Raw genomic sequence first — 115343 nt, 5'->3', positions numbered from 1 at the left:
ACATGCAGCTTTAAGCCTTTGTCAGTTCCCCGTTCGTACGCCGCCTTAAGCAGCGGGAAGCTCGCAATCGGGGAATAATCGAATCCGCCGAACACGTGGCGGTTAATGCTGGAGTCGGTGCAGGAAGCCTGCGCCAAGATGACATCGCGCACCTTGACATGCTCCTGCATAGCGCCGCACGTACCGACCCGGAATAAATGCTTGACGCCATATTGGCTAATCAGTTCATTGACATAGATGCTGATGGATGGGATCCCCATACCCGAACCTTGAACCGAGACTCGTTTGCCCTGGTAGGTCCCGGTATACCCGAGCATTCCCCGTACCTGGTTATAACAGATCACATCGTCCAGATATGTTTCGGCAATGTACTTGGCCCGCAGCGGGTCACCGGGAAGCAGTATAGTTTCAGCAATTTCCCCCTGCTTGGCGCCTATATGAACACTCATGTTACATCCTCCTCGCTAGACTAAATCGTTATAGAAGCTGGTGCCATGCTCCGGCTGTGCCACGCCGAAATTTTCCGCTACCGTGGCGGCAATATCCGCGAACGTCTTGCGGAGCGGGAGCTCACGTCCCCCTTGGGTGAAGCGAGGGGAATAAACAAGAAGCGGAACATATTCACGCGTGTGGTCGGTTCCCCGGTAGGTTGGATCATTGCCGTGATCTGCAGTAATGATCAGCAGATCGTTATTCGTCATTTTGGCGAAAATTTCAGGCAGCCGCGCATCGAATTCTTCAAGCGCCTGACCATAGCCTTGGGGATCACGGCGATGCCCGAACAAAGCGTCAAAATCCACCAGATTCACGAAGCTGAGACCGGTAAAGGGTTCATCCATCGTTGCTATCAGCTTGTCGACCCCATCCATGTTGGAGATAGTCCGGATCGCTTTGGTTACGCCTTCCCCATCATAAATATCGGAAATTTTCCCCAAAGCGATAACATCGTATCCCGCATCCTTCAGGGTATTCATCGTGGTCTTGCCGAATGGCTTCAATGCGTAATCATGCCGATTGGCCGTACGGGTGAAGTGTCCCGGTTCTCCCACAAACGGACGGGCGATGATCCGGCCCAGCATATAAGGATCGTCCAGAGTGATTTCGCGGCAGAATTCGCAAATCTCATACAGCTCTTTCAGCGGAACGATCTCTTCATGGGCCGCAATCTGAAGAACGGAATCCGCTGACGTATAAATGATCAGGGCGCCGGTCTTCATATGCTCTTCGCCGAGCTCCGCAATGATTTCGGTACCGCTGGCCGGCTTATTGCCGATGACCTTACGTCCGGTCCGCTCTTCGATCCGGGAAATCAATTCTTGCGGAAAACCGTCCGGAAAAACACGAAACGGGGTATCGATATAAAGGCCCATAATTTCCCAGTGGCCGGTCATGGTATCCTTGCCTTTAGAAGCTTCCTGCATTTTGGTGAAATAAGCAAGCGGCTTCTCGGCAGACGGAACTCCATCGATCTGACGAATATTCGATAAGCCCAGCTTGGCCATGTTCGGCATCTTCAGACCATTGCGTTCGCGCGCAATATGGCCGAGCGTATCGACATCGAAGTCGTCGAACTGCGCAGCGTCCGGCGCTTCCCCAATCCCAACCGAATCGAGAACGATGAGATGAATTCTTTTAAAATCAACCATGTTTCAACGGCTCCTTTTTTACCTTCTGAATATTATATAAACAATCCTGCTACCGTAGCGGATAGAACGCTGACCAAGGTTGCGCCGTATAACAGCTTAAGACCAAAGCGGGCCACGACGTTCCCTTGCTTCTCATGAAGTCCTTTGACAGCCCCGGCGATAATTCCGATAGACGAGAAATTGGCGAAGGATACAAGGAATACCGACACGATCCCTACCGTCCGAGCGGACAAGCCGGTGTGTTTACCGAGATCCAGCATCGCAACAAACTCGTTGGAGACCATCTTGGTAGCCATAATGCTGCCGGCCTCCACGGCTTCTTTCCACGGAACTCCCATAATGAAAGCAAACGGAGCAAAGACATAACCGAGCAGCTGCTGGAACGAAATGCCGAAGATGCCGGTAAAAATGCCATTGACAAGAGCAATCAGCGCGACGAAACCGATAAGCATGGCCGCGACCGTGATAGCAACCTTGAAGCCGTCCATAATATATTCGCCCAGCATCTCGAAGAACGACTGCTTCTCCTCTTCCTGTACTTCAAGGATATCCTCTTCCTTGGAAATGACATAAGGATTTAATATGGAAGCGATAATAAACCCTCCGAACAGATTCAATACCAGCGCCGTGACCACATATTTCGGACTAATCATTTGCATGTAGGCGCCGACAATGGACATGGACACGGTTGACATGGCCGATGCACAAAGCGTATATAGACGCTGTTTGGGCAGCAGGCCGATCTGTTTTTTCACGGAAATGAACACTTCCGATTGCCCCAAAATCGCGGACGCAACCGCGTTATACGATTCCAGCTTACCCATACCGTTTACTTTACTCAATACGAGACCAATATATTTAATGATGAACGGCAAAATTTTCGTGTACTGCAAAATCCCTATCAGCGCGGAGATAAAGATGATCGGCATCAATACGTTCAGGAAGAAGGGAGCTTGTCCTTCGTTCGCAATTCCGCCGAACACAAAATTGACGCCTTCTCCGGCATAAGACAATAATTTCTCAAAGGTAGAGGCGAACCCTCCGATAAGAAACTCACCGATGCCTGTATGAAGCAGGACAAAGGCTAAGATAGCTTGCAGAACGAGCATGACAATCAAAGGCCGGTAACGAATACTTCGCCGGTCATTGCTGGCAGCGTAAGTGAGGATAAAGACGACCAGAACACCTAGAACGGCAACTAAATAATTCATGATGTAATTCCTCCAATGTTGTATTAATTTCAGTATGCCTATCTTAAGCGCTTACAACACCATCACGGGAAGAAATTCCCCGCCGGGATTATTTCTTCTTCATGTCTTGAGCCTGGAAGGCCCCTGGAAGCAGCTGCTTCATCGTCCATTCCTCGCTGTTTCCATGCAGATTGGTCAAATAAATTTTGGTGTCCTGGTTACAAAATTCTGCCAATACCTGCCGGCAAGCTCCGCATGGAGATACCGGGCCGTCTGTATCAGCTGCGACCGCGATGGCCTCGATATGGGTATGCCCCTCAGAGACGGCTTTAAACACCGCAGTCCGCTCGGCACAATTCGTCAGTCCGAACGAGGCATTCTCTATATTGCAACCCCGGTAGATCTTGCCGCCGGCTAACAGCGCTGCTCCTACCGGAAAATGGGAATAGGGTGTGTAGGCTTGCTTACGAGCCTCAATGGCTTCTTGAATCAGCTGCTCTTTCATGAACGAACCTCCTTGTATAAGGATTAATAGGAAGCTTCGGATTGGCCGCCTTCCATAATCTTGACACCGGAGCTGGCCCCGATCCGGTTGGCTCCCGCTTCGATCATCTTCTTCATGTCCTCGAGACTGCGTACGCCACCGGACGCCTTGACTCCGACCTGCTCCCCAACGGTTTTGCGCATCAACGCAACATCCTCCGGAGTAGCTCCACCGGTTGAAAATCCGGTCGACGTTTTTACGAAATCAGCGCCGGCTTTGACAGCCAATTGGCAGACGCGAACCTTTTCCTCATCGGTCAAAAGGCAGGTTTCAATGATGACCTTCACCAGCGCTTTACCTGCTGCCGCATCAACTACGGCTTTGATATCCTTCTCGACGAGCTCGTTATTCTGGTCCTTCAAAGCGCCGATATTGATGACCATATCGACCTCCGTTGCGCCATTGGCAATCGCATCCTTCACTTCATAAGCTTTCGCGGCAGAAGTTGTGGCACCAAGAGGAAATCCGATGACTGTACACACCTTCACTTCGGTTCCCGAAAGCTGCTCCGCCGCATAAGCGACCCAACCCGGGTTGACACAGACGGAGGCAAATTTGTATTTCTTCGCTTCTTCCGTTAACTTGGTAATTTCAGCACGGGTAGCATCCGCCCGCAGTAATGTATGGTCTATCATGCCTGCTAAATTCATGAAACTCTCTCCTTTAATTTGAGGTTGAAGGCATCTATTTATAAATGGTTTGTTAAAGACTTCATCGTTATCATAGCATGAGAATGAACAATTGTAAAATGGTATATGAAATTATGTTCATGACAGTTATTTACTTATTTTGACGCTATCGCAAGGGTAAATGGAATACAGAAAAAGCCTGCCGATTCTTACCTCGGTAGGCTTTCCCAAACGTCCTGCTGGCTATTCATTTGTCTCTTAACAATGCCTGCGCTGTGTATTGATCCGTTATCAAAATATTGGCGTATTTACCCGTAAGCGCAGCACGGATCGCTTCGATTTTCCTTTGTCCTCCGGCAACGAGAATCGATTTTTCCTTTTTGCGAAGCTCCGGAAGATCGATGCCGACCGTCCGGTCGTTGATTTCATCAATGCAGATGTTGCCCTGTGCATCAAAGAAGCGGGAGCATATGTCCCCTGCCCCTGTCTTCTGAAGACGCTCCTGCTCTTCCTTGTTGAAATAGCCTAGACGGAACAAGAGCGCATCCTCCTTCACGGTTCCGACCGTGAATACGGCAATATTGGCCTGCTTGCCCAATTGGATAATTCTCTGAATATGGCGGTCCTTTTCCACCATTTCCTTAACGGCAATATTGTCAAAGATGACTGGCAGAGGCAAGTAACGGGCGGCCGTATGGAATGCTTCGGCAAACAGGTTTACCGTTTCTGCAGCATACGTATTTACGTGAGAGTGGCTGACGCCGCCTTTTAACTGAACGACCTCAACCCCCTTAACCTGCTTGGGCTGCAAATGCCGCGCCACCGAATACATCGTGGTCCCCCAGGTCACTCCGATAATATCCGAGTCCTGGACAATGTCATGAAGGTATTCAGCGGCGTTGCGGCTGATGTGCTTTTGGATCTCCTGGTATTCGTTTAAGGGAGAGTAGCACACATGGACCGTGTCCAGCATGAATTTTATTTTAAGATTATGAGCAAGAGTATCCAGATCCTCTTGAGGATCGACGATGTCAATGCGCACATAACCGCGTTCTTTGGCGTTCTGAAGCAGTCTGGATACGGTAGGACGCGAAACCCCGAGCCTTGCCGCGATATCCTGCTGGCTATAGTCGGATAAGTAATATAGCCTTGCCGCTTCGATGCTTAACCTCTGTTTTTCATCATCCATCAGTCCAACCTACTTGTCTGTATAGTTTAGGATCACTCCTCACTCATATTATAATCTCCGTACATAGAAGTACAAGTGTTCTTGAAATTACAGGTGATGACGGTACCAGCCGAATCATGTGCCTCCCAACTCAAGGCTTCAATGAAATCGTATAATCCCGATTCACAGATATCGTATCGCGGGAGCGGGAGAGCTGCAGCGTGTATTTCTCCAGCTTGCTTGCAGGGATATATACATCGAGATATTCCTGCTTGCGGTAATCTTCAGCAATGCCAAAGCCGCTTACGTTGAAGGCTTCCCGGTCCTCTCTTTCTTTTTGTATATAGGCTTCATAAGCTTCCGGGCCTTCTCGTTCAAACCGCTGCGTCAAGTCTTCTTGTTCCGCTATATGGAAGGAGATGCCTTCCAGCATCGTTTGCTCGGGGCTCTCTTTTTGTATCTTCAGATGCAGGTACCCTTCGAGAGCATAGTCGGCCCCTTCGATGACGATATCCTTATGTTTAAATCGTACGGTTTGCGGGAACGACCCGCTCAAAGATAGGTCGAATGCTTGGCTTGGCTTCCATTCGCCTACGGTCAGATCACCGATGTGCAGCGTAAGCGAATGTACCTCCGGATCAAAAAAGACCGACGAGGAAAACGGCAGCTGCAGCTTTCCATCCTCATAATAGAAAAGCCCCGGGCCCGACGGAACGTAACGGTACTCACGACCTTGATCATCCTTCAAATACGGCGCTGACCCAGTATCCCTAGGAAAATCGTAATACCAGCCTTCGGGACCTTTTACAATCAGGTTCATTGTGGTCGGTTGAATCGTCAGCTTCTCCAGGCTCAGCTCCTTCAAGTCAGGATCGCCCACAGCCAACACTTGCTTGGGTTCAAGCACCTTATTGTGCAGCAGCTTGTCGCGCTGGATCGGCACCTTAATCGTATCGATGTCCTGAACCTCCGATTTGCGCTGCTCTTGGTCAAAGGTAACCATCTGGACATCCAGTATCAGCTCGGCCCCATTGTCCAAAAATTGCTGAACCGTTCCATCCGCCAGCTGGTACTTGTATGTTTCCTGAAGGACGGGTTTCCCGCTGCCGTCTGTACTTGTAGTCATCGAGGAAGCCGTAGTCCCCCCTCCACCCTTCAAGCTTTGATGAGGGGAGATCGAGAGATGCGCCGGACTCCGGGTATCGGTGATATCGAATAAGTCCGTCTGGATAAAGCTTTTGAACAGCAGCTCCTCTTCGGTCAAATACATATCGCTGATGGTTATCACTGTCCCGTCCGTACGGAACGTGACCGGCTCAATCGGAATATAATCGTGATTTATCGCCGTTTGTACGCCATCCTGCTCCCGGATCTGCCTCAGCCAATCGACGGCAATCTCCATACCAGGGACTCCCTTCACCCATTCTGCAAAAGCAGGGGACATCTTCACCCCGGCGGAGAAGGTGACAGCGAGCAGGACCGCAGCCGCCGTGCTTTTCCATACGACAGGCAGAACCTTCCGCTTAGGTAATCTGGAAGGCGTTCTCGCCTCCATCTCTTGAAATTCTCCCCTGGCATACCGGTCAGGAACCTCTTCGGCGAACTGAAACAAGGATTCAGGCACCGGAATAGCTTCGAGGGATTGCTGCAATGCTTCCTTCAACTCCGCTTCTTGCTTCATATCATCAGCTCCTTTGTTATGCCTTGCGCTCTATGAAGTACAGCGCTTAGCTTGATTCTGGCATGATAGAGTCGGGATTTGACCGTTCCTGCCTTAATGTCCAGAAGCGATGCAATTTCTTCGATTTTCAGCTCCTGAAAATAATACAGTCCTACAACCATTCTCTGATTGAGCTCCAGTTCCATGACCGATTCAAGCAGACGCTCGGATTGTTCTTTTCTGAGCAGATTCTCGAGCGGTGAAGTAGCCGCATCCTGTATGTCGAGTCCGTCAATATCGACGGTTTGCTTATATCCCTGCTCTTTTCTGGCAATATCCACGGCACGGTGTGCCAGCAGCCGGTTGAACCAGCCATGAAGACGGATGATTTCCTTTCCACTCATAATGGTCGAATACAATTCGATCAATGAATTTTGTACCGCTTCCTCCGCTAACGGCTTGGACTGCAGCATCATATACGCCGTCCGGTAAGCTTTAGGAATTAACGGATTGACCAGCGTCCGAAACGCCTCTTTATTGCCGCGTCGGATATCCTCCATCAAACGCTGCTCGGCTTCCCATTCCATGCCCCCACTTCCTTTCCCATGCTGTCTCTATTCATTAGGCGTAAAGAAACGGTTTTCGGTTCAATTAGTCGTAAAAAAAGTTTGTAGATGATCCCATAATGCTTCCGCGGTAATATACGGCTCACCGGCATTGATTCGTTTTACGATCCGGCTGCCGCTCTCATTCAATCCTTCCTCGATGGTGAAAAACAGCTCAACCCCTGCCTGTCCCCCCGCTTCCAGGACCGCATCGCTGTAGGCTCCGTAGGGAAACGCAAGCAAGGAGGGCTGGTGCTCCCCGCCAAGCTCTTGCCGCAATCGCTTCTCCATAAAGGTCAGGTCGCTTACGATTCTTTTTCTATACTGCTCCTCCGACTCCAACGTCCCAGTCTGTCCGAGCCTTAACGCATTGGCAAGCGCCGGCTTCAAGGAGCCGTCGGCTCCGGAACTTCCCATCCGGTGAAGATGATAGGTATGGCTGTAGAAGCCCATCCCGCGGGCCTTCAAGCTGCGCATCTGGTCCCAGCTCATATGAGGCAGAGCCTCAGGATGATACAGATCCGACGATGCTCCCACGATAAAATTGGATGCCGTGACGCCAAACCTTTGCAGAACCGGCGCCGCTTCATGATAAAAAGACTCGTAGCCGTCATCAAAGGTCAATACGACAGCATTGGGAGGAATTCTCTTGCCATGGAGCATGAAGGAAACGAACTCTTCCATCTTGATAATATGAAACCCCTTATCTAGCAGCATCTGGATATGCTCTTGGAGCTGTCCGGAGCTGACCGTTGACATCCCCGCTTCTCCAGGCGGAACTTGCTTACGTACATCATGGTATAGCAGCACCATGGCTTTATCCTGATAATACCATGGTTTGGGCGGTCCTGGTTGGTCAGAAATTCCCATTAAAACCGCCAGCAATCCGATCCCAAGCAGCCAAATCATTAATTGGAACCAATTTCTTTTTCTCATTGCCTTTGCCTTTCCTGCTTTGTTACGCGCGTACGATTCATAGGCGAAGCAATGGCTTAAAAGGTTCAAAAAGGTGGAAGAAAAAAAACGTATCATTGGGTTTCAGGGGCGATCAATGGATGAAGAGGACCGGCTGTTCGACCGGCTGTATATGAATTATTCGCTTCCGATGTGCAGGAATTTATTTGGAATGGTTCCCTCTATCCATACGCAAAAAAACGGCCGGATGGTTTTGCCCATCACGACCGCTTCCTCTTGCGGGTTCAAGCTTTAAAACAGCTTGCGTAAAGCATCCGGCACTTCACGGCTTTTGCGCGATTGAATATCCATCGTCACACTGGTTACCGCTGCGTCGGCACAAAGCTCCCCGGCATCATTATAAATCTCCTGCTTAAGCACGAAGCTTGTGCGCCCTACACTTTGGGGCTGCGTCAGGATCGAGAGCTTGTCCCCCTGCCTGCATTCCCTTCGATAATTAATATTAATATTTACCGTTACCGTATGTACCCCTAACTCGCTGAAAGCTTCGTAAGGCAGGCCGACGGTTTCGTACCATTCCTCCCGCCCCCATTCCAAATACTCTAAATATTTGGCATTGTTGACATGACCGTTAACATCGATTTCCGTTGAACGGACTACAATATCGAGTCTGGCTTCCATGACTTGCTTCACCCTTTGCAGCATGAACTTTACTTCTGATTCTTACGAATACTAATCATTATAACAAATTCGGCCAGGAACAATCGAGATAACCAGGCTGTTTCCACTTACTTTTCGTCCTTATATGGGGTACGGCTCTTTAGCTAGTGCATATATCCTCATTATCCGCACGAGATTATGCTGATGTATTGTAGTTCAATTAATGAGGGTAAGCACCATTCTAATATGTTTACATAATTATTATTATGTTAAACACAACACCTTCCACTTCCTTCGCTTGTAAAAATATTACATTGCAATTAAATATTAGTTTACATAATATTTAATATGTAATCATTGGAAAGTGATCGTCCCATTTTTTCTCTCCTAAGAAGTCACAGGATGAAGTCACAGAATCAACTCCCCTTCGGGCCGCTAATATTGTACCTATCCGTCTGTGAAGCATGATAAGACAGAGCTCGCTATGGTCAAGTTGATCAATTGGTCACCTTCCTAAAAAAGCGACAGTACTAGGGACAAGCTCCTGAGCCCTACACTGCCGCTTCTTAATATTTTATAACGTTGATAGCTCTTCCATCACTTAACCTATATATATAGCCTTAAGAGAATGAAGCAGCGCTACTTTTTCTTATTTACTTCCTGCTCAATGGCTTTGTCCGCATCCTCTTGCGTCTCACGAAGAATCGTGTTCACATCCTTCGCTCCCGATGCCAAATTGGACACAACTCCGTTAATTTTCCCAGCGACAAGTACATGATATGGATTCGGAGGGGCCATTTTGGCCGGTTTGATGGCTAAAGCACCTTGGATATTCTTCCCTTTCGTTAAAGGCAGATCGGCCAAAAAATCCTTCCTAATGGATTCATCCGCAAGAACTGTCAATCGGCTCGACCGGTTCAGAATCATCTGTACCTCAGGCGAAGCCAAAAACTGAATCACCTCGAACGCCTCCTCCTTATGCTTGGAGGTCTTGGACACAACCATCATTTGTGCCCCCGGATCAATAGTCACTCCCGGTTTATCTTGAAAGGCAGGCGCACCGACCAGATCGAAGTTGAGCTGTCCTCCTGCCTTCTGTATGAATCCTAACGTATCGGGGATCCAGTTCAAGTACATAGCTGTCTGCTGATCCTTGACAAAGCTGTCCTGGCCCGGAGGCAGCTTTCCGTCGACGACCATACCAGGTATTTGATAAAATTCATGCACCCGCTCCAAAACGGACTTGAACGCATCATTGTTAATAAGCGACTTGTTGGTCTTCTCATCAACCAAAGGCATGGATTTCATTCTCGCGATAAACTCGGGGTTGGGCGGAAGACTTCCCCGAAACTGGACACCGCCGTCGTTATACGTCATCTTTTTGACGAGTGCAATGTACTCGTCCCAGGTTATCCCATCCTTCGGATAAGGGACGCCGCGTTTATCGAATAAATCCTTGTTATAGAACAATGCCATCTGGTTGAGTGCGAACGGGATGCCGTAAATTTCCCCCTTTGTCCCCAACTCCTTAATCCAGTCAATATTCGGGCTGGAGAATTTGGATAGATCCATATTATGCGACTTGACCAGCGCGCTCAGATCGGATGGGATATCCAGATCCTGCAGGACAGAGAATCTTGAATTGGCGGAATAAATAATATCGGGAGTCTGCCCTGCTGCTACGAGCTTATTGATATCTTCCTTAACAATTTTCAAGGTGATATGAGGATACTTGGCCGCCAACGGCTTGATCATGATCCTATCATATTCCTCATCGGTCATATTAAGAAAGTAAGGGGTCATGGTTAGCTCCACAGGCGTATTAGACTTGGTGTCCCCCGATTTCGTCTCGGCTGGTTTTGCAGCCGGAGCGGCTTGTTCACTACAGCCAGAAAGCAAACCGATCATCAAAGAACTGAGAGTAAGGTAAGAGGAAGTTTGCACGAATCGACATAAACGGGAATTGGACATAGCATGTAACCCCTTCTCATTTCGTTATTTGTTTGAATTCCAAACGCATTCCTTAAGCCGCGTTTCCTATGCATATAATGAAAATTGCGGAATGTAAACCCTTACAATATAGTATATCCAAACCCGCTCTTATTAGAATGTTGTTTCTTTGTGAAAAATTTATCTTAATACTCCCATTTCCTTTCAAATGGAACCAGCTTGTCGTGCATCATGTTTTGCGGCATAACCAAATAACCCCACTACGTGGGGCGAGACGGTTGAGAAACCTGCAGCAGTTAAAAAAAGCATCCTTTTGCTGATGGGCTACTGCCCTACGGCGATAGAGAATGCCTGTTATGGGTTAAAGGATTGTTTCAGGTCATCTTCATTCAATCGAGTAGCACGTACCGCTTTGCTCGCTAATCCTGGGATCATACGGGCTGTACCCCATAAAATACGGGGCAGAACCGGAGCCTCGAGCAGGAAATGAAGAGTCCGCCCCCATCGCAGCGGTCCTCTGAATTCACGAAGGACAGCTTGTGAATATTCCTGTTCCCACGTCGCTAACGAGATACCGCCCGATAAATATCTGCATGCTAGCGGAGCGCATAATTGGGCAGAACGCAGAGCCATCGACATTCCGTCTCCGCAAAGCGGCGGAATCGTCAGGATGGCATCACCGACGAGGGGAAGCTGACTCCATGCTATCGGTTTGCGGTGAAAATTGACCGGAGCTACGGCTGCCTGGGTGTTAGGGATTGGCACGGCATCGGCAAGTCTGAGCTGCAGCTTCGGATGACTCCGGCACGCGGCTTCGAGCAAGCTCAATATCGACGAATGATCGCTTTGAAAGGCTTTCCGCTCTAACAGCGCCGTAACATTAACCAGCCCTCCCTCGATGGGAGAGACCCCCAAATATCCCCCGTCAAAAAAATACATCTCGATAACGTGCTCCCTCTCCACCCCTTGGAAATGGGATTTCACCCCCACATATTTCGAGGCTGTACTGGTCTTCGGATGCCGGCCGACAAGTCCCGAGCGGCCATTCGCCCCCCATGCGGCCACAACGGCACGTGCTTGGAACGTTTGGCGTTCCATCCCGTTTTTCGCTTCAATAATATAACCCCCATCGACAGGAGTAACGGATAGGACCGTCGTTGAGGTCTTCACACATACGCCCGAGCTTACAGCTGCCGCATGAAGAGCTGCGTCGAGCGAGTATCTGCTCACTCCGAGAGCGGTCCCGGGGAGAGCTACTTCAATTTCCTTCCCGCTTTCAAGGATTAGCCTTGTGCGGTCCATGAAGCTGGGCTGCAAGGAATCTACATACTTCTGAAGACCAAGAGCATGTAATATCCATTGGGATTCAGGGGAAAGGAACTCCCCGCATACCTTGTGACGGGGAAATGGCTTCTGGTCAAGCAAAAGGGTCTGCCAGCCGTTATCGGCCAAGGCTTTGGCCAGACTGCTCCCGGCGACGCCTGCTCCAATGACGGCCGCATCCAGAATCATAGCATCAGCTCCGAGCTTCAGAATGTAGGTTGTTATGCCGGATGACGACCAGATAACGAAATAACGGTCTCCAGGAGTAGCTCATCTCCGGCATTTGCAGCGATTGCCTAATGAGCTGCCAATCCTTGGCTCGGAAGCCCTTGGCAACAGACAAGGGACCGTCGTTGACGATATAGCGGTTATTCGAGACTAAACGGGCAGTAATCCATACCGCCGTGTAGGGTATCCAATGCCGGTGAATGTCGTTGATCACGACACCGAGCCGGGATGCCTTTATCAAGCTGGCAATCACTTCCGGAAGCTCATGCTCGCGAAAATGATGAATAAACTGCGTCCCTGTCACCACATCGGCGCTGCATTCCGGTAATTCGAGCGCATCACAGCGCATAACTTGGATACGCGGTTCGTTACGGTAATACAGCCTCGCTTCGTCACAGGCTTCCTCCGTAATATCGGCCAAGGTAATCCGCACATCGACTCCCTGCATGTCCGCCCATTTCAGGATGCGGCGGTTCACGTCTCCCGAGCCGGACCCGATATCAAGAATCGAGAAGGTCGATGGCTTGCCCGCCTCCGTCCAAATTCGCCGCACCCCATGCAGGGTCGGCGAGGCGGCTCCGAAGATCCGGTTAAGCCGGCGCAAATGATGGAGTGCCTCACGAAGCTCAGCGCCACCCATCGTGAAGTCATCCATCAGCTCAGGCTCGGTTGCTCTCTCTTTCAGCCTTCTAAACATAGAGCGCATCTGAATGCCGATCCAGAGACGGAATGGACGGCTTATAGCTGAATTTGATGATTTCACAGGTAAGGCCGGGCCCAAAGGCCAGGGATACACCCTCTGCCGGTCCGGAACCGCTGCTTCCTAGCTCATCCCTCATGGCATTCAGCACGAATAATATCGTCGCCGACGACATATTACCGTAATTCCGCAATACTTGACGGCTATAGCTTGTTTGCTCAGGGGCAAGGTCGAACATCTTTTCCATCGTATCGATTATGCCTTTGCCGCCGGGATGAATCGCCCATAGCTCCGGCATAGGCTCGCCGCCGAACAGTCTTTCCATTTGCTCAGGGACAAACCGCCCCAGGAGCTTCGGAATATCTGTTGATAAATACAGGTCAAAGCCGAAGTTGCCAACTTCCCACAGCATCTCTTGGGCAGAATCCGGAAGCAATACGGAGAGCTCCTCCCGTAATTGAAAGATTCCTTGCTGCTTAGAGCCTGAGGCTCCAACAAGACAAGCAGACGCGCCATCGCCAAAGAAAGAAGCGCTGAACAAGGCTTCCCGTTGGCTTGAAGGCTGGATATGCAGAGTGCATAATTCGATGCATACAATCAATACCTTGGCCGAAGGGTTCCCCGACACAATCTGGCGCGATAGGCAGATCGCCTTTAGTCCCGCCGCACAGCCGAGGAAGTTCAGCGGAATCCGATTGACCGTATCGGACAATCCCAAGAGACGGATTAATGATGCATCCATCCCTGGCAAAAATTGCCCAGTGCAGCTCACAGTGATCAAGTGAGTGATGTCCGCCGCATCAACACGAGCGTCCTGAATAGCCTGCTTGGCCGCCTTCATCCCAAGCGGAACAGCCTCTTGCTTGTAGGTTTTCATTCGCTCCGCTGTGGACGGCGCCTGAGGATTGGCTATTCTTGAAAAATAACGGCATTCTTCGCCGGATGCAAGCAGGTTGGGCTCGCAAGTATAACGGCTTTCCACGCCGCATTGTTTAAAAATCTTCTTGGCCCATCGGGCGGAATCCGGAAATTCCTGCAGCGCCTCGTAAAGTTTTTGTGATGTATCCGTTTGGTCGAGCCGGTGATTCGGAACCGCTGTTCCGATTCCCAATATGGAAATGCCGAGTTCATCATCCATCACGATTACTCTTCCTCCTCTTCGGATTCCTTGACCTTCGATTTATCTGTTTATTCGTGCATCCTCCGGCATACGAACAAAACAACAGCCCTGATGAAGAGCTGTTGTTCCTATTAGGAGGATACGATGGCTTTATCGCTGCTGGTGCTCATGTTCCTCACCACTTCTATATCCTGCCAGTTTTATCATCAATATATCCTTGATACGGATGTTTTATACAAGTGCAGCTGCCTGATATGCTTATAGCTCAGCTTCACTCACGTTCGGAAGCGTATCCGCAAATGTGCTCCAGTCCTGCGTCATCTCAAGGTCCGTCAATAAGCAGGCATCCAGTCCAGCCTCGATTTGGCGACGATCCATCTCGATCCCAATAAAGACCGCCTTATTGATTCTATCCCCGAATTGTTCATCCCACTGCTGGGCCAGCTCAGGATCCTCTTGCAGCATGGCCTCCTGCTCTTCCTTAGGCAAAGCCGCAACCCAGTAGCCGGAAGGTCCAAAGCGAATGGAAGGACCCGCTTGGCTTAAGCTCTGGCCCAGCTTGTCACGCGTCGCCAGCCATAGGGTGCCTTTGGCCCGAACGATCTCTTCAGGCCAATCCTCCATCCACTGTCTCAACCGTTCGGGATGAAACGGTCTGACACGCTCATACACAAAAGAGCTTATTCCGTATTCATCCGTTTCCGGAGTATGTACCGGCCTCTGCATCTCCTGAATCCATCCGGCTGAATGGCTGGCCTCTTCAAAGTTGAATAAGCCTGTATTCAAAATATCGCTTGGGTTGACCCGGCCATGCTCGGTACGGATCAGTTTAGCCTTAGGCTGCAGCTTGCGCAGTACCTTCTCCAGCTCCTCCAGGTCCTCCGCCTTCACCATGTCGCACTTATTAAGCAGGAGCACGTCACAAAATTCAATTTGATCGACCAGCAAATCGACGACTTCGCGCGTATCGTCCTCTCCTACCGCCTGGTTCCGATCCAGCAGCATTTCTCCCGATGAAAAATCATGCCAGAACCGGTACGCATCGACTACCGTCACCATGCAATCCAGCGTGCAATATTGGGATAAATCGATTCCCTGCTCCTCATCGATATAACTGAATGTTTGAGCAACCGGCAGCGGTTCCCCGACGCCTGTGGACTCGATTAAAATATAATCAAAACGGTTTTCCTTTGCCAGCTTTTCCACTTCCTGAAGCAAATCCTCGCGCAGGGTACAGCAAATGCAGCCGTTCGACATCTCGACCAGCTTCTCATCGGTTCTTGACAGCCCTCCGCCATCCTTGATCAGCGATGCATCGATATTGACCTCGCTCAAATCGTTGACGATGACCGCGACTCTTATCCCGCTCCGGTTATTCAATACATGATTGAGTACGGTTGTTTTACCTGAACCCAGGTAACCGCTCAAGACCGTCACCGGAATTTTTTTCGCAGTAGACATATTAACATCCCCTTTAATAAATAGTTATTATTACGATTTGCACAGAAAGATTAAAGGTGCTTTGGCACCCTTGGATTGTTGAGAGACTCATTCCTCTCAACACGAGCTTTAAACGTAATATTTACGTTTAATGATTCTATCAAAAATCGTCTGATGCGTCAATCCATTAACGCAAAAACCCGAAGCAGCCTCCTGCTTCGGGTTGTATCAGCTTCGTTACGGCCACCTTGATCCTGCGGGTTCAGGACAGCTTTTTTCCTTGAGAAGCGCCCTGATTTGAACATAGCAGCCGCAATAACGGCACGTATGATGATGCAGAAGAGCTTCGCATGTGCGGCACGCCGCCAATCTAGCATCATATAGGTCCTCTGTCACACAGGCATCAGGCGCACGCTTCAAGATTCCCATCGATCGCTCGATTTTTTCTGCCGATACATCAGCCTCATCCGTACAATGGCGACAAAATCCATTAGCCATACTTAACGTCTCGACTACTCTAGGGTTAACAAAACGACAGACATCGGCGGCAAAACCGTATGTAACATAACGTCGGTCAACCGGGCATCACTGAAATCCACCGCACGAACACGGTCAGGCTCGGCAAAGGTGTTATGCGCCTGCATCTTCTCTGCTGTCACAATGCGGCCGGATACCTTGCCTGGAGTGCTCTTAAGCCCACGAAGCTCCAGCTCGACCTGAGCTTCTTGTTCAGGATGGATATTGCACAGGGTGATGCGCGTGCGGCCGTCAGTTCCTTTTGAAGCGGATGTGCTGACTTGAGGCAGCGAAACACCGTCGAAGGAATAGGATGTCTGCTCCGTTATATTTAATTCAAGCAGCTCCGCCCCCTGATGCTCTTTGTACAGCTCGAACACATGATAAGATGGAGTTTTGATCATGCTGCCCCCCTCGGTTAAGAGCATAGCTTGCAGCACATTGACCGTCTGAGCGATATTAGCCATGTGAACCCGATCGCAATGATTATTGAAAATATTGAGGGTAACACCAGCAACGAGCGCGTCACGCAGCGTATTCTGCTGATATAGGAATCCCGGATTCGTTCCCGGCTCAGGGTCGAACCAGGTGCCCCATTCGTCTACGATCAGGCCCACTCTTTTCTCGGGATCGTACTTGTCCATGATCGTGGAATGCTTCGTAACCAGCTCATCCATTATCAGGGCTTTACGCATGGTCGTAAACCATTCATCCGTTTCGAAATCCGTTGCAGACCCCTTCTGCTTCCAAACGCCCGGTACCGTATAATAGTGCAGACTCAAGCCGTGCATATGCCTGCCGGCCTCGCGCATTAAAATTTCCGTCCAGTTATAATTGAAGTCGTTGGCTCCCCCGGCAATTTTGTATACCTTGTTCTCTCCAAAATTGCGGACGTAGGTTTGAAATTGTCTGTACAGGTCAGCGTAATATTCAGGCCGCATGTTGCCGCCGCAGCCCCAGTTCTCATTTCCGACGCCGAAATATTTGACCTTCCACGGCTTGTCGCGCCCGTTCTTCCTGCGCCAATCCGCCATTGGAGATTCCCCGTCAAAGGTCATGTACTCCACCCATTCCTGCATTTCCTGGACCGTCCCGCTGCCGACATTGCCACAAATGTACGGTTCACAATCCAACAGCTCACAGAGTCTTAAAAATTCATGCGTTCCGAAATGATTGTTCTCGACCACTCCGCCCCAATGCGTATTTACCATCCGTTTGCGGTTTTCCCTTGGGCCCACGCCATCCTTCCAATGGTATTCATCGGCAAAGCATCCTCCGGGCCATCTAAGCACTGGAATGCGGATTTGCTTTAACGCCTCAAGAACATCATTGCGGTACCCTTCCGTGTTAGGAATGGGCGAGTCCTCTCCTACCCATATTCCTTCATAAATACAGCGGCCAAGATGCTCGGCAAAATGCCCGTAAATATGCTTGCTGATGGTGCCGCGGGTGATGTCGGTGTTAAGAACCATTTGCGTCTTCATGATTAATCATTCCTCCTGGAGTAATGAATTAATAAATACATTAATCAATTAACATGAAACAATGACCTTGATCCTAGTTAACCATATGAATAACGCTTTGACAACCCCTTTTATTCTATCTCTCATTGACTTTCTTGGATTTATGTTTATATTAATTACATACACTTATTTTTCGGAAGGATGAGAAAGGAACATACCCGACATGCTAACAATTACAGCAAGTGAAGACCATTTGCCCGTATACGAGGCGCTGGCAAGTGAAGTGCGGCTGCGCATTCTTCGCATGCTGGCAGCCCAGCCTATGAACATAAAGGATTTAGCGCAGCAGCTGAAGCTTAGCAGCGCCATCGTCACGATGCATATTCGCAAACTGGAAGCCGGCGGATTGATCTCTACCCAACTGGTCCGCAAGGAAGGCGGAACCCACAAGATGTGCTCTCTTGCGGTCGACCGAATCCAAATCGAGCTGCCGAGCCCAAGCGCCAACGAAGCACAGCGGCAAGTATACGAAAGTGTCATTCCCGTCGGACATTATACGGAGTTTGAGGTTTATCCTACCTGCGGACTTGCCACGAAGGAAAAGATCATAGGGCAATTCGACGATCCGCGCTACTTTCTGGAGCCGGAGCGGATGCACGCTCACATTCTATGGTTCGGCAAAGGCTTCGTAGAGTACCGTATCCCTAACTACTTGCTTCCGGGACAGGTGCTGGAGGAAATTGAAGTTTCGATGGAGCTGGGCTCGGAAGCACCGGGAGCCAATGATCATTGGCCTTCGGATATTCGCTTTTATTTGAACGGTACGCTTCTCGGGCAATGGACAAGTCCCGGGGATTACGGCAGCATCAGGGGGAAACACGCGCCGGATTGGTGGCGGACGGGGCTGAATCAATACGGACTATTCAAGGTGATCCGCATTAAAGAAGAGGGTTCCTATATCGACGGGCAGCTAATGTCGTCTGTCGGACTGTCCGACCTGGAGCTGGATCGCAATCATTGGACATTACGGCTCGCGGTCGAGGAGGATTCAGCGCATGTTGGAGGATTAACCCTGTATGGAGAAGGCTTCGGCAACTATAGTCAGGACCCTGTGTTCAGAGTGTATTATCGATGAGAACATCGTCTATCGATGGCCTTTCATAAAAAAACAAAGGGCTACAACCGGAAGAACCGATGTTGTAACCCTTCTTGTGTTTAGATGATAGTTACCCCGCTATTTCACTCTACCGTTGTGTGTGAATTAATGCTTTGTATGATGACATCCCAGTCATCCTCGTGGATTTCATGTCCTGACCCCTCCAGCTTCAATAAAGAGGCGCCGGGAATTTCCCCGGCAAGAGCTAGGGCGTGCTCGATGGGCAGTATCGTATCTTCGGTACCATGAATAACAAGAGTCGGAACCGTAATGTCTTTCATTTTTCCTTCATAGGCATCATCGCCCTTAAGGAATGCATGATTAAACATGCTGAGCAGGTTGTTAGCCCGCTTTATTTCCTGGCGAACCTGCTTGTAGGCTCTCGCTTCATCAAACACATGTCTGGACCCGCACAGCAGACCGGAGCCATTGACCAAATAGGCTGCAACGGCCTCTTCATCAGACCAGTCCAATGTAGACGCTTGAGCATGATAAGCTAATACGCTCTCATCCATCGGAGGAAGCTCGCGATGATTCTGATCGGAACCGAACAGGCCCGACGCGATCAAGGTTAAGGTGAGAACTCTCTGCGGGTTTTTCACTGCTATCACTTGAGCGATCATGCCGCCTAATGACATGCCGACAAGGTGAGCCCGATCAATTCCATACGCATCAAGCACCCTCACGGCATCATCAGCCATATCTATTACTGTATAGTTAGAGCTTCCCGGTTCATAGACGGTGGAACGACCGACATCCCTATTGTCATAACGAATAACATATCTTCCGGAATCGGCTAGCCGCTGGCAAAATTCTTCATCCCAATACACCATGGAGCACATAGCACCCATAATGAGCAGAACCGCAGGGTGATCAGGATTCCCGAAACTTTCCGAACAAAGTACAACTTCATTATTATGGATCAATTTTTCATTCATGTTAGATTCCTCATTTCATTCGATTTTATTAAAAAATACACACTCAAATAAACCTCAACTCATTTTTTTCAAAAAATGAATGGGTCTAATGAAATGAAACCGTATTTTTTAACGTAAACGAATGAATTTGATAATCACAAGAATGCACGCTCCCTCGAAAGCATTTTGATAAAAGGGGTTACCCCTTTTCCGATTATAACACAAAGCAGAGAAGGCTGCATCCCGCATGACTGCAGCAAAGCCCCTTCCCTCTCCTATGCTGCTTCAACGGAATAGCTCTAAGATGTAATGAATGATGGCAAATTCTATGACGACCAGAAGAATGCAAGTTATGGAGTATGCCTGAAGCCTCATTGTACTGAACTTATCCTTCCAGTATTCCCCCCTGAAGAAGGAGATGAAATTAGGAGTAAACGAATATTTGACGGACTGTTCAAATTCATCTTCATCATAAAAAAATAAAGAAAACAAAAAACGGTACAGAGGATAATTGATGACTAATAGTACGATAATGATAAGGATGTTCCAATTCATAGGGCCACCTCCCTCTTATTCATACGAAAGTAGAAAAAGCGGGTTCCATAAAATACCAGAATATCAACCCGCCGATTTTGCCGATGGGGGATATCAACCACAGTCAATGTGCTCCAATTCCCTTGTCCCCATAACAATCGAACCTAGCCCGTCGGGACTTGCTTTCGATGCTTTACGATCAGTACCCGTCAGGTTCGATATACTTATCTGCTCCTCTCTAGCATCCCTCTCTAACTATATTAAAAAAGTCATCCAAATGGGGACGAAAACAGACCATCCAACCTGTCTATTTTCATTGGCATGCCGGAAGCGGGCTATGGAACTTTCTACCACCATCACGTCTGCATGTCCCCCTCCAGCCAATTTCCCTGGCTTGCCGCCATCCATGTTCAAGGAATAGATAAATAATTGTCATGGTTAAGATGAAAACATGCCCTATTTCATTTCGTAATCGATGATATGATAAATATCACAACGACGTTTATTTACGAGCCAAAAGGGTGATAAAATCATGTGGAAACCCGACCGACAGAGCAAAAAACCTATCTATGAACAAATTGCCGACCACCTGGAACAGAGAATTTCTTATGGGGAATTTCCTCCGGGCAGCCTGCTTCCTTCCGAAAGAAAATTGGCGGAGCAGCTGGGCGTCAATCGAAGCACGGTCATCCTGGCCTTTGCCGAGCTCAGGTCGATGGGGATCATTGAAAGCCGCGCCGGCAGCGGCACTCGTGTGAGCAGAACCAAATGGGGTGCCATGCCGAAGCATACACCGAACTGGCGCCGGTATGCTGAAGGCGGAAGCTTTCTGCCTAACCCTACCTTCTTGCGCAGGATCCGTGAAGCGTTAACACAGCATCCGTCCCTTATCGATTTTGCCAGTGGTGAATTATCACCGGACTTGGCTCCTACGGAAGAAATTGCCGATCTTATGAGCCAGCATAGGTATACCTCCTATTTGGGGTACGATAATCCGCAGGGGTATGTGCCGCTTAGAGAAGCGCTGGTGACGTATTTGAGTCAATATCGAGGGATTCAGACAACCGAAGCCTCCATACTGATAACGTCCGGCTCCCAGCAGTCGTTATATCTTATTACCCAATGCCTCTTGTCGCCGGGGGATGCCGTTGCGATTGAAGACCCCTCTTATTGTTACTCCCTGCCGATGTTTCAATCCGCCGGGCTGCGGCTGTTCCGTCTGCCTGTCGATCAGGAAGGCCTATGTCCCGAAGACATTCGCACCTTGTATAAGAAGCATCGCATCAAGATGGTCTTTATGAATCCGAATTTTCAAAATCCGACGGGGACCGTATTCAGCATGGAACGGCGCAAGCAGCTGTTTGCCGTTGCCAGCGAATTGGGGCTCCCTATCGTAGAAGACGATCCTTTCGGCTTGACTGCTTACGAGGGGGAGGTTCCGATGCCTCTTAAATCGATGGACTCTAACGGCTCGATTCTTTACATCGGTTCCTTCTCCAAAATCGCCGCCTCCGGGCTGCGGATCGGCTGGATGGTCGCGCCGCATTCGATCGTGGAACGCCTGGCTGATGCCAGACAGCAGATGGATTTCGGGCTAAGCGTCATCCCCCAGCAGGTGGCTGCCCAGTTCATCCGATCGGATTACTTCCGGCCTCACCTGGAACGGCTGCAGATACAGCTGCAGTTTAAGCGGGATCTCTTGGTCGAAGCCCTGCAAACGGAGCTTCCGGATCTGGTTTCCTTCACCGCTCCGCATGGGGGACTGCATTTGTGGTGCAAGCTGGCACATCCCGTTCATGACGGCCGATTGCTTGAAGAGGCTATCAAGAAAGGCGTTGTGTTCGTCCCCGGCAGCGTGTACGGCTCAGACTCAAGCTATGTCCGGTTCACTTATGCCAGAGCCAAAGCCGGGGAGATCCGGGTTGGGGTCGCCAAATTCGCCGAGGCGCTGCGGGAATTGGTGAGGGAGTGAATACAAAAAGGCTGGCAATATTGCCAACCTCAATTGAGAAACCCGTATTGCTCGAAATATTTCTATTATACTCCAAAGGGGCATACCCCTACAGCCGCTGTTGAAATCCGTAAAATTTGATTAGATAAAGTGGTATTTTTTCGGTTTTCAAAGGCGGACGTAAACTCTTCCGAGGTACCCCCCTCTTCCTTATATTGAAATTTTCTCGGATAAAACGGCTTCTCATAACAAAAAGGTTGGCATCTCCTTGTATGCCAACCTTTTTGTCGTCTTTGCAGTTAAAACGGTCGTCCCGGCGTATCCGCCATCATCACGACGAATACGATCATCAAGTAATTGACCGAGAGAAGAAAATTGGTTCTCGCCCATGCGCCATCATTGACAGCGGTAATGCCGCGAACCGTGTGCCAGCCCCATACTCCACTGGCGATCAAGGCGATGATCAGGAACACGATACCGGAATATCCAAGACCATAGATCAACAGAACGGTCGGAAGCAGCAGAATCACGTAAGGGATCATCTGCAGCTTGGTCCTCATGATTCCTTTGCGAACAGGCAGCAATGGATATCCCGATGCCCTGTATTCTTCTACGCGCCGAATGGCCAAGGACCAGAAGTGGGCCGGCTGCCAAAGAAACAGGAGCGCAAACAACAGCCATGCTCCCATGTCCATTGTATGGCTATAAGCGCAATATCCAATCACCGGCGGCATCGCGCCGGATATCCCTCCGATCGAGGTGCTCCAGGTGGAGGTGCGCTTCAGCCACATCGTATAGATGACCACATAGACGAACATGCCGATAAGGCCGAGCCAGCCGCAAAGGGCGCCGACTTTTCCGAATAATACGGTTTCACCGGCAAGCCCAAGCGCCAATCCATAAGCCAATGCGCTTTTACGATGAATCCTTCCGGTTGCAAGTGGCCGTTCCCTCGTCCGATCCATTTTTCGGTCCAGCTTATAATCCCATACATTGTTCAAAACACACGAGGAAGCCATGGTAAGCGTAGTTCCCAGCAGCATCCATAACAAGAGCTTCCAGTCCGCCGACCATCGGGAGGCTATCCAGCAGCCCCCGAATGCGGCGATAAGATTTAATAGAAGGATACGCGGCTTGGTCAATTCGACCCAATCCCGGATGGAAGCGGCCCTGCTCATACGGCCACCATGTTGTACAGCATGATCCACATTGATCCCGCTACAATGACGATCAGGATCACCAGCCCAAGTAATAAGGATATCAACTGATAACGCGGCTTCTTCTCATCCCGCAGATGCATGAAGAACCATAACTGCACAATCAGCTGCAGGGTGCCGGCGGCCATTAATACGACTGCTTTGGTTATTCCTGTAAGCCAGCCTCCGAGAACAATGGCTACCGGAATCGCAGTTAATAGAAGAGACATGACGAACCCCATCGTATACGATTGAACAGATCCATGAGCTTCGTCCCTCGAATGAACCGAATGTACGTTCCTCACTCTAGCTCACCCCCATTAAATAAACCACAGTAAATACGAAGATCCACACAACATCCAAGAAATGCCAAAACAAGCTGATGACTTGAACCTTTCGCTTGGTGACAGGCGTAATCCCCTGCTTGCTCAGCTGTACCATGATGGCAAGCATCCATATAATACCAAGGGTCACATGCAAGCCATGAGTGCCTACCAGCGTATAGAACGCCGATAGAAAAGCGCTTGTCCCCATCGTCGCGCCTTCTTGCACAAACTGTGCAAACTCACGGATCTCGAGTCCAACAAACAGGGCTCCCAGCACAGCCGTTACGCCGAGCCATCGGATCAACGCCTGCTTTTTTCCTCGGTTCATAGCCAATACAGCCAATCCGCTGGTATAGCTGCTGGTTAACAAAATCAATGTGCTGACGATGACCCCGCCCAATTCGAATAAATCGGTCGGCCCCGGTCCCCCGTTGGTATTGTTTTTTAGAACGATATAGGTGGCAAAAAATGTGCCGAAAATCATAATATCTGTCATAAGGTAGATCCAAAAACCGAACGTTCGCATTTCTTCCAAATCAGGTTGGTCGTGGTGCCCGGCCGCCGATGCTGGACTCAGTTGGGATGCATTCATTGTCTGTTCACCCTCCTCATGGCCGTTTCTGTGCGCCTGACTTCATCGACCGGAATGTAATAATCGGTATTGTAGTTAAAGGAATGGGCGAGCATGCAGATCGCAACACCTGCTAATCCTGGGATAATGAGCCACAGCCAGTGAAAGATGAATCCGAAGCCCGCCACAAACCAGAAGCCGGCCATGGTGATCGGGATGCCGGAATTTTGAGGCATATGAATGGGCTCCAATGTAACGGCCTCATTAGAAACGGCTGCCTCTCTTCCTTTGCGCTGCTTTGTTTCCCACCAATCGTCCATCTCGGTCACCTGCGGAATGACGGCAAAGTTATACAGCGGTGCAGGTGAAGGAATCGACCACTCCAGCGTACGGGCGTTCCACGGATCTCCCGTCGTATCGAGATGCTGGCGGAAATGCTTGACGCCGTGGGCGATTTGCCAAACCTGAAGCAGAAATGCAATCCCCATCAAACCGGCGCCGATGGTAGATACCAGATTGAGCTCCCACCAGCCTTTATCCCAGCTGTAAGTGACGACACGGCGCGTCATCCCCATCAAGCCCAGGACATACTGGGGCATAAAACAGGTATAAAAGCCGATATTCCAGAACCAGAACGCCCATCTGCCGATTCGCTCGTTCAGCTTGAAACCGAACATTTTGGGCCACCAGTAATATAGGCCGGCAAAGTAGCCGAAGACGACACCGCCAATAATGACTTGATGAAAATGTGCAATCAGAAAATAGCTGTTATGGTATTGAAAATCCGCTGGTGCAACTGACAGCAGCACTCCTGTCATACCGCCGATAACAAAGCATGGAATAAAACCGGCTGTCCACAGCATCGGAGCTTCGAACGTAATCCTGCCACGGAACATGGTGAACAGCCAGTTGAACACCTTAACCCCGGTCGGTATGGCTATGAGCATGGTCGTCAAAGCGAAGAAGGCATTAACGTCCGCTCCAGATCCCATTGTAAAGAAATGATGCGCCCATACCAGGAACGACAAAACGCTGATAATGACCATGGCATATACCATGGAATTGTAGCCGAACAGCTTTTTCTTGGAGAACGTCGCCACCACTTCGGAAAAAATACCGAAAGCCGGCAATACGATAATATATACCTCGGGATGTCCCCACATCCAGATCAGGTTAATGTACATCATAGGGTTGCCGCCGCCGTCCAGCGTAAAAAAGTGCGCTCCGGCATATCGGTCCAGGAACAGCAGCGCCAGCGTCGCCGTCAATATGGGGAATGAGAAAATAATCGCGATGCAGCTGGAGAGCACCGACCAAGCGAACATCGGCATTTTCATCAGCTTCATCCCCGGCGCCCGCATTTTCAGAATCGTAACGATAAAATTGATGCCGGTCATCAGGCTGCCGATCCCGGAAATCTGAATCCCCCATATATAGAAGTCTTGCCCGACACCGGGATTGTACATCAGCTCGGAATAAGGCGGATAGGCAAGCCATCCCGCATCCGGCGAACCTCCGATGACAAAGCTCAGGTTAAACAGCATGGCCCCTGAGAAAAACAGCCAGAAGCTGAGTGCGTTCAGGAACGGGTAAGCAACGTCACGAGCCCCGATCTGAAGCGGGATAACCACATTAAACAGACCGAACATGAAGGGCATGGCCATGAATAATATCATAATGACGCCGTGCGTCGTGAAGATCTCGTTATAATGCTCAGGCTGCAAAAATGGCATGTCCGGCATGGCGAGCTGCGTTCGCATCAGCAATGCATCCACTCCACCGCGAAACAGCATAAGAAACGCGGAAAGAATATACAAAATGCCGATTTTTTTGTGGTCGACCGTAGTCAGCCATTCCCGCCACAGCCACCCCCATTTCTTGAAATACGTCAGCGCGAACAAGATCGCGCCAAGAGTAAGGATAATGCTTACGTCCGCACCATAAATCAGAGGATCACCGGTTACGAAAAATTGGGATGCGATGCTTTTAGTAGGATCCAGCATGAAGCTCAATCTCCTTTCCTGCCGTTCACTTATGCTCGTGCACTGATTTCGTATCCTGCACGGACATTTCATGATGATGTGATGCGGCGTATTTGGTCACAATGTTTTGAAACAGTCCCTCGGGAAATGAGGAATAGGTCAGCACCTTCGTAGTGGAGGGCTTGGCCAATTCATGATATCCATCCAAGGTTAAAGCCGGTGAACCTTCCTTGATCCCTGTTACCCACTCATCAAACTGCTCACGTGTTACTGAATTAACGTCAAAATACATTTTGGCAAAATCCTTGCCGGTATAATTGGCCCCGGAGCCCCAGAAGGTCCCCAGCACATCCGCCTGCAAGTAAAGCGTCATGGCCATTCCCGACATAGCATAGATTTGGCCTCCCAGCTGAGGGATCCAAAAGGAGTTCATCGGGGAATCGGCCGTGATCTCGAAACGAATAGGCACCCCTTGTGGAATTGTCAGCTCATTCACCGTAGCGATACCTTGTTCGGGGTACTGAAACAGCCATTTCCAGTTCAGCGACGTCACCTGCACCGTTATCGGCTTGACATCGGACTTTAACGGTTTGGAAGGCTCCATGGCATATGTCGATTGGACGGTAATAACGGCTATTGCGAGAATAATCATAATGGGAATCCCCCACCAGATGACCTCCAGCTTGGTGCTGTGTGCCCAATTCGGCGAGTAAGCCGCTTTTCTCTCCTTACGCTCCCTATAACGCCACAGGATGACGGCCGTCAGAATAAGAACTGGGACGATGACGACCAGGCATAATGCGGTTGTAATGTACATTAAATCCCGCTGCTGTTCAGCGATCGGCCCCTTGGGATGGAGTACGATGATATCGGAGCAGCCTGTGAAGACAAACAGTGCAACGGATAGCATTGATAATGCCGCGAACCATCGCCCAATTTTGGAAGCATTCATGTTGAAGTCTCAACTCCTCATAACAATATGACTTGCATTAAGCTTCACTTTAAAAGAGCACAGCCGAACTGTCACCAGCCGATCAAGAACACAATGCCACCATCCAAGTTCAACGTTTTGAAATGAAATGAACAACATTTGGACATAGTTTCAGCAGTTTCCCATCCCTTAACGAAATTAGCAACAGCGGACTCGTTAAATCACTAAGCTCCACTTCAAATCGAAAAGCCGATCTTCCTTCCGAGGATAATCGGCTTTACAAATTATGGCATAGCGCTCTCATAGGGGCGTGTAGAGGGATATCATATATCGCACCAGTGGGTGGCGTCATTAATATGCATTTATTTTAAAGGCATCCAATGTCTGTTGTAGTGCAACCATATGAACTACCTCTGCTATGTTCTGATGAATACAGGCGACCACACTCGTTCGGATCACTTCCCGGTTCATTGCCAGCTGGCCTTTATGACCCCGCAGCGCATAGGGATAATAAGAGCAATCCCCCTCTTGGTATTCCTCGGAATCCTTAATGAGAATGTCCCGTTCCTGCAGCTCCCTCCTTACGGCGGACAGTTCCTCACGCATCCGACTGATCATAATCATGGCTGTATCTGAGTATAGCTTTCGTAATGTAGCTGTTGATGCTTCCATTTCTATGCGATTCGTGTTAATGATTGTAATCGCGATTGGCAGCAAGATGTAATCTCTCATTAATTGAAGCTCATGTGCAGAAGGCTCCATGAAAATCACCTCATATTCATTATATGAGAACTAGTGTTCCTATATCAATGCTAATTTATTCGTTATAATGGCTGACTGTGAGGAGTACTTCCGTTATAATAAAGGAATGCCCATCCTAACCTGACGACTATTTGACATTGACGGGGTGTATAATGACGTGACTTATGACTTAAACGAAATATCCAAGTATGTAGGTTTTTACAGAAAGCATCAGCCCATACCAGACCTCAAGGAAGTAAATCTTGTCTATCATGCAGCGGCTTCCGGTGATAAGAATGCAGCTACCCGTATGCTGGATTGGAAAAGACATTGCTTCTACGTGAAAAACGCTTATGAACAACAGGTCATGAGCACCGTATTCGCATACTGTGGCGAGCTATTCCGAAGGCAGTGACGAACTTATACTATAGAACATAATCCGGCAAATTAAGGCCTTGGAACGAAGCTGCTCCTGGTACATAACGGTGCACATCGTTATTTACAATTTCTTCCTAGTCATATTAAAAAAGTGAGTGCTCCGACATTTCATCGGCTCATCTCACTTTTCTTATTGTATAGTTGGAATAAATGCCGAACAGCTCCAGCGCTCCAAGCCGCAATCCCGTCTCCTCCCACACTTCGCGGCGGGCAGTATCTTCTATCGATTCTCCCAGCTCCATTAAGCCTCCGGGCAATCCCCACTGGCCGTTGTCTGAACGTTGCTGCAGCAGCAACTCCTGCCGATAGTTCGTCCACACAGAAAAAGAACCCCTTATTTAGTTAACTTCATTAACAATCTATCATAATTAACACTATAAATAATTAATGTAATTAATTGATATTCAATCTACCTACCGTTTTTCGATGCTATTTTGCTGATTTTCGACCATCTCCAAATGCTTACGCCCCCAGCTGCACATGCTGTCCAACACGGAGGAGACGGTTTTCCCCTGCTCGGATAAGCTGTATTCCACCTTCGGCGGTATCTCCTGGTACACCACACGTTGAATCAGCTGATCGTCTTCAAGCTCTCGCAGCTGCTTTGCCAGAGTACCTTGGGAGACTTCAGGAATCAGACGGCGAAGCTCGCCGAAGCGCTTCGTGCCGTCTACTAGCAAGATGAATAAAATAAGCGGCTTCCATTTGCCGCCGATCATGTCGAGCGTTGTAATAACTCCTTTTAATCTGGGTTCTTGCAGGTTCATCGTTTCTCTTCACCTCTACTCTATGATACCTGCTGTGTATCCTTTTTGCACTATGAATTCCCCAATTCCTTTGGGAGCCTTTGGTACGAATTTTCGGACCTAGTACGACTAAAGTGCGTACTTGGCAGCTTCAGGCTCCTGTTGAATAATAAGAGCCAGGCAGCAACAATCCTAACTTAGAGGTGAAACTATGACATACCCTACATTAACGCAGCAAAGAGTCGTTATTATCGGAGGAAGCTCGGGGATCGGCTTTGCCGCTGCCCAACAAGCTAAAGAGCTCGGGGCAGATGTTGTACTCGCAGGCCGTTCCAGTTCCAAGCTGGAGGAGGCCCGGAATCGTCTCGGGAACGCAGGCGTCGAAATCCATTCGCTGGACAACCGGAATAACGAGGAGCTGATAGCTTTTTTCGAAGCCATCGGAAGCTTTGATCATTTATTTACGCCGGGCGCCTCCTACGTTAGAGGACCTGTCACATCAGAGCCTGAAGTCGCCCGCAGCTGCTTTGACGCCAAGTTCTGGCCACAATATTTTGCCGTAAAATATGGCGCCCCCTATATCAGCAAGAAAGGCTCTGTAGTCTTGATGTCGGGTGCGTTCAGCCAGCGGCCGCTAGACGATGGAGCCTCCTATGCAGCCTGCAACGGCGCAATCGAGAGCCTCGGCAAAGCGCTAGCTGTCGAATTGGCGCCGATTCGAGTCAATGTGATCTCACCGGGAACGATACGCACATCCTTCAATTGGGAAGGTGCGGAGCAAGCCGTTAGAGACCAAGCGTATGAAGACTATGCCGAAATGAATCTTCTCGGACGGGTAGGTCATGCTGAGGAAGCTGCCCATTCCGTCATCTATTTAATGACCAATGGCTACACAACAGGAAGCACACTGTATCCCGACGGCGGCTATCTACTTCGATAACGGATGTTGTCTTTACACCAAAAGAGCCGACACAAGTCGGCTCCCACGGTATCATTTATTTGTGCCTTTACTGCGCAGCCGTTTTAGTACTCCTCAAACAGGAAATACCAGTACAGTGCGACCTCGTCCTTGTTTTTCTTAAATCCTTTATAGACGAAGGAATCGAATCCGCCCAGAACAAAGCCGCAGCTCTCATAAAATCGGCAGGCTTGGACGTTATTATTCTGCGTCTCGAGCATCAGCCCGGGCATGCTGCTGGATTTTGCCCAGCTCTTGGCTTTGTCTATGAGCTGACGTCCTATGCCATATCTTCTAAACTGGCGGTCAACCTTAATATCCTCGATATAGCCGTAATGATTCCAATTTCGCTTTAGTACGATGAGACCCGCCGCTCGATCGTCGGCATAGGCTATATAGATCTTTTGATCAGGATGACCGATGTAGGTTGAATAATCGGTATCGTCTGCATCATCCTCCTGCTGTTCCGAATAGCTCTTGATGTACGGCGGAACCGCCTTGACTTCGTATTGAATCCCTTGATCTGTGCCGGTAAGGACAAGGACGGAATCGACTCTAAAGCTATCATCGATAAGCTGTTCCGGCAGTTGCTCCAGATTCGTGAGCTCTTTTATCGAAATATTCAATGTTCTCCCCCTTTATCAAGCATTTTCGGTCCTCTCTCCATGATGACTGCTTATGGCTGCTTCTTCCAACGCCACACCCTCTCTCCCATTCCTTTCCATTTTACTGCAATAGTCACCCATGCAGCCAGAGCAAATCCAATGCCGCTCCAGATAAGCTGATGGACTCCCAATTGGGCAATGAACCACCCGCCTATCGTTGTGCCGACGGTTATTCCCAGATTCGTAAAAGAAACGAACAAGCTGTTGCCGAATTCAGGCGCTTCCTCCGCCTCTGTCATCAGCCAGGCTTGACTCACCAGAAGCCCGCCGGAATGCACCATTCCCCATACGATAACCATGATGATCATGGGAATGAAGTAAGTCCCTAGTCCATAGACAAGACCATAAACCGCTATGTACAGCAAGGGAAAGAGGAACACCGTTCTCTTCAAGCTTTTTTGCAGCCATTCACCGAACAGAAAATTCCCGGCAATCATCACTATGCCAAAAACCATCAGCATCAGACTAATCCAGGTACCGTTCATTTGAGTTACTTGCCCGAGATATTCCGCATAATAGCTATATACGGAGAACATTGATGCGAAGATACAGGTTATGGTCACAATATGCAGCCATAGTCCAGGCTTGCGCAGAATGCTAAGTTGTCTTCCATAGGTCATCTTCTGATTAACCGGCATGGAAGGCAGTCCTAGTAAGATTCCGAATCCTGCGATGGCACTCACTATTGCGCCAAACAGAAAGGCGGCCTCCAAGGAAATATGCTCAGCAAGAAACGAAGTTAAAGGCACGCCAAAAGCAAAGCCTACCGTAATTCCCGCAAATACCTTTGTCACCGCTTTGCCGCTTTTTTCCGGCGGAACCAATTGGGCTGCCGTGACTAGAGCAATCGAGAAAAAGACGGGATGCAGCATCGCCGGAAGGATTCGAAACACCAGCATCAACTCGAACCTGGTTGTAAAAGCGTACACCAGATTAGAGACTGCAAACAGGAACACCGCGGAGGATAAAATGAGTTTACGGTTCATTCCGGATGCAAGCAAGGTAACAAAAGGTCCCGACAAGGCCACCACCAAAGCAAATACGCTGACCAGGCATCCCGCTTGTGCTGCGGAAATATGGAATTTATCGGTTACCTGGGGAAGTACCCCCACGATGCCCATCTCCGTTGTTATGATACCAAACACACCTAGGGCAAGCATAATAAGTAATAAAGGGTTAGACTTGTTCATGATGATAGTTCTCCATTTCTGTTGTTCTATGACCGGACCTTCAAGGTTTCATCTATATATTCATGTATCTATATTTATAGATATGTTAAGATAAAAAAAGAGGCACCTCCTTCCTCTCTAAAGTTCTTTCTGCACATACTCGGCGAACTCCCGAATTATTTTTTCATTCCTCCGGTAAAAGGTCCATTTGCCTATCCGCTCCGATTCGAGTAAGCCGGCATTTAGCATCGTGCTTAAGTAGCTTGATATGACGGATTGCGCAAGCCCTGATTTGGCCTGAAGATCCGCCACGCAGACGCCGACCTTGAAGTCGATACCATGCTGGATATAAGGACTTTTATCAAAATACTCCTCTTGATGCTTCAACCAAAACATAATTTGACGGCGTGTTTCATTCGATAATGCTTTATAGATTAATGAAGGGTCCATACCGGTTATTATATCTATTTTTATAGATTTGTAAATATGTTAACCCAAACGATCAGGAAACTTAACTCTGGATAGCTTTAAAATATCGGAATATTTTATTCAGCTTCTTCTCATGCCGCCCTCTTGGACTCTCCATAGAACCGAACTCAAAAAATTTGACCTTCTTCATGCCGACAAACTGAAATAATGCCTTTCTCATTGATATTTTGTGAGCGTTATTCAGCCAAAACAGCGGATACAAGGCCGGTCCCTTCATCGTAGAAATACAGACGACCGATTTTCCATGGAGCAGCCCTTCCGGAAAAAGCCCCTTCTTATCGCGGTAGGCGAAATTAGCGGCGAACATTTTATCAATATAGCCCATCAGCATGGCCGGAGGTCTTCCCCACCAGATCGGATACACCAATACTATTTTATCCGCCCACAGGATTTGTTCCCGATAAGTCTTCAGCTCAGGATCGGCATGCATATCTCTTCTGCGTTTGTTCTCATGGAACACAAGGACCGGATCAAAGCCCTCATTATATAAATCCAGTATGGCGTTCAGCCAGCCCGTTACCCCTAGCCAGGTTAGCGATTGCCAGCATATGTCCATGCCGAATACAAGCCGGGAGCTTAAGAAGCTGTGTGAGAAGCAGCTCTGTGAGAAATTCGACGCTCCCGATGACCGGCGCAAGCAATTGTACCGTCTTACCCCCGAGGGTGAACGTATGATGCATGAAGCCTTCAAGCTCATCGAAGCGCGCTTCCTTCAGCGGATCCGTGAAGCATCCGATAGCGACCTGAAGGAGATGGATCATGCGATGGACATACTGATCAGCATGGTCCTCCAAGCAGACAAGTCCAGATAACCGGTTCATGCTGCCCTTTTCCCCCGCATAACGAAAAGCTCTGCTTCCTGTTATCAGGAGACAGAGCTTTTTATAATCCGGATGAATTCGATTAAACAGCCGGTCTGTTCAACCTTTTTCGAGAACCCCTATGAGCGAAGTATAGAGGAATCTCTCCCATTTCTGATGTGCAGGCCGTACTTTCCTAATTCGGCCTTAGATAGCAGATGATGTCAATTCTTCGAGCCGCTGACGGATATTCCCCTGGTACAAGCCTCCGTGGTAGCAGATCACGGCTTGAATATCGTAGGCTTTAAACTTATGAAGCGATTGGAGCGCCTGCTCCATATTCGGCGTTACCCTAGGATTCGGCCCCTGCAGTTCTCCTTCGCTTACAACCATGGCGTCTCCGGCAATCAAGGTTTTGCTGGGCTCATGATACAAGCTTATATGGCCCGGAGTATGCCCCGGCGTATGAATAACGACCACACCGCCGGCTATGGGCAGCCTTTCCCCGTCCTTAACGGTTTGCGTTACATTCCCTTCTGTCGACTTGGAGAATGCATCCTCAAACTGCTTCCCTAGGCTTTCTGGCAGTGCCTGAAGCAAAGTTTGCTTTCTTTCCGGAGTCATCTTGATGAACGGAAGCTCTCCATCGATATAGGGCTTGTCATCCGGATGAGCAAGCACCTCGATGCGTCCTTGACTCTCATGAAGGAATTGAGGAAGACCACCCACATGATCGATATCCTGGTGGGTTAATATAATGGTACTGGGCTCTGCTTGCTGAATCCCTGCTTTATGAATCAGATCGAGGATAAGATTGCTGCAGCCAGGCATCCCCGTATCCGCCAACACATAAGTATTTGAATCGTAAAATACGGTAGGATGAATGACCATCGGAGTACCGGGTACAGCCAGCTCCAGCATTTCGATACCTTCAGCAATTTTCATAGTTTCCAAAGCAATTCGCTTTGGTTCACCTCCTCTTATTTTGCGAAAACCAATGAGTTCATTATATGACCCGTAAGTTTCGGATGTCAATTCCATTATTGACCCTTAAGCGGTATCATGTCAAAATACGGAGGGGGTGGACGGATTGGAAGAATTGAAAAGACAACAAATTATCCATACGGCCATGGGTGTTTTTAAAGAAAAAGGGTATTTTGCCGCGTCCATGAAGGATATTGCAGAAGCGTGCGGCATGGCTAAAGGAAGCATTTATAAAATATTCCCATCCAAAGAGGATTTATTCACCGCCGTATTTGAAGCCTGCCATCAAACGATGTTCGATCAGGCCAGGAGACTGGATCAGCAATGCGGTGTGGCTTCCTCTAAGGAGATCTTGCGGCGGAAGATCGAATTCCAGCTTCAATTCATGATGGAGAACTATTACTTTACCAGTGAGTTCAAAGAGCTTCCGGTAAAGGATAACGAGCATTTTAAGATTGCTTGGAGGAAGAAAAAGCTGACCCTGCTCAAGATGCTGCGGGACTGCTTTTATGAGGCTTACGGCGAACCGGTTCAAGCTTATATCTGGGACATTGTTATCATATACCGGGGGTTATTGAGGGAATATTTATCGTTCGCCATTCAGAAAGCTATTGCTTTGCCGATGTCTGAGCTGGCGCTGTTCCTGGTAGAGCGGATGGATTCCGTTATCAAAGACATGATAAGGCAGCAGCCGGCTCCGGTGATCAGAGAAAGCACCGTTGCCTTTAATCAGCTTCATCCGATGGACGAAATCACCCAAAGGCAAATGGCCGGCGAATTGCTGATCCTAATCGAGAACAAGATCCAATCGCTGCAAGTCACGGCTTCGATGAGGGAAGAATGGCTGGAGGTTCTGAAGCTGCTGAAGGAGCAGCTGGAGCTGGAAAAGCCGAACGCTACTCTGCTTCGCGTCTATGCATCGTATCTCGAGAATAATCCGGAGCTCAGCTCCTTAATCCGCCAGCTTCGTTTTATGATGGAACGATAAAAAGTTACCTTGTAAATCAAAAGGATCAGGTCTTAGCCTCCCGTGAAGACATAGACTTGATCCTCCCTTATTGCATGCCGCCGCCCGGCTTCTCAGCAATGACTTCTCATCATTGAAATCCTTTACTTCATGCGTACTTGTATCAACTCATCATTCAATAGGACGAGCTTTTGCTTCGTTAAATTGTATACCCATACCATGGCAATGAAAGCGATCAAAGCGCCAGCTGCGGGGATGAGGGTGATCATATTCTTAATTCCCATAGCGACCTCTGCGGTTTGTGTCTGCACTCCCGAATTATAGCCTACGAGCACGAGCGCCAAGCCCCCGATTCCCCCCGCGACGGCCTGCCCGATCTTGCGTACCAGAGAATAGATAGAATAAACCGTACCTTCTTCCCTTTTGCCGGTAAGCTTCTCCTGATAGTCGATGCAATCGGCTACCATCGCCCATATTAATATATTCATAAAGGCCAGGCCGAAGTTGGAAATGCAGTTTAAAGCCATATACATATAAGCATTAGTAATAGGCATCACGTACATTAGAGCGCTTACAATGAATGTAATCGCCAGCCCGACCGACGCGGTTTCCTTCTTCCCAAGCCTTTTCACCAAGGGAGATATGACCGGCATGGCGACGAAGCTGGCTCCGAATCCAATAAGACCTGAAGCGGAGATTAAGCCCGGGCTATGGAAATAATCCTTAAACAAATACGGCGTTATCGCTTGACTCACAAGCATGGAAGCTAGCATTCCGAAGGAAGCCAGCATTAACCCTAACAAGGGGCGGTTGTGAAGCAAGCTCTTGATTGTTCGAATGAGCTGGACCTTTTCCTGAACAGGCTGTGCTGCTTTAATTCGCTCCGTCGTGAAATGGTATGCTCCCAAATAAAATCCGATGGCGAGAACAGCGCAAATGACGGCTATGAGGAAGAAGCCGGAAGCCGTTGGCGTCTTGCCTGCTCCAAATACGATCGATGGTGCCGCCGCCATGATGAACACATTGGCTAACAAAGCTCCAAGGGTGCGGAAGGTGGACAGCCCTGTTCTCTCAATCGGATCCGATGTCATGACGGATGCCAATGAACCATAGGGAATGTTGATGGTCGAATAAGCCAGCCCCCACAAAATGTAAGGTGCAGCGGCTACCAATACCTTCAACAACGAATCCGATGATACCGGGATATGGGTAAAGGTCAATACGCCGAGCAAGGTTACCGGTAGTGCGCAATATAACAAATAGGGACGGAATTTTCCCCTCTTTCCTGCCGGCTTGGAATCGACATACGTACCCCAAGCAACGTCAAAAAGCGTATCGAGTACCCGGGCCACCAACAGGATCATTCCTGTAGCCCCTGCCGAGAGGCCGTACACGTCGGTATAGAACAGCATAAGGTACCCGCTGATCAGCCCAAAAAACAAATCATTGCCGATATCGCCGAACATATACCCAATCTTATCTCTTATACCAAATTTTCGCATCTGATTAGTAGACATAAGATCAGAACGATTTACGGTTTCTACCATCCTATTCATATTCACAGCCTCCATCTGGCATGGTTCTGGAGAGAATCAGGTTAGCGGGCGCGAACCGTAGGAAATGCCCCGCCCTCTACCCTCTTCTCTCCTTGTTCCTATTAGTTCTTGTATCCGAAGTGAGGTATCGCGTGCCAGCGCTTGCGCAGCTCGTGAGCCGCGTATTTCGGCTTGCGGTCCCTCGTAAAGATGCCTTTTTTATTTCCCTGTACACGAATGATGCCTTGGCTCGTTTGAAAATCAGCAAAGTTCCACACCTGCTCGCCTACGAAGGTGCCGAATTCATCGAAAACCTCGTGGTTAGCGTTCAAATATTCCACCTGGAATTCTTCGGTAAACATGACGGGGTCCACATCGTGCAGCCCGGCAATGGTATCCGCACCGTATTCCGTCATGATGATCGGTTTCCCTGGACAGCGGCGGCCCCAGCCATGGAATTCCTCACGGAGCTTGTGCTTCGCCATCTCCCAATCTCCGCCCTGAACATACCAGCCATAGTATCGGTTCAAAGCCAATACGTCGACGAGCTCGGCTACCTTGCAGGTTTCCGGCGTAGACATCAGATGGGTCACGATGGTAACCGGTCTATGCTGAGGGTCCAATTGCTTGGCCAGCTCAACCAGGGGCTTAAAATATTCATAAGCTCCTTCTTCTTCGGAAGCAGGCTCATTGGCAATAGACCACATGACGACGCAGGGATGGTTTTTATCTCGGGCAATCAGCTCGCGGATCACCTGCTGATGATGCTCCGCTGTCTTCAGCTCCTCCCATGTTTTTCGTTTTGCGCCGCTTCCAAAAATCGCCATGAAGTTCAAATGTAATCCGACAGCGGGAGTTTCGTCGATCACGACGATCCCTTCCTTATCCGCGAGCCGCATCATTTCCTCCGAGTACGGGTAATGAGCCGTTCGGAACGAATTGGCGCCGATCCACTTCATCAAGCGGAAATCCATAACATTCGCCGCTTCGTTGATGCCTCTTCCATGAATCGCCGTGTCCTCATGCTTCCCGAAGCCCTTGAAGTAAAACGGTTTTTGGTTGATAAGAAACCTCCCGTCCTTGACTTCCACGGTTCGTACGCCGAAAGGCTGTTCGTATACATCTATCGTTTGCCCATTTTCGATCAGCTCAATCTTCATTTGGTACAGGTACGGAGCCAAGGGCTCCCATAGCTTCACATTACTAAGGCGAATAACGCCTTGCCCGGAATTCCCTTCTGCCACCAGACGGCCCTGCTCGTCAAGAACGCTCACCTTCACCTGCCCTTTTACCGAGGTATCCACTTTATAATGAACGATCCCATCGGTCCCCTCCGTCTCTGTAACAATCGTTACATCCTTGACATACGAATGAGGCGTCGTATAGATTTTGACCGGGCGATGAAGGCCGGCATAATTGAAGAAATCGAAATTCGGCTGGTTGCGTACCACTCTGCCTACTTCGGGAACTTCCTGATCACTATAAATTCCGACGGGCAGTGTGGTTTCATCCACTATATTGTTCACCGCGACCGTCAAACGGTTAGGTCCTCCCTGCAGATGCATATTGATAACGGTTTCAAAAGGCATGAAGCCTCCCTGATGCTCCGTTACCAGCACGCCATTCACATAAACTTTGGCCGTGTGGGTCGCCGAGCCGAATCGGAGCACAATCCTTTCGGTTAAGAGCTGCCTAGGAACGGTAAACGTTCTCTCATACCATACCCAGCCAACATGATTGCGGATGTCCGCGGTAACGCCCAAATCATTATACGATGACGGAACTGACATGCTGATGGTATTCGTTAGAGGTTGTTCATACCATTTCTCTTGAAAGCCCTTACCAGAATCCAGCTTAAAGCCCCAAATCCCACTCAAGTCTAAGATAGCCCGCGATTCCGTTATGATCGGATATAACATAGTTTTAGCTCCTTTTTATCATGGATGTCATTCTGTATGGGTTATTATACTGCTTTCTAACGCTGCTCGTTAGGACTATAATTGCATATATAGGATTCCAATGACATATCTAAAAGGGATGATTGTACATGAGCCTTCAGCTGAATTTGACGGTTGCCACTCTGACCTTATTTCATTCCACAGACATCAATACGAGCGTACTGAACAGCAATGGCTCCCTCTATTTGACTCACGAGCGGGATACGATGCCGGACTTTATGCGCGGGATGCAGCAGAGCTTGTATCCGTACTTAATCGCTGAAGCAAGCCGATTTTATGGAGAATGCTGTTTATTTACCGATGAAATGAGCCTGTCCTATTTGGCAAAGCATATAGAGCTTCCTGAGCAGGACCCAAAGACGATCGTCATTGGCCCCTTCCTGGAGCAAGTGCCCGGTACCAACCGGCATGACCATGGCTTCAAGCTTGGCGCGCAACAGCAGATAGAGCTGGAGGCTTACTACCGCAGCTTGAAGCTGATCAGCAGCTCACGGGTTCAAAGTATTGCGAATGTACTGGATCAAGTTGGCTCCATCCGGCAAACTCCGCTGCGGATTGTGAATGCGACGAATATAGAGAATGGATCACCGAGACTGTCCCAGGCAGAGCTGTTGAAGCGCCAGTCTGATGAATCCTTTGTCGAACTCATAGAGCTGAGGTATCAGATAGAGAAAGAGATGATGAGGGCGGTAGAGAAAGGAGACCAATCGGAGCTCAAGCGAATCACGAAGCAGGTTAACAATCTGTTCGATTTTTCCGAGAGATTTCCGAACCAGCCGGTTCGGGCATTGAAAAACGCCATGGTCGTACTGAACACGCTGCTGCGGATTGCCGCGGAACGCGGTCATGTGCAGCCTATATTTCTGCATCGGATTTCGGAGAAATTCTCCAAGCAAATCGAACGATTGGATACGATCGATTCGCTCAGTGCGTTATGGAGCACCATGGCGGGGGAGTACTGCGAGCTGGTGAGGCGGCGTTCCATCGCAGGGTATTCTCCCGCCGTGCAAAAAGCGGCGGAGCATATCGCGACCCGGTTTAATCGGCCCTTAAACATGCAGGAGCTGGCGGCATTATGCGAGGTCCACCCTGCTCATCTCTCCAGACAATTCAAGAAGGAAACCGGGCTAACCCTAACGGACTTTCAGCAAAAGCGGCGAATGGAGGAGGCCAAGCTATTGCTTAAATCGGAGCACGTTTCCGTGGGATGGATTGCCGGTTATGTCGGCTACGAGGATTCGGGTTATTTTACCCGAATATTCAAAAAGCTTGAAGGAATGAGTCCATCGCAGTATCGCACCGAGCAGTGAGACTTCACGTCCATCGAATGCACTCTATAGCTCATCGATGATATCTCCTGCCGTAATCGACCGGGAGAAAGCCCTTGCAGCTGCTGCACGATCACCGGCTTCCCCATGCAGATATACGCCATAAGCAGCCGCCATCTCGGCAGAAAAGCCTTGAGCAATGAGGCTGGCGATGAGTCCCGCAAGGACGTCTCCGGCTCCGCCGACCGCCATTTTGGGATTGCCTGTCGTATTGATCGTAACGGCACCGTCCGGCTCCGCTATGACGGTCCGCGCGCCTTTCAATACCAGAATAACCCCATGCTGTGCGGCATAGCTTCTAGCCAGTTCGATCCGGTCACGCTGCACGTCCCGGATGCCGAGCCCGGTCAATTGGGCCATCTCCCCAGGGTGTGGGGTAAGGATGACCGGCGATCTGCGGCTCGGCCATTGGTCCAAATCCGCATCCGCAAGCATATTCAGCGCATCGGCATCCAATACAAGCGGGCAGTCTGACGTTCCCCAGATTTCACGTAGCCATTGGCTGTCCCCCTCCCATCGCCCCATCCCCGGTCCGATCACTATCGAACGCTTCTTGTCGGCTAATTCGATGACCGACGAAGCGGGAATAGAAGACCAATCGCCCAGGCCCGAATCCTTCAATCCCATAAGCATGATTTCCGGTATGGTTCCCATCATGGACGGCTGCAGCGACTCCGGAAGCGCCCATGTCACCAATCCGCAACCGCTGCGCAACGCAGCTCTTGAGCATAGATGACCGGCGCCGCTCATCCGCCAGCTTCCGGCCGCAACCAGTACATGGCCATAGGTCCCTTTATTGGAATCCTGCGGACGAGTTACATTGCCAGCCCGGAAGCCGAAACGGTTCTTAAACATGGCCTCATTCGTCAGGTAAGTCCGGATACCATGCAGAGCCGCCCATTCGCTTACTATTCCAATAGGGCGAACTACGACTTCCCCGGCTTGCCCGGCGCCAGGGTATTGCTCCAAGCCTCTCTTGGTGAACGCCAGAGCAACCGTTCTTTCCGCTACAATGCAAGGATCGTGTACCTCACCCGTATCGGCATTCAATCCGCTTGGAATATCGACGGCGATGATAGGCAGACCGGAGGCATTTGCCTCCAATATCAATTGAGCATAGGATTCCCTTGGCTTTCCGCGGCTTCCGGTTCCGAGGAGAGCATCCACGATTCCGTCATAATCACGCCAATCGATACTTCCGCTTTGATAAATTTGCGACGGTACTCCAAATCGGGCGGCTATGGCGCTCTGAACGGCACTCTCCCCCTTCCAGCCCTCAGGATCTTCTATGTAAATGACGGTCGGGTCCATACCCGCTTCGATCAAATGTCTTGCCGCTACGACCCCGTCACCGCCATTGTTGCCTTTTCCAACAAGTATTGCCCATCTGCGAAGCTTTCCGCCGGAATAAGCGGTCACTTCTTCGGCGACAGCCCTCCCTGCATTTTCCATTAAGACCATCGCCGGTATCCCGACAGTTTCAATAGCATAGGCATCTATTGTACGCATTTCCTGGTTTGTCACAACAAACATGAGCTCTTCACCCCTTAAGAACGAAAGTTCGGCCATTAAGATGCTCTCGCAGGATCATCCTACTTCAATTGTAGAAGCGGCCGCGGCCCCTTGTAAAGCTTCGTTTAAGACCGACTCTCATTCGAGCCTTTTCTGGCTAAAGATACAAACAGCAGGACCAACGGGAGGAACAAGGCAAAAATCATTGTAAACGGGCAAGTAATTTGTTTACATATCATTTATTATGTATACTTTTATTAATAAGATAACATAGAATATATTATGTAAACATATTTCGAATTATGTGAACATGAAAATAGTAGACCATAACTGACTACCGCCTCATGTCTCACCGACCCATGCGTGTTGAAACATTAAAGAGCTCGCCAAAAGGCAAGCTCCCCCCAACTCCTTTGATAAACTTCGAATCCTAGTTAAACAATAGATTGGTTTCTTACAGCCGCTCTCTTCTTCCCAATTTGCGTCGCCGCTATAACACTGCTGACCACCAGCACGCAAGCACCGAACAAATACGGGAGGTTTATGTGGATATCGAATAAGATTCCCGCGAGACCCGGACCGAATATGTTGCCGAGACTCATATAAGCATTGTTTAGGCCGGCCACGAACCCTTGCTCATCTCCCGCTTCCTTGGACAACAAGGTGTTGAGAGTTGGGCGCAAAATATTATTGAAGGTAAAGAATAGCATTGTCATGAACATCACATAAATAAAGTTCCCCGACAGCAGCAGGCACACAAGCGATACGGCGCATAAGACGAGCATGGAGCTGATCACTTTCTTCTCCCCCAGCCATCGAGTAAGCTTCCCTGTCAATACAAGCTGATTGACTGTAGCAATCAGGGAGCACACCGTGAGCAGGACCGCTATATCGCGCGTATCAAATCCATAGCTTTGTACGACAAACAGCGGAAAAATCGCTTCGAAATGCATGAGTCCGAAGGTGAGCGCGAATACCATGAGCAGCAGAATAAAGTACTTGGATCTTACCGACAGGATGATCTGGCGGAGGATGTTCTCCTTCTTGTTTTTGGATTCCCTCTGCATGAGTCTCTGATCTGCGGTAGTGGATTCCGGGAGCAGCTTCAGGCTGCACAGCATGGCAAGGAGGCCTATCCCTACCGATGCATAGAATGGGAACCGGATGCCAAGCTCCGCAAGCAAACCACCGGCTCCCGGTCCAATGATGAAGCCCGAGGTCATAGCCGTTCCTAGCAACGACATCGCCTTGCCCCGCTGATCATTCGTCGTAATATCCGCTACATACGCCATTATGGAAGGTACCAACGCCGCTGAGCCAATTCCTCCGATTAATCGGGAAAGGAAAAGCAGCGACAAATCTCCGGCAACAGCCGCAATCAGGTTCGATAATGCGAATAAAAACAGCCCGGCAAGGATCATAGGCTTGCGCCCGTATTTATCCGACAGGTCGCCTGCAATCGGCGAGAAAATAAACTGGGTCAATCCGAAGCACGAAACCAGATATCCTGCCGCTTGTCCCCCTGCCCCGAATTCATTCAGCAGCTCGGGAAGGATCGGGATCACGATTCCCGTACTCAGCATGGCAAGAAACATATTTAACAGAAGCAAAGGAAACGATGATTTGGCAAGCATGATGTATTCTCCTTTTTCTAGTACAGCTGAACGACTGATCGACCAGGAAGCCCCTCTCCCCGTACCATAGTCAGCAAGAAGTATTCTATCATGGAATCGCCAATATGAAAAATATGAAAAACATAGCTTTCACCAACCTAGATCGAATAGCCTGGATAAAAATATCCCCCATAATGTTATGGAGGATTGTAGTTTATTCAAAATGCTGCAGCCACAGTCTCTTGGCCGACAACTGCGATTCCCCGGTAAGAATAACAAAGCACCGGCTGGTCCCGTTGAAATGCAATATCGTTCGCGTCGCACTCGTCACGGAAGGAAAGCATGTCATCTGCAGAATAGTTCATGAAGCTAGTACCGTTTCCTATCAAAATGCATAAAAGATAAGTTCCAGTAGTTCCTATATGGGACCTGCACTCCAGAACATAGTGGTCGGAATGGCCGCGCCCATCCTCTGTATAAATCCGAATACGGGCATGGTTCGATATCGTATCCTCCGGGCTCATGAACAGCTTGGCTTCATCGGATACCATGGAGCCATCCATAATGGCACTAATGCCTTTGTCAGCCAAACCCTCCGCATCCTCAAAGGTATGGAATTTATTCATTTGCGTTTCTCCTATCCTATGAAAGTACACTTTGCTTTCTATCATACAACAATAGCGATAAGGTTGGAACCAGGATAGGTTTACCGCTGCTAGGCAAAATAATCCCATAAAGTGGAACATTGGCTTTGAAGCTGGCCAGATACTTTGCGGGGAGTCCCCCATTGAACGAACTCAATTCGCTAATGTTAAAAAAAGGCTCTTTTCGTAACTCATCGTAAACCCCAAAAACGTGGAGGGAAAGCGAAGAAGCGTGGTATCAGTTCAGAACAAATAAGTATCGTTGTTGCTCATGACCGTAATGGGAACGTATTATCCAAAATGGCTGGGCGTGGACGAATCACTGCTGATGAAATCGAACAATCTCTTGATGGATTCCTTGATGAAGAAATTGTACTTTTTTCAGAATCAGCCACTAATTTTAAAGCATTCGCTAATGGTGTTGGAAGTTTGTAAACAAGTGAATTTTAAGACAACAGCAACATTACGGGCATAAAAAGACCAGTTGATTGAGAGCAACTGGTTCAATAAAGGTTTTATATTGGATATTCATTCAACCAAATAAATGCTTGTTCATAATTATCAAAAAATTTTACGGATTCTTTTGTATTGGATTGTTGTAAATAATTCATTATCTCCCCTTCTTCAAGGAGAAACGCAATTGCCTTGCTGTGATTCAAAATGGTTTCATTGAAGAACTTTTCTTTCCATACTTTTTGAACAGAAAAATGATCTGGCGTGTATCCTTTTCTATCCACCAACAATTTGTATTTCCGACCCTCGGAAATGAATTGCTGACAAACCTGCTCGAAGCCATAAAACCATTCATTAACATCATCTGTTTTAATCTTGCCAGTTAGATGGGTAACAATTAAATCTCCTGAAACTGTTGTGCTGATATTTTGTTCACTCAACTTGGAATCATCTCCCTTAGTTACAATTATGCGTAAAAATCTCATAAAATCAATAAGGATAAAATTTTTACGCAATAAAGCAACATTATTTACGAGCCTAAAAAAAAGCCGCAGCTACTGCCTCGCAGGCAATTAACCGCAGCTTCACTCCTATAAAGTAAAGTTATTCGTCTCCTGTTGCAATCGGATTGTCTTTATAACTGATCCAATCCGACCAGCTGCCCGGATACAGCCGGACGTTCTTGAACCCGGCCTCCTTCAATGCCAACACATTCGGTGTTGCAGATATACCGGAACCGCAATAGACGATAAGCTCCTCCTCCTTGGATAGTCCGCTGAAGCGCTGCTCCAGTTCTTCAGACGATTTCCAGGTCCCCCTTGCTTCAAGCCCATCCTTCCAAAAGTAATTTACCGCTCCTGGAATATGACCTGCCACCGGGTCGAACGGCGATTCTATACCCAGGTACTGGTTCCGGTCGCGGGAGTCGATCAGCCTGCCGTTCTTTTCCCCTTGGACAACCGCCTTCACAGTATGGACATCTACGATCCAATCTTCCTTAACGGCCGGGATCAACACGCGTGCCTCAGGCAACGGTTTCTCTGTACTGACGGGTAGTCCGTCCTCCGCCCATGCCTGGAAGCCCCCGTCTAATATACGCACATCCTCGACTCCAATATATTGGAGTACCCACCATAAGCGCGAGGCCGCCGGCCCGTTCACATCCTCGTAAACGACTACCGTAGAGGAGGTATCGATCCCTAGAGAGCCAAAGCGCTTGGCAAGCCGTTCAGGTGACGGAAGCGGGCTCCGCCCCCCATGCTCGCCTGCAGGATCCGTCAGATCCGCTTTAAAGTCGACGAACACAGCCCCCGGCAGATGTCCGGCCTCATAAGCTTGTTTGCCATACTGCGCTTCTTTGGGGTTAAAGCGCACATCCGCAATGACGATATTTCCTTCTTTGAGACGATTCTGCAGCCACTCAATTCCAACTATTGCTGGGTTAGACATGGGATCAGTACTCCCTTCCACAATTTGGTTTATATTACAAATTCGAGATCTTCCTGCGTTTTTACTTGATGGATTGCCGCATAAATATCATTTTGGACCTTCAGCAGCTGCACGTCGTCCCGTTTTCGGGGTCTCGGATAAGGGATGTCAAATATTTTTTGTATTTTGCCGGGTCTTGGAGATAAGAGAACAACCCGATCCCCCAAAAATACTGCCTCGGATACATCATGCGTAACAAAGCACACCGTTTTTTTCTCTTTTTCCCAAATATGCAACAGATCGTCCTGCAGCTGCAGCCGGGTCAAATGGTCAACGGCGCCGAACGGCTCATCCATCAGCAGTACTTCCGGGCTGTTCGCCAGAGCACGGGCTATACCCGCTCTCTGCTTCATCCCCCCGGACAATTGATGGGGATATTTATGCTCAAAGCCCTGCAGACCGACCATGTTCAAATAGTATTGGACGATGTCCTTTCTTTCCGATTTGGGTATTTTGCGAAGCTCCAGCCCGATTCCGACATTCTGGGAGATCGTTCTCCAAGGATATAGGGATGGGTCCTGGAATACAACACCTCGCTCGATCCCAGGTCCGCGCAGCTTCTTGCCATCCAGCAGCACTTCCCCTGAGGTGGGAAGCTGAAGACCGGCTAATATCTCAAGCAGAGTGCTCTTCCCGCAGCCGCTCGGGCCGAGAATGCTGATAAATTCTCCATCCTTAATGGTAAGATTAATGTCCGATAGGGTCAGGGTGGGACTCGAGCCACCGTATCTTTTAGAAACCGCTTGAAGCGTAAACCCGGCCATACTCACACCTCGTCTTTCTAGTTACTTCTTGGGGATGAACCGCAAATCAATGATTTTGTCTACATCATAAATTTTGTCCTGCAGCCCGAGCTCCAGTTGAACCTGCTGCGTATCCTGCAGCGCCTTTTTATCTACGTCAGGATTATTTTCCCACAGAACTTTTTCCCGCTCGAAGGCTTTGTCTACTGCTGCCGGATCTATCTTGATCTTGGATAAGAAATAAGTCTTGTACTCATCCGGATGACTCTTCGCATATTCCTGCGATTTGAAATAGGCTCGAAGCAGCTTCTCGATCAACTCAGGCTTCTTGGCTATCACCTCGTTGCTCGAAGCCAGAACACCGGTGTGGAAGGTAGGCAGATAATCCCACCCCTTCGCTAATATCTTTCCTTTTCCGTTTACTTCGACAAGGGAAGCAAATGGCTCATGAATAATGGTTGCATCGACTTGCCCTGAAGTAAGACTGGCATAAGCCGCTTCGTTCGCACCATTAGCCAAGTAGGTTACATCCGTTTTGCTTAAGCCATGTTTTTTAAGAATAACTTGAGTATAGACGTCCAATCCGCTGCCAAAGGCGGCTGCTCCGACCTTTTTCCCCTTCAATTCTTCTACACTATTGATACCAGGCGCAGCTACCAGATAAAATGGCCCTTTCGTACGGAACATGGAGGACACGATTTTGATCGGGGCTCCTTTTCCCGCAGCAATGATCGCCGTTGTGGTTGCAACGTCTGCAATATCCACATCTTTGCTGGTCAAGCTTTCAATCGGATTTTGTGTCGTTACGAATTCGACATCCAGCCCTTCTTCCTTGAAAAATCCTTTCTCGGCGCCGAAATTGACGGCCAGGCCGCTAACGCCATTGAACGCCGCGTAGCGAACTTTTTGAAGCTGCTGCGCTCCTTCGGAAGACGATGTTGCAGAGCTCTTGGATTCTTGTCCGCCTTTGGAACCAGTGGAGCAGGCGGTAAGCACCATCACCATTGCCAATGTCAGAATTCCTACTCCCCGCCATGATGTTTTTTTCATTCTTCTCTCTCCCTCTATGTGAATGCCAACCATTTTAGTAAGATTTCCATTTCAGCACGACTTTTTTTTCCAGCAGATCAATGATTGCAATAATAAGGACCGATACGATCGTGACGACGGTAATGATCGCGAATGCTTTGGCCGTATCGTATGTGGACGTTGCTTGAACCAGCAGGTTGCCAAGGCCGTCCTTCGACGCAATCATTTCGCCGAATAATGCCCCTACCAGGCCGGTAGCAGCCGACACCCTTAACGAGACGAATATCGTTGAAGCAGCGGAAGGCAGTATCACCTTCGTAATCGTCTGGAATTTGGTAGCCTCAAAGACCCTCGCCACCTTCAAATGATTGTCCGCCGTCTGCTTGATTCCTGTAATCGTATTAAAGGCGATGGTAAAGAAGCAGAACAGGAACACAATGGCAACCTTATGTGACAACCCGATGCCAAGCCACAGCATCAAGAGCGGAATAATGGTCACCTTCGGGACCGCCAGCAGTGCGGACAGGAACGGGCGAAAGAACGATTCCGCCCTTGGGACCAGCACCAGGAACAAGCCCGTTCCTATCCCCGCCGCAGCGGAGAGCACATAGCCTGCCGCAAACTCCCCGAGCGTTACGAATAGGTGATGAAAAATAATGCCGTTCGTAAACAAGCCAATGATTTCGTCGATTACCTGTGTAGGCTTGGATAAATACAGAGGTCCGACGATTTCCGCCCGTACGATATACTCGATAAGACCAAGCCCCAGCAGTAAAAATAGGATCTGAGCGATGATAATCCGCCAGTTAGCCAATAAGGATTTGCTGCCGCCCATACGCTTCCCTCGCTTCCTCAGCTGCTCTGTTGTGTGCAAATTACTTTTTCAGGACGGCATCTTTCTTCGCCAGCAGGTTCTCGGGACGCGGAAGGCCGAAATGCTCCCGGAACGTGCTTCCTTCGTATTCCGTACGGAATAAACCGCGTTTTTGAAGCTCCGGAACGACGAGGTCGATGAACAAATCCAATCCCCCAGGCATGTAAGGAGAGCATAAGTTGAAGCCGTCCGCAGCTTCGTTAACGAACCAGCGTTCAATCTCATCCGCAATTTCCTCTGGACTTCCGACGACAAGCAGATGCCCTCTGACTACGGCAGCAAAGTAGTAGAACAGCTCTCTCAACGTGATATCGTCGTGGCCGGCTGCATTTTGCGCTAGTCGGACGAGCAGCTCGGCACTGTTGTCGTTTAAAGTGGAGAGCGACAGATCGGGCAGCGGTCCATCTAACGGGTAGCCTGTTAAATCAATTCCGATTCGGGCAGACAATGCAGATAGATTAAAGTCAGTGACAATCAAGGAGCTGAGCTCGCGATATTTGGCATGCGCCTCTTCCTTGGTGCGCCCTACCAACGGAACGAGTCCAGGCATGATGAACAGCTCATCCTTCGAACGACCGTACTTGGCTAGCTTGCTTTTGACGCTTGCATAAAATTTACGCGCTTCCTCGATCAAGATTTGCCCTGTAAAGATAACGTTGGAGAAGCGTGCTCCCAGCTCCTGGCTTCTCTCCGAGGTTCCTGCAGACAGCAGTGGAATTTGCCCTTGCGGAGGCCGTGCAACATTCAGAGGACCCGCCACAGAGAAATGTTCGCCTTTATGATGAAGCGCATGGACCTTGCTCTCATCGACATAGACGCCGGTTTCCTTGTTTCTTACGAACGCATCATCTTCCCAGGTATCCCATAAATCCTTGACAAGCTGAACGAATTCGTCCGCGTAGTCATACCGTTTGGCATTATCCCAATGCTTTTCTCTGCTGAAGTTCAACGCTGCTCTGACATCAGCGCCCGTCACAACATTCCAGGCGACACGGCCTCCGCTCAGATGATCTAGTGAAGCGGTTTGACGGGCAATGTGGTAAGGCTCCGCATAGGTCGTGTTCGCCGTTACGATCAAACCGATCTTTTCCGTCACTGCAGTCAAATGGGCGATCATCGTGAAGGGCTCCATCCGAACCATCTGGGACGGGAATTGATACTGCATATCGGCGCTAGTGGCAAGAGCATCTCCCAGGAAGAAAAAGTCGAACTTCGCTTCCTCCAACCGCTTGGCGACATATTGCAAAAACTTAGGATCGAAGGCACCATCCGCAACCGCCTCAGGCAGCCGCCAACCGGCCGGATGATAGCCTGTAGAAAAAAGAAATAAGCCCAAATGAAGCTTGCGATTCGTTTGCTGTGTCATGGATGACATCCCCTTTTTATCGAATGTGTTTTAATTTGCGAGAAATCTCGTCAATATGATCCAATTCTTCCTGCGTTAGTCTCTGGTCGGCATATTTGATCGCGTCCGTAATATGCTCCGGCTTGGAGGCGCCCAGAATAGCGGAGGTGATATAGGAATGGCTGAGTACCCAAGACAGAGCAAATTGCGCCAAGGTCCATCCTCTGGCTTCCGCCAATGGCCGAATCTCTTCTACCAGCTCATATGCGGGATTGTGGCTGAGTAGAAGCTCCAATCTCTTCTCTCCCGCCGCCAATCGGCTTCCGGCCGCAGGCTCTTCGCCCTTGCGGTATTTGCCGGTCAAGATCCCGCGACCAAGCGGACTGTACACGATAACTCCGACGTTGTCCGACTGGACATACGGTACGAGCTCCTGCTCAATGTCCCTCGTGATCAAGCTGTATTCGGGCTGGATGCTCTCGAAGCGGTTCCACTTATGGAGCGCGCTGATGCCATGAGCCTTGGCCAACTGCCAAGCTGCAAAGTTGGAGCAGCCGATGTACCGTATCTTCCCCTCCTTAACCAGATCATCCAGCGCTCCAAGAGTTTCTTCCAATGGGGTTTCCGGATCGAACCCATGCACCTGATATAGATCGATATAATCGGTTTGGAGCCTGCGCAAGCTGTTCTCCAGCGCTCTATAAATATGGTACCGGCTAAGCCCGGAATCATTGATTCCCTTCCCTACGGGCGCCTTTACCTTGGTCGCCAAGATCGTATCGTGACGCCGTCCTTTCAAAAGATTGCCAAGAATCGCCTCCGATTCTCCCGACAAGCTCGGGTCTCCCAGGTCCATTCCTCTTCCATAAACATCTGCCGTGTCAATGACATTGATTCCTGCATCCAGCGCCTGATCCAGCACGGCAGCCGAGGACCTCTCATCGATCCACCTGCCGAAGGCCATAGTTCCGAGACTGATCTCGGAAATCTTCAAACCGGTTCGTCCTAATTTCCTGTACTGCATCGAATACTCCCCCATTCCCAAAATAAAAGACAGCCAGAAAGACACACTGAACCTGCAAGTGTCTCTCCGGCTGTCCGGTAGATACAATCTATATTATTCCCATCATATAAGTGGGATTAATGACAAAAAGTTCTCTGGCTTACTTGCTGTGACCCTTACGGCCCCAAGAGCGCTGCGGTGAGCAGATGCCCTTTATGTACTGCGATTTGATGTGCTGTCTCGCCATCCTCATTCTTCACTGTCGGATCAACTCCATACTCCAAAAACAGCTTAACAAGAGAATCACGTCCGAAATAAGCAGCAACATGCAGCACCGTGTAACCTGAACGTAAGCTGCCTTCACATTTGGCATGAACATCAGCGCCATACTGGATCAGCATTTGGATAATATGCTCATAATTCCCCATGATAGCTGCATGGATCGCCATATTGTTCAAGCTGCCGTCCTTGCTTCTTGCGTTCACATCCGCCCCGAGATCAAGCAGCAGCTTCACTGTCTCGGTATTGCCAAAATGCGCCGCCATCGAAAGCGGCTGAAACCCGTCCGGCCCGTAGGCCGAAATCAACTCCGGAGCTTGCTGCAGCAGCTTCTTCACTCGTGTCGTGTTCCCGACTGCCGCCGCCTCAAAAATATTCAGCTCGGCACCGTGATTGATCAGCAGCTCCTTAATGTCGTTAGCACGCATGTAGGTTGCGATAAGCACGGCTGTCTCTCCCTTGCTGTTGCTTGCATTGACTAGGGAGGAATCTTTCCCGATAAGCTCTGTCACCTTCTTGAGATTATTATGCGTGACAGCCTCGAGCATCTCGTTTCTAAGCTGATGTACATGATCCGCAAGAACCTGAGCCTTCTTGAGCAGCTCTTCCGAGGCTTGAATGCCCTTGGATACAAGATGCGAGACCGCTCTTGAACGATTGGTTTCCAGTCCGGATTCAACGAGTAGATCGACAGCCTGGATAGCCTGCTCATCTAAGCGGATGGAAAGCACAACGCTATTTTTTTTCTTTGGCATGTACAGCTCCTGTAAAGTTGTAATAGGAATTACAAAACTACAATAACATAGGTATTGTGAAAAAGCTATCCTTTTTTTCGGATTGTTTTACTCGGATTTAAATTTCGGTGAAAATTTCCTGATTCATACCCCCCCCCTACAAAACAAAGCCATAGCTCCGAGGCGGATTCAGGTATTTTGTGGGGGGCTTCTTATCCTCTAGAATGAATAGCGCAGCTCCTCGGTTACATAATGAACCCACCGCTGCTGCGGCGCTACAATGTCGGGCAATCTGCTCATCGGAGCCCAGAACAAACGGAATACATGATGATCTGCTTCCATCTCCCATTCATCCCTGTTGCAATTGCTGCGCAAATGGTAAAACCTCCGCAATACCTCACTTGCCAGATCCTTACGGTCCACCCATCCCGTAATTTGATAGGATATATAGTTCGGATCCGGATACTGGTCCTCTTCTATGTAAGATATCTGGACGAATTCCCCCTGTTCGCGAACGTAATCCACCTGAATGCCTCTTCTGATCTCGGCCCAGTAGGAGCTCATAAAGTCCGGTCTTGAGTAAACCTTGGCGTTATGAAAGGTTGCATATTTGTCACCTGGAAGCCGAAGCTTCTGTTCTCCGATGTATTCACATGAACCAAACTCCTCTAACCCGGTCTCTTCTAAGGCTTCGCGCAGAGCCGCATCCTTAAACTCTTCATCGAATTCAACAGTTCCCGCAGGCAATTGAATGCCAGCATTCGGATGCCGGAAAAGGAGCAGCTCGGCTTCGCCATTCCGCTCCCTTGTTATAAAGCAGGTCACTTTGCCTAGAACATTGTTCGCTTGTTGCATAGGCCCGATCCCTCCGTCCCTTCGTGTACTAACCCTAAAGGAAGCAGTGTCTTATGGTTCACGATGTTTTCGCTGTCGTCGAATAAGGAGCTCCGGGGTTAACAGCAGCAGAATGACAGCTCCGTATACCCCTATCGAATAGCTAGCTGGATAAGCCCATCCGAATCCACGTGATATTACAGCCGTAATAAGGTGAGTCAGAAAATTGGTGAAGCAAAGCGCATAGCTCCTCATCATCCATTCCCAATGCTTGATAAGCCGTTTCTTTTTGATGTGCACTATGGCCCCGACAGTAAAAATCGGCCACAGCAGATTCAACAGGTTGAATGCTATGCTATTCATCCTACCGCCTGTTGCATAAGGTGCCATATACCCTGAGGTCAGGTCGACGAGTAAAATGGAAACCAGGTACACGTATCCATTGATGCGATGGAATCGGCGATGCCGGCTCAACAATCTTTGCGAGAAGTTAAGGGCGCCCGTTATCATTGCCAGACAAGCAAAGCCTATATGGACATACAACACATGAAGCCATAGCGGAAGCTGAACCTCTTTTTTCAAACCAATCTTATGCTTCAGAAATTCAGCTGCAAACGGATCATGGATATAATTCATATACATCACATAAATGAGATCGATGACCATGATGAGTACCACGAGTCCATACCAACGCCTGCCGCTGAACATACCAAAATTCCCCTCTTCTGCCACAACGCTCCAATGTCACTGATGCCGCATTTTGATTCTTATTGTATCAGAACTGCTGGACAGGATGTGCTGGCAGGGATGACTTCTTTCTGACATTTGCTGAAGTAATGCTAGATCCCTTTGGTATCCTCCACGAATTGGCGCAGGGTCTCCTTTAGTGATCTGGATGGTCTTCCCAGAACGGTTTGCAAATCGTTTGAAGTGGAGGCTGTATTGATTTGGCTTAGAAATCCGAAGATCCAGTGCTTCATCTGCGCGTCCCTGCGAACCGATATGGTTTTCCCTGCAAGCTCGGATATTGCTGCCGACAGATCCTCCATGGTCCACGATTGTGATGCCGTAAGCTCATAGCTTCTCCCTTGATTTAGAGGTTCGCAAAGAACCGCTGCTATGGCGGCAGCAAGATCCTCTCTGGTTACTGTATTGAATGTCCACTCGCCGGGAGGCACAACCAGCTCTCCTGAAGCAATGGCCGCATCTAGGCCGAAGGCTTTGACAATATCTGTATACAGCGCATTGCGAAAAATCGTATAAGGGATGCCTGATGCAGCAATAGCCCGCTCCGTGTTCACATGCAGTTGTGTCAGCGAAATCGAGCCTTGTTCCGCATAGGCAAAGCTGGTATAAGCGATATGCTGAACCTGCGCTTGCTTGGCAGCTTCAATTACCCGCTCATGCTGGAGCAACCGTACGGTATCGTCCTGGTGTGAGCTGGAAATGAATAACAGCTGCTTCGCTCCTCTCAAGGCAGCCGGCAGCGATTCCGGGCGGTCGTAGTCGCAGTATCGTAACTCTATACCGAGCTCCTCCAGTGACTTTCCACGCTCGGCGTCCCTTATACAAGCAATGATTTGTTTTGCATCGATTCTTTGTAACAGCTCTTGGATAACCAGACTTCCCAATTGGCCATTCGCTCCGGTAATCACAATGGACATGAACCTGTCATCCTTTCCTCAACTGCGGTTATAGGAACTCTACCTGCTTTCGTTTATCCAAAATATAACATAATTCTTGCCAGGATGTTTAAGGAAAAAATCAGTATAGGGATAAAATATCATCCTTACTTGAGAAGCGCATAGAAAAAAAGACCCAGCCTCTAAGGCTGAATCCTTGTCTTCGTAATCCCTATTTTTGTTTGATTTGCGGCATGATCTTGGTAATCTCCTCGTCTGCTTCACGCAGCGCGGTGTTCACATCTTTTTTGCCTGCCACAACGTCCGCTACTTTCGCGTTAAATATTTTACGAACATCCGCATGGCTGGAATACGTCGAGCTCGGCATATATGGAGCGATCTGTCCTTTGTAGATAGCCTGGACATTTTTCCCCTTCAGGAAATCCATTTCGGTACCGAATGAATCTTTAACTGCTTTACTCGATAACACCGGATAATATCCGTATTTCTTGGCCATCGTCGACTGTACTTCCTCTGATGTGAGGACAGAAAGGACCTTCATGGCATCGTCCTGATTTTTGCTGACCTTGTTAATCCCTACATACATCGTATCTCCCAAACCCTTAAGGCCGTCGTAGCCTTTGTAGCTTGGAAGCTGCACCATGTCCCAGTTCAACCCGTTATTGGAAGCCTCCTGAAGGGATGGCATCATATTGGAAATGACCATTGCCGTGTTTTTATCCTTGACAAAGGCGTTCACTACATCTGCAAAAGCTCCGCCCTTAGGCTCGTTGCCCGGAATCATCACCAGATTCGAATATAGGGTCAACAGCTGCTTCCATTGATCGTTGTTGATGGTCGGTGCGTCGGTCTTGGCATCCAGCAGATCAATCGGCAGCCCGCCCTTCATAGCAAATATGCTTTGCGGATGCATCCCTTTATATTGAAAGCCGGCATCCATCTTCGAGACCTGCTTGGCAAGATTGATGATATCCTCCCAGTACATCCCGTCCTTCGGATAAGGAACGGCAAACTTATCAAAGATATCTTTATTATAATATAAAGCGGTAGGACTGCTGTAAAAAGGAAATGCAACAAGCTGGCCATCCGCCTTGCTTCTCTCAGTAAAGGCCGGATCAAATTTGCTTATATCCATATTTTCCTTTTTCATTAATGGGCTCATGTCCTGGGTTAGACCAAGGTTCGCATAGGTTCGAATATCGTTCGTAATGGTGAAAATGTCCGGAAATTCACCTGAAGCAACCAATTCATCCGGGTTGGTTCCCTTGCCTCTCACTACTTGCTCTAAGGTGATGTGAGGATATTTCTTTTTCACAGGTTCTACGAAAAGCTGCTGCCATTGTTCATCCGATACGGCGACCCACTGGTATATTTTGATGGTAACCGGTTTGGACTCTGCCTGCGGCGAACCCGTACCGGCATTCTCCTGTGCGCCCTTCCCTCCTGAGCAAGCGGATAGTGCGCATAGTGCGGCTAACGAAGCGGCAATAACCGATAATTTCTTTTTCATACAAATGGTTCCCCCTTAATTTGCGACAGACTCTCTGTAAGCGCTTTAATTTCTATGGCTTTATTATAGCAAAGGCAAGCCGGGGAATCTTCATTCATCTTGCGATGAATTATAGGAATATTGCTATCTTCAGCAGCAATTAACAAGCTGTAATATCCGTTATTGGCTTTATCCCCTATACTAATTCTACGAAATACGGATCGCAGCAGCGCAATATTTCTATAAATTCAAACAACATGGCGAAAGTATGCAGGCAGTCTATTATATATAATGAAGGAGAAAAAATCCTTTATCATTTGGAGGGACTGTATTTGCGAAATTATGCTATTTCATCTGATTTGGCCCAAACTAAAGCCGCTTCCGTCTACGCGTTTATGATATCTGGAAAATCAGCAGATACACGCATGAAGATGGATCTGTGGGATTGGATTCCCGGAGTCGGGGTCATATCGATTCTGCGATATTACGAGAAAACCGGGAACAAGGAGCTGCTCCGCTATTTGACGGACTGGGCAATCCGTAATGGCGATAAATCACGGCTCCACCGAACCGTGAATTCCACTGCCCCCTATACCATATTACCAGCCTTGTACCATTTGAATCCAAAGGAAAGCTACAAGGAGGACGTTCAAGCGGCCGCCTGCTGGCTTCTTCATGAAGCGCCTCGAACCCGCGAAGGAGCGCTGGAGCATACTGTCACTGAAAATGCGTTGTTTCCGGAGCAAGTTTGGGCGGACACGGTCTATATGGCCGTATACTTCATGGCTGAGGCAGCGAAAATGCTGAATTCGAAGGAAATTGCACAGGAAGCGCTGCTCCAGTTGGAATTGCACCTTCGATTGCTTCAGGACGATACGACCGGCGTACTCTTTCACGGCTGGAACTGCGGGGAGCGCAGCCACATGTCTGCAGCCCGTTGGACACGGGCGAATGCCTGGGTGGCTCTTGGCTTGCCTTGCATTCTGCAAAGCATCACCCATCTCGTGGACATTCCTCCCAGGCTGCATGACCGGTATGTTCGCCTGATGAACGGATTGATCGGTTACCAGAACGCGGGCGGATTATGGCACACCGTCCTGGATCGGCCTGATTTCTATGAAGAAACATCGGGGAGTGCCGGCATAGCGGCAGGAATTATTCGAGCTATCGAGTGCGGCCTTCTGGACAAGAAGTTTCTTGAAGCCGCCGACCGCACGGCCTCGGCAATCGTTGATAAGATTGATGAAGAAGGCAGAGTCGCCGGAGTATCGGGTGGGACCCCAGTGAAGGATAGCGTTGAGGATTATAATCGGATTCCATTCAAAGACACGCTGTACGGTCAAGGCTTGGCATTGATGCTCTTGGCAGAATATATATAGGTTCATGAGGGCCGGATAATTGTCTAGCAAGTCTGCTCTTGTGAAGGAAAACGGCAAAAAAGGCCTGACTGTTTATTTGCGATCAGACCGTTTCCTTTATACATGCGGCAAAACTGTTGCAGGCTTATCCGGACCCATAAAGGCCTAACTCAGAGCCTTGGTAGCTTTCCACTCGACGTGGGCGGCTTCCACCCTTTTCCATAAGTCATCCTTCTCCAAGGCGCTGTAACCGGCAAGACGCTCCCCGAAGACATCGTTCAAAAGTTCCAGCCACTCCGATTTGCTAGCCACCTCGACCTTTATCAAGCCGTTCTTGTCTCTCTTGCTCCAGATGCAGCCCCGCAGCTCGTTACTCTGACTTGCATTTCTCTGCCTAACCAGAAAGATACGTGCCCATGGTGATTCTGGAGAGCGGCTGTAGAATTCATGCTTCGGCATAAACTCCTCCAAGCTTCCCAGGACGGCAGCATCAATGTCCACCCCTGCAAAAGAAGCCAACGGATCATGCACGAGACGCCAACCCTGAGGCACTACACCGGATTGAACGACCTTATAGCTCATAGGCCCCTGCTCATACATGCCGTAACGAAGCGGAATAGGCTCATACGGCATATCACCCAGCCCCACGTCAACAATCCATTGCTCCTCTGCTTCCGCTTCATTCACAAGGTCAACGCTCAGACTCAAATGAAACGAATTCACTCTCGGCTGCTCTCCCAACGGCTGCACGCCGGCGCGGTGCAAATGGACCTTATAGCCTAAAGAATGAAGCAGCGAACTGAATGCGCCGTTCAGATGAAAGCAATATCCGCTCTTGTCATTCAGTACAAGCCGGACGGATTGTTCAAACCCTATCGCTGCCGGTTTACCTGCAAATATATCAACGGTCTGCCATGAAAGAGCGTTCACATGAGCTTGATGCAGCACAAACAAATATTCCTTAGTAGGCGGCTGTATCTCCTTAATTCCGATCCTGTTCAAATATGCTTTTATTTCCTCTCTTGTCATGCGATACATCAGGGGATCACCTCGGGTTTTACTAATTGCCCCCAAAGTGCTGGCGGCCATGTAATCTCATTGTAGAGATGCAGAGAGGATTCGGCAATACGTAAGCAACACAACTGTACCGGTACACTTTTATTCCCTTATCCCCAGTTCTCGTTCCAATTCCTTCTTCTGCCGCAGGTGATGGCCGAAATGCATGTCGACAAGCGCAAACCATTCCCGTGCGTTAAGCCAACCGAAACCATCATGCTTTACTTTGCAGTTCGGGTTCAGTTGGTTTATTTTCCCTTCCCATTCTTTCATTCTTTTCATCACTTGATCGAGACCCTGCATCAGGTCTTCTTTGCTGTCAGAGTTGCTCGGAGAGTTCTCTGGCCCGTCCGGAAGCTTTATTTTTACCGGCGGGAATCCGCCAAGCTGGAACAGATGATCGCCTCCCTCCGTTTTCCCGAGTGATTGCTCTTCCCTTGCAGCAGTACACATTTCTACTTTGTCAAGATAATCGAGGGCGGTGAGAATCACATGGTTATACAGCTGACCGAGGGACCAGACCCACGGCGCGGGGATCTGCCTTAGCTGCTCCATGGTATACCTCTGCAAACCGGCCTTATATATTTCAATCCATGTCTGATTACTCACTAAAGGAATCCCCTTTCAAAGTTAACATCCAGCCTTTTTAAGCTTACCATGCAGCATACCCTATCATTTCTTTTCCTTTGCTATTTTAATGAACCGGCCTCCCCGCTTCCTCTATGATCGCCCTTACTCCCTCATCAATTTGCTCGGGATGAGCTTGCGAGATACTGATCCGAAGAAACTTTTCCCGATCCAGGTAAGAGGTCAAATAAAATTTTTTCCCGGGTATGACATGAACATGTCTTGCATCTAACCGAGCAATCAACCGCTCCAGGTTAACCGTTTGCGGCAGCTTAAACTGAACATAAATGCCTGAGCTGACGTGCGAGGTTTCTATGAGGCCCGCTTGATTGTACCGCTCTACGGCTGCATTCAAAGCACTGATCCTTGCCGAATATTGACTGCATATTTTGCGTTTATGCCGCTCATACATGCCGTTTTTCATGTATACCTCGAGTGCTGCTTGAGATAAGAGCGAGGAATCGGCATACCTCTTGTTAGCAAGATACGTCTCAAGCAGCTTCTCCGGCAGCACTGCTGCGCCTAATCTTAGCCCCGGGAAAATAATCTTCGAAAAGCTTTTCACATATACGACATGCGACGTCCGGTCGTACGCATAAATGGGGTCGAAGCCCTGTTCTATGCCCAAGTCGGCCATGTAATCATCTTCTACGATGTACACGTCGTATCTGCTCGCCAAATTGGCTATCGCTTTTCTCTCCGTTACGGTGTAGGAGGTTCCCAGCGGATTATGAAATCTGGACATCGTGTAAAAATATTTAATTTTACCGGTTTTAAACCTTTCCTCCAGCTCCCGCAAATCGATGCCTGTCGCCGTGCGCCTAATGCCGCTGACTGGAATACCTTCGTATTCGAGATAACGCAGATAAATATCGTAGCCCGGCTGCTCGACCAGGATCTCTGAGTTTCCGTTCGGAAACGGCATTCTCGCCAAAATTTCCAGCGCCTGCTGCGCCCCCGAAGTCACTATGATTCTCCTGGGATCCGCAATGACTTGATCGCCTGCAAGATGTGAGGCCAGCGTGTATCGCAGTGACTCCAGACCCTTCGGATCGCCATAGGTGAACAAATGTTGCTTGTATTGGTCAATCGCTTTGTTCAAGCAATGCTGGAAATCCACGTAAGGAAACACATTGATATCCGGGAGCACCGAAGCGAAATCTATAATTTTACGGTCTTTCTTATCCTTGGCTGCATCCCCCGATTTATCTACGACGTAATAACCGCTTTGAGAAACGGAGTAAATGGCGTGCCGTTTTTCCAGCTCCGTATAGGCATGCAGGATCGTGCTGATGCTGCATCCGTACTGCTTGGCGGCGATGCGAACGGAAGGCAGCTTTTGCCCCGAGCGGTACTGTCCTTCCATTATTTTCTGCTCGATATCGGATAATATCGACAAATACTTTTTCATGCGGCCACCGCTCCTTTCTGCTTATCTCCCTTCATTATACATAACTGCGAACTGTATCGATACAATCCCCCATTTTCGATATGAATAATCTATTGCACTTATGTCGATCTAGGAGTAAGTTAATAAGATAGAGAATTGGCAGAGGAGGCTTTAAGTGGGATGCCAAATCATCAGGACGAGAAGCTTCGGATCTATGAAGTGGAAGAACGGCTTCGTATGCGCCCTTTTTTTATAAAGCATCGTGCTACCGACAAGCACTTTTATATGGACTTCCATTCGCATCCGGGTTATGAAATTTATTTTTTCCAGCAGGGCTCCGGCAATTTTCTTATCGAGGATCGTATTTTCCCTCTGGTTGGAGGCGATATCCTGCTCATATCTGAATATGAATCCCATAAAAGCGCCCCCAGCATGGGAGTGGACTGCTCGCGCAGCGTCGTTAACTTTTTACCGGAAATGCTTCTACCTCAGGCGGCGATCCAATTTTTGCGATTGTTTCGCCCCGGCTCGGACTTGACTCACAGGCATCTGCGAGTATCCAGAGAAACGCAGGCAAAACTGAACGCACTGCTGACACGGATGGAAGAAGAAGTGCGCCAGCGCCCGGACATGTTCGAAATCAGCTGCTCCATTTGCCTGAACGAGCTGCTGCTGGAAATTTACCGCTTGATCCATAATCAAACGTCCCAAGGTGCCTCCCCTATCTCCCGAAGCTCGGTAAATCCGAGGGTGGAGCAGGTCATACGCTACTTGTCCGAACGGTATCATGAGCCTATCAAGCTGAAGCAGCTGGCGGATATGATTTATGTAAGCCCTTACTATTTATGCCATCTGTTTAAGGAAACAACCGGCATTACCATATCCGATTATTTGATTTATACGCGAATACGCCAATCAAAGCGGGAGCTCGCCCTTACCGAATACTCCATTGCCGAGATCGCGAGCCGGGTCGGCTTCAATACTCTGGCTCATTTCGGGCAAACCTTCAAGATGATGGAAGGAATGACGCCGAGGGACTACCGCAAAAAAGTGAGAAATCAATAAACCAGCGATGCGCATGACAAAAAAATATCCTAGGCTGATGTTTCAACCTAGGATAAATGCAGCTCTGTGGACAGCTCTCTACAATTTTGCTTACCCCGCTATTCCATTCTAAGCCAAGACGAGCTCGGGAAGCTCCAGCGAAGACATGGCCGTTTTCTTCTGTTCATTGTTCACATGAGTGTAAATCATGGTCGTCTCGATAGATGCGTGCCCCATAAGCTCTTTCACAACCCGAATATCTACGTTATGCCTGAGCAGCATCGTGGCAAAGGAATGCCGCAGCTTGTGGCAGGACAGCTTCAGGTCACTCAGATGAGGATGCTCTTCTTTTAACAACGCAAAGGTCTGTGACGCTATCTTTTGAATTTGTCTTATGGATAGCCTTCTTCCCTTTTGGGAGATAAAAAAAGCATCCTCCTTGGAGCTGTGCGGGATGATTCGCTCCTGCACCACCTGTGCAAGATACTGAATAAGCATCGGCGGAAGCGGGATTTCGTTCCATTTTCGCCCTTTGCCGAATACTTCCAGGGTCCCTTTGGATGGATTAAAGTCGCTTACGTTCATTCTGTGAATTTCCCCTACGCGCAGGCCGCAGTAAGACATCAGCAGGAAAACAGCCATATTCCGATTCTTATAACGACCGTCAATATATTGCATCGTTTGTTTCAGGTCGTTCTCCTCCAGGTAGACTGGCTTCCTGTTCTTTTCGGTTTTGGACTTTTTGATCTCCATGGCCGGATTTCGCGTTGCCAGCTCCAGATCGATCAATGCGGTAAAGAATGCCCTTATGGCGGACAGCGTTCGGTTACGAGTCTTGTCCCCTGCCGTATTTTGCTTGGATACGAGAAAGCCGACTATTTGCATTTTGCCGACCTTCTGAACCGGTAGCTCATTCAAAGATTCCAGGAACGAAAGTACTTCCCGCAAATATTCTTTCCTCGTAGCTTCCGTATACCCTGCCTGCTTCATCCATATGACAAATGCTTGAATCGGCTCGGCGTAAAAGTCTTCCAGGTCATAATTTCTAGCCATTCCCAAACCCTTCTTCCTTTATGTCAACTGCACATGATGTGGGGCAAGCGGGGATCTGCACTTACTCCCATCCCTAAATCATTTATGGAAAATATAAACTGAAATTTTATCGTAATCTTGTTCATCTGCAATAAATAAAAACCGTTATAAAGAAAAGTGCGCAAAATATGTGTTTGGCGTACTTATTGTAGCACATAGATCCATGGTAGGGATACACATTTCATAGTTTTTTGTATAATCAAATACAAAGGAGATGAATTGTGCTTGAGTTCTCATAATGAAGCAACTACACTAGTCGAGCTCTACGACAGCAGCAGCTGTCATCATATCCGTTTTCCGGACACGAAGGCAGGCCGGCAGGCTGCCCATTGGCTGGTCTCGTGGATGGAGCACTCCCCTACCCGTTACATTGCCAATGTCAAGACAAGCCTGTATGTGCTTCGACTCGGGGATGACTTGCTTCCTGTCACTGTTAATAGCCAAGAATACGAGAACAGTTACGTGTGCTCGCCCTATACACACTATGTTACTTATGCCAAGCAAGAGCTGTACAAGCTAAAGCTGCCTTGGCTGGAATCCTTCTTAAGCCGGCTGCTGGACGGGATCGGCGTGCTATTAAAGGCAAGCCGAATGAACCAGGTGGTTCATGTGAACAACAGTCTGCTCTCTACGAATCTGTACCCGGCTCAAGCCTCGAGCCTTTTGCCTGAAGGGTTACGGCTGCTGCGCGCCCAATTTCCCGAGCATACGATCATATTTCGTTCGCTCGTTCCCAGTATGAATGAACCTTGGATCGAAGCGCTTCGGCGTGAAAAGTTCCGTTTGGTACCCAGCCGGCAAGTGTATCTGTTTGAACCCCCCAATGCAAAAGCACGATGGCTGATCAAACGCGACCGGCAGCTGATCGACAAGCACGGCTATGAAGTCGTGTGTTCGGATCAGTTAATCTTCTCGGACATCCCGAGATTAAAGTCGCTTTATGATATGCTCTATCTGGATAAGCATTCCCGATGCAATCCGTGGTTTACCGAGGATTTTTTCTTGCAAGCCCTTGAGCTTGGAACCCTGCAGCTGTATGCTCTGCGGAATGCGTCCAGCCGCAGCTTGGATGCTGTGCTTGGCTATTACGTCAAAGATGGTGTCATGACAACTCCCGTCTTCGGCTATGACACCTCCCTGCCGCAGGAGCTAGGACTTTACCGTATGCTATCCGCTGTCCTGATCGGTATCTCCGAGCAAAACGGCTGGAAGCTGCATGAAAGCTCCGGCGCAGCGGAGTTCAAGCGTAATCGCGGAGCGGTCGGAGACATTGAATACAGCGCTGTTCTCGATGCCCATTTACCTTGGCAGCGCAGAATTAGCTGGATGGTGCTGGAACGATTATTGAACCGGATCGGCGTTCCGCTGATGCGGAAGTGGAAGCTTTAAGACAGCTGACAAAGGCACACTGCAAGCGTCGCAGTGTGCTTCTCTTTTGCCCCATTTTGCTAACAAAGCACACTTTATTAAAGCAAAATTATATGGCCGCACCTCGATGAGAGCAAAACTTTACTAAAAGACTTTTTTAATGAGCAAGCCATTTTGTTAATGATATTAATTATTAGTATTATTAAAAGAATTGCTCCCACCTCTACCTATAAATTTCTATATTAACCCAAAATAATTTCGTTGACACTTATTGCCTAATAGTGGTATTATTTTCTTCCGTCTCTCTAAAAAAGAATGGAGGTATCAAGCTTGATAACCGTAAACGGAATTAGCAAGTCGTTCCTGGTGGCCAAACGCACATCAGGTCTGCGTCATGCCATCAAATCATTGTTTCATCGAGAATTCACTGTGGTGGAAGCGCTTCAGGACATCTCATTTTCCATCGAACCGGGAGAAATCGTCGGCTACATTGGCCCCAATGGTGCCGGCAAATCGACCACGATCAAGGTTATGAGCGGCATCCTGGTACCCGACCGGGGAACCTGCACCATTAAGGGCTATACGCCATGGCTGGAACGGGTGCCCTACGTCAAGCATATCGGAGTCGTATTCGGACAGCGGTCTCAGCTCTGGTGGGACGTCCCTGTCATGGATTCGTTTGAACTGCTGCGAGACATTTATAAGGTCCCGCTGCCTGAGTACAAACGCACGCTTTCCCTGCTCATCGATTCGCTTGACCTGGGGGATATTATTTACACTCCCGTTCGACAACTCAGCCTGGGACAACGGATGCGCTGCGAAATTGCAGCTTCCCTACTCCACAATCCGAGCATCCTCTTTCTGGATGAACCGACCATTGGCCTCGATGCTGTATCCAAAATCGCAGTGCGGCACTTTATCAAAACGATCAATAAAGAAAAAGGAGTCACCGTCATTCTAACGACTCATGATATGAATGATATCGAAGCGCTGGCAGACCGGATTCTACTCATCGGCAAAGGAACTTTGTTATATGACGGTAGCGTCCAGGGGTTGAGAGGCCGGTTCGGAACCAAACGAACCATTACCGCCGAATACCGGGAAAGCAGCACCCCCTTGCAAATACCCGGTGCGACAGTATTGTCCTGGACACCGGACCGGGCCGTTCTCAGTGTAGATACGGAGCAAATTATTATATCGGATGCGTTGACGCGATTATCCTCTCAGGTAGAGCTTCTGGACGTCACGATCGATACCCAGCCCATAGAAGACATCATTGTTCAAATGTATAAGGAGTACCAGCTATGATGAAAGGATACCTGGCTGTTTTCAAGCTGCGGATACACACTGGACTCCAATACCGTGCGGCAGCCTTGGCCGGCATCGGAACCCAATTCTTTTTCGGCTTTATGTTCATTATGATTTTTCAGGCGTTTTATAGCCATGCAACACAGGAGCCGCCGATGACCTTATCCCAAGTAGTGACGTATACCTGGCTTAAACAGGGATTTCTTTCCCTTGTTGTGCTCTGGCTCAGGGATAGTGAGCTGTTTCAGCTAATTACTAGCGGCAACATCGCCTATGAGTTGTGCAGGCCAAGCGGCCTATATGGGCTCTGGTATGCCAAGCTGCTTGCTCAACGGCTATCGAGCGCTATGCTTCGCTGTCTGCCCATCTTGATTATCGTATGGTTCCTGCCGGAGCCTTACGGACTGCAGCTTCCTCCGGATTTTGCCACATTTCTGCTTTTTCTCGCTGTATTGCTGGCGGGTCTGTTAATGATCGTCGCTATCTCCATGCTTATTTACATCTCGGTATTTGTCACGATGTCGCCCGTAGGCTCTTTGTTACTATTTAGCGTGTTCGGAGAGTTTTTTGCCGGTCTCATTATTCCGGTGCCCTTAATGCCGGGGTGGATGCAGAAGATCGTCTATGCGCTTCCGTTTCATTGGACCGCTGATTTTCCGTTTCGGGTATTTACGGGGAATCTATCGAAGGTGGAGGCTGTACAAGGACTATGTTTTCAGCTGATCTGGTTGGCTGTGCTTGTAGGTATAGGCAAGTTAGCTATGGATAAGGCATTGCGTCGTGTCGTCGTTCAAGGAGGGTAAACCGTACAATGAACCTTTATTTCAAATATATGCTCCTTTTTTTCAAAGGGCAGATGCAGTACCGGACCTCGTTCCTGCTTCTTATGGTAGGACAATGTCTGACTCCCTTTACCACCTTTGCCGGCCTGTACTTTATGTTTGATCGATTTGGGATGGTCAAGGGGTGGAGCCTCTACGAGGTAGCCCTCTGCTTCGCTGTTACGAATATAGCCTTCTCTATCACAGAATGCTTTGCGCGCGGTTTTGACACCTTCTCCAGCCTAGTCGTTAGCGGAGACTTCGACAGATTGCTTGTCCGCCCTCGGAGCACGGTAGTCCAGGTGTTCGGCTCCAAATTCGAATTCGCGCGGATAGGCCGTCTGTTCCTATGTGCGTTAGTTCTTATCTGGTCTTGCCTACATATAGACACGGATTGGTCCTTTCTCAAAATCATGACGTTGGTGCTAATGATGATAAGCGGAAGCGTCATTTTTACGGGAATCTTTATTCTGGCCGCTTCTATCAGCTTCTGGACCGTACAAGGCCTAGAAATTGCCAACATCTTTACCGATGGCGGGCGTGAAATGAACCAATACCCTCTCAATATATATCATGCCTGGGTTCGCAAATTGTTCACGTTCCTCATCCCCTTTGGCTGCGTCAACTATTTGCCTTTGAACTACATCCTGGGGCGCGACGGGATGGATAATCCGCTATACGCGTTCCTGCCGTTAGCCGGCTTTCTGTTTCTCATTCCTTGCCTGTTAGTTTGGCACATTGGGGTAAGGCATTACCGTTCAACGGGTTCGTAAACGTATTGAAGGGGCAGCCGGCGGGGCTGCCCCTTTCATATCCTACAATTCGCAGCGGCAAAACGACCTCTATATACGTCACAGCCCGCTTCATGGGCATCACGGATCGATAAGGTGGAATTGCCTGCTCCTGTCATGACTCCGACACGTTGAACAGCTTTATCCGAATGGCTCCATACTCTAACCTTTTCATGAAGCACTCTATTCATTCTTTCTTGCAATTCATCCAAGGTTATCGGGACATGGAATTCTCCTATACCCGGAGTACTTCTATTCTTATGGTGCAGGGACGGCTGAAGCAGCGTATCGATGTGGATAGCTCTCATCAAGGACGGACAGGTCCCGAAATCGGCGTAATCCAGAGGAAGATGAACAAAGAAATGATGGATGCCGTAGTGTCTAAGCAACTGGTGGCACTCCTCTTTCATTCCATACATGAAATCCCATGCATCATGGTGCGTCAGAATGAGATCCACTTTGCGATCGACAGCCTGACGGATGATATCGGGAGTCATATTCGTCGCATAGCCAATACGGTGAATCAAATCCGGAACGTGGATTTACACTCCATTTTCTCAAATACACACCGCCGTCATTCCGCACATTTGTCTCCACAGCCGCTTTCCATAGGCTTCACATACAATCGACAAGCTCCTCCAAGCGGTGAATCATGTATTTAGGCTGTATGTCCTCTCGAAGATTCTGCTTATTTCTATTGTAATAGCAAAAATCGATTCCTGCGTTCACGGAACCATGGTAATCATCCTGCAGGGAGTCTCCTACAAACAAAACCTCATCCTTATCAAGCTTCAGTTCATTTAATGCCATCTCAAAAATTTCCTTATGCGGCTTACGTATCCCCACCTCATCGGATACAACAATCGATTGAAAGGTACCGCGAATATTCCCCGCCGTCAGCCTTTTGTGTTGAGCTTCCCCTATGCCATTGGAAATAATACCCAACTTGTAGTCGCTTTGTAATGAACGAAGGACATCCTCCGCCCCATCTTCAAAATGACAGGTATGACAAAAATAATTCCAATACGTGCTTGCAAGCTCGTTATGCAGCCGGACATCCCTAATCAGAGTATCTCGGAAAGAATATCGAATGACATCATGAATCGATGTAACGGAACCCCCGCTCACAAAGTCCATCCAATACTTTTCATTATGCTTTAAATAGACTTCCCAGAAGCGGCTCCATTGCTCCTCGTCGTTCGCAAATAATTGATGATCACGACAGGTTCTTCTCATACAGTCGTATTCGCTAAGTGAATAATTTAATAAAGTGTTATCCAGATCAAACAGAACCGCTTTGTACATAGAACATCCTCTTTTTCTCTACTATAAAATGAATCCATCGCTATTGAACAATGAACAACACTTTCGTCCCATCCGGATACTTCTCGACTTGGTTGCTTACCCAGCTGCCGGCCCCGCGATTATCCGACGGGGATATATAACGGATATCGGCGCCTTCCCCGCCTTCCTTGCACATAGCCATGGGCCACTCGTCGCGGTCATAGCCTTTTTTGGTCGGGACATCATGAAGCGATTTCTTGCGGTTCTCCTCCGCCCCTTTTCGATCGATCGTGCATACGGCGGATTCTCCGGAGGCTATAGCGTCCTTGATATGCTGTGCCGTTTCAGGAAAACGATCGGATGGAAACATCAGCTGCACATTGGCAGTACTGCTTGTTTCCTCCACCTCCATATGTTTTTCATAAAAAAAGGAACCGATAAAAACAGAGATACCTAATGCAATGGTGTACAAAAACTTTTGCCTGTGCTTTTTCAAAACGCTGCCTACCCTTCGTTAGTGTATCTATATTTTAAAGGCTTAGCGGATGGGTGTAAAGATCTCCCATATCTCAGGCATTTCAAGATAATTGCTGATTAAACATATTGAAAATCTTCTTTTCCGCCGTTTTATCCAGTATCGCAAATACGATTTTGTCAAATAAGGAGCCATAACCCTCATCTAGGATAACCTGCTTGAACATACGAGCAACCTCAAGCGGGTCGTTCCTGAATACGCCGCATCCGTAGGCCCCAAGCACAATGGCGCTGTTCCCCTGCAAAGCCGCAACGGACAAGATGGATCGGATTCTGTTTGTCATGATAGGTATAATTTGATCCGCATTCTGCGGTTCCCTTTCTCTTACAACCCCGGCATTCACCGCAGGTGCCGTAATCATCGAGATGCAGTAAGGCTGCCGTAAAAGTGTCCCCCTATCCTCCCTGAAAACGACGACATCGGGGGAATAAATCATATAGTCCGAATAGAGGCAGGTCTTGAGGCTCCGGTTGTAGGAATACATTTCGTTCATTTGGGCTATGCATGGATAAAGCGCTGACGAACGCGCCAAACTTTCTTCCTGTGCCTGACTTCCGCCTAGGAAGCCTCCACCCGGATTTTTGGCTGAAGCAAAGTTCAGACAGGCACTTTTACTATACTTTTCCTCCAGAACAAGCCTAGCTGACGCTTCCAAAGTCGATTCATCCGTTACTTCTATGATAGGTCCTCCTGTACAAGCATTGAGATCTGTTTTGGTAACAATTTCACTGTTCAGTCTTTCAAGCATGTCTGGCGTATAAAGAATGGAGGCTCGAATCGCCTCCTTGATCTCATTTTCAATGACGATTTGGCTACCCTCCGTGTGATAATACCCTTGCTCCAGTATCTCAAGAGTCTCCTTGGCCATCTTTGATCTTATTTCCCGATTATTTATGGATCTGTCCATAGATGAATCCCCCTTGCTGTAAAAAATCTGTAGATCTCAACTATTCAGCTAATCGATAAAGTGTAACTTGTACATCCGTGAAAATTTCATGGATCATCCCGTACACGATTTCCCAATCTCCGCCGCCACGATCGCAGCCTATTTTATATGGAAGCGCAATAGCGTAGTTATGCTCTCTTGCAAAATCATGCAGCTGCACGAAGGCGATCCTTATGGCATCATAGTCGGTATATTTTCGCTTATCCCGTCCGTAGTATTCCTGCCCGAACAAATTCGCTACGAAGGTACCGCTGCCCTCGTTTCTTTCGACGATTTGGCATCTGCCCAATAAATGCTGCTTATGCTGCGAGCAATATTGGAAATAGGATTTGTATACATCAGGAAATTGTTGTTTGATCTGTTTAGCAACACCGGACCCCATAACGGATTGGCAATTGACCTGATGCCCTATAATAGGCTCCACAGCCTCCAACAAATTTCCATCTACTGTAGTAACTGGCATTATGAAAACTCCTTTTAAATGATTTTGATAACTCCATCCGAATTACATCGTTTGGTTCCAAAACGGGTTATAGCGATACAGCTTCGAAGGACGGTGCCCTGCATCCTTTGTAGATTCGTTGGTTTCGATAACCATAGGGGCTATCTTTCTGCGGAATGCCGCTGCCAACAGCTCTTTGCCAAGCACGACTTCGTATACTTGCTGAAGCTCGGATAATGTAAAACGAGGCGGCATCAGATTAAACGCGATATCCGTGTATTCGATCTTGTTCCGCAGGCGCTCTATCGCATACTCAATGATCTTGGCATGGTCGAAGGCGATTCCTTCCGTATCCACGATCTCACGCACGATCTTTCTCGTACGTCCTCTCGTTATTTCAGTAATTTTCACAGTAGCCGATAATAAATCGTCTTCATGGCTTAGTGTAATTTTCATCAGCCTCTCATGCTCATAGCCGTCTTCCCAAAGAGTCCTCTTTTCCTGGAACATTTGATAAGTCACTTCGAACCACCCGGCATCATCTGCATCGTCCCCGGCCTTTACCACCAATGCAGAGCGATCGACAAGCGCCATGTAGGAACAGCTGATGACCCGCGTACGAGGATCACGATCCGTATCTCCCCATGTAAATAATTGCTCCATATAGATATTGTTGATATTGGTCTCGCTTCTTAATTCCCTCTGGGCTGCTTCTTCTATACTTTCATGCACCGATACGAAACCGCCCGGCAGTGCCCACTGACCGATATAGGGATGCTCCCCCCTCTTGATCAATAGAAGCTGCAGCGATTTTTCCGGAAGCTTTCTATAGTTGATCTGATCTTTGTCCATAACGGTAAAAATAAGCATGTCGACAGTAACCGAAGGCCGTTCATATTGACTCGCATCATATTGCTGTAAAAATTCCTGTTCCGTTATCCCATTGCGGTCGCGACGGGTTAGCTCGTTCATAGCTCTCACCTAATATCATCAAATTGTTATTATCATTTTGTTAATATCTATTTGTTAGTATATCCTTGCTGTCATCAGGATGTCAATACATTCCATTAAATAACCACATAAAGTGGAGTCTGTTAAGAAACATGAAAATTTGCTTCGGTCCCCCCGTGGGGGCACGCCCAAAAGAAAAAAGCCGCTTGCTTCTGCAAACAGCTTTCCTCCTACTACGTAGCTTGTACCATCAGTCATCCATTTCCTTATAACCGAATGGTAAACGGATGTGAACCAATATCAATTGCCTGTCCTTACGAATGATAGTATCTTCCGCTTTCCATAACTGCCGGTTCAACGGATATCCCTTTTGGATATCATGGTTTCTTTTTTAGCCAGTACTGCAATATAATCCAAGATTTTCTTCACATTGGCATCGATGCTGCCCGTATCGGTATGAATAGTAACTTCAGGATGTTGAGGAGGTTCATAGACGTCAGATATACCGGTAAACATCGGAATCTCGCCTTGCATCGCTTTGGCATAAAGACCTTTGACGTCGCGTCGTATACATTCATCCAACGGACAATCCACATAGACCTCAATGTACGAATCCAGCGTGCCCCGCGCATAATCCCTCATCTCTCGATAAGGAGCGATCATGGAGATAATCGTGGTGATTCCATTGCGGTTCAGCAGCTTGCTAATGTATACCGCACGCCGTATATTTTCCATCCTGTCCTCTTTACTGAAGCCAAGCTCACATCCAACCGCACGTCGCAGCTCATCGCCGTCCAGGCATTCAACCAAGACATCGGCTTCCTTTAAGGCTGACGCCAGCGCCGCTGCCGTCGTAGTCTTTCCTGAGGATGGCAGTCCCGTAAGCCAAATAGTCGTACCATGAGTTGGCATAACTTTGTCATCTGCCCTCCTTTACTACAGGAATTCTTTCCAATAGCCGATTCCCGTAAATTTGTTGAAGCTGAAGCTCCGGCATATGGATGTAACCGATATAACAATCGCACTGCTTCATGCGGCACGTACGTGCTTGGGCAAGGCCTTCGATACCATCTTTATATAAATTCCCTATCACTTGCCTGTCCTTATAGCATCGCTTGACCCGGCCGTCCCCCTGGGCATAAAATACGTCCTCCCCTGTCCTGCAAGGCTTGCCAATGCTGTCATAATCCATTGCATTCACAGTAAAGTGCGGATCTATCCCGCTTAGGAGCTCGAGATCTTCCTGCGAGTAGTAATCCGGTTTATCTTTGAAGGCATTGACCCACAGATACACATCATCTGGCAGGGATTGTCTTAGGGAAACAATGGATGGGAAGGCGCTCCTAACTCCAACCGAGCCTACGCTGAAAGAGATTCCCTGGGAATACAGCTTCTCGCACTGCGAAAGAAACCGGCTTTCCTCCGTTTGTCCGGGGTGATAGGTCGCCCAGAATGCCGCCGTAACGGGATTCAGCTCTTCCGTCCAATCCAGCTTGGCGGATAGATTGGTTTGGATAGCTACTTTATCCACATGGTTCATATGAGACAGAGCTACCATAGCCTCGCGGTACCATCGGTGAGTAAGTCCTTCTCCGTATGGGTTAAAGAATAGGGAGAGCCGGTGCCCTCTGCCTTCCTGATCTTTTACCCAGTCGACAAAGGTCTGGACTTGCCGCCGGTCTTTGGCTAAAGTCTCGGCATCATCGATATTTTTGCTGAAGGGACAATAGGGGCAATCGTAATTGCATGAACTTAGGCTTCCACGGAAGTAAATGGTTGCCCTCATGAGACAACACAGCTTTCCATGAGCGCGCGTATGTTCGAAGAAATGAACCAATCCCCTATCGCATCGGAATACATGATTCCTTCGCTCGTTAACCGCAGCAATACGGGGCTTAGCTCTGCAAGGCCTGTGCGCTCCAACAGCTGCAATTCCGGATAATCATCCAAGGGCTTGGTGCCAAAGCGGGAGGTGTAACTGTCCAAGGTAAGCCCCTCCGTGTGCAGCAAAGCCTTGAGAATAAACCGGCGCTTCTGCTCGTCCTCGCTCAATACGATTCCATAATCCGCTGTTGTGTAATCCTGGGTCGCCACATAGTCGGCAATGATACTAGCGGTTGCGGAACGGCCGACACTGTATCTGGAAGAATAGTGTACAGATTGGGTATAAGAGCGGGCCCCGCAGCCGAGCCCTATCATCCCTTCCTCTTGACAGCCGTAAGGAAGCAGCGGTTTAGTCGAGCCCGCCTCCGCTTTCGCAAATCTGCGCATGGAATACTGGGTGTATCCTCGTTCCATCAGTCGGTCGCGTGCAGCGGTATAGAAAAGCAGCCTTCGGTCCTCTCCGCTCTGCCTGATTTGTTCAGGTTTCACAATCGTATGCTCGCGCGTGTATAAAGGATATAAGAAGATTTCTTCCGGTTCATAAGACAGTGCCTGATCCAGCGAGTACAACCAGGAGTCGATGGTTTGACCGGGAAGTCCATAAATCAGATCCAGATTCAGAATAGGGAAGGCGTACTGTTTCAACAGATTCAGTGCCCTTGCAACTTCCTGGGGCTTTTGCGGACGGTAGATCGCTTCCGCTTCCGCCTCGATGAAGCTTTGAATCCCCATGCTGACACGATCGACCTGACGGGTTTTCAGTATGGACAGACGTTCCGTTGTGACCGTCTCAGGGGACGTTTCTACGGAGATCGATGTTTTGGATGAATCCATCCCTGCCGCATCTTCAGCGATGCGAAACAACCGATCAAGCTGATACGGCTCCAGCAGCGTCGGAGTACCTCCGCCGATCGCAAATCGGGCAATGGGCTTATGCCGGATGAAGGAAGACCATTGATAGGCTTGTCTCTCCAATGCATCGACATACTCGGCATGTACATCCGCCCTCTTGTCGGGCAGCGTAAACAAATTGCAAAATCCGCAGCGGGCTCCGCAGAACGGAATATGCATATATAAAAAAAACGTGTCTGCCGGTTCCTGGCTCCACAGCTCGGATAAGGGCAGCTTCGTCTTAAACTCACGATAAGAAGTTTTATGAGGATAAGAGTACAGATAAGACCGATATGGCTCTGATGTAAGGCTATCCTTCCAGCTGCGAAGAGCCTCGGGATTCTGAAGGAGATCCGAGTATTCGGGATAAACCGGATGGGTCATTATGATCGGCTCCTTTCACTGTTATAAAATGAATTCACGGTACGGCACATTCCAGACGACTTCATGCGCAAGCCGATGACCGACATAACCGTCCTCGCCGTAGGCAGTGCCATGATCCGAGAAGGCCATGCAAAAAACAGGCCGCTCCCGTTCACGCAGAGCTTGAAACAGCCGGCCAAGCTCCCCGTCGACATACCGAAGCGCGGCGCGCTGCGTTTCTACGGAATCCTTCTTCGCTCCCGGAACGTAATAATGGTTCGGTCCGTGGATGGCTGATATATTCATAAACAGGAATAGCCGTTCTGTTGTTGGCGATTTTTGCAGCAGCTTGATGGCGTGATTCACCTGATGCTCTGTGGAACGAGGATTCGTGACGCCGAAGGTCATCCGCCAGTAGCTTTCTTGAAAATATCCGGGAAGCACTTTCGCGAGCGGAACCTTTTTCGTAAAGAAAATGACCCCGCCGATGCAGATGGTGCGATATCCCTCAGCCTGTAACCCGGATACGATATCCGTGGAATCAAATTGCCAGGTGTACGGATGGGTCTTGAGGCCGGTATTTTTGGAATGAAACAGCCGTACATGCTCGGATTTGTTCGTGTTTGCCGGCGTAGGCAAAAACCCTCCAAAAAAAGCGTGATGGGCCGCATAAGTGAAGCTGCCCGGCGTATGGCGCTTTTCCCAATGTCCGCCGCAGCACAAGTTAGGACAATGCTCCTCCTCTAATACAGCCGCATCGTAACGCAGCGTATCCAGAGTAATCATGACAATATCATGACTCCCGACAATCTCATTCATGTTAACCATCTTGGTGATCCTCTTTCATTGTGTTAGTCTCGAAGCTGCGAGTTAGTGCTGTCTACTGGATAATCCTACCCTATCGGGCTTCGCAGAGACGTTTTTATCATTTCCCACTCGTAGGTGTCATGCCCTTCGTAGCGGCTATGGTATAGCAAATCTCCGAACGGATTGACATCCAGAATGTATGGCCGGAGGGCTCCGCTGCTCAATAATACGTCGATGCCTGCAACGCTGGAATGAGAAAAGGCCGCCAATGTCCGTTCCGCGCAATGACGAACGGTAGATTGAAGGTCGCGGGACAATTCTATCTCCGTAAAACTCTTGCGCTCGCTGTCCAGATGAAGATTCGTTATAGGGGTCCTGCTGACCCTGGCAATGCCGTGGCACGCTTCTCCCTTAACGACCAGCTGCCTGATATCGAAGGTGCAGTCGCGATAGGACGCTTTGGGAATCCACTGCTCGGTATGGGCGCCGTGCCCCAATAACCAGTTAACCATTTGAGGGATAGAGGAACCGTCTCTATTATTCGCCAGCTTTTTTACATTATAGAACACAGGAGGTCTCGATTGATAATTCTCTACTCGCAGCGTCGTCACCGCGGACTCCGCACCCGTAACCGGATTCACCTGATAAGCAATAACTCCGCACGCTCCGGAACCGGCAGCGAGCTTGATGAAGATTCGATAGATTCGTTCCTTGCTCATGAGCTCTCTTAACGTCTGATAGTCTGGAATCAATTCCGGCGATGCCAATCTTCGTGGAACCGGTAAGCCTGCCTCCGATAGCACCTGATAGGTATATCGCTTATCGAACATGGCCGCAATGTCCTGAGGGGCATTCATCCATTCGGACTCCAATCCTAGCTGCTTCGCTTCCCTGTCCAGACGGGATAACAGCCGGCAATAGCCGCGAAACCATTGCGATGGGTGATAGAGCTTCCCCTTGCTTTCCTTCAGATTGAGGGCTATTCTGGCGGACATAGGCTGAAAGGGCCGATCTCCAAACCTTATCCAGCGGTCATCCGAAGGATCCGCTTCCGCATCCGGGGCGCCAAGCGCAATCAGATCACGTTCCACCCCGAAATGCTCCCCCGGTGCGTCAAGTCTCAGCAGAGGGGGCTCCTCTGCTGACATCCTGTGCATTAAAACCGTCGAGGTCAAGGAGGCTCTTCCCTGAAGCAGATCTTGGTAGCTCAACAGAATGGCTGGAGGCAACCCCAGCTTGGCTCTTGCTGCCTGAAGCCCGGTTGTTCTTCGATTACCGGGGTTGCCAATCAGAATCATTTTCCGGCCCATTGCTACTCCGTCAAAGCCGGATAGCGATAATCATCTTCATCATCGGCAGCCTGCTGGTCGCTTGTATCTACGTTAAGCCCGCTCTGATTCCAGCGCTTCATCATCTCATCGGACATGTAGTGATAGTTAAGGTCAAGCAGCTTCAGCTTCTTAACCCTTTCGCTGTTAATTAGAGCCTCAGCTCCCTTATCTGTCAAAGTCCCCATCGAAAGGTCAAGCGTATGTAATTGATCCAGAATAGGGGCATCGGCCAACGCAATGGCAATTTCATCCTGGATTTCACTGTCTTTAAGCCCGAGATAAGTAAGCTCAGGGAATTTGCCCGGTTCAATGAGAGGGAGAACATCCTCCAGACTGCCGTCAAAACCGTAATTATCCACCCCGAGATAAAGCTCCAGTTTTTTCAGCTTTTTCAAGCTTCCTTCGCTGATGCTGGCAATAACATCCTTCCCGAGCCCGCCGCAAATGATAGTAAGCTCCTCCAGCTTCTCATGACGAGCCGGATTCAGCTCGAGTCCGGTGCTTCCTTTAATAGTGAGAGATTTGAGCTCCGGATAAGCTGTTAATAGAGGCGCAAGGTTGGACTGGTTGATCCAGGAAACCTCGCATTCTTCATAGCTCATGTCACCAATAAACAGCTTGGTGAGGCGCGGAAAGCGGTCCTTCAAACGGACGAGGGCCTCCACGACCTCGCTGGAATCATTCTCGTAGGCTCCGCCCCAATCTCCAATGATGAGGCTTTCCAGCTGCGAGGCCTCTTCTTTATTGGCAAGCTCTTCTATCAGCTCTACCATATTGACACCATTCTCGTACTGATCATAATCGACAACTAGTTTAAGTTCGGACATAAGGAACCTCCTGGTAATTTATACTAACCTTGTATCCATTATAAAAGCCGTTTACTAGAGTTTCAAATGTTCCACATATTAATTCACATCGCCAACGTAGATCCCTTGAGGAACCAAGCCTTCAGCTGTCTAACTCTCCCCGAGTAGTTAGCTGCTTCTCCAGAACATCATTTTCTAATAGTGCAAATAAAAAATGGATACTCGGGGTAGGCTTCGTACCGTTGCATACGGTCAAGCTGATGACCGGAATGGTCTATGTACTGCTCCAGGAATCCTTGAGCATTATTCTTTAGCCTGGACATAAACATCAATGCTCCATCCTGCTTCAACAGGTTTATGCAGGAATCCAGGCACTTATGAATATCACCGGATTCCCTGGCTGTAGAGCCGATTAACGTTACAAGATCAAACTGTCCATCAGATATGCTGGTCTCAAAAATACTCTCGCAGACGGCTCTAGAAGGATTCGGGTGACCTTCTCTCTTTTGGCGGTAAGCAAATAATTCACACAAGTCCGGGTCAATGTCGATACTCGTCAAGCCCCCTTTTCCATTTAGCCAGTAGCCTAGATAATCATCCCAATCTCCGGTGCCGATTCCTACATTACATACCTAAGAGACCAGCCTTAACCTCAAATGCTGTTCTAACGTAGTCCCGAGTCGCCAGTTCCGTATAGAGGCAAGCGGGAGAGCTGTTCCATTCCCCGGCTTCCGGGCTTCTCAGATTCAAATAATACTGAAACAGCCGATCATCCATGTTCATTCCTATCCCCTCCCGCACAGGTTTAAAACAACAAAAGCCGCCGTACTGGGATGCCGGCAGCCTCTCAAGATGTTTGTTATTTTGTGTTAGTCAATTTGTTTCACCGATTGATCTTTCGCTGATACGAATAAAATATGGTTGTCATAGGCAAACAGCCGCGTTATCGAATCGGTGACAGATAACTGCAGCTTTCCGGTTTTATCAAGTACCTTAAGCCCGTAATCTCCGCCTGCGGAAATTTTACAGATCAATTGATCGTTCATACGTTCGACGCTTTCCAGCGATTCCTCTACCAACAGGGTATCCGTTTGCGACGGTTCAGCTTTATACAGACGAGTTGATCCATTGGCATCTTGACTTATATAAAACAAATTGCCGTCAATTTCATCATACCAATTCCCTGCCGGGTTATGAGATACTTTCTGCTCCCCGGTTCCGTCCAGATTGGAGGAATACAAGAAATGATCCTCATCCTTCACATAATACAGCTTATTATGGATTATTTTAAAATGACTCACCGCTGCATTAACGATCTTATCCATTTCATTCGTTTTCAAGTTCAAGCGGTAGATCTGATTAAGCTGCCCCTTATTCAAGTCAACCGGATAAGAGGACGCCATAATATACGCGTTATCCCCGATCACAGTCGTCGAGCGGTTGCCCCCATAACCATCCGCAATATGCCATCCATAAATGAAATTCGGATTGCCAATGCTTTTGCCGTTGGCCGCGTCTTCTCCATCTGGCACCAGGATGAGATTATTTCCACTTGGTGGAACGGATAGATTGACGATCAGATTGCCGTATGAGGTGCTTTTGATATCGAAATATCCCCGATGTACCTGTTCGGCCGTTCCGTCCTCCTTCACTTTGCAGTAGACATCCGATCCCATTATCGCCCCGCCGTTATGATAGGAAAACCATAGACCGTCGTCCTTTATAAAAAAATCCAACTGCTTATTGAAGCCGTACGACGTACTTACTTCATACGAATACACCAATTGGGTCTTTGAGGTATCTTGTACTGGAGCTCTGTATATCTCGTTCGTAGTTCCCGTAGTTTTTACGAAATAATAATAATCTTTATACAAAGCAACATCATTATCCCCGGCATAATCCGGCAGCGGTACGGCAGCTACCTGCGTATTATCGGATCGGATCGAGAGTCCGGTGGATGCATTCCAATCATATTGCCATCCGAACTCGTCATGAGCGAATTTCCAGGTCAACGGGAAATAAATGATATCGTTATAGCTTAATAATGGATAGGGCTCCGTTGCATTGTTTATTTTTTTATTATTAATAGTTATATCGAAATCAGGTATGGTTGCCTTCATGCTCGTAGGGTTTTTACGGTTCGTCTGATAGGCCTCGTAAGAGGAAGCTACCTTGTCTTTGGCGATGCCTAGTCCTTCCTTCGTTGACCAGTCGGTTTTTAAACCTAGAAGCCGGGAGTCATACCAGGTCATTGGAACATAGGTGATGTCCTTATAAACCAATAGCGGATATTGGCGGTAGGGATTATCGACTTGATTACCGTTTAATTGAACGTTGAAGTCGGGCAAAGATACCCGAACACCGGTATCCGCCGCGAAGCTGTTCCAGGGAGCAGCTCCCGTACTTATGCATAAGGCCAAAAGACCGACCCATAGATATTTTTTCTTCATCGCTTGTAACCCATCTCCTCTCGATGTTCAACCCTTAAGCATTAGACGCCGAATCGTTTGCTTTGTTGCACCTCGGAACTTCATTCTGCAGTTATGTGTTCCCGTCGTAATAGAGATGCTCTAAGGTAACGACCCGCGAGAGACCTAAGGCTTCCGCCACCTTGATGGATGCCCTGTTGCTATCGAGAACCTGATATCTTGGGGTAAGCTTCCTCTCCAACAGCCGATTGACAGCTTCGGCAGCCACCCTTCTTGCATAACCCTTTCCACGTTGGTCATCACGGGTAAAGACAGCTCCGATCTCCCATACATTGTCATAGTTGTAATAGGTCAAGCACGTACTTACCGGTTCTCCCGCTGTATAGAGGGTGTAAGATCTGGCTCCACGCTGGAACATGGCCAGTAATTCCTGCCGGTCATATCCGTTATTCATCCATAGCGAAACCAGGCTTTCATTATAGCCGCTTTCTTCAATGTCCCCGGAGATCTCCATGTTGGGAACGGGAACCAACCGGGAATAGGTATAAAAAGACCGCACGAATGTTACCTTAAAATGTGCCTCGATACACTTGCGGTACTCCTCCTTCTGGCATTTAAATATCAAAGGCTTCCCAAGAGGCAGCCCGCCCAACAGCTCATCCATTAGTCCTTGCTCCGATCCGGCGATCATAATAATGGATTCCGCCTCCGGATAGCTTCTGCGATCATAGGTTGAGCAGGATACTGGCAAGCATAGGGTGAGCGCCCACTCCTCTCCCCGCTCCAACAGCCTGCATTGTATGGAATCTCTGTAAGCTTCCAGCATCTTAAGCATCGTGATATTCTCCAGAACATGGCCGCTTAAAAGTTGCACCACCCTCTGCAGCTTACTGGATCGTCCCATTCCCCCGTCAGCCCCTTTATCAGCTGAGTTTAAATAGCTCTATTTCATAGAGTCCAAATCGGATTGTGTGATATCGTACTCCCATCTTACAAACCGTGACGGCTTGTTAAGATATTGGGGCTCGCTTATTCCCTCCGTCCAATATGTTAAGGAGTCTCGAAGAATGATTTGCGCAGCATATTTCCCGGGAGCTACGAATCGGCCATCCAGATCCTTCAAATCCCAGACGGGAAGCTTGGCATCATACCACGCATAGACCGGTACCGTTCCCTCCAACGGAGCCAGCTTATGTTGAAACAAAGGCCGATCCCCGGCCGGTTCCACCTTGACGATTTGATATTCGATGTGGAGCGGCTCTATGCGGATCGGCTGTTTTCCTTGGTTTTTAAACTGCAGGCTATGCACCAGCCCTTTGCGTGCCGGATCCAGCCTCCCCATCCCGAACACCAGCCCTTCATCCATTAACAGCATCCCATCATGGTAGCCTGTAGTTGTCGTCATGGACCATGAATCGTTTACCCGTATCCGGTAGGACTGCATGTCGCCACGAACATGAATCGTTTGATTCAGCGGTACGATATCCCCCTCCTGAAAATCGTTAAAAAAGTCCATATCCGTTGAACCGATAATTTGGTCTTGCTGGTCCAGTATATCCAGCTGTATTTTTTTATTGGATAAATCTTTATTGACTCTTAAAAATCCACTCATTTTGAGATCTGTAAATCCCGTTTGATTATTCTTGCCTGCATATTGGATGCTCGGATGAGCCAAGCTTACGTAGCCCTCCGGATCCTGTGAGGTGAAGTCGGACTCCGACATCCCGGCGTAAATATCAATGATATTCTTCGTCCCATCGGCCGTTGGACGATATTGAACCGCTGCTCCCATAGCTTCCGCGAAGGCCCTTAAAGGGATGTAAGCTTTGTTATTGTAGTTGATTACGGGGTCCTCGTTCTCGTGGATTTCCTTGACGGAGCCGTTCAGGAGAATGTGTACTTTGCTGGGGAAAAGCATGGCCTGAATCGTATCCGAAGCAGCTGCCGCCGTACATAACGACAATCCTATGCCTGCACATAATCCGGTGAAAAAAGAAAGTCTGCCCATTGAAACCGCTCCTTTCATGCGTTCTGAAGCATGCCGTTTCCATAGGTATAGACGCGGGGTAAAGGCTGTTGGTTTCTATGTATTCCCAAAAATAACAAAAACCCGCTAATAAGCGGGTTAAGTCTATGTTACAAGTTAGTCTGCCAATTCCACATTATGGTACACTTGCTGAACATCATCCAAGTCTTCCAGGGCATCGATCATTTTTTCAAATTGAGCTTGTCCCTCTTCCGGCAGGGTGACGAAATTTTGTGCAAGCATAGTGACTTCAGCAACGGTAAATTCCTGGATGCCGGCATTTTTGAAGGCTTCCTGTACGGCATGGAATTGATCCGGCTCAGCATAGACGATCACGTTCTCGTCCTCTTCGATGACATCACGAACATCGACATCGGCTTCAAGCATGATTTCGATGACTTCGTCTACAGTTTTCTCAGCAACGCCAATAATAGCCGTAGAGTCGAACATATACGCAACGGAGCCGCTTACGCCCATGTTGCCGCCGTTCTTGCTGAAAGCGGCGCGCACGCTGGAGGCGGTACGGTTAACGTTATTGGTCAATGCGTCAACGATGACCATCGAGCCGTTCGGTCCGAACCCTTCATAGCGAAGCTCTTCATAGGTTTCTTCAGAGCTTCCTTTAGCCTTATCTATCGCGCGGTCAATGATGGATTTGGGTACATTGTACGTCTTAGCCCGTTCAAGAACGACTTTCAACGCTCTATTAGATTCCGGATCCGGCTCGCCTTTTCTCGCAGCTACATAAATTTCGATACCGAACTTCGCATAAATCCGACTCGTGTTGCCGTCCTTCGATGCTTTTTTCTCTTTAATATTATTCCACTTGCGGCCCATACTGTTCCCACTTTCTTAATTTATTCAATAACATTATAACCGATTTTGTTATAGATTTGGACTTGTTTGATGATTATTCAAAAAATTGAAGCTGAATTTGTTATATAAACTGACATAGACGGCTGCTGTTCCCTGGTTTCCTATGTATTGCTAGAGCTTGAATTCAATATAGTCCATTCTCATATTCACCTGCAAGAGCAGCTGTTCGGCCATATATTCCGCAGAATATTTGAAATTGGTTTCGGCCCAATACATAATAACGCCTATCGTAGCCGCCATACGGTAGCTGAGCATGATTTCATAATCGATAGGAGTATCGCTTTCCTCCATTTCGATATGCATGTCTTTTCGCATCGACTCACGCAATAAATCATAGAGCTCCAGGACCATCGCCCTGTCTACAGTTAATAGCGCCTTAAACTCATCCTTATGTTGTTCAATATGCTCGAACAGCTGCAAAGCGGAAGGCATAATTTGTGTCGCATCCACACGTTTGAGCCCCTTATAAGGCTCCAGCAGCGCTTCTGACATGCCTTGCAGAAACTCATCATGAATAGCCTGGAGCAGCTCCTCCTTCCCAATAAAATGGTTATAAAAGGTGCCGCGGTTATAGTCCGCCTGGTTCGCAATATCGAGAATCGTAACGGATTCATAGCCTTTGTCTAATATCAGCTTCACAAATGCAGATTTGATAGCTTGGCGAGTTCTCTTCGCCCTTCGGTCGATCTGAACCTCTGTCACTAAGCACTCACCCCATGAATGTAATGCTCTTATTATAACCATTTTGCGATGCTCATGAAATTCGAATGTAATGGCTGCCGGACATTCAACACCGGGATAAGACTCTGTAGAAAATCTATGAGTTTTTGAACAACGTCTACTCCCTATGTTCATTACATGACACGCCGCCGGGGATTGATTATTGTAGGCTTGGCCGGATGAGAGGTAAGCTTAAGAGGAAGTCAGTTAACAAAATTCTATTCATTCTATATACAGGGAGCGATCATATATGAGCACAACACAAGTGAAAACGGCTGTCATCACCGGTGCCGCCGGCGGTATCGGAAAAGAGCTGGCCCGCCGGTTAGCAGAACGCAAGCTGAACCTAGTTCTCGTCGATTTAAAAGAAGAGGCCCTGCGTGACGTGATTCAGGAGCTGGGCTTGAATGAATCCAATTCGCTTGCCGTAGCGGCTGACGTATCTAAAGAAGAAGACGTGCAAAACTACGTGAACAAAGCGGTTGAGAAATTCGGTGCCATCAATTATTTTGCCAATAATGCCGGTATTGAGGGGCCAGCAGGACTGATTGAGGAGCAAAGCGTCAAAGCGCTCGATCTTGTATATAACGTCAATGTGAGAGGCGTATTCTTGGGCCTGCACTATGTGATTCCGGTAATGAAAAAACAGAAGTCCGGCGCTATCCTCAACACCTCTTCGCTTGCCGGTCTCATGGGAGCACCCGGAATGTCCCCATATATCATGTCCAAGCACGCGGTTATCGGACTTACCCGTGTTGCGGCGAATGAGCTGGCCTCATTCGGTATCCGGGTCAACGCCGTTCTTCCAGGAACGATTAATACCCGGATGATGCGTCAAATCGAAGCAAATTCCGGTCATGCGGAAGATTATAAAGCGGCGAATGAGGCAGCCACTCCACTGGGACGATACGGTGAACCACAGGAAGTAGCTGCTGTCATGAACTTCCTGCTGTCGGAGGAAGCTTCCTTCGTGACCGGTTCACTGTACACCGTTGACGGCGGTATGATAGGACAATAAGCAGACGTTCCCTCTACCGACCGAAATTTCATTTCTTAGTATACCCTGGTTAAAATTTAAACCGATGCTTGCCATAAGGAGCTGCTGCAAGGCTCCCGCAAGCATCGGTTTTTTCTATGATTTTGGCCTCGGAGGTTGACTCCATCTGCGGATTATCTCTTGCGCATTAATAATAGCTCATGCAGGTAGCATTTCCGTATTTCACCGTCAAATCCTTCATCCATGAGCCGACCGATGCATTGGAACAATCCTTGCCGCTCTTTCTCACCCATCATTCGATGATCCGAATAAGTGGATAGCAGATCCAGATACTGCTGCCGGTTATATACTTCCTCCTTGACATAAGTTCGTCTGACAGACGGATCGAACCATTCATTCGATTCTGCCCCGTAGGATTCAGGTTGGAGTTCTTCGATCCGGGGAAGGGTGAACTTGTTTGCCTTGTTTGTCTTGAACTGCTCATAACACAGCTGTACTTGTTCAAAAAAAGCCTGATCCCCTCCCGCTACATGATGATACCGAATGATGGCCAGATGACCGCCCGGGCGCAGCAGAGAGGCAATCTTTTTAAACCGAACCTCAGGATCAAGCCAATGAAAGGCTGTCGCTACGACTACAAGATCATAGGTAGCTTCAGAAGGTGCTTCCCATTCTTCAAAGGCTCCGACCTGGATCTCCACACCTCTGAACTTAGCCAGCTTACACCGCGCTACCAGCGCCAGCTCCTCCCCCAGCTCGACTGCAGTCACCCTGCAGCCCCGTTGAGCCAAATGAAGGGTAGCTTTGCCCGTACCGGCGGCGATTTCGAGCACATCAGACCCGGAGTGGCATCCGGATAGCCTAAACAGCTCTTCAAACAGCTCGTCCGGATAATCATTTCGTGCACGATCATAGAGCTCCGCTACCTCGTTAAAGGTCTTTTTCAATTCTTCGGCCATCACACACTCTCCTTTTTTAAAAAACCTTATGTTGAACACTGAGGAGGGTTGATAAAACAATTGTTAACATAATATTTATTATGTTATCTATTTCATGTGATATTCTACCAACTGGAAAATGTAAGTCAGGGAGCTTGTATAGAATACCATTTATTGTGTAGATTGACAGCTCCTTTTTTTATTCTCTCTGAATGATAAAGAGCCCCGATTTTCGGAGCTCCGAATCCTATCTAACTACCGGATTTTCCAATCACTTTTCCATCTTTATCTTCGATTGAACCAGATTGTTCATCTGTTCATCCGCTACTCGCAGAGCCGTGTTGATATCCGCCTCTTTCTTTAAAACGCTTTCATAAGCGTCAATAACGATTTTATTCGTATCACTGCCGGTATACACCGGAGGTTTATTGACGGATGGTTTCAATCTAGGGATACTGCTGAGGTTATAGGTTTTGCCCGCAAATTCCGGAATGCCTTTGCCGAACTCTTGTTTAACTTGCTCATTGGCCAGCACGGACATCTTCCCGTTCCTAGCCATATTGAGCTGCACTTCGTCCGATAAGATGGTTTCTATGACAAGGAAGGCGGCATCCTTGTTTTTACTGCTTGACGTGATAGAGAAATTCGGCGTATCCACTCCGGTACTGTAACCCATCTTGTCTTTATGCTGCGGATACGTTACTACATCCCAGTTCACATCTGGAGCTTTGCGAAGCGCATTTAACGTACTGCTGTAACCTGCAATCATAGCAAGCTCACCCTTAAGAAAGGCAGCCTGGTTATTTCCAAAGTTGATCGTATTGAACGGTTCGTCCGAGTTACCCGGATAATTGTAAATATAATTCCACAGCTCGAAGGCCTTCTTCCAAGGCTCCGTCGCCATGATCGATTTATTATCCTTGTCCATTTGATACAGGTTGATTTGAGCGGCCATACGAGCCACTCCATCGGGGAAGAAGCCGCGGTATTGGATGCCGTCAAAATTCCTGGTTATTTTTTTACCCAAATCGCCGACCTCTTCCCAGGTCATTCCGTCTTTAGGGTAAGGTACGCCGAATTTGTCAAACAGCGTTTTATTATAAAACAGCGCGAATGCATTATTGTAAGCAGGCAGTCCGCCTAGAAAATCGCTCCTTCCATTCACTTTGATATAGTCCAAAAATTCAGGGATAATCCGGTTCAAGTCGAGGTTGTACTTCTTGATGAGAGGGTCCATATTGTACAGGAGGTTCAGATCTTTAAGCTGAGGGAGTGTGCTTCCATAACCCATTACAATATCGGGGATATCTCCCGCTGTAATCAGTTCGTTCAATCCGAAGCCCTTTTCTGAAGTGTTGATATACTGCACCGTAATGTTTGGGTACTTCTTGGCTAAAGGGTCCATTATATAAAGCTTTAACTCCTCATCCGTGAACAACCCCCTGCTTCCCGCCAGCTTAACGGTAACAGGATCTGAACTAATTTTCGGCGGTGCGGTGCTGTCCTCAGTCACTTTGGTTCCTCCGCCAGTACATCCAGATGCAATAAGCGCAGCGGCAGCCAACATCATACCAGATCGTTTCCATACATATCCTCTCATTGGTTTAGACCTCCCTGTATTGATAAATAAATAGGAACTGCTTAGTACTTATTCTACACAGCATGAAAAAACGCCACTATGGAGAAACCCCATCTTCATATGGAGAAAAGAAGGAAAGTATAGCGCTTTCATTTTTTATTAATATCATTTATTATTAATATCATTAACTATATATCGCTGATGTGAAAGAATAATCTATGAATCTACGAGCCGCCGAGGGGTCCTCAAACGAAAAACAGGCTGCCTTCCAGCAGCCCGCCTTCGCCACGATTATTAATGAGATTAATTATTTTTTTTGATTGCCTGTCCATTGAAATGGCATTGTGTCAAAGAACAAATTCGGGTTGACCGGAACATTATGTGCCCAGAATGTAAAATGCAGATGCGGTCCCGTAGAGAAGCCTGTCGATCCGACAAGCCCTATAATATCGCCCTTCTTCACCTTGTCTCCCGTCTTGACCCGCAATTCCGACATATGAGCATATTGGGAAAACAAGCCCATTCCATGGTCAATATAGATAGAGTTCCCCGTCAAATAGAGATTGTCCGCCAAAGCCACAACGCCATCATTGGTCGCTTTAATGGGAGTCCCCTGCTTGGCGGCCAGATCGAGCGCCAAATGCGAGCCGCTCAGCTTCCCGTTTACATAGCGGGTGTGGCCGTAAGGTGTCGTAAGCACCCCCTCGACCGGTTTCAGGAAAGCGGAATCGAATAAAAATTCAGGCTGCGAACGGCTTCTTGCCGCATCAATTTTGACTTGGTCTGCTTCGATTCGTTTGGTATCCTGCCTCATGCTTTCCAGCTGTTCTGAGACCTGAAGATACTGCTTGGGGAAATTTTGGCTAGTGACCTTCAAGATTTGATCTCCAATAGGATAATCTCCAGGCTTCATATTGGCTGGAATCGGTAAATAGGTGAAATAACCTGCGCCAAATGGCTCCAATGAATAAGTCTTGCCCTGCCATTCCAGCTTATCCGGTTTACTGTGGCGAACAAGCACAGCGTCTCCCTGATTGACGGTTTCAGGCAGCAGCAGCCATTCCGACTGAAAAGCGAGCTTGGCTTGATCCAGGGAGGCATACAGCCGGGATTCCTTGTTACGCTGCTCAAGCAGAAGCTTTTCTTGGGTCAGAGCTTCCTTAACAGCTCCCGTAACTTCCGAATGCCAGCTGACACCGCCATCCGTTGTGAGCAGCAGCTTGCTCCCCGCCTCCCCGGTATCATTAACAAGCGCCCATCCTACCCGATCCGTCATGAACTGGAGCTGCTTTACAGGGTATTCTTTAGTCTCAACCATGATAGTTGACAGAACCTTAGGCTCCTTCAGGAAGCGGAACTCCCCATTCTCCGAACCTTCGGTCGAAACGGAGGCCGGTACAGCCGTCATCTCTGACAAGGTCCAGGATTCGCCCCCATTGGTCGTTTCCATTACGTGATCTTCATACCTTATCCACCCGTGAAACAGGTCCGTCATGGCAAATTCAATCGGCAGCTTCACCTTCGGAGGCTGTGGAGCCGTCTGCTCTTGCGGACGAAGCGGGAGTACCCAACGCTCCCCGTCCCATAAGGAATACACCGTTGCTCCGGCCGCCGATAAGGCAAACAAGCCCAGCAGAAGCAGCCTATACTTTATTTTCCTTGCTTTATGAGCCGCGGTTCGACTAGTATGCTTTTGCACCACCATTTCCCCCTTTCTACTCTGTGGTGGTCTCTCACGCCCAAAGCCTTTCTACGTTCTCCAATTTATTTCCATCAAAGGTTAGCTTATAGATATCCGGCTTCGACATCTGCTCCCAAAATTCGAATCCGTAGGCTTCGTTATAGTAATTCATTATGATCGTCATAATGTTTCCGTGGGTCCCCAGGACTATGTTGTTTCCCTTCTGCTCCTCCAGCAGCTTCTCAATGACTGGAATCGCTCTTTGCTGTGCCTGACGGGTTGACTCCCCGCCTTCGAGTGCGTAATCCTTGTCTTCGAAGGATCGGCGGATAGCCTCCAGCAATACGTCCCATGGCGCCTTTGTATCCAACCCTTTGATGGGCCGTTCGATCAGCTCGTCATATTCGATGACTGGGATGTTTGCTTGCTCTGCCAATGGCTGAACGGTTTGTATAGCCCTGGTATACGAGCTGGACGCAATATAATGGACCTCAATAGTTGAAAAAATACTTGCAACCCTTCGAGCCGCTGCCATGCCTTCCTCCGAAAGGCCGCGACTCTTTTCTTTACCGAATTCAAATGGGGATTCCGCATGCCTTACCATATACAAATTCGTTCTCATGCTACCTCCTGCAAACAGGGTATCCGAATCGAAAGAGCAAAATATGCATAGACAGGAGCGTTATGTCGGCCGTTTTCATCACTCAATCGGGCTTGCCGGCTCCGGTTTCTTCCGATGATGTTAAAGCGACCTACAAGAATGGCGTTCTGGAAGTACGCATGCAATTTCGAAACCGGTATTTAAGAAAGACCAAGTTGATCTGAAGATTTGGTCTTTTTTTGTCCTTTTTCGTTCCGGATTGAATACTTACTTCTCCCCTAGCCGTGGAATTTCCTGCCAAGTTGAAGTTTATTCTCTTATTCTTCCAGTTTGGAACCGTTTTCCCGGGCATTTGCGGAAAAATCGTCGGCCTCTTCCCTGTATTCACCCGAAAGCATATAGTACATCAGCGATGATGTAGGAGGCCTCAGAATGGGATACAGGAACAAAGTAAAATTCAAATGGGGGAAGCTGGGAAAATATCGTTTTATGAAAAAATACAGCTCTATCCGTCCCTACTTGCCTGATACAAGGCTTGCAACGAAAGCGAATATCGGCTCTATGCTGGAGAAATACGGTACGGTTTATTTAAAGCCCGATGAAGGCGCCTCCGGCTATGGAATCTATAAGCTGACCAAAAAAGGAGATCAATACATTTTGCGGAGCGGTACAACGACAAGATATTATCATTCTCTTGATGCGGCATACCGTCCCCATCACCAATGGTTCACCCGTTACAGATATGTCGCACAGCAAGGAATCCGGCTCCTACAACATAACAAGAGGGCCTTCGATCTTAGGATTATGGTACAAAAGAACAAAGATAAGCAATTCGAGGTTACCGGAATTATTGGCCGCTTGGCCAAACAAGGGAAAATTGTTACTAACTTTCATAGCGGCGGGACACCCCTGCCTGTCGAGAACCTGCTCTCCTCCCACCTAACGGGAGACGAGCAAGCCTCCTTTATTCAAACCATGGAGCAAATCGGCAAGGAAGCAAGCGTTGTGCTTGGACATAGCTACCGCAGCAATAAAGCGTTCGGAGTCGATATTGCCATTGACAACGACATGAAACCCTGGATTCTCGAGGTGAATACAAGACCGGATACAAAGATATTCCGAGCCTTGAAGGATAAAACGATGTACCGGCGAATCATGCAGTATGCCAAATATTAATCCTTCAGCATCAGCCCAATGTCTCTGTTTAGAGCATTGGGCTGATTTTTGCTGCATCCGCGTTTACGACTGTCTGGAAACGGTCAAGCCATGGCAAATGATACGAATGGAGTATGCCAGGCATTCACTTTTTTTGGAAGCATGGTATAAATAATTAATACAGTACGGGAATAGACTAAAGCATTACTTCACTAAGCGAAGGAGGCACCAGCCTTGTTCATCTATACCGTACAGCCGGGTGATTCATTGTATAGGATCAGCATAAAGTACGAAATTGACTTGGATCGGATTCGACTGGCGAACGGACTCTCCCAAACCAATATCGTTCCGGGGCAGGCTCTCCTGATCCCTCTCAACGTATATACGGTGCAGCCGGGAGATAGCATGTATTCTATCGCCAGAATGGCTTACGTCCCTTTCCAATCCTTGATCAATGCCAATCCTTCTGTCAATCCCAACGAATTGATGCCAGGTATGAAAATAACCATTCCCGACATATCCAATTACTATATTACTGCATTAGGTTATTATGCCCTTCGTTCCCCAGCCTTGGACCAGGCATTAATCAATGATTTTGCTCCGTATGCTACGTTCATCTCCCTATTTGAATATCACTTTTCATCGGACGGCTCTTTAAACTTTTTAGATGATTCAACGGCTATTCAAACAGCTTGGAGCCGAAGGGTTAACCCGCTGGCTACCATCACGAATTTGACCGAAACGGGGTTCAGTACCGAACTCACACATCAGGTATTAAATAATCCGACAGCCAGAAGCAATCTGATTAACAATATTTATTCGATTGTAACAACGAGAGGCTACGCAGGGGTCAATATTGATTTTGAAAGAGTTGCCGCGGAGGATAGAGATTTATTCTCCGGATTTCTTCGGCTTCTTAAGGAGCGGCTGCAACCAGAAGGGTATTGGATGACAATAGCGGTTCCTGCCAAAACAAGCGACGATATCCCTTGGCTGCTGGGCTACGATTATGGTGCCATCGGTTCGGTAGTCGATTTAATGTTTATTATGACGTATGACTGGCACCATGCAGCCAGCGAACCCGGTCCTGTAGCCCCTATCGATGAGATACGAAGAACTATAACGTATTCGCTCCAATATGTAAGAAGAGATAAGCTGCTAATCGGCGTCCCCTTCTATGGATACAACTGGGAAGTCCCCTATCAGCCCGGCTCTATAGCCCAGGCTCTGTCTAACCAGTCAGCCGTCGAATTGGCCATGCGCTTCCAAGTTCCTATACAATATTCTACTACATACCAGGCCCCTTATTTCGAATATGTCGATGAGAACGGTCAGCAGCATGTCGTATGGTTTGAAGATGCGAGAAGCGTCAGCATGAAAATGCTGTTAATCCGTGAGTATACGCTTCAAGGGGTGGGTGCATGGCAGCTCACCTTAGGCTTTCCGGAAGGTCCTTGGCTCTTAACCAACTTTTTCAGAGTCAAGAGGGTATGATTTTGTAAGCTGAAGGGGTTCCTCGAGCGTATACCGTAGTTTAACGGCGGGAACGTTTTTTGAGTTTCGTGTTATCTTTCTTTTGACTTTCAGGCTTCTTCTTGTCAACGAGGCTGATATTGGTCATACGCCATGGAGACTGCGCTGTATCCCGGCTGAAGGAAAAGCTGAATGTTCTTCCTTGCTTCTGTAGTCCTTTCCTTTCCATAGTGACCGATAATTGAAGATCCGCTTTCAGGGCGGAAGGATCAGGTTCGATTTCCGGCTTTGCCGGATTTCTTTTTTTCTTTGGCTGTTCTTTATGGACTTGAATGGACAACAAATTTTGCATTTCAGGAAGAACTTTATCCATGCTCTCTTTCGGTACTCCTTCCAAGACCCTTTGGATAATTCCCGCATCCTGATGATCTAACCCTTCGATAAAGCTTTCTGCAAGGATTCGGGGAGAAGCGGCAGCCAAAAAAGTATTCAACTCGCCTGCAGACTTATAGACCATCAATTGATGAGCCAGATCCGGGTGGTGCGATTTATGGGTCGTGCTGTCCAGAAAATGAACGCAGAAATGTCCTGAGAAATCATTATCGGGAATCCCATCCCCGCCGTGAGGCATTCCATTCATGGAAGCGGCTATCCATTCCTTGCCGGAATGGACCCATATCGCTTTGCGCTTCCAGCTCCAGCCGGAATGATATATTTGTTTCATTATGCTGGTATCCTTCTTGCTTATCGGCTGAACATCCGCGTGAGCGCTCCCGGCCCTGCGTTGTACTCGAAATGTCAACCCGGTTTCCACGTCCGTAATGGAAAATATGCTCTTTCTGGGAAATATCCGCTGGGCTTCCTTCCAGGAAACAAGCTTGCCATAGTGCTGTCCTCTAAGCTGCATCGCATATTGCTTCAAGGTCTCTGCCGCTTTATTCGGGAGGACCAGGTGTTTTGAACGTTCCTCGTCCCACAGTGCTCCTGATGCTTCCAACCGGAAATGGCGTTCTGGCTGGGTACGGACTACCACATACATATCTGTGAGTCCCGCAGGTGAAGGACCTTCTTCATAGCGCCCCTTTTTAAACGCTTGGGCTATCCCTTCATTGCGGATATCAAGTCTGCTCTCTATTTCAGCGTCTGGTGCCGTTCGCACGATAAGGCTGATAACCGGATCAGCTTGTTTTTTTTTGAAAAAAGCCATGGAGGGATGCCCACATAGCAAGGAAATCATCATTAAAGGAAGAAGTGCCAGGATCAAACGTTTATACAGCATGGAACCAATACCCCCATTTGAGAAGCCTAACATTGATATGTTTATCATTTTCAACAAAGGGCCGGGATATGTATTCCAATGATGCAGGCTTGAACTCTGTCTGCTGCACATTGCCCAGGAGAATCAAACAAAGTGTCATGATGGAATTTATTGGTGCATAGAATATAGCGAGGACCTCCTCCTTGCAGTCAACGGGAACAGTCAAAAAATAGACCATCAACTGATTCATTCAGCTGGTGGTCTATTTTTTGGAATCTGTTCTAGCTCCATCATGGGCCTATCGGTAAAGGAGCATCCGGCTTAAGCAGCTTCGATACGGTCACAAATTCCGCTTCCTTCGTCATGTCCGGGTAAGACTCCTTCAGGACGGAGGACGTGTTCTTGCCTGGACGGCCTACATGGCCTATGGCAATGCACTGATCCTGATGCTTCAATAAATCGAGTATTCCTCTCATCTGTTTCTTGATGCTGGACTTACTCGTTCGATCGTCCAGGAAAAGCTGATTCTCCAGTACCGGGACGCCAACCTGCTTCCCTACTTCAGCTGCAACACTCCAGTAATTCGTCTTGCTGTCGAGGAAAAACAGTCCCTTCTCCTTACAAATTTGCAGTACAACCTTCATTACCCGTTTATCCGCGGTAGCCTTAGAGCCCATATGATTGTTAATCCCTACTGCATAGGGTACATCGGTTATGGCTTCAAGCACTCTTTGGCGGATTTCATCCTCGGATTGCCTGGTAGTAATAACGCCTGGCCCTAGAGCTTCATGATTTGCTTTAAGCGGCTCCATGGGCAGATGAATCAGTACGTCATGACCAGCCTGATGAGCCCGTTCCGCATCCTGTCGGGTCGTGGGAAGAAACGGCATGACGGCGACCGTCAAAGGAAACGGCATGGTCATCATCTCTTCCGTTCCCTGCATCCCGTTACCCAGGTCATCAATGACTATAGCGATGCGTTTACTCGCAACGGAAGCTTGCGGCTCTTCACTTGCGTGTACCGTATACAGCGGGATGACCATGAGGATCATCATCAATGGCAGCCAGAACTTGCAATACTTCATCCTTAGCCCCTCCTTCCTCCTGGCCAGCTATTTTATTAACATGTCTCAAACACCGCCGTTTTATTTAGATGGACTTGCCCGTTTAATCCCTAATCGTATGACCTTGTCCTACATCCAGTTCCTTGAAGCCTGCCATCCCACTCAGCTTGTAATCGAATGATTGGCTTCCATCAAATGGATGATCGCTCTTGGATATTCCAGTACGATGCGCTTCGGATCCTTCAAATCCATTGCTCCCTGTACGGCATGATCGGAGAACTGGAGGCAGCGGAATTTTCCATTCACACCGTACAATTGAGTAGTTTCGTAAACACTGACTTCACTATAATCACTTGTTTCTCTTAGCAGCAGCTGCAATGATTAAACCTCTTTCGTTCGATATGTATGATGTTTTAATGTCCATAGCTATGAGCGTCTTCACTTAAGTACTGCATAATTGCAATTGCCATAAGAAGAAGTGCCATCGAGATGAGACTTAACCCCATCCACTTCATTCTGACCGAAGAGCTTCGCAGTAAACAGAACCTTACTCCAACAGCAAGGATCAATACAATTATTAAGGCGAACCAGATAAGGTCCATCATGAACAAGCTCCCCTCTTCAATGATTTCAGTCTCCCCTATGTATACATTCTAAATATGTAAAAATAGAGATAGATACAATAGATCTATCTCTCCTCTGAAACGATTCAGTTATCATTTGGGGCCAAATCGTTTGGCATTCCGTTCACGAGCGCGTTCGATTTCTACTTCGCGGTTCCGCGGATCAGCATTAGTTACCAGCGAATCCAGCAGCTTTTTGGCTGCAGCAGCCACTTCCTCCACGGCAAGCTGGAAGGCTTCCTCGTTGGCTTTGGACGGCGCTGTAAATCCGGATAGCTTTCTTACGAACTGAAGCGAGGCCGCTTCAATCTCATTCTCGGTGGCAGGCGGGTCAAAATTAAATAACGTTTTGATATTTCGGCACATAAGGCTCTCCTTTTATCTTGCTTATGATGCCATTGTACTATTATTGAATCGCTTTTGCATCCATATAAATAACTTCCCACAGGTGACCATCCGGATCCTGAAAGCTCCGGGTATACATAAAGCCATGATCGACAGGCTCCTGGGATACGCTTCCCCCCGACGCCAGCGCTTTGTCCACAATGCTATCGACATTTTCCCTGCTGCTGGCTGATAGAGCTATGATCACTTCACTGCTCTTCGCCGTATTTGCAATTTCCTTACTCATGAACGTCTGGAAAAATTCTTCTACAAGAAGCATCACGAAGGTGCGGTCGTTGATCACCATGCAAGCCGCATTATGATCCGTAAATTGAGAGTTAAATTCGAACCCAATTGCCGAGAAAAAATCGATCGCCCGATTCAAATCCTTCACCGGTAAGTTGACAAACAGATTATCAGATGTTAAAGCCATCTTAATCCCACCTTATTAAAATTTTTACTATAGGTAAACTTGAAAGAAACTTAGGAACCATGTTCCTGATAGGTATTACTTTACCATCAAACATCGATCGAGGTTTCTTATGGATTGCGGTATTTGGGCAAAAAAAAGCACTCATGGCTTCAATGAGCACTGGTTCCCGCCTCCAATTAATTCAAGATATCTGCTTATAATAAATCACGGTGGCATCCAGCTTCCCGTCGGCCGATTTGGCGTAATCCGGAATTCTCCCCGCTTGTATATAGCCTAAAGAAGCATAAAGATGATTGGAAGGATCCCCTTCTCTCGTATCTAGAACCAGTAAGGTTATTCCCTCCTCGAGAGCACGGCGTTCAGCCGTTTGCATTAATAATCTCCCAATCCCCTTGTTCCGGTAGTCGGGATGTGTCATTAATTTGGCCATTTCGGCTCGATGAAGGCCGTTCTGCTTGGGGCACAGCTGCAGCTGTACCGTCCCGGCAAGCTTTCGGTCCCATAGTGCAGCAAATAAGATCACGTTAGGATCCGTGACATTCCGCCAGTACTTCTGAGCTTCCTCATATGCCATAGGAGGCAAAAAACCAATCGATGCGCCGCCATCCACGACATCCACCAGCAGCTTAGACAGTTCGTCTACATGCTCCTCAACGGTTGATAGGGTTTCAATCTTTATTTGATTGCTCATCCGAATCCTTCCTTTTCCTCGAGCTCCACTAAGCCGTTCCAACAAAACCGAATCAGTGCGATGGGTCTGTATGCTGCCTTATTGGGGTTGAATTTTGCTAAGAAAATTACTCATTAACAGCGGCAGTGAAATCAAGATCGGAGGATCGTCCTGCCGCGCAGGATGCAGTGATACATGCTGATGAGGGATAACCGTATGAGGTCTGACGATGATGGGCTTCTTCGACCGGGTACGCAAGGTGGAATGCGGAAGCAGAAAATCGATGGCACGAGTCCCCCAAGACACCGAAGTGGCCATCAGGTAATAAACGCCCGGCTTCACATTACGAAAGCAGAACGAATCCGTAAATTTAACTAACGTACCGTACAATGGCATTCCTTCGGGAATCGGCTTAGTGAACAAGCCTACTAATACAACCCCGTCAAAAGGAACCTCCGCTTCAAATGATCCTGTTATTGTAGAAATAGCACTCGATGCCTGACTCTGCCTGGTCCAATGCTCCAGCCTATGTAACGTGCCTAAATGATCATCGGCTTGCAAAGCGGAATTACGGAATTCGGAGGGAGACACCCCTACTCTCTCGGTAAATCGTGTAGTAAATGTCCCTAGACTTTGCTGACCGATCTCCAGCCCGATATCTCGTATGCACATATTGGTAAGCAGCAGCAAGTCCTTAGCCTTTTGCAGCCTCAAAGAAGATACGTAATATAAAGGTGGGAGCCCTATCCGTTCCTTGAAAATGCGCGTGAAATGATAAGGACTATATCCGGCATATGACGCTAAATGGTTTAAAGGGAGAGGATCATATAAATGTTGATGGATATATGAAACTACCCCGTCGATTTCCGAATAACGCTCCGTACTCACTGCTTGACCCTCCATTCTTACACAAGAGAACAATTGTTCCTGTAAAGCATACCATATTTCATACAGAATGGAAATACTTGACTATACACTCAGCTCTTCTTTCAAAAAACGGTACAGCCTGAAGCCGGCTGACGTCATGATTTCATACGGCGAACGGGTCATGATCCCGAAGGTCATATCGATGAGGCTGCCTACAACCTCTTTGGCAATAGTTCCCGCGGGAAGTGGGTCCAGAGCAATGACGGGCACCAAGGCAATGCCCAAGCCGCTTTTAACATAATGCGGTAAGGCGGTCATGCTGCCTATCTCCATCGTATCGATCGGAACACTCGCCGATTCCTGGAGCACCATCTGCAGTTTTTTGCGATAGGGACAAGTGGCCGAAGTAATAAGCAGTCGATGACCTTGGATATCTCCCGGTTCGATAACCGGTTTTGAAGCAAGCGGATGATTCTCAGGCAGCAGCATCACAAATCCTTCTTTAAACAAGGGTTCAAAATACAGCCCTGACCCGATATCCGGGGAGGAGCACAGCGCGATGTCGAGCTCTCCCTGCTGGAGCCGACCGCTTAGTGCCGGGGTATTTGCGAAATCCACAGATAAGCGAATCTGGGGATATTGCGTCAGGAACTTCCCGAGCAGCTCCGGCAGCCGGCGGCTCCCTGTCGGCTCCGTGACTCCCAACCGGACATGACCCGCTTCCCCCCGCTGCAAATCCGAAATATTCGTTTGTAAGCTGTCAACCTGCTGAACGATGGACAAGCTCTGCTCGTAAAGCAGCCTGCCTGCCTCTGTCAAGCGGATTTTTTTTCCGCGCTCCATAAGCTGAACACCCAGGTCAGATTCCAGCTTCTGTATCTGCATCGTGACCGTAGACTGAACATAATTCAATTCCTCCGCCGCGCGGTTAAAGCTGCCAAGCTTCACAATCATTTGAAACGTCTTCAATGCTTTCATATCCATAATCGTATTGCTCCCGGCTATCGATTCAATATTTTTGAATTTACTATTCAATTTATTCAATTATACAAATATATTAGTGAGCTATACAATAATGAATATACAGGAAAGGAGTTTTGGAGAATGGATCTGAAGCATAAGGTGGCAATAGTTACCGGCGGGGGCACCGGCATTGGCAAGGCAGTGAGTATAGCCCTCGCAGAGAGAGGAGCCTCCGTTGTAGTGAACTATTCTCGGTCCCAAGCGGAGGCAGAGGAAACGGTTCGGCAAATCCGCAGTCAAGGCGGGAACGCAATCGCTATCTGTGCGGATGTGTCCCGCGAATCTGAAGTCAAAGAGATGATAAACACAGCAGTGCAGCAATTAGGAGCGATAGATTTGCTGGTGAACAATGCCAGCATAACGAGACACATTCCGATGGATGACCTGGAATCGGCTTCGGAGGAAGTGTGGGACGAGCTGTTTGCCGTGAATGTAAAAGGAATGTTCTACTGTGCACGCGCGGCCGCTCCTTTTATGAAAAGCAAAAAACAAGGAGCCATCGTCAATCTGGGAAGTATCGCGGGGCACACCGGATTGGGCTCCTCGCTTCCTTATGCTGTGTCCAAAGCAGCTGTACAAGGCCTTACGAAATCGTTGGCCCGAGCATTATCGCCTTACATTAGAGTAAATTGTATTATTCCGGGTGCGGTGGCTACGAGATGGTGGTCCGGAAGAGAAGAACAAATGAAGCGATTGGCACCGAGCCTCCTTTTGCAGCGAATTGCCACTCCCGAGGACATTGCCCAGCTCATTTGCTCCACTCTGGAGCAAGAGGCCATGACAGGACAGCTCATTACCGTTGACAGCGGCCAAACGCTATAATATTTAAGTTTCTTGCGGGCAGCCGACACATTATTCGTTCTATCGTTTCAAAACAAAAAAGAGGACTCCTGCATGGTGTCCTCTCCTCTTTGCCTGGCTTCCATTCGCTATTGCCAGCCCTATCGCCCATCATTAAGATAATTGTGCCGCTATCCGCTCCGCCGCAGCTTGCCCGTTTGCAATGCAGTCGGGAATTCCTACGCCGTAATACGAGCAGCCTGCCAGAATAACATTCGGATAATGGGCCTCCATCCGCTTCTCCAGCGACTTGACGATCTCGTTATGCTTGATATGGTAATTCGGCATCGTTTCATGCCATTTGGTTACTTCATGCGTGACCGGCTTGGATGTAATACCAAGGCTGTTCTTGATGTCCTTCAAGGCGACTTCCAGGAGCTCTTCCTCCGATAGCTGCTGAAGCTTGGAATATACCGGCTTCAAGCTCTTGTAGAACAGTCTTACTAGCAAATGCCGGTTTTTGGAGGTGTGCTCCCATTTCCTGCTGGTCCAAGTACATGCATCACAGACAAGCTTGCTTTCCTCCGCTACAATGAAGCCGGTCCCGTCCTGCGGAAGCTGCTCATCGGGAATGTCGAAGCCTAGATATACGCTGATCAAGGAGTTGTTCTTCAATTGATTGAAATCCTGATCGAGCTCCTCGGAGTTCAGCAGCTTCTGTGATGCGGTGTGAAGAGTGCTCAGAACGACAAAATCAGCCTCGATAGCCTCATGCTGCTCGCAAAGAATCCGGTACCTTCCCTGATCCTTTTCAATTTTTTGCGCTTTGGTGCCCTTCAGCACTTCTACATCGGAGAGCCGGTTCTCCAAAGCGTCTACCAGCGTGGAAACGCCATTTTTAAACGATAAAAACTTTCTGTTGCCCGTTCCCTTGAATTTCTGCTTGTTCTCCGAAAGCCCTCGGATAATGCTCCCATATTCATTCTTGTAATCCAGCAGATACGGAAGTGTGGAAGCAATCGTCAAATCCTGCAGTCTTCCGGAATAAACGCCGGACAGGACGGGAGAAATTTGCCGCTCAACAATCTCTTTACCCAAAAAGCTCTCGAGGAACAGGCCGACTGAGTCATTCTTGGTAAACGTCTCGTTCTTCGTATAAAAATCCTTTAACGCTTCAACTTTGCCTTCTGCCGATATTAAATTGCTTTTGGCCAAAGACTCTATACTCAATGGAATGCCGAATACGGTATCCTCCGGAATTTTTTTCAATTCTCCGTCAATATATAAGAACGAAATGCCCGTAGCGTTATATACGACTTCCTCCTGCAAATTCAGCTCTTCTATAAAAGGAGCAACGTTGTCCTTTCGTGTCACAATGGAATCCGCGCCGGTTTCCATAATAAACTCACTTTCATAATGAGTATTAATTTTACCGCCTAATTTCTCATTCGCTTCCAGCACAACGACTCGCAAATCGAGGTTGTTGGCCTTCATTTTTTTGTTCAAATAGTACGCGGCGGATAAACCGGTAATCCCTCCACCTATAACCACGGCTGTTTTCAAAGTCATTACCCCTCACTAAACAACTTTAAATATTTGGTTGATCAAAGTATATCATAAAGACGGCAGGTGAAGACAAACCCGGCAGGTTATGGATGTGAAGCTTATTCGACAAAAACTAACGACCGGACTCACAAAACAAAAGGACCGCACCCGGCGGGGATCAGCAGTCCTATGTCTTCTCTATTCAGCTCTTGATTTATCCGTAAAAAGGATGCTCATTCCCCATCAAATAATTGATGATAAAGTACGCCAGCGGGCAAAGAATGACTAGACTAAAGATCACAATGACAAATCCTAGTCCGTCAAATTGTTTCTGCGAGCTCGTTTTAGCCGTTTCCATACGTCCATCCCCCACTCTATATATTGTTTCGACAGTTATGATTATAAGGAGGGAGTGCAGGAAAGTAAGTGATGAAAATCACAGCCGCAGGATAAGTTGAAAAATACAGGAAGCCGCTATTTTAAACGATTGGATTTGATTGTTAGGCATGTTTTTACGCTTCCGCATTGAGTTCTAAGCTGCATACCGTATATAATAGACGAGAAATCAAGTTTATATAGAAAAGGTGTCATACATGAGTATATTAAATGTTGAAAGATTAAGTCATGGCTTCGGGGATCGCGCTATTTTCAACGACGTTTCCTTCCGTCTGCTCAAGGGGGAGCACATCGGACTAATCGGTGCCAACGGCGAAGGTAAATCCACTTTCATGAACATTATTACCGGAAAGCTCCAACCGGACGACGGCAAAATCGAATGGTCCAAACGGATGCGCGTCGGGTATCTCGATCAGCATGCCGTTCTGAATAAAGGGATGACGATTCGCGATGTCCTCAAGGGTGCCTTCCAATACTTGTTCGATATGGAACAGGAAATGAACGATATGTACGCCAAAATGGGCGAGGTCTCTCCGGAAGAACTGGAGCGCTTGCTTGAGGATGTAGGAACGATTCAAGATATGCTGACGAACCAGGACTTTTACATGATCGATGCCAAGGTCGAGGAAACGGCCAGAGGACTCGGACTTACCGATATCGGTCTCGATAAGGATGTCAATGATCTCAGCGGCGGACAGCGCACCAAAGTACTGCTTGCCAAGCTGCTGCTGGAGAAGCCGGACATTCTCCTGCTGGACGAGCCTACCAACTATCTCGATGAGCAGCATATCGATTGGTTGAAGCGTTATCTCCAGGAGTACGAGAATGCCTTCATTCTTATCTCCCATGACATTCCGTTCCTGAACAGCGTTATTAACCTGATCTATCATATGGAGAATCAGGAGCTCAACCGCTATGTCGGCGATTACGATCATTTCTTACAAGTGCATGAAATGAAAAAGCAGCAGCTGGAGTCCGCCTATAAGCGTCAGCAGCAGGAAATTGCCGATTTGAAGGACTTTGTTGCGCGTAACAAAGCAAGCGTTGCAACGAGAAACATGGCTATGTCCAGACAAAAGAAGCTGGATAAGATGGAGGTTATCGAGCTGGCCAAGGAAAAGCCGAAGCCGCAGTTCAACTTCAAGGAATCGAGAACGTCCGGCAAGGTGATCTTCGAGACCGAGGATCTGGTCATCGGTTATGACTCTCCACTATCCCGGCCGCTTACGCTTCGCATGGAGCGCGGCCAGAAGATCGCTCTCGTCGGCGCTAATGGGATCGGTAAGACGACACTGATGCGGAGTATTCTTGGCGAAATCAAGCCCGTATCCGGTTCCGTCAATCTGGGCGATCTCCTGCACATCGGTTATTTCGAGCAGGAATCCAAGGAAGCGAACTACAATACTTGTATTGAAGAAATATGGAATGAATTCCCTTCCTTCACTCAATTCGAAGTACGTGCCGCGTTGGCGAAGTGCGGCTTAACTACCAAGCATATCGAAAGTAAAATTACAGTACTGAGCGGCGGAGAGAAAGCCAAGGTCCGTCTTTGCAAGCTTATTAACCGCGAGACCAACCTGCTCGTGCTCGACGAGCCGACCAACCATTTGGATGTAGATGCGAAGGACGAGCTGAAGCGCGCGTTGAAAGCTTATAAGGGAAGCATCCTGCTCATCTCCCACGAACCTGAATTTTACCGCGATGTCGTAACGGATATTTGGAATTGCGAATCCTGGACGACGAAAGTATTCTAGTCATCCCCATGGCCTGTCTATCCTTTTGAGGGTAGGCAGGCTTTTTTGATGGAATTGAAAAAGCCGCGCTCAGCGCGGCTTCCTGATGTTTCTCTTATCGGCTTGCTCTTTTCCCTCTGAAGTAAAGTATAGTGGCTGCAATACATAAGATGAGGCCAATGAACGGAGACCAAGGAAGCGACTCTCCGGTCAACGGAAGGGTACGGCCGCCTGACTTGTCGGGATTCGGCTTACCGGATGGCGTAACGCCCGGTTCTTGATCCCCCGGCTGGTTATCGGGCTCCGAAGGCTGCCCGCCCGGTGATGGTGTGCCAGGTCCATTGTTCCCCGGCTCGTTTCCTTCCGGCTTCGGATTCCCCGGCTGACTGCCTTCCGGTGTGCTGCCAGGTTGATTACCGGGAGTAGTCCCTCCGGAAGGATTCGTGTTCGGTTGACCGCTGTTTGGCTGACCGCCAGTACCTCCACTACCGCCTGGCTGGCTGCCTCCGCCGCCTGGTTGAGGTCCGCCGGGTGAGCCACCGTCCGAACCTCCGTCTGAACCTCCATCAGAATCCCCCGGACCGGATGGTCCCGGACCGGATGGTCCCGGACCGCTTGACCTCGGACGCAATCCTGCATCGATCGTCAGATTTCTATCCCCTGCTGCCAGAACGATGATCTCCGTTGAACCATCCGTCTTAGCGTCGGAGTCTTTCGCGCTGTCCGTCCCTTTCCCTTTCAGCGTGAATTCAAAGCCTGCGGGCTGATCGAACTTCACGTAATACCTTCCCGGCTGGAGATGCTCGAAGACATACTGCCCTGGTTTGTCGTAGACATTTCCTGTCACAGTAGAAGTAAGCTGGACTCCGCTTTCCGAGAATAGCCTTACGATAACGCCATTCATACCCGGCTCTTCATTATTCTGAATTCCATCCCCGTTCGCATCGATCCAGACATAGTCGCCGATAGCTGAAACTGGATCCCCTGTACCTGGACCCGGTCCTCCCCCGTCATCGACTGGAATCAAGCCCGCATCAATCGTCAGATTGGTTTCGGCGTCTGCCAGAGCAAATACATCCGTCGTTCCGTCTTCCTTCGCATCGGAATCGTGAGCTTTATCGGACCCTTTGGCTTTTGGTACAAACTCGTAGCCCGATGGTAGATCAAACTTCACGTAATATCTTCCTGCCTGGATATGGTCGAAGAGATAAGTCCCGTTGTGGCCATATACAGATCCGGTAACAGTGGTGGATTGAAGACGGCCCGATTCATCGTACAGGTGTACAAAAAGACCGTTAATACCTGCTTCTCCTTCATCCAGAATTCCGTTACCATTCGTATCGATCCATACCCAATCGCCAATTTTACCCGACTGAGGAGGAGTGACGGCTTGCTTCTTCAATCCGGCATCAATCGTTCTAATGTGTTCGCCCTGCGCCAAATGGAACAAGTCGGTGTAACCATCCGGTCCGGCATCGGAATCGGCAGCCCGGTTATCTCCTGCTCCTTTATGGGTAAACTCGTAGCCGGCAGGAGGATCAAATTTGACCTTATAGCTTCCCGATGGCAGATTATCAAAGAGATAAACCCCCGGTTTTCCGTATACGGAACCTGTCACTGTGGTTCCTAGCAGCTCATCCCTGTTGTTATAGAGCTTCACCGTAACGCCGCTCAGCCCAACCTCTATGTCGTTCTGGATGCCATCCTCATTTTCGTCGATCCATACATAATCGCCGATAGAGCCTGCAGCCGGAGGATTCGTATCTCTCCTTAATCCGGCATCCACCGTCAAATTGATCTGTCCTGGCGCTAACGCAATCCAATCTGTCATTCCATCTGGATTTGCATCCGAATCGACAGCCTTATCGTTTCCGGCCCCTTTAGTCGTGAACGCATATCCTTCCGGAAGCTCGAATTTGACCGCATAGGTACCGGAAAGCAGATTATCGAAGCGATAATAGCCGGAAGCGGCATAAACGGAACGATAGACGGAATCATATACGGATGCAGTCACTGTAGAGGCCTGAAGGGCTCCCGTATTGTCGAACAGCTTGACGACGACGCCGTTAACTCCCGTATTCCCGTCATTCTGAATACCGTCACCGTTGGCATCTAACCAAACCAAATCCCCAATACTACCTCTGGCTGGCGGTTGTGCCACTTTGACGAGTCCGGCATCGATCGTAGGATTCGATTCACCGTAGCCTAAAGGAATCAAAGAGGTTTTGCCGTCATTGCCGGGATTCGCATTGGAATCCGTATCGGATTTCGGGTCAGTGCCTTGTACCGTAAACTCATATGAGCTGTCCGGAAGAGCAAACTGGACGATGTAATTGCCTGCCCATAGCTGTTCAAACTGGTAGTAGCCATCTCCATACACGGCATCCTTAACTGTTGTTGCCTTAACGAGCAGCTGACCGCTCTCGTTCAGAAGCTGAACGGCCGCTCCATTGATCCCCGGCTCACCGGCATCCTGCAGCCCATTCTTGTTAACATCCAGCCAGACCCTGTTTCCTATGCTGGAATTAGGTTCAAGCAGACCGGCATCCACAGTAAGATTAACTTCATCCGGCCCTAACGAAATAAGATTCGTTCTTCCGGATGTATCCGCATCCGAATCGATATCCCTTTTCGTACCGTCCCCTTTCTTTGTAAACGCAAAGCCCTTTGGCAGGACAAATTCAACCCTGTAGTCCCCGGAGGTCAGATGGTTAAACTCATACAGTCCGTTTCCGGCAGTTACGGTCGTGCCGAGCAGATACCCATTTTTGTCATACAAATGGACGGATACCCCATCGATTCCGGCTTCACCGTTATCCTGCAGGCCGTCGCCGTTAGCGTCAATCCAAACCTTGTCACCTATCCTGCCTTTGGGCGGCAACAGCCCGGCATCGATCGAGTGGTTCTTCTCCCCAGCGGCTAGCCGAATCACGCGCGTCCAACCGTCACTGTTGGGATCGGAATCCGTCGCTTCGTTATTTCCGGAATTCGGTTTAACCCATCCGCTATACCCATTCGGAAGGTTGAATTTGACGGTATAATTACCAGAATCCAGATTGGTAAACAGGTAATATCCGGGGCTTCCGTTATGGTCATTGCTCGTAATCGTCTGCTGAACCAGCTTCTCGGATGCATCATACAGCTCGACTTGTACCCCGTTAACACCCTGCTCCTTGGGCTCATTTTGAATGCCGTCTTCGTTCGAATCGAGCCATACATAATCCCCGATTTCTCCCTTGGCATCCTCCTTGACGACCACACCCACCTTGAGAGGCTCGGAAGCCAGAAGCGTCTTCCCGTTATCGCCGCGTTTGGCCGTGAATCCGAAGGAGCTCCAGGCAGCCTGATCGTTCGTCGGCGCATGGACTGGTGCGCGCATGGTCCAATTCAGTTCTTCTTGCGCCCCGGGGGCAATGACATGATCGTCCGAGAATTCGAACTTGACCCCCGTCACCTTCGTCAAATCAGCAGGAGGCTCCGTTGACCAGTGTCCGCCGGCCATCGAGATAGACGTATCCGTCGTATAAGAAACTTTAGTATAGCTGTTACCGCTCACTTCGCTCGTCAGTACAGGGCTCCATTTGCTGTCTCGAGGCGAGGTGTCTACAACGCCCGTGTCCCCAACCCTCGGTAAGGAGTCGATGATGAGCAAGCTTCGTACGGGGATATTGCCTACATTGGTTATCTGGAGCTTATACTCGACTTTGCCGCCCGGCGTTGTGAGTCCTTTGTCCGGATATTTGGTCCAGTTATTACCATCCAGATCACCCTGAACCCATTTGATCGATTCAAGCTTCACAACAGAATTGACATAAAAGGCTCCGTTATTGTATACAACCCATTTGCCATTCACTTTTTTCTTTTTTGCAAAATCGATATGGTTCAAGTAAGCATGATGATCGGAGCTGACATCCACCTCGTTGTCAATATAGCCAGCATTTGTTCCTGCTTTGATCCTGACATCAAATTCAAGCTCAATCTTCTTGTCATTCCCCAGAACGGCCGGTGTGTCTTCTTTCCAAGACCATTTAAGCAGCGTTCGTCCGGTAGCAGAATCGACGGATTGTTCCAATTGCGGTGAAGCAATCCCCAGCCCGCTGTCATTTATCAGTACGGTACTGCCTGGCACATATTCCAACTGAGAGGGAAGCAAATCCTCAATGATCGGATGATTGAGATCGCTGCTGCTGAATTCGGTATTTCTAACGGAAACTCGGTATTTTACCGTATCGCCGGGCGAGAAGCTCGCACCGTTCATGACCTTCTTCGTCACTTCTATGAGCGGACGGACCTGTACGACATAGAGAAAAGCGCTGCGCTGCTCTTCCTTCAAGCTCCCTTCAAAGCTGTATTTCAAGCTGGCGATGTTAGTTATCCTCTTGCTATCGCTTGGTTCCGTTGGAGCCAGATAGCCGGGGTTAACCTGATAACGAATTTCAAAGCTGCCAGTCTGGTAAAAATCCACCGGGACTTCCCCGAAATTAAACCGCACGCCCTTCACAACCGCACCGGCAATAGGCGGATCGCTAGTGGTCAATGTGACGCTCTGGTCTGCGCGAACGGTTCCCCACGTGCTCCAGGGACCATTGGCATTATCGGCAAGCGTATACTCCACCGAATACGTAGAAATTCCATTGAACCTTGGGGTCGTGATTTGCTGCAAGCTTAATCCTTCCGGCGTCATGTCGGTGAACACATAATCTTTCAAGCTCACATTAGCCGTATTGTACATATTCACGATGTTAAAGCTGACGCTTTGTCCGGGAGATGCTTCCTTTTGACGGTCGTTAATCATTTTGAAAAAGCCGGAGCTCCCGTAGCCCGATTCGTTCGTAAAAGTGTCTTTTCGCTCCGCCTTCAAAGTCACCTTATCCTGATTTAACGGGTTAAACGATACCTCCGCTATATTCGTGATGTCTCCGCTTATCGTATCTGGATATTTCACTTTTACTATATATTCCTTGTAAGTAATGCCTTCTCCGAAGGTTCCCTGGTTCCAGGTTACGGTATTTCCGGCAACGACGGCAGCAGGCTGGGATGATACATATTGTGCCCCTGCAGGCAGCGTGTCTTGAATCACAACATTGCGGAGCTCGAGTCTGCCGTACGTAGAGGGATTCTTATCGTAGAACGTTATTTTGTACTCCACTTCACTTCCGGCTTTAGGGCTTAAACTGGGGATCGGTCTTGTTCGTTCTTTCTTGAATTCCCAGTCAGCGGACGCTTTGGCTGTGACTTGAACAGTGTTGGATTTCTTGCTGCCTAGATTGCTGTCGAACTGCGCTTGCACATTGGCGATAGTTCCGTTAGGGGTCACATAATTTGGAAAATACACGTTCATTTGCAGCGTACCCGTCGTACCTGCCTTCACGGCGCTGTTAAATTTAAAGGTCACTGTGTGGCTCGCTGCATCATAAGAGTAGGTCGTATCCGCAGCATTGACCGCAGAGTCAAAGGTAAGCGCCTTAGGCAGAGGAACGGCGATCTGGGCATTCGTATACTGCTCAGTGGTGCTGGATAAGCTGTAGTCCAGTTCCAAGGTGAATTTTTTTCCTGAAGGAGCTTCCGACTCCGTGCTTCTCATTGCGATTTGTATGCCGTTCCCGGGAGCATCGTCGGCAGCCATTGCCGTCATAGGCACCAGAATGAGGTTGACTATCATAAGAAGTGCCCATACCAAGGCTTGCCCTCTTATAAATCTTTTCATTACTACATTTCTCCTCACTCAATACTCCGTGGATCCCCTTCTAATACCGCCTTGACAATAAGCCGGTGCGTCGGGTTATATTTGGGCTCACACGTGATTAGAGTCATCTCGGCCTTGTCCTTTTTTTGCTCCAATACCGACAGGTCATCCGGTTGAACAAGGAATTTGGAGGTAACGGTATACGAATAGACATGCTTAGTCGTTTCGACCACGATACGGTCTCCGGACTCCAGCTCATTCAGCCTGCTGAACTGTTTGCCGTAGGTCCAGCTGCGATGCCCTGCAACCACAAAATTACCTGTCCCTCCCGGATATCGATCCGGTTCAACAATCCCGATACCTGTTTTCAAAGCCTCCGGATCGGCCCCTTCAACTATCGGCTCCTTAAGCTCCAGCTTGTCGATCATCATGATCCCTCTAACGGCATATCCGTCGATATTGACGGTTTCATCCGCCTGCTCCGGTTTTTCTACCCCCGCTTCTTCCAACGCTCCTTGGTTGAACAAGAGGGTCGGCTGAAGCGGCACCGCAGCAGCTAAGGGCACCAAGGTTTGATCGCGAACCGAGCTCCATTGCTCCAGCATGGATACTTTCTGTCTATCCTGTACATAGCGGTTCATTAACGGATACAGCATACATGCGACTCCACTGACGCAAAGCAATACCACTGCGGCGATCCGCAGCTTATTCAGACGAATGGGGCAGCACCTCCTACACCTTAACCATGCAGATGTTGCGGGAGCCTTCCCTCCTTTCTCACCCAAACTCCATAGGAAACCGGTTTGAGCTCCTGTTGATGTGCCTTCTTTCCAGAATACGGCCGTCCGTCCCCTAATATGACTGTGTGCTATAGCGAACGAAATCATTTTTTTATGAAAATCATCCCCTACTTTGCGACAAACCTGATATACTTACACGGAAGCCTGCTGTCCTTTCGAAAGACAAAAAAATAGATAAGAAAACCGTCACGGAAGGTCAAGATTAACGGATAAGGAGAAACATCATTGTTATGAACCCATCCAACAACCCAGAACGAACCTCTCGTAAAAAGGGACGGTTCCCGCTCTCGCTTCTCTGTCTTACTTTGGGAGCCTTTGCTATCGGGATGACTGAATTTATTATCATGGGGCTGCTGCCCAATGTCGCGGAGGACCTTCATGTCACGATCCCTCAGGCGGGACAGCTCATTACCAGCTACGCGCTTGGCGTCGCCGTCGGTGCTCCTGTATTAACCGTGTTTACTCATCGCATTCCGCAGAAGAAGCTGCTCACACTGTTGATGTGCATCTTCATTATAGGGAACGCGTTTTCCATGATTGCGCCCGTCTATTCCTTGCTGATCGGGGCTCGGGTTTTAACCGCGTTCGCGCATGGGACCTTCCTGGGTGTGGGCTCGCTTATTGCCACCCGACTGGTGTCTCCCGACAGACGCGCAGGTGCCGTATCCCTCGTGCTGGCAGGGCTTACGATAGCCAATATTATCGGGGTTCCCTTCGGGACATTCATCGGTCAGCAGTTAGGTTGGCGTGCATCCTTCGGGGCCATCACGCTGTTAGGCATTATTTCATTAGCCGGCATCATTCGCTTCATTCCAGCGCTCCAGCAGGAGCAAGTGTCCGACCTCAGACAGCAATTTCGCAGCTTAGTCAATCCGCAGGTGCTTCTAGTTCTTTTGACCGGAGCTCTGGGCTGTGCAAGTCTCTTTGCAGTATTCACTTACATTACACCGATGCTGGAATCCATAACGGGGTTTGCGGAGCACAGCGTAACCTGGATCCTGGTATTATTCGGATTCGGGGTGACGGTCGGAAATATAGTTGGAGGCAAGCTGGCCGATTGGAAGCTTATGCCATCACTTATGACGAACTTTGCCGTACTGGTCGTTATCCTGGCACTTCTAACCGTTACCTTGCATAATCCTTATTCAGCGGTTATCACAGTATTCTGCTGGGGTGTGGCAGCCTTCGGGATCATGCCCGGTATTCAAATCCGTATTATGAATCTGACTCGCGAAGCGCCTTTGCTTGCAGCTACTTCCAGCCACTCGGCTCTTAATCTGGGGAATGCAGGTGGAGCTTATTTGGGGGGACTTACCATTACCCTTGCGGGTTTGCCTTACGTGCCATGGCTGGCGGCTCTTCTAGCCGCACTGGCGCTGCTTGGGGCTATCATCAGCAGTCAGGCTGACAAAAAAACAAGACTAAGCGAGTCTTACACTCCCTCTGTCTAAGTACACGTTTTTATAGAAAGTAACCAAAGCATAGAGCCGCGGCCATCCCAAAGGATGAACTGCGGCCCTTTTTTTCATTGCATTTACAATCGGTTAGCTAACCGTCCAATATATTGAGTTCATAGGCTCTTGTTAGAGCCGGATAGCTTATCGCTTTAGACGCTGAGGCCCATACTTCTACCCGCTGACCTTCCCTGAAGTCGTCAAATGAAACGGGCCTTTCTTCATTCTCGAACTTTACAATCGCATCCTTGGAAAAGGATAGCCAGTTCGCTTCCTGCATAATAGGGTCTAGCACGTCAAAAGGAAGGTATTCTACTACCAAGATCCGCTTCGTTTGCTGATCTATCTTTGCAATGACTCCTGCTACATTCGGTTGCTCCGGCAACACGAAGGTTTCCAGATACAGCGGGAAGGATTGTCCCAAAGCTTCATAGACAGACTGCCGAAGCTGCTCTTCATCTTCCAGATTTAGTTCCTCGCGAGGCTGGTACAGCTTTCTAACTCTCATAAACACGCCGTCATCCTTGGAGTAGACAGTCAGCGGTTCCAAAGCTAATCGGTCGTACACCTCATCCAGCTTGGACAGCTTCTTAATAAGGTCCTGCCTATTATAAGGGGGCTGCTTGGGGTAAGCCGGCAGCTGCTTTCGATCGTAAGAGGTGTATCCGTCCAGCTGCAATTCTTGCTTCTGCTCCGGGCTGCTTTTTGGCATAATGCCCCATCCAGTCATGAAGAGCAGCAACACAGCGAGAATAATGTTCAAAGGCTTCACTTCCAATGTTTTTTATACTGGGAAGAAATATCCATTTGTTCACGATGACGACGGTATGCAGCTCTGCTTCCTGAGAATGTAATGGTTATACCGTTCCTTTTGAATCTCCACCTGATTTATCAAATCGAATCCGCACTTTTGGATGACAGCTTGGGAAGGAAGATTGTCAAGTAAGGCGATCGCGTTAAGCAGCTCAACATCCGTATTCTCAAACAAATAACGAATCAGCCCCTGTACCGCTTGGGTCGCATAGCCTTTATTGCGGTGCGCTCCGGACAGGGCATACACAATCTCGCGATTGGGGGAAGGAAGTTCTTCTTTCGTTCCTGTACAGCACCATCCAATGAACTCTCCTGTTTCCTTAAGGATCACTCCCAGCCTCAGCCGCAGGTCGCCTATAATGCCGTCTTCCGCAACTGCTTGCAGGAACCGTTGATTCTCCTTTAGTTCATAGTTCGCCATCCAATGCAGCCGCTGTTCTTTCGTTACGTTCCATCCCGGCAAATATTGAACGATCTCCGGCTGATGCGTCAGCTCGTGAAGCGGCTCCAGGTCATCCAGCTGGTATTCCCGTAAAAGGATATCTTTACAATCTATCGTAAATACAGTGTCCCTATTGCTGCTGCGCTCCTGTTTCATTAGGCTGCTCCTCATATTCAGTCTGAGAAAAGTGTGTACGCACTTATTGATTTATCCACTAGCTTCTCGAGCCAATAACCCATAATCGTTTTTGTCCCCGGTCATGATGAATTCTAATCATTCCCACCTCACCCTGCTGCAATCTTCTATAGCCGGTTCCCATATTAGTCACCCTTCGGCCCGGCAGCGGGATGCCGTAGATCTGGGAGTTCTTAATAATTTTAAAATATTCATGGACAACCATTTCGTCTCCAACGCTAATATTCAGATCCTCTTCTTTGTTCATGATTTCTAACACCTTGACTTTTGTAGACACCAATTCTCCATCCACAAATTGCCTGCCCGTACCTTGGACCTTCAGCTCTGCATCTGTACTTAGTTTAAAAAAATCATAGATTCCATAAGAATTCTCTGTATCGTCTATGAGGATTAATGCATCCATACTATGATAACATGCGACAACTCCCAAGCCCAGTGCGAGAATCGTTATTATTTTTTTCCTTTCATGATCACCTTTACCCAATATTCGATTTTCCTTCTAAGGATTGATTTATTTTTCATTATGTAATGTTTTACGTTATAGCGGAAGAATGAACTTATTCTTGAACAACAACCTTATTGGAGGATTCCATTATGCACCCTATCAAGCTGCCTAAAGAACACAAGCAACAGATTATAGCTAGTCTGCAGGACTATGTCGATCAGGAATTTTCTATAGAAATGGGACAATTGGCGGGTGAAGGCTTCCTCGATTTTATCATGAAGGAGCTTACTCCTTATATTTACAATCAGGCTCTATCCGATGCGCGTAAGGTCGTTTTACAGCAAATGACCGCCATGGAAGATGAAATCTACGCCTTGGAGCAGCCTCTTCCATTAACCAGGAGGTCCCAATAACGGACAAAAATACTAGCCTTGGCTGAAGATGATTTACTCCTATTACGGGGATCCGAAACTTCTATTATGTTAAAAAACGAAAAGCCCTTTCGAAGCTTTTCGTTTTTTCAAGTTATTCATTCGGTTCGGTTACGGCTTATATCGAACATACCAACTGGCAATCGGGCCTTTCGTACTACTATGCACAACATGAAATTCGGATAACAGGGAGATGCGATACAATCCCTCGCCATGCTGCAAGGTCAGGTCCTGACTGAACCGTCCTTGCTCGAAAGGCGCTTCCGTTTCCCCATCGCTCACGAAAGCCTTTCCGTCCCAATATTCCGCCTTGATCGTCAATCCGTCTCCTAATGCCCGTTTCACTATCCCTTGCGTGTGGATTGCCTTATTCCCGGTTTCTATGAATCCTTGCTGGGGCTGCTCCAATTCAATATCGCTGTATTGAAACATGGGGTCATTAGGAGGATGCGATACGTTAAGCTTTGCTTTTTCATAATTCGCCGCAGGCTCCCAATCACGCTGCCACACAATACGTTGGCCTACCTTGAAAACTGCAGTTAGCCGATTTGGACCAGGCTTAACCTTTCTTGCATTTCCATATTCAAACACGGCGGAATCATATGATATTGGAACCGGGTCCTTTGCATTCGATGAAGCACCAGCCCCATCAAAATTTTCTTCCTGACCCGTATCATAGATGTAGTATCCGCTGTAAGGCACCGTTACGTTAGGGCCTGACAGGTTGGTATCGTACAGGTATGCAGACATTTGGAGCATATCCCCATCAATGGTTTCGGGCAGCAGCGGCTCCATCACATCATAATCCATTTTACTTAGCTGGATATAACGTCCTTGCTGCTCATGAACAGCAGTAGCACCCAGCATCATGCTCATATCCCGCTCGCTAAGATACAGTTCTCCATTCATCTTTTGTACGGGAGACAGTAAATTTATGGTTCTCTGGCTTCCGTTATTCCAAGATGTTACCGCAGTCATTTCTCCGGAACGGACCTCGAAGGAATAGCCATGCCAATCTCTCATAGTCACAGTCCCGTCTTGAGTCGGTCCCTCGATCCGGTAGCTAAGCCTAGAGGCCAAGTATTTCAAGCTGAAGTAATATTGATTATTCTCCGCATACCCGACCTTCTGATCCCCTTCATAGAGCTGCTGGTCCTTGATACCGACCTGGGCATAGTAGCCCTGCTGTCTGGCAACCTGCAGGTCATGCTCATGTCCTTTCACAAGAATCCGATCCATGCGGGGATCTATCGGGAACCATCCTTTTCCCATAAAGGAATCGATCTGATACCACCTCTGACGGGACTCCGGATCATCCCAATAGGCTAGCGCCGGAACGACCTGCGGAGCAATGACGGTTGAATTCAAGGAAACGTAGCTCCCCGGATATCGGTACAGCCGTGTCATGTCCGAACCGAGCTTTACAGAATCCTCCGTTGCCTTGGCATCCTCGGGGTCGGCATAGGTTTTGTTGATCCATCCCTCTTCATTCCCAATGCGGACATGATACCATGTACCTTCCCGCGGATTGCCGAATCCCGCTTCGGGTTCAATTTTGCCAAGAGAGGTTATGGTTTGTGGCTGCAGCAGCTTAGGCTCTTTCTCCTGATAGGGCCAAGGGATGTCGAACAACGGTGTCGGTACCTTAAGCTGCACGGGCTCCGTCTTTATATGGACCGTTCTTCCCCTGTTTAATGTCCATTTTGGGCCCGATTCTGTTTCTATGCGGTATGAAGTGCCCGCAGGTGTAACGAATTCTCCGGTTTCATGGACGATGCCGTTCCCTGCCATATCGGGATAGACGGCCGGATTGATGATGGGAGAATTGTATAAAGGAGAGGCCATATGATACGTATACCGGTCTATCGTCTGAACCGAACCGACTTGTTCGAGCGGCAAATGAATCCATTGCTCGCCGGCCCAGCTCGTTTGGATTTTTAACCATTGCTTGGATGGCTCCGGGTACGACTTCCTCAGAAACCATTGCTTTTCTGCACCCGTGACTTTGACTTCCTGTGGAGACAGAACGGCAGTTGGGGGGCCGCTCTCATCGGGCTCGGCGTATATAGGTGTATCCTGCAGCAGCGTTACGGTTTCCGGAGGCTTGACGTCAATGAGGCCCGGATATGTATAAATCCATCGTTCGCCCAGCCAGGTGTTGATTTTGAACCAATTGGCATTCGTAACCCAGCCAGGCTCTCCTTCAATGACCTCCACTGTCTGAGGGGTAAGCACACCATCAGGTGCATGGACAATCGTATCCGGCTCCGTATAAAAGGGTGTCTGTTCCAGCAAGGTCAGAGTCGCTGGTACATGATGAGTCTCCGGCTTCTCTGTGAGAATGGTTGGCGCCGCGGCGGCTAAACTTGCTCCAGCCCATGCTACAGGCACACTGACAGCCGCTGATAATAAGAGCTTCCTCCACATGGTGTCCTTCATCCTTTCTTGTAAAAAAACGTAGGTTTTCCCTCTCCTTACCTCATTTTAGACGCTATCTATACGCCGAAAGTTTCGGATACAGAAAAAGACCGCCATCACCGATGGCAGCCCTTCTCTACATCTTATTAGGAGTCTTTCCTTGATGCTATCCTACACATTCCAATAGTTCTTCCAGCCGGTACAGAACATAGGAAGGAATATATTCGACCGGATACGGGCTCGTAACCGCTTCTGGATGCTCCGCGTTCAGCTTCTTCTTACAGATTTCCAGAAAAGCCGCCTGGCCCGCCCTTTCGCCGGGACGGTATGCCTTCAGCTCATCCGGCAGCTTATGGTAGATCAGCACGGATGGAATCCCAGACTTATTAGATAAATAAACATCGTGATCCAACCGGTCGCCGACATGGGCCGCAATCTGTCCGTCTTGCTGCAGCTCGCGCATGATATTCACATCCGGTTTACCGCATCCGGCTTTCTCCGGCGTAATTATCGCATCGAACCAATCGCTTA

Annotated in this window: 112 protein-coding genes and 3 pseudogenes (2 of these 115 cut by a window edge); 22 read left to right on the top strand and 93 right to left on the bottom strand. The window is 48.6% G+C overall.

Translation table 11 applies throughout. The features are described from left to right. The 9 genes from deoD to GGC63_RS22910 all read right to left on the bottom strand — a co-directional run. Nucleotides 1-449 carry the 5' portion of a purine-nucleoside phosphorylase gene (gene deoD, locus GGC63_RS22950; protein WP_192704302.1) on the bottom strand. 259 nt of this gene lie to the left of the window's left edge, so 449 of the gene's 708 nt are visible here — the first part of the coding sequence; its start codon is at nucleotides 447-449; its stop codon lies beyond the left edge, outside the window. Nucleotides 450-464: 15 nt separating this feature from the next. After that, nucleotides 465-1646: a phosphopentomutase gene (gene deoB / locus GGC63_RS22945; protein ID WP_192704301.1), complete on the bottom strand. Its 1182-nt coding sequence runs from the start codon at nucleotides 1644-1646 to the stop codon at nucleotides 465-467. A 32-nt stretch (nucleotides 1647-1678) separates the two neighbouring features. After that, nucleotides 1679-2857: a NupC/NupG family nucleoside CNT transporter gene (locus GGC63_RS22940; RefSeq protein WP_192704300.1), complete on the bottom strand. Its 1179-nt coding sequence runs from the start codon at nucleotides 2855-2857 to the stop codon at nucleotides 1679-1681. 88 nt (nucleotides 2858-2945) lie between these two features. After that, nucleotides 2946-3341, bottom strand: a complete 396-nt coding sequence (locus tag GGC63_RS22935; RefSeq protein ID WP_192704299.1) for a cytidine deaminase — start codon at nucleotides 3339-3341, stop codon at nucleotides 2946-2948. Nucleotides 3342-3364: 23 nt separating this feature from the next. Further along, entirely contained in the window at nucleotides 3365-4030 is a 666-nt protein-coding gene (gene deoC / locus GGC63_RS22930; RefSeq protein WP_192704298.1) for a deoxyribose-phosphate aldolase, read from the bottom strand. Between the two features lie 226 nt (nucleotides 4031-4256). Beyond that, nucleotides 4257-5198 carry a sugar-binding transcriptional regulator gene (locus GGC63_RS22925; protein WP_192704297.1) on the bottom strand — a complete coding sequence of 314 codons (942 nt, stop codon included), beginning with the start codon at nucleotides 5196-5198 and terminating at the stop codon, nucleotides 4257-4259. A 130-nt stretch (nucleotides 5199-5328) separates the two neighbouring features. Beyond that, nucleotides 5329-6858, bottom strand: coding sequence for a DUF4179 domain-containing protein (locus tag GGC63_RS22920; protein ID WP_192704296.1), 1530 nt, complete (start codon nucleotides 6856-6858; stop codon nucleotides 5329-5331). Beyond that, on the bottom strand, nucleotides 6855-7424 hold the full coding sequence (locus GGC63_RS22915; RefSeq protein WP_192704295.1) for an RNA polymerase sigma factor: 570 nt from the start codon (nucleotides 7422-7424) through the stop codon (nucleotides 6855-6857). Before GGC63_RS22915 ends, GGC63_RS22920 begins: the two co-directional genes overlap by 4 nt. 60 nt (nucleotides 7425-7484) lie before the next feature. Next, nucleotides 7485-8378 (bottom strand): polysaccharide deacetylase family protein, encoded by an 894-nt coding sequence (locus GGC63_RS22910; RefSeq protein WP_225948423.1) that lies wholly within the window; start codon nucleotides 8376-8378, stop codon nucleotides 7485-7487. Nucleotides 8379-8493: 115 nt separating this feature from the next. Between GGC63_RS22910 and GGC63_RS22905 the strand changes: the two genes are divergently transcribed. After that, a complete protein-coding gene (locus GGC63_RS22905; protein WP_192704294.1) occupies nucleotides 8494-8652 on the top strand; it encodes a hypothetical protein in 159 nt (52 codons plus the stop codon). On the opposite strand, the gene GGC63_RS22900 is transcribed toward GGC63_RS22905, so the two are convergent. The 8 genes from GGC63_RS22900 to GGC63_RS22865 all read right to left on the bottom strand — a co-directional run bounded on the left by GGC63_RS22900 (nucleotide 8649) and on the right by GGC63_RS22865 (nucleotide 17778). Beyond that, a complete protein-coding gene (locus tag GGC63_RS22900) occupies nucleotides 8649-9038 on the bottom strand; it encodes an acyl-CoA thioesterase (RefSeq protein WP_192704355.1) in 390 nt (129 codons plus the stop codon). The two genes, GGC63_RS22905 and GGC63_RS22900, sit on opposite strands and share 4 nt — an antisense overlap. A 618-nt stretch (nucleotides 9039-9656) precedes the next feature. Further along, entirely contained in the window at nucleotides 9657-10988 is a 1332-nt protein-coding gene (locus GGC63_RS22895) for an ABC transporter substrate-binding protein (RefSeq protein WP_192704293.1), read from the bottom strand. A gap of 333 nt (nucleotides 10989-11321) precedes the next feature. Then, complete coding sequence (locus GGC63_RS22890) at nucleotides 11322-12479, bottom strand: NAD(P)/FAD-dependent oxidoreductase (RefSeq protein ID WP_192704292.1); 1158 nt, start codon at nucleotides 12477-12479, stop codon at nucleotides 11322-11324. 4 nt (nucleotides 12480-12483) lie between these two features. Continuing rightward, complete coding sequence (locus GGC63_RS22885) at nucleotides 12484-13215, bottom strand: methyltransferase domain-containing protein (RefSeq protein ID WP_192704291.1); 732 nt, start codon at nucleotides 13213-13215, stop codon at nucleotides 12484-12486. Further along, nucleotides 13208-14356 carry a type III polyketide synthase gene (locus GGC63_RS22880; protein WP_192704354.1) on the bottom strand — a complete coding sequence of 383 codons (1149 nt, stop codon included), beginning with the start codon at nucleotides 14354-14356 and terminating at the stop codon, nucleotides 13208-13210. The genes GGC63_RS22885 and GGC63_RS22880 overlap by 8 nt, the downstream gene beginning before the upstream one ends. Nucleotides 14357-14596: 240 nt before the next feature. After that, on the bottom strand, nucleotides 14597-15799 hold the full coding sequence (locus tag GGC63_RS22875) for a GTP-binding protein (protein WP_192704290.1): 1203 nt from the start codon (nucleotides 15797-15799) through the stop codon (nucleotides 14597-14599). 216 nt (nucleotides 15800-16015) lie between these two features. After that, on the bottom strand, nucleotides 16016-16207 hold the full coding sequence (locus GGC63_RS22870) for a DUF6171 family protein (RefSeq protein WP_225948437.1): 192 nt from the start codon (nucleotides 16205-16207) through the stop codon (nucleotides 16016-16018). A gap of 83 nt (nucleotides 16208-16290) precedes the next feature. After that, entirely contained in the window at nucleotides 16291-17778 is a 1488-nt protein-coding gene (locus tag GGC63_RS22865) for an alpha-N-arabinofuranosidase (protein ID WP_192704288.1), read from the bottom strand. A gap of 202 nt (nucleotides 17779-17980) precedes the next feature. Here GGC63_RS22865 and GGC63_RS22860 point away from each other — a divergent pair, with 202 nt between their 5' ends. Further along, nucleotides 17981-18892 (top strand): ArsR/SmtB family transcription factor, encoded by a 912-nt coding sequence (locus tag GGC63_RS22860; protein WP_192704287.1) that lies wholly within the window; start codon nucleotides 17981-17983, stop codon nucleotides 18890-18892. Nucleotides 18893-18996: 104 nt separating this feature from the next. Here GGC63_RS22860 and GGC63_RS22855 read toward each other — a convergent pair whose 3' ends face one another. Further along, nucleotides 18997-19851, bottom strand: coding sequence for an alpha/beta fold hydrolase (locus tag GGC63_RS22855; RefSeq protein WP_192704286.1), 855 nt, complete (start codon nucleotides 19849-19851; stop codon nucleotides 18997-18999). Nucleotides 19852-20115: 264 nt separating this feature from the next. Continuing rightward, the gene (locus GGC63_RS22850; RefSeq protein ID WP_192704285.1) at nucleotides 20116-20385 is read right to left on the bottom strand and encodes a hypothetical protein; all 270 of its coding nucleotides are present in this window, start codon (nucleotides 20383-20385) and stop codon (nucleotides 20116-20118) included. 511 nt (nucleotides 20386-20896) lie between these two features. Between GGC63_RS22850 and GGC63_RS22845 the strand changes: the two genes are divergently transcribed. Further along, nucleotides 20897-22336, top strand: a complete 1440-nt coding sequence (locus GGC63_RS22845; RefSeq protein WP_192704284.1) for a PLP-dependent aminotransferase family protein — start codon at nucleotides 20897-20899, stop codon at nucleotides 22334-22336. Nucleotides 22337-22614: 278 nt separating this feature from the next. Here GGC63_RS22845 and cyoE read toward each other — a convergent pair whose 3' ends face one another. The 6 genes from cyoE to GGC63_RS22815 all read right to left on the bottom strand — a co-directional run bounded on the left by cyoE (nucleotide 22615) and on the right by GGC63_RS22815 (nucleotide 28083). After that, nucleotides 22615-23493: a heme o synthase gene (gene cyoE, locus GGC63_RS22840; RefSeq protein WP_192704283.1), complete on the bottom strand. Its 879-nt coding sequence runs from the start codon at nucleotides 23491-23493 to the stop codon at nucleotides 22615-22617. Further along, nucleotides 23490-23816 (bottom strand): cytochrome o ubiquinol/quinol oxidase subunit IV, encoded by a 327-nt coding sequence (locus GGC63_RS22835; protein WP_412973885.1) that lies wholly within the window; start codon nucleotides 23814-23816, stop codon nucleotides 23490-23492. Before GGC63_RS22835 ends, cyoE begins: the two co-directional genes overlap by 4 nt. A 1-nt stretch (nucleotide 23817) precedes the next feature. Next, nucleotides 23818-24429 carry a cytochrome o ubiquinol oxidase subunit III gene (gene cyoC / locus GGC63_RS22830; RefSeq protein ID WP_192704282.1) on the bottom strand — a complete coding sequence of 204 codons (612 nt, stop codon included), beginning with the start codon at nucleotides 24427-24429 and terminating at the stop codon, nucleotides 23818-23820. After that, a complete protein-coding gene (locus tag GGC63_RS22825; RefSeq protein WP_192704281.1) occupies nucleotides 24426-26411 on the bottom strand; it encodes a cbb3-type cytochrome c oxidase subunit I in 1986 nt (661 codons plus the stop codon). Before GGC63_RS22825 ends, cyoC begins: the two co-directional genes overlap by 4 nt. 25 nt (nucleotides 26412-26436) lie before the next feature. Next, nucleotides 26437-27342 carry a ubiquinol oxidase subunit II gene (cyoA, locus tag GGC63_RS22820; protein ID WP_192704280.1) on the bottom strand — a complete coding sequence of 302 codons (906 nt, stop codon included), beginning with the start codon at nucleotides 27340-27342 and terminating at the stop codon, nucleotides 26437-26439. A gap of 330 nt (nucleotides 27343-27672) precedes the next feature. Continuing rightward, nucleotides 27673-28083, bottom strand: a complete 411-nt coding sequence (locus GGC63_RS22815; RefSeq protein ID WP_079909572.1) for a hypothetical protein — start codon at nucleotides 28081-28083, stop codon at nucleotides 27673-27675. Between the two features lie 157 nt (nucleotides 28084-28240). Here GGC63_RS22815 and GGC63_RS34605 point away from each other — a divergent pair, with 157 nt between their 5' ends. Next, nucleotides 28241-28477, top strand: a complete 237-nt coding sequence (locus tag GGC63_RS34605) for a hypothetical protein (protein ID WP_225948422.1) — start codon at nucleotides 28241-28243, stop codon at nucleotides 28475-28477. A gap of 166 nt (nucleotides 28478-28643) precedes the next feature. Here the strand turns inward: GGC63_RS34605 and GGC63_RS22810 are convergent. Further along, a pseudogene (locus tag GGC63_RS22810) lies at nucleotides 28644-28838 on the bottom strand (NUDIX domain-containing protein); the annotation flags it as partial. Between the two features lie 75 nt (nucleotides 28839-28913). Further along, nucleotides 28914-29267 carry a winged helix-turn-helix transcriptional regulator gene (locus tag GGC63_RS22805; protein WP_192704279.1) on the bottom strand — a complete coding sequence of 118 codons (354 nt, stop codon included), beginning with the start codon at nucleotides 29265-29267 and terminating at the stop codon, nucleotides 28914-28916. Between the two features lie 190 nt (nucleotides 29268-29457). Between GGC63_RS22805 and GGC63_RS22800 the strand changes: the two genes are divergently transcribed. Beyond that, nucleotides 29458-30186, top strand: coding sequence for an SDR family oxidoreductase (locus tag GGC63_RS22800; protein WP_192704278.1), 729 nt, complete (start codon nucleotides 29458-29460; stop codon nucleotides 30184-30186). 83 nt (nucleotides 30187-30269) lie between these two features. Here the strand turns inward: GGC63_RS22800 and GGC63_RS22795 are convergent, their stop codons facing one another. From GGC63_RS22795 to GGC63_RS22780, 4 genes are all read right to left on the bottom strand, one after another. After that, on the bottom strand, nucleotides 30270-30830 hold the full coding sequence (locus GGC63_RS22795) for a GNAT family N-acetyltransferase (RefSeq protein WP_192704277.1): 561 nt from the start codon (nucleotides 30828-30830) through the stop codon (nucleotides 30270-30272). Between the two features lie 50 nt (nucleotides 30831-30880). Beyond that, nucleotides 30881-32059 (bottom strand): MFS transporter, encoded by a 1179-nt coding sequence (locus tag GGC63_RS22790; protein WP_192704276.1) that lies wholly within the window; start codon nucleotides 32057-32059, stop codon nucleotides 30881-30883. Between the two features lie 117 nt (nucleotides 32060-32176). Beyond that, the gene (locus GGC63_RS22785) at nucleotides 32177-32488 is read right to left on the bottom strand and encodes an ArsR/SmtB family transcription factor (protein WP_079909566.1); all 312 of its coding nucleotides are present in this window, start codon (nucleotides 32486-32488) and stop codon (nucleotides 32177-32179) included. Between the two features lie 61 nt (nucleotides 32489-32549). Next, nucleotides 32550-33083, bottom strand: a complete 534-nt coding sequence (locus tag GGC63_RS22780; RefSeq protein WP_192704275.1) for an NAD(P)H-dependent oxidoreductase — start codon at nucleotides 33081-33083, stop codon at nucleotides 32550-32552. Between GGC63_RS22780 and GGC63_RS22775 the strand changes: the two genes are divergently transcribed. After that, nucleotides 33076-33339 (top strand): MarR family winged helix-turn-helix transcriptional regulator, encoded by a 264-nt coding sequence (locus GGC63_RS22775; RefSeq protein WP_192704274.1) that lies wholly within the window; start codon nucleotides 33076-33078, stop codon nucleotides 33337-33339. The genes GGC63_RS22780 and GGC63_RS22775 overlap by 8 nt on opposite strands. 195 nt (nucleotides 33340-33534) lie before the next feature. Here the strand turns inward: GGC63_RS22775 and GGC63_RS22770 are convergent, their stop codons facing one another. Next, a complete protein-coding gene (locus tag GGC63_RS22770; protein WP_192704352.1) occupies nucleotides 33535-34272 on the bottom strand; it encodes an MBL fold metallo-hydrolase in 738 nt (245 codons plus the stop codon). Nucleotides 34273-34417: 145 nt separating this feature from the next. On the opposite strand from GGC63_RS22770, the gene GGC63_RS22765 reads away from it, so the two are divergent. After that, nucleotides 34418-35299 (top strand): TetR/AcrR family transcriptional regulator, encoded by an 882-nt coding sequence (locus GGC63_RS22765; RefSeq protein ID WP_192704273.1) that lies wholly within the window; start codon nucleotides 34418-34420, stop codon nucleotides 35297-35299. A 122-nt stretch (nucleotides 35300-35421) separates the two neighbouring features. Here the strand turns inward: GGC63_RS22765 and GGC63_RS22760 are convergent, their stop codons facing one another. Continuing rightward, nucleotides 35422-36834 (bottom strand): MFS transporter, encoded by a 1413-nt coding sequence (locus GGC63_RS22760; protein WP_192704272.1) that lies wholly within the window; start codon nucleotides 36832-36834, stop codon nucleotides 35422-35424. A gap of 101 nt (nucleotides 36835-36935) precedes the next feature. After that, a complete protein-coding gene (gene uidA, locus GGC63_RS22755) occupies nucleotides 36936-38732 on the bottom strand; it encodes a beta-glucuronidase (protein WP_192704271.1) in 1797 nt (598 codons plus the stop codon). A gap of 128 nt (nucleotides 38733-38860) precedes the next feature. On the opposite strand from uidA, the gene GGC63_RS22750 reads away from it, so the two are divergent. After that, on the top strand, nucleotides 38861-40081 hold the full coding sequence (locus GGC63_RS22750) for an AraC family transcriptional regulator (RefSeq protein WP_192704270.1): 1221 nt from the start codon (nucleotides 38861-38863) through the stop codon (nucleotides 40079-40081). A gap of 24 nt (nucleotides 40082-40105) precedes the next feature. On the opposite strand, the gene GGC63_RS22745 is transcribed toward GGC63_RS22750, so the two are convergent. The 15 genes from GGC63_RS22745 to GGC63_RS22675 form a co-directional block, all read right to left on the bottom strand. Next, nucleotides 40106-41632 carry an NAD(P)H-hydrate dehydratase gene (locus GGC63_RS22745; RefSeq protein ID WP_192704269.1) on the bottom strand — a complete coding sequence of 509 codons (1527 nt, stop codon included), beginning with the start codon at nucleotides 41630-41632 and terminating at the stop codon, nucleotides 40106-40108. A 413-nt stretch (nucleotides 41633-42045) separates the two neighbouring features. Then, nucleotides 42046-43245: an MFS transporter gene (locus GGC63_RS22740; RefSeq protein ID WP_192704268.1), complete on the bottom strand. Its 1200-nt coding sequence runs from the start codon at nucleotides 43243-43245 to the stop codon at nucleotides 42046-42048. A gap of 197 nt (nucleotides 43246-43442) precedes the next feature. Beyond that, complete coding sequence (locus GGC63_RS22735) at nucleotides 43443-43850, bottom strand: hypothetical protein (protein ID WP_192704267.1); 408 nt, start codon at nucleotides 43848-43850, stop codon at nucleotides 43443-43445. A gap of 533 nt (nucleotides 43851-44383) precedes the next feature. Next, nucleotides 44384-44806: an STAS/SEC14 domain-containing protein gene (locus GGC63_RS22730; RefSeq protein ID WP_225948436.1), complete on the bottom strand. Its 423-nt coding sequence runs from the start codon at nucleotides 44804-44806 to the stop codon at nucleotides 44384-44386. Between the two features lie 118 nt (nucleotides 44807-44924). Then, on the bottom strand, nucleotides 44925-45770 hold the full coding sequence (locus GGC63_RS22725) for a sulfurtransferase (RefSeq protein WP_192704266.1): 846 nt from the start codon (nucleotides 45768-45770) through the stop codon (nucleotides 44925-44927). Nucleotides 45771-45799: 29 nt separating this feature from the next. Beyond that, nucleotides 45800-46573 (bottom strand): ABC transporter ATP-binding protein, encoded by a 774-nt coding sequence (locus GGC63_RS22720; RefSeq protein ID WP_192704265.1) that lies wholly within the window; start codon nucleotides 46571-46573, stop codon nucleotides 45800-45802. Nucleotides 46574-46594: 21 nt separating this feature from the next. Beyond that, nucleotides 46595-47602: an ABC transporter substrate-binding protein gene (locus GGC63_RS22715; RefSeq protein ID WP_192704264.1), complete on the bottom strand. Its 1008-nt coding sequence runs from the start codon at nucleotides 47600-47602 to the stop codon at nucleotides 46595-46597. 34 nt (nucleotides 47603-47636) lie between these two features. Further along, the gene (locus GGC63_RS22710) at nucleotides 47637-48416 is read right to left on the bottom strand and encodes an ABC transporter permease (protein ID WP_192704263.1); all 780 of its coding nucleotides are present in this window, start codon (nucleotides 48414-48416) and stop codon (nucleotides 47637-47639) included. A 40-nt stretch (nucleotides 48417-48456) separates the two neighbouring features. Further along, nucleotides 48457-49821: an LLM class flavin-dependent oxidoreductase gene (locus GGC63_RS22705; RefSeq protein WP_192704262.1), complete on the bottom strand. Its 1365-nt coding sequence runs from the start codon at nucleotides 49819-49821 to the stop codon at nucleotides 48457-48459. 16 nt (nucleotides 49822-49837) lie between these two features. Further along, nucleotides 49838-50824: an aldo/keto reductase gene (locus GGC63_RS22700; RefSeq protein ID WP_192704261.1), complete on the bottom strand. Its 987-nt coding sequence runs from the start codon at nucleotides 50822-50824 to the stop codon at nucleotides 49838-49840. A gap of 155 nt (nucleotides 50825-50979) precedes the next feature. Beyond that, nucleotides 50980-51837 carry an ankyrin repeat domain-containing protein gene (locus GGC63_RS22695; protein WP_192704260.1) on the bottom strand — a complete coding sequence of 286 codons (858 nt, stop codon included), beginning with the start codon at nucleotides 51835-51837 and terminating at the stop codon, nucleotides 50980-50982. Nucleotides 51838-52035: 198 nt separating this feature from the next. After that, nucleotides 52036-52671, bottom strand: a complete 636-nt coding sequence (locus GGC63_RS22690) for an NUDIX domain-containing protein (protein WP_192704259.1) — start codon at nucleotides 52669-52671, stop codon at nucleotides 52036-52038. Nucleotides 52672-52722: 51 nt separating this feature from the next. After that, nucleotides 52723-53358 (bottom strand): DUF2306 domain-containing protein, encoded by a 636-nt coding sequence (locus GGC63_RS22685; protein WP_192704258.1) that lies wholly within the window; start codon nucleotides 53356-53358, stop codon nucleotides 52723-52725. 131 nt (nucleotides 53359-53489) lie between these two features. After that, the gene (locus tag GGC63_RS22680) at nucleotides 53490-54314 is read right to left on the bottom strand and encodes an NAD(P)H-binding protein (RefSeq protein WP_192704257.1); all 825 of its coding nucleotides are present in this window, start codon (nucleotides 54312-54314) and stop codon (nucleotides 53490-53492) included. Between the two features lie 190 nt (nucleotides 54315-54504). Then, nucleotides 54505-55803 carry an extracellular solute-binding protein gene (locus GGC63_RS22675; protein WP_192704256.1) on the bottom strand — a complete coding sequence of 433 codons (1299 nt, stop codon included), beginning with the start codon at nucleotides 55801-55803 and terminating at the stop codon, nucleotides 54505-54507. Between the two features lie 311 nt (nucleotides 55804-56114). On the opposite strand from GGC63_RS22675, the gene GGC63_RS22670 reads away from it, so the two are divergent. Beyond that, nucleotides 56115-57161 carry a glycoside hydrolase family 105 protein gene (locus GGC63_RS22670; RefSeq protein ID WP_225948421.1) on the top strand — a complete coding sequence of 349 codons (1047 nt, stop codon included), beginning with the start codon at nucleotides 56115-56117 and terminating at the stop codon, nucleotides 57159-57161. A 144-nt stretch (nucleotides 57162-57305) separates the two neighbouring features. On the opposite strand, the gene GGC63_RS22665 is transcribed toward GGC63_RS22670, so the two are convergent. The 3 genes from GGC63_RS22665 to GGC63_RS22655 all read right to left on the bottom strand — a co-directional run bounded on the left by GGC63_RS22665 (nucleotide 57306) and on the right by GGC63_RS22655 (nucleotide 60234). After that, nucleotides 57306-58178 carry an arylamine N-acetyltransferase family protein gene (locus GGC63_RS22665; protein ID WP_192704254.1) on the bottom strand — a complete coding sequence of 291 codons (873 nt, stop codon included), beginning with the start codon at nucleotides 58176-58178 and terminating at the stop codon, nucleotides 57306-57308. A 120-nt stretch (nucleotides 58179-58298) separates the two neighbouring features. Continuing rightward, nucleotides 58299-58805, bottom strand: coding sequence for a DinB family protein (locus GGC63_RS22660; protein WP_192704253.1), 507 nt, complete (start codon nucleotides 58803-58805; stop codon nucleotides 58299-58301). Nucleotides 58806-58890: 85 nt separating this feature from the next. Continuing rightward, on the bottom strand, nucleotides 58891-60234 hold the full coding sequence (locus GGC63_RS22655) for a PLP-dependent aminotransferase family protein (RefSeq protein WP_192704252.1): 1344 nt from the start codon (nucleotides 60232-60234) through the stop codon (nucleotides 58891-58893). A gap of 159 nt (nucleotides 60235-60393) precedes the next feature. On the opposite strand from GGC63_RS22655, the gene GGC63_RS22650 reads away from it, so the two are divergent. Then, the gene (locus GGC63_RS22650) at nucleotides 60394-61278 is read left to right on the top strand and encodes an AraC family transcriptional regulator (RefSeq protein ID WP_192704251.1); all 885 of its coding nucleotides are present in this window, start codon (nucleotides 60394-60396) and stop codon (nucleotides 61276-61278) included. 108 nt (nucleotides 61279-61386) lie between these two features. Here GGC63_RS22650 and GGC63_RS22645 read toward each other — a convergent pair whose 3' ends face one another. Next, complete coding sequence (locus GGC63_RS22645) at nucleotides 61387-62310, bottom strand: tyrosine-type recombinase/integrase (RefSeq protein ID WP_192704250.1); 924 nt, start codon at nucleotides 62308-62310, stop codon at nucleotides 61387-61389. Between the two features lie 264 nt (nucleotides 62311-62574). On the opposite strand from GGC63_RS22645, the gene GGC63_RS22640 reads away from it, so the two are divergent. From GGC63_RS22640 to GGC63_RS22625, 4 genes are all read left to right on the top strand, one after another. Beyond that, nucleotides 62575-63738, top strand: coding sequence for a GNAT family N-acetyltransferase (locus GGC63_RS22640; protein WP_225948420.1), 1164 nt, complete (start codon nucleotides 62575-62577; stop codon nucleotides 63736-63738). 309 nt (nucleotides 63739-64047) lie between these two features. Beyond that, a complete protein-coding gene (locus GGC63_RS22635; protein WP_318781112.1) occupies nucleotides 64048-65025 on the top strand; it encodes an ATP-binding cassette domain-containing protein in 978 nt (325 codons plus the stop codon). Continuing rightward, the gene (locus GGC63_RS22630; protein ID WP_306293513.1) at nucleotides 65022-65828 is read left to right on the top strand and encodes an ABC transporter permease; all 807 of its coding nucleotides are present in this window, start codon (nucleotides 65022-65024) and stop codon (nucleotides 65826-65828) included. The genes GGC63_RS22635 and GGC63_RS22630 overlap by 4 nt, the downstream gene beginning before the upstream one ends. A gap of 8 nt (nucleotides 65829-65836) precedes the next feature. Beyond that, the gene (locus GGC63_RS22625) at nucleotides 65837-66619 is read left to right on the top strand and encodes an ABC transporter permease (RefSeq protein WP_192704248.1); all 783 of its coding nucleotides are present in this window, start codon (nucleotides 65837-65839) and stop codon (nucleotides 66617-66619) included. A gap of 35 nt (nucleotides 66620-66654) precedes the next feature. Here the strand turns inward: GGC63_RS22625 and GGC63_RS22620 are convergent, their stop codons facing one another. From GGC63_RS22620 to GGC63_RS22535, 19 genes are all read right to left on the bottom strand, one after another. Beyond that, the gene (locus GGC63_RS22620) at nucleotides 66655-67164 is read right to left on the bottom strand and encodes a Nif3-like dinuclear metal center hexameric protein (protein WP_192704247.1); all 510 of its coding nucleotides are present in this window, start codon (nucleotides 67162-67164) and stop codon (nucleotides 66655-66657) included. A gap of 88 nt (nucleotides 67165-67252) precedes the next feature. After that, a complete protein-coding gene (locus GGC63_RS22615; RefSeq protein ID WP_192704246.1) occupies nucleotides 67253-67942 on the bottom strand; it encodes a YjjG family noncanonical pyrimidine nucleotidase in 690 nt (229 codons plus the stop codon). Between the two features lie 40 nt (nucleotides 67943-67982). Beyond that, on the bottom strand, nucleotides 67983-68417 hold the full coding sequence (locus tag GGC63_RS22610; protein ID WP_377739435.1) for a DNA-entry nuclease: 435 nt from the start codon (nucleotides 68415-68417) through the stop codon (nucleotides 67983-67985). An 82-nt stretch (nucleotides 68418-68499) separates the two neighbouring features. Beyond that, complete coding sequence (locus tag GGC63_RS22605) at nucleotides 68500-69363, bottom strand: TIGR02452 family protein (protein ID WP_192704245.1); 864 nt, start codon at nucleotides 69361-69363, stop codon at nucleotides 68500-68502. A 40-nt stretch (nucleotides 69364-69403) separates the two neighbouring features. Further along, complete coding sequence (locus GGC63_RS22600) at nucleotides 69404-69865, bottom strand: macro domain-containing protein (protein WP_192704244.1); 462 nt, start codon at nucleotides 69863-69865, stop codon at nucleotides 69404-69406. 42 nt (nucleotides 69866-69907) lie between these two features. Beyond that, nucleotides 69908-70816, bottom strand: coding sequence for an NUDIX hydrolase (locus GGC63_RS22595; protein WP_192704243.1), 909 nt, complete (start codon nucleotides 70814-70816; stop codon nucleotides 69908-69910). A gap of 333 nt (nucleotides 70817-71149) precedes the next feature. Next, on the bottom strand, nucleotides 71150-71707 hold the full coding sequence (cysC, locus tag GGC63_RS22590; protein ID WP_192704242.1) for an adenylyl-sulfate kinase: 558 nt from the start codon (nucleotides 71705-71707) through the stop codon (nucleotides 71150-71152). Between the two features lie 7 nt (nucleotides 71708-71714). Next, a complete protein-coding gene (locus GGC63_RS22585) occupies nucleotides 71715-72581 on the bottom strand; it encodes an STM4011 family radical SAM protein (RefSeq protein WP_192704241.1) in 867 nt (288 codons plus the stop codon). Then, a complete protein-coding gene (locus GGC63_RS22580; protein WP_192704240.1) occupies nucleotides 72578-73954 on the bottom strand; it encodes an STM4012 family radical SAM protein in 1377 nt (458 codons plus the stop codon). The genes GGC63_RS22585 and GGC63_RS22580 overlap by 4 nt, the downstream gene beginning before the upstream one ends. A 21-nt stretch (nucleotides 73955-73975) precedes the next feature. Beyond that, nucleotides 73976-74761 (bottom strand): STM4013/SEN3800 family hydrolase, encoded by a 786-nt coding sequence (locus GGC63_RS22575; protein WP_192704239.1) that lies wholly within the window; start codon nucleotides 74759-74761, stop codon nucleotides 73976-73978. Between the two features lie 65 nt (nucleotides 74762-74826). After that, complete coding sequence (locus tag GGC63_RS22570; RefSeq protein WP_192704238.1) at nucleotides 74827-76050, bottom strand: STM4014 family protein; 1224 nt, start codon at nucleotides 76048-76050, stop codon at nucleotides 74827-74829. 2 nt (nucleotides 76051-76052) lie between these two features. Beyond that, nucleotides 76053-76898: an STM4015 family protein gene (locus GGC63_RS22565; protein ID WP_079909530.1), complete on the bottom strand. Its 846-nt coding sequence runs from the start codon at nucleotides 76896-76898 to the stop codon at nucleotides 76053-76055. 167 nt (nucleotides 76899-77065) lie between these two features. Continuing rightward, complete coding sequence (locus tag GGC63_RS34595; RefSeq protein WP_318781113.1) at nucleotides 77066-77494, bottom strand: class I SAM-dependent methyltransferase; 429 nt, start codon at nucleotides 77492-77494, stop codon at nucleotides 77066-77068. Between the two features lie 7 nt (nucleotides 77495-77501). Continuing rightward, entirely contained in the window at nucleotides 77502-77660 is a 159-nt protein-coding gene (locus tag GGC63_RS34590) for a hypothetical protein (RefSeq protein ID WP_225948419.1), read from the bottom strand. A gap of 86 nt (nucleotides 77661-77746) precedes the next feature. Beyond that, entirely contained in the window at nucleotides 77747-79327 is a 1581-nt protein-coding gene (locus GGC63_RS22555) for a DUF5050 domain-containing protein (protein ID WP_192704237.1), read from the bottom strand. Nucleotides 79328-79418: 91 nt separating this feature from the next. Next, the gene (locus GGC63_RS22550) at nucleotides 79419-80210 is read right to left on the bottom strand and encodes a GNAT family N-acetyltransferase (protein WP_192704236.1); all 792 of its coding nucleotides are present in this window, start codon (nucleotides 80208-80210) and stop codon (nucleotides 79419-79421) included. Between the two features lie 39 nt (nucleotides 80211-80249). Further along, nucleotides 80250-81314 (bottom strand): stalk domain-containing protein, encoded by a 1065-nt coding sequence (locus GGC63_RS22545; protein ID WP_192704235.1) that lies wholly within the window; start codon nucleotides 81312-81314, stop codon nucleotides 80250-80252. A 135-nt stretch (nucleotides 81315-81449) separates the two neighbouring features. Then, nucleotides 81450-82169: a YebC/PmpR family DNA-binding transcriptional regulator gene (locus GGC63_RS22540; RefSeq protein ID WP_079909525.1), complete on the bottom strand. Its 720-nt coding sequence runs from the start codon at nucleotides 82167-82169 to the stop codon at nucleotides 81450-81452. Between the two features lie 150 nt (nucleotides 82170-82319). Next, nucleotides 82320-82910: a TetR/AcrR family transcriptional regulator gene (locus GGC63_RS22535; RefSeq protein ID WP_192704234.1), complete on the bottom strand. Its 591-nt coding sequence runs from the start codon at nucleotides 82908-82910 to the stop codon at nucleotides 82320-82322. A 268-nt stretch (nucleotides 82911-83178) separates the two neighbouring features. Between GGC63_RS22535 and GGC63_RS22530 the strand changes: the two genes are divergently transcribed. Next, nucleotides 83179-83946, top strand: a complete 768-nt coding sequence (locus GGC63_RS22530; RefSeq protein ID WP_192704233.1) for an SDR family NAD(P)-dependent oxidoreductase — start codon at nucleotides 83179-83181, stop codon at nucleotides 83944-83946. 152 nt (nucleotides 83947-84098) lie between these two features. On the opposite strand, the gene GGC63_RS22525 is transcribed toward GGC63_RS22530, so the two are convergent. The 4 genes from GGC63_RS22525 to GGC63_RS22510 all read right to left on the bottom strand — a co-directional run bounded on the left by GGC63_RS22525 (nucleotide 84099) and on the right by GGC63_RS22510 (nucleotide 88745). Then, on the bottom strand, nucleotides 84099-84884 hold the full coding sequence (locus GGC63_RS22525; protein WP_192704232.1) for a class I SAM-dependent methyltransferase: 786 nt from the start codon (nucleotides 84882-84884) through the stop codon (nucleotides 84099-84101). A gap of 250 nt (nucleotides 84885-85134) precedes the next feature. Continuing rightward, nucleotides 85135-86463 (bottom strand): ABC transporter substrate-binding protein, encoded by a 1329-nt coding sequence (locus GGC63_RS22520; protein ID WP_192704231.1) that lies wholly within the window; start codon nucleotides 86461-86463, stop codon nucleotides 85135-85137. Between the two features lie 286 nt (nucleotides 86464-86749). Beyond that, nucleotides 86750-88141 carry a M23 family metallopeptidase gene (locus GGC63_RS22515; protein ID WP_412973884.1) on the bottom strand — a complete coding sequence of 464 codons (1392 nt, stop codon included), beginning with the start codon at nucleotides 88139-88141 and terminating at the stop codon, nucleotides 86750-86752. Between the two features lie 34 nt (nucleotides 88142-88175). Further along, entirely contained in the window at nucleotides 88176-88745 is a 570-nt protein-coding gene (locus GGC63_RS22510) for a histidine phosphatase family protein (protein ID WP_192704229.1), read from the bottom strand. A 13-nt stretch (nucleotides 88746-88758) separates the two neighbouring features. Here GGC63_RS22510 and GGC63_RS22505 point away from each other — a divergent pair. From GGC63_RS22505 to GGC63_RS22495, 3 genes and pseudogenes are all read left to right on the top strand, one after another. Beyond that, nucleotides 88759-88948: pseudogene (locus GGC63_RS22505) on the top strand (Hsp20/alpha crystallin family protein); the annotation flags it as partial. 208 nt (nucleotides 88949-89156) lie between these two features. After that, entirely contained in the window at nucleotides 89157-89900 is a 744-nt protein-coding gene (locus GGC63_RS22500) for a YheC/YheD family protein (protein WP_192704228.1), read from the top strand. A 213-nt stretch (nucleotides 89901-90113) separates the two neighbouring features. After that, nucleotides 90114-91373 (top strand): glycoside hydrolase family 18 protein, encoded by a 1260-nt coding sequence (locus GGC63_RS22495; RefSeq protein ID WP_192704227.1) that lies wholly within the window; start codon nucleotides 90114-90116, stop codon nucleotides 91371-91373. Between the two features lie 40 nt (nucleotides 91374-91413). On the opposite strand, the gene GGC63_RS22490 is transcribed toward GGC63_RS22495, so the two are convergent. The 8 genes and pseudogenes from GGC63_RS22490 to GGC63_RS22455 form a co-directional block, all read right to left on the bottom strand. Further along, a complete protein-coding gene (locus GGC63_RS22490) occupies nucleotides 91414-92631 on the bottom strand; it encodes a hypothetical protein (RefSeq protein ID WP_192704226.1) in 1218 nt (405 codons plus the stop codon). A 269-nt stretch (nucleotides 92632-92900) separates the two neighbouring features. Next, nucleotides 92901-93695, bottom strand: coding sequence for a divergent polysaccharide deacetylase family protein (locus GGC63_RS22485; RefSeq protein ID WP_192704225.1), 795 nt, complete (start codon nucleotides 93693-93695; stop codon nucleotides 92901-92903). A gap of 159 nt (nucleotides 93696-93854) precedes the next feature. Continuing rightward, nucleotides 93855-94052 (bottom strand): annotated as a pseudogene (locus GGC63_RS22480) (spermidine synthase); the annotation flags it as partial. A 338-nt stretch (nucleotides 94053-94390) separates the two neighbouring features. Then, the gene (locus tag GGC63_RS22475) at nucleotides 94391-94663 is read right to left on the bottom strand and encodes a DUF2277 domain-containing protein (protein ID WP_079909513.1); all 273 of its coding nucleotides are present in this window, start codon (nucleotides 94661-94663) and stop codon (nucleotides 94391-94393) included. A gap of 40 nt (nucleotides 94664-94703) precedes the next feature. Next, nucleotides 94704-95114, bottom strand: a complete 411-nt coding sequence (locus GGC63_RS22470) for a VOC family protein (protein ID WP_192704223.1) — start codon at nucleotides 95112-95114, stop codon at nucleotides 94704-94706. 181 nt (nucleotides 95115-95295) lie between these two features. Continuing rightward, complete coding sequence (locus GGC63_RS22465; RefSeq protein ID WP_192704222.1) at nucleotides 95296-95805, bottom strand: GNAT family N-acetyltransferase; 510 nt, start codon at nucleotides 95803-95805, stop codon at nucleotides 95296-95298. 78 nt (nucleotides 95806-95883) lie between these two features. Then, entirely contained in the window at nucleotides 95884-96687 is an 804-nt protein-coding gene (locus tag GGC63_RS22460) for a helix-turn-helix domain-containing protein (protein WP_192704221.1), read from the bottom strand. A 66-nt stretch (nucleotides 96688-96753) separates the two neighbouring features. Beyond that, nucleotides 96754-97635 (bottom strand): LysR family transcriptional regulator, encoded by an 882-nt coding sequence (locus GGC63_RS22455; protein WP_192704220.1) that lies wholly within the window; start codon nucleotides 97633-97635, stop codon nucleotides 96754-96756. 120 nt (nucleotides 97636-97755) lie between these two features. On the opposite strand from GGC63_RS22455, the gene GGC63_RS22450 reads away from it, so the two are divergent. Further along, nucleotides 97756-98496, top strand: a complete 741-nt coding sequence (locus GGC63_RS22450; protein ID WP_192704219.1) for an SDR family NAD(P)-dependent oxidoreductase — start codon at nucleotides 97756-97758, stop codon at nucleotides 98494-98496. Between the two features lie 132 nt (nucleotides 98497-98628). Here the strand turns inward: GGC63_RS22450 and GGC63_RS22445 are convergent, their stop codons facing one another. Both GGC63_RS22445 and GGC63_RS22440 read right to left on the bottom strand, forming a co-directional pair. After that, nucleotides 98629-100017, bottom strand: coding sequence for a protoporphyrinogen oxidase (locus GGC63_RS22445; protein WP_192704218.1), 1389 nt, complete (start codon nucleotides 100015-100017; stop codon nucleotides 98629-98631). Nucleotides 100018-100213: 196 nt separating this feature from the next. Then, on the bottom strand, nucleotides 100214-100357 hold the full coding sequence (locus GGC63_RS22440) for a hypothetical protein (protein WP_179135929.1): 144 nt from the start codon (nucleotides 100355-100357) through the stop codon (nucleotides 100214-100216). A 235-nt stretch (nucleotides 100358-100592) separates the two neighbouring features. Here GGC63_RS22440 and GGC63_RS22435 point away from each other — a divergent pair, with 235 nt between their 5' ends. Continuing rightward, nucleotides 100593-102149 carry an ABC-F family ATP-binding cassette domain-containing protein gene (locus GGC63_RS22435; RefSeq protein WP_079909504.1) on the top strand — a complete coding sequence of 519 codons (1557 nt, stop codon included), beginning with the start codon at nucleotides 100593-100595 and terminating at the stop codon, nucleotides 102147-102149. Between the two features lie 94 nt (nucleotides 102150-102243). Here GGC63_RS22435 and GGC63_RS22430 read toward each other — a convergent pair whose 3' ends face one another. Together GGC63_RS22430 and GGC63_RS22425 are read right to left on the bottom strand one after the other, a co-directional pair. Beyond that, nucleotides 102244-107835: an SdrD B-like domain-containing protein gene (locus tag GGC63_RS22430; protein WP_192704217.1), complete on the bottom strand. Its 5592-nt coding sequence runs from the start codon at nucleotides 107833-107835 to the stop codon at nucleotides 102244-102246. A gap of 14 nt (nucleotides 107836-107849) precedes the next feature. Further along, nucleotides 107850-108470 (bottom strand): class D sortase, encoded by a 621-nt coding sequence (locus GGC63_RS22425; RefSeq protein ID WP_192704216.1) that lies wholly within the window; start codon nucleotides 108468-108470, stop codon nucleotides 107850-107852. A 374-nt stretch (nucleotides 108471-108844) separates the two neighbouring features. Between GGC63_RS22425 and GGC63_RS22420 the strand changes: the two genes are divergently transcribed. Continuing rightward, nucleotides 108845-110065, top strand: coding sequence for an MFS transporter (locus GGC63_RS22420; protein ID WP_192704215.1), 1221 nt, complete (start codon nucleotides 108845-108847; stop codon nucleotides 110063-110065). Nucleotides 110066-110162: 97 nt separating this feature from the next. On the opposite strand, the gene GGC63_RS22415 is transcribed toward GGC63_RS22420, so the two are convergent. From GGC63_RS22415 to GGC63_RS22405, 3 genes are all read right to left on the bottom strand, one after another. Further along, nucleotides 110163-110780: a DUF3221 domain-containing protein gene (locus tag GGC63_RS22415; protein ID WP_192704214.1), complete on the bottom strand. Its 618-nt coding sequence runs from the start codon at nucleotides 110778-110780 to the stop codon at nucleotides 110163-110165. Nucleotides 110781-110879: 99 nt separating this feature from the next. Beyond that, nucleotides 110880-111479, bottom strand: coding sequence for a GNAT family N-acetyltransferase (locus tag GGC63_RS22410; protein WP_192704213.1), 600 nt, complete (start codon nucleotides 111477-111479; stop codon nucleotides 110880-110882). A gap of 58 nt (nucleotides 111480-111537) precedes the next feature. Next, nucleotides 111538-112002 (bottom strand): hypothetical protein, encoded by a 465-nt coding sequence (locus GGC63_RS22405; protein ID WP_192704212.1) that lies wholly within the window; start codon nucleotides 112000-112002, stop codon nucleotides 111538-111540. A 110-nt stretch (nucleotides 112003-112112) separates the two neighbouring features. Here GGC63_RS22405 and GGC63_RS22400 point away from each other — a divergent pair, with 110 nt between their 5' ends. After that, complete coding sequence (locus tag GGC63_RS22400) at nucleotides 112113-112376, top strand: DUF2164 domain-containing protein (protein ID WP_192704211.1); 264 nt, start codon at nucleotides 112113-112115, stop codon at nucleotides 112374-112376. A 129-nt stretch (nucleotides 112377-112505) separates the two neighbouring features. Here GGC63_RS22400 and GGC63_RS22395 read toward each other — a convergent pair whose 3' ends face one another. Next, on the bottom strand, nucleotides 112506-114821 hold the full coding sequence (locus GGC63_RS22395; protein WP_192704210.1) for a hypothetical protein: 2316 nt from the start codon (nucleotides 114819-114821) through the stop codon (nucleotides 112506-112508). A gap of 157 nt (nucleotides 114822-114978) precedes the next feature. Beyond that, nucleotides 114979-115343, bottom strand: the 3' portion of a protein-coding gene (locus GGC63_RS22390; protein WP_192704209.1) for an HAD family hydrolase. Its footprint extends 406 nt past the window's final position; only the last 365 of its 771 coding nucleotides appear in the window; its start codon lies beyond the right edge, outside the window; its stop codon occupies nucleotides 114979-114981.

The sequence above is a fragment of the Paenibacillus sp. OAS669 genome, from assembly GCF_014873645.1.
Taxonomy (GTDB): domain Bacteria; phylum Bacillota; class Bacilli; order Paenibacillales; family NBRC-103111; genus Paenibacillus_S; species Paenibacillus_S vulneris.
Note: the sequence above shows the minus strand (reverse complement) of the source record. Positions and strands in the feature narration are given on the sequence as shown.

Excerpts from the sequence above, each read along its gene's own strand:
- GGC63_RS22860 (WP_192704287.1), top strand. The coding sequence starts at position 17,981 with ATGCTAACAATTACAGCAAGTGAAGACCATTTGCCCGTATACGAGGCG.
- GGC63_RS22845 (WP_192704284.1), top strand. The coding sequence starts at position 20,897 with ATGTGGAAACCCGACCGACAGAGCAAAAAACCTATCTATGAACAAATT.
- GGC63_RS22770 (WP_192704352.1), bottom strand. The coding sequence starts at position 34,272 with ATGAAAATTGCTGAAGGTATCGAAATGCTGGAGCTGGCTGTACCCGGT.
- GGC63_RS22555 (WP_192704237.1), bottom strand. The coding sequence starts at position 79,327 with ATGAAGAAAAAATATCTATGGGTCGGTCTTTTGGCCTTATGCATAAGT.
- GGC63_RS22730 (WP_225948436.1), bottom strand. The coding sequence starts at position 44,806 with ATGAGATTTTTACGCATAATTGTAACTAAGGGAGATGATTCCAAGTTG.
- GGC63_RS22865 (WP_192704288.1), bottom strand. The coding sequence starts at position 17,778 with ATGAAGACGCAAATGGTTCTTAACACCGACATCACCCGCGGCACCATC.
- GGC63_RS22475 (WP_079909513.1), bottom strand. The coding sequence starts at position 94,663 with ATGTGCCGAAATATCAAAACGTTATTTAATTTTGACCCGCCTGCCACC.
- GGC63_RS22745 (WP_192704269.1), bottom strand. The coding sequence starts at position 41,632 with ATGTTTGTTGTGACAAACCAGGAAATGCGTACAATAGATGCCTATGCT.
- GGC63_RS22890 (WP_192704292.1), bottom strand. The coding sequence starts at position 12,479 with ATGATTCTGGATGCGGCCGTCATTGGAGCAGGCGTCGCCGGGAGCAGT.
- GGC63_RS22425 (WP_192704216.1), bottom strand. The coding sequence starts at position 108,470 with ATGCTGTATCCGTTAATGAACCGCTATGTACAGGATAGACAGAAAGTA.
- GGC63_RS22585 (WP_192704241.1), bottom strand. The coding sequence starts at position 72,581 with ATGAGGGCAACCATTTACTTCCGTGGAAGCCTAAGTTCATGCAATTAC.
- GGC63_RS22595 (WP_192704243.1), bottom strand. The coding sequence starts at position 70,816 with ATGAACGAGCTAACCCGTCGCGACCGCAATGGGATAACGGAACAGGAA.
- GGC63_RS22850 (WP_192704285.1), bottom strand. The coding sequence starts at position 20,385 with ATGAATTGGAACATCCTTATCATTATCGTACTATTAGTCATCAATTAT.
- GGC63_RS22760 (WP_192704272.1), bottom strand. The coding sequence starts at position 36,834 with ATGAATAGGATGGTAGAAACCGTAAATCGTTCTGATCTTATGTCTACT.
- GGC63_RS22675 (WP_192704256.1), bottom strand. The coding sequence starts at position 55,803 with ATGAAAAAGAAATTATCGGTTATTGCCGCTTCGTTAGCCGCACTATGC.
- GGC63_RS22580 (WP_192704240.1), bottom strand. The coding sequence starts at position 73,954 with ATGACCCATCCGGTTTATCCCGAATACTCGGATCTCCTTCAGAATCCC.
- GGC63_RS22600 (WP_192704244.1), bottom strand. The coding sequence starts at position 69,865 with ATGCCAGTTACTACAGTAGATGGAAATTTGTTGGAGGCTGTGGAGCCT.
- GGC63_RS22695 (WP_192704260.1), bottom strand. The coding sequence starts at position 51,837 with ATGCCAAAGAAAAAAAATAGCGTTGTGCTTTCCATCCGCTTAGATGAG.
- GGC63_RS22645 (WP_192704250.1), bottom strand. The coding sequence starts at position 62,310 with ATGGCTAGAAATTATGACCTGGAAGACTTTTACGCCGAGCCGATTCAA.
- GGC63_RS22565 (WP_079909530.1), bottom strand. The coding sequence starts at position 76,898 with ATGTCCGAACTTAAACTAGTTGTCGATTATGATCAGTACGAGAATGGT.
- GGC63_RS34590 (WP_225948419.1), bottom strand. The coding sequence starts at position 77,660 with ATGAACATGGATGATCGGCTGTTTCAGTATTATTTGAATCTGAGAAGC.
- GGC63_RS22915 (WP_192704295.1), bottom strand. The coding sequence starts at position 7,424 with ATGGAATGGGAAGCCGAGCAGCGTTTGATGGAGGATATCCGACGCGGC.
- GGC63_RS22925 (WP_192704297.1), bottom strand. The coding sequence starts at position 5,198 with ATGGATGATGAAAAACAGAGGTTAAGCATCGAAGCGGCAAGGCTATAT.
- GGC63_RS22430 (WP_192704217.1), bottom strand. The coding sequence starts at position 107,835 with ATGAAAAGATTTATAAGAGGGCAAGCCTTGGTATGGGCACTTCTTATG.
- GGC63_RS22720 (WP_192704265.1), bottom strand. The coding sequence starts at position 46,573 with ATGGCCGGGTTTACGCTTCAAGCGGTTTCTAAAAGATACGGTGGCTCG.
- GGC63_RS22450 (WP_192704219.1), top strand. The coding sequence starts at position 97,756 with ATGGATCTGAAGCATAAGGTGGCAATAGTTACCGGCGGGGGCACCGGC.
- GGC63_RS22500 (WP_192704228.1), top strand. The coding sequence starts at position 89,157 with ATGGGATACAGGAACAAAGTAAAATTCAAATGGGGGAAGCTGGGAAAA.
- GGC63_RS22885 (WP_192704291.1), bottom strand. The coding sequence starts at position 13,215 with ATGTTTAGAAGGCTGAAAGAGAGAGCAACCGAGCCTGAGCTGATGGAT.
- GGC63_RS22615 (WP_192704246.1), bottom strand. The coding sequence starts at position 67,942 with ATGTACAAAGCGGTTCTGTTTGATCTGGATAACACTTTATTAAATTAT.
- GGC63_RS22465 (WP_192704222.1), bottom strand. The coding sequence starts at position 95,805 with ATGAGCAATCAAATAAAGATTGAAACCCTATCAACCGTTGAGGAGCAT.
- GGC63_RS22545 (WP_192704235.1), bottom strand. The coding sequence starts at position 81,314 with ATGGGCAGACTTTCTTTTTTCACCGGATTATGTGCAGGCATAGGATTG.
- GGC63_RS22395 (WP_192704210.1), bottom strand. The coding sequence starts at position 114,821 with ATGTGGAGGAAGCTCTTATTATCAGCGGCTGTCAGTGTGCCTGTAGCA.
- GGC63_RS22715 (WP_192704264.1), bottom strand. The coding sequence starts at position 47,602 with ATGAAAAAAACATCATGGCGGGGAGTAGGAATTCTGACATTGGCAATG.
- GGC63_RS22935 (WP_192704299.1), bottom strand. The coding sequence starts at position 3,341 with ATGAAAGAGCAGCTGATTCAAGAAGCCATTGAGGCTCGTAAGCAAGCC.
- GGC63_RS22920 (WP_192704296.1), bottom strand. The coding sequence starts at position 6,858 with ATGAAGCAAGAAGCGGAGTTGAAGGAAGCATTGCAGCAATCCCTCGAA.
- GGC63_RS22780 (WP_192704275.1), bottom strand. The coding sequence starts at position 33,083 with ATGGACATATGCTGGCAATCGCTAACCTGGCTAGGGGTAACGGGCTGG.
- GGC63_RS22400 (WP_192704211.1), top strand. The coding sequence starts at position 112,113 with ATGCACCCTATCAAGCTGCCTAAAGAACACAAGCAACAGATTATAGCT.
- cyoE (WP_192704283.1), bottom strand. The coding sequence starts at position 23,493 with ATGAGCAGGGCCGCTTCCATCCGGGATTGGGTCGAATTGACCAAGCCG.
- GGC63_RS22735 (WP_192704267.1), bottom strand. The coding sequence starts at position 43,850 with ATGAATAAATTCCATACCTTTGAGGATGCGGAGGGTTTGGCTGACAAA.
- GGC63_RS22855 (WP_192704286.1), bottom strand. The coding sequence starts at position 19,851 with ATGAATGAAAAATTGATCCATAATAATGAAGTTGTACTTTGTTCGGAA.
- GGC63_RS22705 (WP_192704262.1), bottom strand. The coding sequence starts at position 49,821 with ATGACACAGCAAACGAATCGCAAGCTTCATTTGGGCTTATTTCTTTTT.
- GGC63_RS22900 (WP_192704355.1), bottom strand. The coding sequence starts at position 9,038 with ATGGAAGCCAGACTCGATATTGTAGTCCGTTCAACGGAAATCGATGTT.
- GGC63_RS22455 (WP_192704220.1), bottom strand. The coding sequence starts at position 97,635 with ATGGATATGAAAGCATTGAAGACGTTTCAAATGATTGTGAAGCTTGGC.
- GGC63_RS22410 (WP_192704213.1), bottom strand. The coding sequence starts at position 111,479 with ATGAAACAGGAGCGCAGCAGCAATAGGGACACTGTATTTACGATAGAT.
- cysC (WP_192704242.1), bottom strand. The coding sequence starts at position 71,707 with ATGCCAACTCATGGTACGACTATTTGGCTTACGGGACTGCCATCCTCA.
- GGC63_RS22690 (WP_192704259.1), bottom strand. The coding sequence starts at position 52,671 with ATGCAACAAGCGAACAATGTTCTAGGCAAAGTGACCTGCTTTATAACA.
- GGC63_RS22880 (WP_192704354.1), bottom strand. The coding sequence starts at position 14,356 with ATGGATGATGAACTCGGCATTTCCATATTGGGAATCGGAACAGCGGTT.
- deoC (WP_192704298.1), bottom strand. The coding sequence starts at position 4,030 with ATGAATTTAGCAGGCATGATAGACCATACATTACTGCGGGCGGATGCT.
- GGC63_RS22825 (WP_192704281.1), bottom strand. The coding sequence starts at position 26,411 with ATGCTGGATCCTACTAAAAGCATCGCATCCCAATTTTTCGTAACCGGT.
- GGC63_RS22710 (WP_192704263.1), bottom strand. The coding sequence starts at position 48,416 with ATGGGCGGCAGCAAATCCTTATTGGCTAACTGGCGGATTATCATCGCT.
- GGC63_RS22800 (WP_192704278.1), top strand. The coding sequence starts at position 29,458 with ATGACATACCCTACATTAACGCAGCAAAGAGTCGTTATTATCGGAGGA.
- GGC63_RS22665 (WP_192704254.1), bottom strand. The coding sequence starts at position 58,178 with ATGTATCGCATGACAAGAGAGGAAATAAAAGCATATTTGAACAGGATC.
- GGC63_RS22490 (WP_192704226.1), bottom strand. The coding sequence starts at position 92,631 with ATGCTGTATAAACGTTTGATCCTGGCACTTCTTCCTTTAATGATGATT.
- GGC63_RS22460 (WP_192704221.1), bottom strand. The coding sequence starts at position 96,687 with ATGGAGGGTCAAGCAGTGAGTACGGAGCGTTATTCGGAAATCGACGGG.
- GGC63_RS22605 (WP_192704245.1), bottom strand. The coding sequence starts at position 69,363 with ATGGACAGATCCATAAATAATCGGGAAATAAGATCAAAGATGGCCAAG.
- GGC63_RS22905 (WP_192704294.1), top strand. The coding sequence starts at position 8,494 with ATGGATGAAGAGGACCGGCTGTTCGACCGGCTGTATATGAATTATTCG.
- GGC63_RS22775 (WP_192704274.1), top strand. The coding sequence starts at position 33,076 with ATGTCCATGCCGAATACAAGCCGGGAGCTTAAGAAGCTGTGTGAGAAG.
- GGC63_RS22740 (WP_192704268.1), bottom strand. The coding sequence starts at position 43,245 with ATGCTTGCCAAATCATCGTTTCCTTTGCTTCTGTTAAATATGTTTCTT.
- GGC63_RS22510 (WP_192704229.1), bottom strand. The coding sequence starts at position 88,745 with ATGAGAACGAATTTGTATATGGTAAGGCATGCGGAATCCCCATTTGAA.
- GGC63_RS22420 (WP_192704215.1), top strand. The coding sequence starts at position 108,845 with ATGAACCCATCCAACAACCCAGAACGAACCTCTCGTAAAAAGGGACGG.
- GGC63_RS22530 (WP_192704233.1), top strand. The coding sequence starts at position 83,179 with ATGAGCACAACACAAGTGAAAACGGCTGTCATCACCGGTGCCGCCGGC.
- GGC63_RS22485 (WP_192704225.1), bottom strand. The coding sequence starts at position 93,695 with ATGAAGTATTGCAAGTTCTGGCTGCCATTGATGATGATCCTCATGGTC.
- GGC63_RS22435 (WP_079909504.1), top strand. The coding sequence starts at position 100,593 with ATGAGTATATTAAATGTTGAAAGATTAAGTCATGGCTTCGGGGATCGC.
- GGC63_RS22650 (WP_192704251.1), top strand. The coding sequence starts at position 60,394 with ATGCCAAATCATCAGGACGAGAAGCTTCGGATCTATGAAGTGGAAGAA.
- GGC63_RS22790 (WP_192704276.1), bottom strand. The coding sequence starts at position 32,059 with ATGAACAAGTCTAACCCTTTATTACTTATTATGCTTGCCCTAGGTGTG.
- deoB (WP_192704301.1), bottom strand. The coding sequence starts at position 1,646 with ATGGTTGATTTTAAAAGAATTCATCTCATCGTTCTCGATTCGGTTGGG.
- uidA (WP_192704271.1), bottom strand. The coding sequence starts at position 38,732 with ATGTTATATCCGATCATAACGGAATCGCGGGCTATCTTAGACTTGAGT.
- GGC63_RS22575 (WP_192704239.1), bottom strand. The coding sequence starts at position 74,761 with ATGGTTAACATGAATGAGATTGTCGGGAGTCATGATATTGTCATGATT.
- GGC63_RS22630 (WP_306293513.1), top strand. The coding sequence starts at position 65,022 with ATGATGAAAGGATACCTGGCTGTTTTCAAGCTGCGGATACACACTGGA.
- GGC63_RS22525 (WP_192704232.1), bottom strand. The coding sequence starts at position 84,884 with ATGGCCGAAGAATTGAAAAAGACCTTTAACGAGGTAGCGGAGCTCTAT.
- GGC63_RS22415 (WP_192704214.1), bottom strand. The coding sequence starts at position 110,780 with ATGCCAAAAAGCAGCCCGGAGCAGAAGCAAGAATTGCAGCTGGACGGA.
- GGC63_RS22655 (WP_192704252.1), bottom strand. The coding sequence starts at position 60,234 with ATGAAAAAGTATTTGTCGATATTATCCGATATCGAGCAGAAAATAATG.
- GGC63_RS22940 (WP_192704300.1), bottom strand. The coding sequence starts at position 2,857 with ATGAATTATTTAGTTGCCGTTCTAGGTGTTCTGGTCGTCTTTATCCTC.
- GGC63_RS22570 (WP_192704238.1), bottom strand. The coding sequence starts at position 76,050 with ATGGGCCGGAAAATGATTCTGATTGGCAACCCCGGTAATCGAAGAACA.
- cyoC (WP_192704282.1), bottom strand. The coding sequence starts at position 24,429 with ATGAATGCATCCCAACTGAGTCCAGCATCGGCGGCCGGGCACCACGAC.
- GGC63_RS22785 (WP_079909566.1), bottom strand. The coding sequence starts at position 32,488 with ATGGACCCTTCATTAATCTATAAAGCATTATCGAATGAAACACGCCGT.
- GGC63_RS22540 (WP_079909525.1), bottom strand. The coding sequence starts at position 82,169 with ATGGGCCGCAAGTGGAATAATATTAAAGAGAAAAAAGCATCGAAGGAC.
- GGC63_RS22725 (WP_192704266.1), bottom strand. The coding sequence starts at position 45,770 with ATGTCTAACCCAGCAATAGTTGGAATTGAGTGGCTGCAGAATCGTCTC.
- GGC63_RS22440 (WP_179135929.1), bottom strand. The coding sequence starts at position 100,357 with ATGGAAACGGCTAAAACGAGCTCGCAGAAACAATTTGACGGACTAGGA.
- GGC63_RS22680 (WP_192704257.1), bottom strand. The coding sequence starts at position 54,314 with ATGTCCATTGTGATTACCGGAGCGAATGGCCAATTGGGAAGTCTGGTT.
- GGC63_RS22685 (WP_192704258.1), bottom strand. The coding sequence starts at position 53,358 with ATGTTCAGCGGCAGGCGTTGGTATGGACTCGTGGTACTCATCATGGTC.
- GGC63_RS22895 (WP_192704293.1), bottom strand. The coding sequence starts at position 10,988 with ATGTCCAATTCCCGTTTATGTCGATTCGTGCAAACTTCCTCTTACCTT.
- GGC63_RS22815 (WP_079909572.1), bottom strand. The coding sequence starts at position 28,083 with ATGGAGCCTTCTGCACATGAGCTTCAATTAATGAGAGATTACATCTTG.
- GGC63_RS22750 (WP_192704270.1), top strand. The coding sequence starts at position 38,861 with ATGAGCCTTCAGCTGAATTTGACGGTTGCCACTCTGACCTTATTTCAT.
- GGC63_RS22700 (WP_192704261.1), bottom strand. The coding sequence starts at position 50,824 with ATGCAGTACAGGAAATTAGGACGAACCGGTTTGAAGATTTCCGAGATC.
- GGC63_RS22875 (WP_192704290.1), bottom strand. The coding sequence starts at position 15,799 with ATGTCTACTGCGAAAAAAATTCCGGTGACGGTCTTGAGCGGTTACCTG.
- cyoA (WP_192704280.1), bottom strand. The coding sequence starts at position 27,342 with ATGAATGCTTCCAAAATTGGGCGATGGTTCGCGGCATTATCAATGCTA.
- GGC63_RS22805 (WP_192704279.1), bottom strand. The coding sequence starts at position 29,267 with ATGAACCTGCAAGAACCCAGATTAAAAGGAGTTATTACAACGCTCGAC.
- GGC63_RS22470 (WP_192704223.1), bottom strand. The coding sequence starts at position 95,114 with ATGGCTTTAACATCTGATAATCTGTTTGTCAACTTACCGGTGAAGGAT.
- GGC63_RS22910 (WP_225948423.1), bottom strand. The coding sequence starts at position 8,378 with ATGAGAAAAAGAAATTGGTTCCAATTAATGATTTGGCTGCTTGGGATC.
- GGC63_RS22520 (WP_192704231.1), bottom strand. The coding sequence starts at position 86,463 with ATGAGAGGATATGTATGGAAACGATCTGGTATGATGTTGGCTGCCGCT.
- GGC63_RS22550 (WP_192704236.1), bottom strand. The coding sequence starts at position 80,210 with ATGGGACGATCCAGTAAGCTGCAGAGGGTGGTGCAACTTTTAAGCGGC.
- GGC63_RS22870 (WP_225948437.1), bottom strand. The coding sequence starts at position 16,207 with ATGGGAATCTTGAAGCGTGCGCCTGATGCCTGTGTGACAGAGGACCTA.
- GGC63_RS22625 (WP_192704248.1), top strand. The coding sequence starts at position 65,837 with ATGAACCTTTATTTCAAATATATGCTCCTTTTTTTCAAAGGGCAGATG.